Annotated in this window: 109 protein-coding genes, 2 tRNA genes and 1 pseudogene (2 of these 112 cut by a window edge); 25 read left to right on the top strand and 87 right to left on the bottom strand. The window is 65.7% G+C overall.

What is annotated here, in order from left to right:
• The 3 genes in view from ispG to dxr are tightly spaced (at most 37 nt apart) and all read right to left on the bottom strand, a layout consistent with a single transcriptional unit that may run on beyond the window.
• Positions 1-485 carry the start of a flavodoxin-dependent (E)-4-hydroxy-3-methylbut-2-enyl-diphosphate synthase gene (ispG, locus tag NY08_RS06855; protein ID WP_176459303.1) on the bottom strand. It extends 679 nt beyond the left edge of the window, so only the first 485 of its 1,164 coding nucleotides appear in the window; it begins with the start codon at positions 483-485; the stop codon falls past the left edge of the window.
• 37 nt (positions 486-522) lie between these two features.
• On the bottom strand, positions 523-1,743 hold the full coding sequence (locus tag NY08_RS06860; protein ID WP_045195568.1) for a M50 family metallopeptidase: 1,221 nt from the start codon (positions 1,741-1,743) through the stop codon (positions 523-525).
• A gap of 6 nt (positions 1,744-1,749) precedes the next feature.
• A complete protein-coding gene (gene dxr / locus NY08_RS06865; RefSeq protein ID WP_441344242.1) occupies positions 1,750-3,012 on the bottom strand; it encodes a 1-deoxy-D-xylulose-5-phosphate reductoisomerase in 1,263 nt (420 codons plus the stop codon).
• On the opposite strand from dxr, the pseudogene NY08_RS06870 reads away from it, so the two are divergent.
• Positions 3,011-3,531: pseudogene (locus tag NY08_RS06870) on the top strand (DUF1990 family protein). The gene dxr and the pseudogene NY08_RS06870 sit on opposite strands and share 2 nt — an antisense overlap.
• Positions 3,532-3,544: 13 nt before the next feature.
• Here the strand turns inward: NY08_RS06870 and puuE are convergent.
• On the bottom strand, positions 3,545-4,444 hold the full coding sequence (gene puuE, locus NY08_RS06875) for an allantoinase PuuE (RefSeq protein WP_045199884.1): 900 nt from the start codon (positions 4,442-4,444) through the stop codon (positions 3,545-3,547).
• 217 nt (positions 4,445-4,661) lie between these two features.
• Here puuE and NY08_RS06880 point away from each other — a divergent pair, with 217 nt between their 5' ends.
• A complete protein-coding gene (locus NY08_RS06880; RefSeq protein ID WP_032397812.1) occupies positions 4,662-4,931 on the top strand; it encodes a DUF2631 domain-containing protein in 270 nt (89 codons plus the stop codon).
• A gap of 8 nt (positions 4,932-4,939) precedes the next feature.
• Here the strand turns inward: NY08_RS06880 and rlmN are convergent, their stop codons facing one another.
• Positions 4,940-6,091, bottom strand: a complete 1,152-nt coding sequence (gene rlmN, locus NY08_RS06885) for a 23S rRNA (adenine(2503)-C(2))-methyltransferase RlmN (protein ID WP_045195572.1) — start codon at positions 6,089-6,091, stop codon at positions 4,940-4,942.
• Between the two features lie 127 nt (positions 6,092-6,218).
• On the opposite strand from rlmN, the gene NY08_RS06890 reads away from it, so the two are divergent.
• Positions 6,219-6,638 carry a LapA family protein gene (locus NY08_RS06890; protein ID WP_032398357.1) on the top strand — a complete coding sequence of 140 codons (420 nt, stop codon included), beginning with the start codon at positions 6,219-6,221 and terminating at the stop codon, positions 6,636-6,638.
• Positions 6,639-6,744: 106 nt separating this feature from the next.
• A complete protein-coding gene (locus NY08_RS06895) occupies positions 6,745-7,587 on the top strand; it encodes an HpcH/HpaI aldolase/citrate lyase family protein (RefSeq protein WP_032397811.1) in 843 nt (280 codons plus the stop codon).
• Positions 7,588-7,631: 44 nt separating this feature from the next.
• Here the strand turns inward: NY08_RS06895 and NY08_RS06900 are convergent, their stop codons facing one another.
• The 6 genes from NY08_RS06900 to rpsB form a co-directional block, all read right to left on the bottom strand.
• Positions 7,632-8,330, bottom strand: coding sequence for a class I SAM-dependent methyltransferase (locus NY08_RS06900; protein ID WP_045199886.1), 699 nt, complete (start codon positions 8,328-8,330; stop codon positions 7,632-7,634).
• A 38-nt stretch (positions 8,331-8,368) separates the two neighbouring features.
• Complete coding sequence (locus NY08_RS06905) at positions 8,369-9,283, bottom strand: phosphatidate cytidylyltransferase (protein WP_045195573.1); 915 nt, start codon at positions 9,281-9,283, stop codon at positions 8,369-8,371.
• Between the two features lie 37 nt (positions 9,284-9,320).
• Positions 9,321-9,878 (bottom strand): ribosome recycling factor, encoded by a 558-nt coding sequence (gene frr, locus NY08_RS06910; RefSeq protein ID WP_032397809.1) that lies wholly within the window; start codon positions 9,876-9,878, stop codon positions 9,321-9,323.
• 55 nt (positions 9,879-9,933) lie between these two features.
• Positions 9,934-10,662 carry a UMP kinase gene (pyrH, locus tag NY08_RS06915; RefSeq protein ID WP_032397808.1) on the bottom strand — a complete coding sequence of 243 codons (729 nt, stop codon included), beginning with the start codon at positions 10,660-10,662 and terminating at the stop codon, positions 9,934-9,936.
• A 177-nt stretch (positions 10,663-10,839) separates the two neighbouring features.
• On the bottom strand, positions 10,840-11,664 hold the full coding sequence (gene tsf, locus NY08_RS06920) for a translation elongation factor Ts (protein WP_032397807.1): 825 nt from the start codon (positions 11,662-11,664) through the stop codon (positions 10,840-10,842).
• A 160-nt stretch (positions 11,665-11,824) separates the two neighbouring features.
• The gene (gene rpsB, locus NY08_RS06925; RefSeq protein WP_032397806.1) at positions 11,825-12,715 is read right to left on the bottom strand and encodes a 30S ribosomal protein S2; all 891 of its coding nucleotides are present in this window, start codon (positions 12,713-12,715) and stop codon (positions 11,825-11,827) included.
• A 345-nt stretch (positions 12,716-13,060) separates the two neighbouring features.
• Here rpsB and NY08_RS06930 point away from each other — a divergent pair, with 345 nt between their 5' ends.
• Positions 13,061-13,567, top strand: coding sequence for a M23 family metallopeptidase (locus NY08_RS06930; RefSeq protein WP_045195577.1), 507 nt, complete (start codon positions 13,061-13,063; stop codon positions 13,565-13,567).
• A 3-nt stretch (positions 13,568-13,570) separates the two neighbouring features.
• On the opposite strand, the gene NY08_RS06935 is transcribed toward NY08_RS06930, so the two are convergent.
• From NY08_RS06935 to NY08_RS06995, 13 genes are all read right to left on the bottom strand, one after another.
• Positions 13,571-14,890 (bottom strand): MinD/ParA family ATP-binding protein, encoded by a 1,320-nt coding sequence (locus tag NY08_RS06935; RefSeq protein WP_235387132.1) that lies wholly within the window; start codon positions 14,888-14,890, stop codon positions 13,571-13,573.
• A gap of 67 nt (positions 14,891-14,957) precedes the next feature.
• A complete protein-coding gene (locus NY08_RS06940; RefSeq protein WP_045195579.1) occupies positions 14,958-15,884 on the bottom strand; it encodes a tyrosine recombinase XerC in 927 nt (308 codons plus the stop codon).
• Between the two features lie 68 nt (positions 15,885-15,952).
• Positions 15,953-16,735, bottom strand: a complete 783-nt coding sequence (locus NY08_RS06945; RefSeq protein ID WP_032397803.1) for a siderophore-interacting protein — start codon at positions 16,733-16,735, stop codon at positions 15,953-15,955.
• Between the two features lie 95 nt (positions 16,736-16,830).
• Positions 16,831-17,952: a DNA-processing protein DprA gene (gene dprA, locus NY08_RS06950; protein ID WP_045195581.1), complete on the bottom strand. Its 1,122-nt coding sequence runs from the start codon at positions 17,950-17,952 to the stop codon at positions 16,831-16,833.
• Positions 17,949-19,454: a YifB family Mg chelatase-like AAA ATPase gene (locus NY08_RS06955; protein ID WP_045195584.1), complete on the bottom strand. Its 1,506-nt coding sequence runs from the start codon at positions 19,452-19,454 to the stop codon at positions 17,949-17,951. The genes dprA and NY08_RS06955 overlap by 4 nt, the downstream gene beginning before the upstream one ends.
• Positions 19,454-19,810: a YraN family protein gene (locus tag NY08_RS06960; RefSeq protein WP_032398354.1), complete on the bottom strand. Its 357-nt coding sequence runs from the start codon at positions 19,808-19,810 to the stop codon at positions 19,454-19,456. The genes NY08_RS06955 and NY08_RS06960 overlap by 1 nt, the downstream gene beginning before the upstream one ends.
• Positions 19,811-20,156: 346 nt before the next feature.
• Entirely contained in the window at positions 20,157-20,501 is a 345-nt protein-coding gene (locus NY08_RS06965; protein ID WP_045195586.1) for a histone-like nucleoid-structuring protein Lsr2, read from the bottom strand.
• A 427-nt stretch (positions 20,502-20,928) separates the two neighbouring features.
• A complete protein-coding gene (locus NY08_RS06970; RefSeq protein WP_008717288.1) occupies positions 20,929-21,234 on the bottom strand; it encodes a DUF2469 domain-containing protein in 306 nt (101 codons plus the stop codon).
• A 37-nt stretch (positions 21,235-21,271) separates the two neighbouring features.
• Complete coding sequence (locus NY08_RS06975) at positions 21,272-22,033, bottom strand: ribonuclease HII (RefSeq protein ID WP_082073708.1); 762 nt, start codon at positions 22,031-22,033, stop codon at positions 21,272-21,274.
• A complete protein-coding gene (gene lepB, locus NY08_RS06980) occupies positions 22,030-22,806 on the bottom strand; it encodes a signal peptidase I (RefSeq protein ID WP_032397798.1) in 777 nt (258 codons plus the stop codon). Before lepB ends, NY08_RS06975 begins: the two co-directional genes overlap by 4 nt.
• A 184-nt stretch (positions 22,807-22,990) precedes the next feature.
• Positions 22,991-23,332 (bottom strand): 50S ribosomal protein L19, encoded by a 342-nt coding sequence (gene rplS, locus NY08_RS06985; protein WP_027496692.1) that lies wholly within the window; start codon positions 23,330-23,332, stop codon positions 22,991-22,993.
• Between the two features lie 132 nt (positions 23,333-23,464).
• Entirely contained in the window at positions 23,465-24,319 is an 855-nt protein-coding gene (locus NY08_RS06990) for a hypothetical protein (RefSeq protein ID WP_144407446.1), read from the bottom strand.
• 107 nt (positions 24,320-24,426) lie between these two features.
• Positions 24,427-26,775 carry a Tex family protein gene (locus NY08_RS06995; protein WP_045195591.1) on the bottom strand — a complete coding sequence of 783 codons (2,349 nt, stop codon included), beginning with the start codon at positions 26,773-26,775 and terminating at the stop codon, positions 24,427-24,429.
• Between the two features lie 68 nt (positions 26,776-26,843).
• On the opposite strand from NY08_RS06995, the gene NY08_RS07000 reads away from it, so the two are divergent.
• Positions 26,844-27,797 carry a serine hydrolase gene (locus NY08_RS07000; protein WP_045195593.1) on the top strand — a complete coding sequence of 318 codons (954 nt, stop codon included), beginning with the start codon at positions 26,844-26,846 and terminating at the stop codon, positions 27,795-27,797.
• A 5-nt stretch (positions 27,798-27,802) separates the two neighbouring features.
• Here the strand turns inward: NY08_RS07000 and trmD are convergent, their stop codons facing one another.
• The 12 genes from trmD to ftsY form a co-directional block, all read right to left on the bottom strand.
• The gene (gene trmD, locus NY08_RS07005) at positions 27,803-28,483 is read right to left on the bottom strand and encodes a tRNA (guanosine(37)-N1)-methyltransferase TrmD (RefSeq protein ID WP_045195595.1); all 681 of its coding nucleotides are present in this window, start codon (positions 28,481-28,483) and stop codon (positions 27,803-27,805) included.
• 3 nt (positions 28,484-28,486) lie between these two features.
• Positions 28,487-29,029: a ribosome maturation factor RimM gene (gene rimM, locus NY08_RS07010; protein ID WP_045195597.1), complete on the bottom strand. Its 543-nt coding sequence runs from the start codon at positions 29,027-29,029 to the stop codon at positions 28,487-28,489.
• A gap of 14 nt (positions 29,030-29,043) precedes the next feature.
• Positions 29,044-29,286, bottom strand: a complete 243-nt coding sequence (locus NY08_RS07015) for an RNA-binding protein (RefSeq protein WP_027496687.1) — start codon at positions 29,284-29,286, stop codon at positions 29,044-29,046.
• A complete protein-coding gene (gene rpsP / locus NY08_RS07020) occupies positions 29,283-29,759 on the bottom strand; it encodes a 30S ribosomal protein S16 (RefSeq protein ID WP_032397793.1) in 477 nt (158 codons plus the stop codon). Before rpsP ends, NY08_RS07015 begins: the two co-directional genes overlap by 4 nt.
• Before the next feature lie 187 nt (positions 29,760-29,946).
• Positions 29,947-30,708 carry a type II CAAX endopeptidase family protein gene (locus tag NY08_RS07025; protein ID WP_235387134.1) on the bottom strand — a complete coding sequence of 254 codons (762 nt, stop codon included), beginning with the start codon at positions 30,706-30,708 and terminating at the stop codon, positions 29,947-29,949.
• A gap of 65 nt (positions 30,709-30,773) precedes the next feature.
• Positions 30,774-31,880 (bottom strand): amidohydrolase family protein, encoded by a 1,107-nt coding sequence (locus NY08_RS07030; RefSeq protein WP_094638054.1) that lies wholly within the window; start codon positions 31,878-31,880, stop codon positions 30,774-30,776.
• A 19-nt stretch (positions 31,881-31,899) separates the two neighbouring features.
• Positions 31,900-33,459, bottom strand: coding sequence for a signal recognition particle protein (gene ffh, locus NY08_RS07035; RefSeq protein WP_032398352.1), 1,560 nt, complete (start codon positions 33,457-33,459; stop codon positions 31,900-31,902).
• A gap of 130 nt (positions 33,460-33,589) precedes the next feature.
• Positions 33,590-34,534: a M23 family metallopeptidase gene (locus NY08_RS07040; RefSeq protein WP_045199891.1), complete on the bottom strand. Its 945-nt coding sequence runs from the start codon at positions 34,532-34,534 to the stop codon at positions 33,590-33,592.
• A gap of 257 nt (positions 34,535-34,791) precedes the next feature.
• A complete protein-coding gene (locus NY08_RS07045) occupies positions 34,792-37,323 on the bottom strand; it encodes a [protein-PII] uridylyltransferase (protein ID WP_045199894.1) in 2,532 nt (843 codons plus the stop codon).
• On the bottom strand, positions 37,313-37,651 hold the full coding sequence (locus tag NY08_RS07050; protein WP_019664269.1) for a P-II family nitrogen regulator: 339 nt from the start codon (positions 37,649-37,651) through the stop codon (positions 37,313-37,315). Before NY08_RS07050 ends, NY08_RS07045 begins: the two co-directional genes overlap by 11 nt.
• A 72-nt stretch (positions 37,652-37,723) precedes the next feature.
• Positions 37,724-39,013 (bottom strand): ammonium transporter, encoded by a 1,290-nt coding sequence (locus tag NY08_RS07055; RefSeq protein ID WP_176459326.1) that lies wholly within the window; start codon positions 39,011-39,013, stop codon positions 37,724-37,726.
• A 202-nt stretch (positions 39,014-39,215) separates the two neighbouring features.
• Positions 39,216-40,568: a signal recognition particle-docking protein FtsY gene (gene ftsY, locus NY08_RS07060; protein WP_045199895.1), complete on the bottom strand. Its 1,353-nt coding sequence runs from the start codon at positions 40,566-40,568 to the stop codon at positions 39,216-39,218.
• A 104-nt stretch (positions 40,569-40,672) separates the two neighbouring features.
• Here ftsY and NY08_RS07065 point away from each other — a divergent pair, with 104 nt between their 5' ends.
• Entirely contained in the window at positions 40,673-41,305 is a 633-nt protein-coding gene (locus NY08_RS07065) for a pyridoxamine 5'-phosphate oxidase family protein (RefSeq protein WP_045195605.1), read from the top strand.
• Between the two features lie 16 nt (positions 41,306-41,321).
• On the opposite strand, the gene smc is transcribed toward NY08_RS07065, so the two are convergent.
• From smc to NY08_RS07130, 14 genes are all read right to left on the bottom strand, one after another.
• On the bottom strand, positions 41,322-45,053 hold the full coding sequence (gene smc / locus NY08_RS07070) for a chromosome segregation protein SMC (protein WP_082073709.1): 3,732 nt from the start codon (positions 45,051-45,053) through the stop codon (positions 41,322-41,324).
• Positions 45,054-45,113: 60 nt separating this feature from the next.
• On the bottom strand, positions 45,114-45,389 hold the full coding sequence (locus NY08_RS07075; RefSeq protein WP_045199898.1) for an acylphosphatase: 276 nt from the start codon (positions 45,387-45,389) through the stop codon (positions 45,114-45,116).
• Complete coding sequence (locus NY08_RS07080) at positions 45,386-46,294, bottom strand: SMP-30/gluconolactonase/LRE family protein (protein ID WP_052683720.1); 909 nt, start codon at positions 46,292-46,294, stop codon at positions 45,386-45,388. Before NY08_RS07080 ends, NY08_RS07075 begins: the two co-directional genes overlap by 4 nt.
• Positions 46,294-46,722 carry an OsmC family protein gene (locus NY08_RS07085; protein ID WP_045195607.1) on the bottom strand — a complete coding sequence of 143 codons (429 nt, stop codon included), beginning with the start codon at positions 46,720-46,722 and terminating at the stop codon, positions 46,294-46,296. Before NY08_RS07085 ends, NY08_RS07080 begins: the two co-directional genes overlap by 1 nt.
• A gap of 58 nt (positions 46,723-46,780) precedes the next feature.
• Positions 46,781-47,647, bottom strand: coding sequence for a bifunctional DNA-formamidopyrimidine glycosylase/DNA-(apurinic or apyrimidinic site) lyase (mutM, locus tag NY08_RS07090; RefSeq protein WP_045195609.1), 867 nt, complete (start codon positions 47,645-47,647; stop codon positions 46,781-46,783).
• Positions 47,647-48,429 (bottom strand): ribonuclease III, encoded by a 783-nt coding sequence (gene rnc, locus NY08_RS07095; protein WP_032397785.1) that lies wholly within the window; start codon positions 48,427-48,429, stop codon positions 47,647-47,649. The genes mutM and rnc overlap by 1 nt, the downstream gene beginning before the upstream one ends.
• Positions 48,430-48,455: 26 nt before the next feature.
• Positions 48,456-48,638, bottom strand: coding sequence for a 50S ribosomal protein L32 (rpmF, locus tag NY08_RS25455; protein ID WP_032397784.1), 183 nt, complete (start codon positions 48,636-48,638; stop codon positions 48,456-48,458).
• Positions 48,639-49,247, bottom strand: coding sequence for a YceD family protein (locus tag NY08_RS07100; RefSeq protein ID WP_032397783.1), 609 nt, complete (start codon positions 49,245-49,247; stop codon positions 48,639-48,641).
• 91 nt (positions 49,248-49,338) lie between these two features.
• Entirely contained in the window at positions 49,339-50,130 is a 792-nt protein-coding gene (locus tag NY08_RS07105; RefSeq protein WP_032397782.1) for a DivIVA domain-containing protein, read from the bottom strand.
• Between the two features lie 119 nt (positions 50,131-50,249).
• Complete coding sequence (gene coaD, locus NY08_RS07110) at positions 50,250-50,738, bottom strand: pantetheine-phosphate adenylyltransferase (protein ID WP_045195613.1); 489 nt, start codon at positions 50,736-50,738, stop codon at positions 50,250-50,252.
• A gap of 36 nt (positions 50,739-50,774) precedes the next feature.
• Positions 50,775-51,329 carry a 16S rRNA (guanine(966)-N(2))-methyltransferase RsmD gene (rsmD, locus tag NY08_RS07115; protein ID WP_045195615.1) on the bottom strand — a complete coding sequence of 185 codons (555 nt, stop codon included), beginning with the start codon at positions 51,327-51,329 and terminating at the stop codon, positions 50,775-50,777.
• Positions 51,326-54,742 carry a pyruvate carboxylase gene (locus NY08_RS07120; protein WP_045195617.1) on the bottom strand — a complete coding sequence of 1,139 codons (3,417 nt, stop codon included), beginning with the start codon at positions 54,740-54,742 and terminating at the stop codon, positions 51,326-51,328. Before NY08_RS07120 ends, rsmD begins: the two co-directional genes overlap by 4 nt.
• Positions 54,743-54,874: 132 nt before the next feature.
• Positions 54,875-57,151, bottom strand: coding sequence for an ATP-dependent DNA helicase RecG (gene recG, locus NY08_RS07125; protein WP_045195619.1), 2,277 nt, complete (start codon positions 57,149-57,151; stop codon positions 54,875-54,877).
• A gap of 13 nt (positions 57,152-57,164) precedes the next feature.
• Positions 57,165-58,844 carry a DAK2 domain-containing protein gene (locus NY08_RS07130; RefSeq protein WP_082073710.1) on the bottom strand — a complete coding sequence of 560 codons (1,680 nt, stop codon included), beginning with the start codon at positions 58,842-58,844 and terminating at the stop codon, positions 57,165-57,167.
• Between the two features lie 275 nt (positions 58,845-59,119).
• Here NY08_RS07130 and rpmB point away from each other — a divergent pair, with 275 nt between their 5' ends.
• Positions 59,120-59,311, top strand: coding sequence for a 50S ribosomal protein L28 (gene rpmB, locus NY08_RS25460; RefSeq protein WP_008717389.1), 192 nt, complete (start codon positions 59,120-59,122; stop codon positions 59,309-59,311).
• A gap of 131 nt (positions 59,312-59,442) precedes the next feature.
• On the top strand, positions 59,443-60,237 hold the full coding sequence (locus NY08_RS07135; protein WP_032397776.1) for an enoyl-CoA hydratase/isomerase family protein: 795 nt from the start codon (positions 59,443-59,445) through the stop codon (positions 60,235-60,237).
• A 5-nt stretch (positions 60,238-60,242) separates the two neighbouring features.
• Here NY08_RS07135 and NY08_RS07140 read toward each other — a convergent pair whose 3' ends face one another.
• Genes NY08_RS07140 through NY08_RS07150 form a run of 3 tightly spaced genes read right to left on the bottom strand, consistent with a single transcriptional unit; the run spans position 60,243 to position 62,484 of the window.
• Positions 60,243-60,935: a uracil-DNA glycosylase gene (locus tag NY08_RS07140; RefSeq protein WP_032397775.1), complete on the bottom strand. Its 693-nt coding sequence runs from the start codon at positions 60,933-60,935 to the stop codon at positions 60,243-60,245.
• Positions 60,932-61,456, bottom strand: coding sequence for a gamma carbonic anhydrase family protein (locus NY08_RS07145; protein WP_045195621.1), 525 nt, complete (start codon positions 61,454-61,456; stop codon positions 60,932-60,934). The genes NY08_RS07140 and NY08_RS07145 overlap by 4 nt, the downstream gene beginning before the upstream one ends.
• Positions 61,457-61,494: 38 nt before the next feature.
• Positions 61,495-62,484 carry a thiamine-phosphate kinase gene (locus tag NY08_RS07150; RefSeq protein ID WP_045195623.1) on the bottom strand — a complete coding sequence of 330 codons (990 nt, stop codon included), beginning with the start codon at positions 62,482-62,484 and terminating at the stop codon, positions 61,495-61,497.
• Positions 62,485-62,675: 191 nt separating this feature from the next.
• Between NY08_RS07150 and NY08_RS07155 the strand changes: the two genes are divergently transcribed.
• Together NY08_RS07155 and NY08_RS07160 are read left to right on the top strand one after the other, a co-directional pair.
• Entirely contained in the window at positions 62,676-62,924 is a 249-nt protein-coding gene (locus NY08_RS07155; protein ID WP_045195625.1) for an Lrp/AsnC ligand binding domain-containing protein, read from the top strand.
• 3 nt (positions 62,925-62,927) lie between these two features.
• Positions 62,928-63,533 carry a DUF3515 domain-containing protein gene (locus tag NY08_RS07160; RefSeq protein ID WP_045195627.1) on the top strand — a complete coding sequence of 202 codons (606 nt, stop codon included), beginning with the start codon at positions 62,928-62,930 and terminating at the stop codon, positions 63,531-63,533.
• An 18-nt stretch (positions 63,534-63,551) separates the two neighbouring features.
• Here the strand turns inward: NY08_RS07160 and NY08_RS07165 are convergent, their stop codons facing one another.
• Both NY08_RS07165 and NY08_RS07170 read right to left on the bottom strand, forming a co-directional pair.
• Positions 63,552-64,658 carry a D-alanine--D-alanine ligase family protein gene (locus NY08_RS07165; protein ID WP_045199902.1) on the bottom strand — a complete coding sequence of 369 codons (1,107 nt, stop codon included), beginning with the start codon at positions 64,656-64,658 and terminating at the stop codon, positions 63,552-63,554.
• A gap of 73 nt (positions 64,659-64,731) precedes the next feature.
• The gene (locus NY08_RS07170) at positions 64,732-65,730 is read right to left on the bottom strand and encodes an NAD(P)H-dependent glycerol-3-phosphate dehydrogenase (RefSeq protein ID WP_032397770.1); all 999 of its coding nucleotides are present in this window, start codon (positions 65,728-65,730) and stop codon (positions 64,732-64,734) included.
• Positions 65,731-65,832: 102 nt separating this feature from the next.
• Between NY08_RS07170 and cofC the strand changes: the two genes are divergently transcribed.
• From cofC to NY08_RS07185, 3 genes are all read left to right on the top strand, one after another.
• Complete coding sequence (gene cofC, locus NY08_RS07175; RefSeq protein WP_327205214.1) at positions 65,833-66,597, top strand: 2-phospho-L-lactate guanylyltransferase; 765 nt, start codon at positions 65,833-65,835, stop codon at positions 66,595-66,597.
• Positions 66,598-66,790: 193 nt separating this feature from the next.
• A complete protein-coding gene (locus tag NY08_RS07180) occupies positions 66,791-68,911 on the top strand; it encodes an RNA degradosome polyphosphate kinase (protein ID WP_230597037.1) in 2,121 nt (706 codons plus the stop codon).
• On the top strand, positions 68,911-69,846 hold the full coding sequence (locus NY08_RS07185) for an NUDIX hydrolase (protein WP_032397769.1): 936 nt from the start codon (positions 68,911-68,913) through the stop codon (positions 69,844-69,846). Before NY08_RS07180 ends, NY08_RS07185 begins: the two co-directional genes overlap by 1 nt.
• Before the next feature lie 95 nt (positions 69,847-69,941).
• Here NY08_RS07185 and NY08_RS07190 read toward each other — a convergent pair whose 3' ends face one another.
• From NY08_RS07190 to leuC, 3 genes are all read right to left on the bottom strand, one after another.
• A complete protein-coding gene (locus NY08_RS07190) occupies positions 69,942-70,631 on the bottom strand; it encodes an HU family DNA-binding protein (protein WP_032397768.1) in 690 nt (229 codons plus the stop codon).
• Between the two features lie 148 nt (positions 70,632-70,779).
• On the bottom strand, positions 70,780-71,397 hold the full coding sequence (gene leuD / locus NY08_RS07195) for a 3-isopropylmalate dehydratase small subunit (protein ID WP_032397767.1): 618 nt from the start codon (positions 71,395-71,397) through the stop codon (positions 70,780-70,782).
• 44 nt (positions 71,398-71,441) lie between these two features.
• A complete protein-coding gene (gene leuC, locus NY08_RS07200; RefSeq protein ID WP_032398343.1) occupies positions 71,442-72,866 on the bottom strand; it encodes a 3-isopropylmalate dehydratase large subunit in 1,425 nt (474 codons plus the stop codon).
• A gap of 150 nt (positions 72,867-73,016) precedes the next feature.
• Between leuC and NY08_RS07205 the strand changes: the two genes are divergently transcribed.
• Positions 73,017-73,745: an IclR family transcriptional regulator gene (locus NY08_RS07205; RefSeq protein ID WP_045195629.1), complete on the top strand. Its 729-nt coding sequence runs from the start codon at positions 73,017-73,019 to the stop codon at positions 73,743-73,745.
• A 113-nt stretch (positions 73,746-73,858) separates the two neighbouring features.
• Positions 73,859-74,026, top strand: a complete 168-nt coding sequence (locus tag NY08_RS26030; RefSeq protein WP_158462512.1) for a DUF5302 domain-containing protein — start codon at positions 73,859-73,861, stop codon at positions 74,024-74,026.
• Positions 74,027-74,088: 62 nt separating this feature from the next.
• Here NY08_RS26030 and NY08_RS07210 read toward each other — a convergent pair.
• Positions 74,089-74,161: transfer RNA gene (locus NY08_RS07210), tRNA-Glu, on the bottom strand.
• Positions 74,162-74,252: 91 nt separating this feature from the next.
• Positions 74,253-74,324, bottom strand: a tRNA-Gln gene (locus NY08_RS07215).
• 245 nt (positions 74,325-74,569) lie between these two features.
• On the opposite strand from NY08_RS07215, the gene NY08_RS07220 reads away from it, so the two are divergent.
• Complete coding sequence (locus NY08_RS07220; protein ID WP_045195631.1) at positions 74,570-76,189, top strand: bifunctional 3'-5' exonuclease/DNA polymerase; 1,620 nt, start codon at positions 74,570-74,572, stop codon at positions 76,187-76,189.
• On the opposite strand, the gene NY08_RS07225 is transcribed toward NY08_RS07220, so the two are convergent.
• The 3 genes from NY08_RS07225 to NY08_RS07235 are packed head-to-tail and all read right to left on the bottom strand — an operon-like array spanning position 76,147 to position 79,454.
• Complete coding sequence (locus NY08_RS07225) at positions 76,147-77,151, bottom strand: YihY/virulence factor BrkB family protein (protein ID WP_200893177.1); 1,005 nt, start codon at positions 77,149-77,151, stop codon at positions 76,147-76,149. The two genes, NY08_RS07220 and NY08_RS07225, sit on opposite strands and share 43 nt — an antisense overlap.
• A gap of 46 nt (positions 77,152-77,197) precedes the next feature.
• Positions 77,198-78,673 (bottom strand): glutamate--tRNA ligase, encoded by a 1,476-nt coding sequence (gltX, locus tag NY08_RS07230; protein WP_045195633.1) that lies wholly within the window; start codon positions 78,671-78,673, stop codon positions 77,198-77,200.
• Between the two features lie 7 nt (positions 78,674-78,680).
• Positions 78,681-79,454, bottom strand: coding sequence for a fumarylacetoacetate hydrolase family protein (locus tag NY08_RS07235; protein ID WP_045195635.1), 774 nt, complete (start codon positions 79,452-79,454; stop codon positions 78,681-78,683).
• 130 nt (positions 79,455-79,584) lie between these two features.
• Between NY08_RS07235 and NY08_RS07240 the strand changes: the two genes are divergently transcribed.
• A complete protein-coding gene (locus NY08_RS07240; RefSeq protein WP_032397761.1) occupies positions 79,585-80,808 on the top strand; it encodes an MFS transporter in 1,224 nt (407 codons plus the stop codon).
• An 81-nt stretch (positions 80,809-80,889) separates the two neighbouring features.
• Here the strand turns inward: NY08_RS07240 and NY08_RS07245 are convergent, their stop codons facing one another.
• The 5 genes from NY08_RS07245 to NY08_RS07265 form a co-directional block, all read right to left on the bottom strand.
• Complete coding sequence (locus NY08_RS07245) at positions 80,890-81,900, bottom strand: 3-isopropylmalate dehydrogenase (protein WP_032397760.1); 1,011 nt, start codon at positions 81,898-81,900, stop codon at positions 80,890-80,892.
• A gap of 49 nt (positions 81,901-81,949) precedes the next feature.
• Entirely contained in the window at positions 81,950-83,545 is a 1,596-nt protein-coding gene (gene serA / locus NY08_RS07250) for a phosphoglycerate dehydrogenase (protein ID WP_045195637.1), read from the bottom strand.
• 185 nt (positions 83,546-83,730) lie between these two features.
• A complete protein-coding gene (ilvC, locus tag NY08_RS07255; protein WP_170944858.1) occupies positions 83,731-84,732 on the bottom strand; it encodes a ketol-acid reductoisomerase in 1,002 nt (333 codons plus the stop codon).
• A gap of 60 nt (positions 84,733-84,792) precedes the next feature.
• Positions 84,793-85,296 carry an acetolactate synthase small subunit gene (ilvN, locus tag NY08_RS07260; protein WP_008717436.1) on the bottom strand — a complete coding sequence of 168 codons (504 nt, stop codon included), beginning with the start codon at positions 85,294-85,296 and terminating at the stop codon, positions 84,793-84,795.
• Positions 85,293-87,236, bottom strand: a complete 1,944-nt coding sequence (locus NY08_RS07265; protein ID WP_045195641.1) for an acetolactate synthase large subunit — start codon at positions 87,234-87,236, stop codon at positions 85,293-85,295. Before NY08_RS07265 ends, ilvN begins: the two co-directional genes overlap by 4 nt.
• Before the next feature lie 257 nt (positions 87,237-87,493).
• On the opposite strand from NY08_RS07265, the gene NY08_RS07270 reads away from it, so the two are divergent.
• Together NY08_RS07270 and ilvD are read left to right on the top strand one after the other, a co-directional pair.
• Entirely contained in the window at positions 87,494-88,042 is a 549-nt protein-coding gene (locus tag NY08_RS07270; RefSeq protein ID WP_200893178.1) for a PH domain-containing protein, read from the top strand.
• 60 nt (positions 88,043-88,102) lie between these two features.
• Positions 88,103-89,944 (top strand): dihydroxy-acid dehydratase, encoded by a 1,842-nt coding sequence (ilvD, locus tag NY08_RS07275; RefSeq protein ID WP_045195643.1) that lies wholly within the window; start codon positions 88,103-88,105, stop codon positions 89,942-89,944.
• A 75-nt stretch (positions 89,945-90,019) separates the two neighbouring features.
• Here ilvD and NY08_RS07280 read toward each other — a convergent pair whose 3' ends face one another.
• Complete coding sequence (locus NY08_RS07280; protein ID WP_045195645.1) at positions 90,020-91,009, bottom strand: DoxX family protein; 990 nt, start codon at positions 91,007-91,009, stop codon at positions 90,020-90,022.
• 93 nt (positions 91,010-91,102) lie between these two features.
• Here NY08_RS07280 and NY08_RS07285 point away from each other — a divergent pair, with 93 nt between their 5' ends.
• The gene (locus NY08_RS07285; protein ID WP_045195647.1) at positions 91,103-92,254 is read left to right on the top strand and encodes a PQQ-dependent sugar dehydrogenase; all 1,152 of its coding nucleotides are present in this window, start codon (positions 91,103-91,105) and stop codon (positions 92,252-92,254) included.
• A gap of 60 nt (positions 92,255-92,314) precedes the next feature.
• Here NY08_RS07285 and gatB read toward each other — a convergent pair whose 3' ends face one another.
• The 3 genes from gatB to NY08_RS07300 all read right to left on the bottom strand — a co-directional run bounded on the left by gatB (position 92,315) and on the right by NY08_RS07300 (position 96,206).
• Positions 92,315-93,826 (bottom strand): Asp-tRNA(Asn)/Glu-tRNA(Gln) amidotransferase subunit GatB, encoded by a 1,512-nt coding sequence (gene gatB, locus NY08_RS07290; protein ID WP_045195649.1) that lies wholly within the window; start codon positions 93,824-93,826, stop codon positions 92,315-92,317.
• 140 nt (positions 93,827-93,966) lie between these two features.
• Complete coding sequence (gene istB, locus NY08_RS07295; protein WP_045194497.1) at positions 93,967-94,818, bottom strand: IS21-like element helper ATPase IstB; 852 nt, start codon at positions 94,816-94,818, stop codon at positions 93,967-93,969.
• On the bottom strand, positions 94,815-96,206 hold the full coding sequence (locus NY08_RS07300; RefSeq protein WP_045194499.1) for a Mu transposase domain-containing protein: 1,392 nt from the start codon (positions 96,204-96,206) through the stop codon (positions 94,815-94,817). Before NY08_RS07300 ends, istB begins: the two co-directional genes overlap by 4 nt.
• A gap of 226 nt (positions 96,207-96,432) precedes the next feature.
• Here NY08_RS07300 and NY08_RS07305 point away from each other — a divergent pair, with 226 nt between their 5' ends.
• Complete coding sequence (locus NY08_RS07305) at positions 96,433-96,897, top strand: acyl-CoA thioesterase (RefSeq protein ID WP_235387216.1); 465 nt, start codon at positions 96,433-96,435, stop codon at positions 96,895-96,897.
• 19 nt (positions 96,898-96,916) lie between these two features.
• Here the strand turns inward: NY08_RS07305 and NY08_RS07310 are convergent, their stop codons facing one another.
• The 3 genes from NY08_RS07310 to NY08_RS07320 form a co-directional block, all read right to left on the bottom strand.
• A complete protein-coding gene (locus tag NY08_RS07310) occupies positions 96,917-97,948 on the bottom strand; it encodes an ATP-dependent 6-phosphofructokinase (protein ID WP_032397750.1) in 1,032 nt (343 codons plus the stop codon).
• 101 nt (positions 97,949-98,049) lie between these two features.
• Positions 98,050-98,712 (bottom strand): response regulator, encoded by a 663-nt coding sequence (locus NY08_RS07315; protein WP_032397749.1) that lies wholly within the window; start codon positions 98,710-98,712, stop codon positions 98,050-98,052.
• Positions 98,713-98,722: 10 nt separating this feature from the next.
• Entirely contained in the window at positions 98,723-99,910 is a 1,188-nt protein-coding gene (locus NY08_RS07320) for a sensor histidine kinase (RefSeq protein ID WP_082073713.1), read from the bottom strand.
• A gap of 217 nt (positions 99,911-100,127) precedes the next feature.
• Here NY08_RS07320 and NY08_RS07325 point away from each other — a divergent pair, with 217 nt between their 5' ends.
• Positions 100,128-100,784, top strand: coding sequence for a hypothetical protein (locus tag NY08_RS07325; protein ID WP_144407321.1), 657 nt, complete (start codon positions 100,128-100,130; stop codon positions 100,782-100,784).
• Positions 100,781-102,172, top strand: coding sequence for an alpha/beta-hydrolase family protein (locus tag NY08_RS07330; RefSeq protein WP_052683721.1), 1,392 nt, complete (start codon positions 100,781-100,783; stop codon positions 102,170-102,172). Before NY08_RS07325 ends, NY08_RS07330 begins: the two co-directional genes overlap by 4 nt.
• Before the next feature lie 17 nt (positions 102,173-102,189).
• Here the strand turns inward: NY08_RS07330 and NY08_RS07335 are convergent, their stop codons facing one another.
• Genes NY08_RS07335 through gatC form a run of 3 tightly spaced genes read right to left on the bottom strand, consistent with a single transcriptional unit; the run spans position 102,190 to position 105,047 of the window.
• Positions 102,190-103,272, bottom strand: coding sequence for an alpha/beta hydrolase (locus tag NY08_RS07335; protein WP_052683722.1), 1,083 nt, complete (start codon positions 103,270-103,272; stop codon positions 102,190-102,192).
• 6 nt (positions 103,273-103,278) lie between these two features.
• Positions 103,279-104,751 carry an Asp-tRNA(Asn)/Glu-tRNA(Gln) amidotransferase subunit GatA gene (gene gatA, locus NY08_RS07340; RefSeq protein ID WP_032397746.1) on the bottom strand — a complete coding sequence of 491 codons (1,473 nt, stop codon included), beginning with the start codon at positions 104,749-104,751 and terminating at the stop codon, positions 103,279-103,281.
• Positions 104,748-105,047, bottom strand: a complete 300-nt coding sequence (gene gatC / locus NY08_RS07345; protein WP_032397745.1) for an Asp-tRNA(Asn)/Glu-tRNA(Gln) amidotransferase subunit GatC — start codon at positions 105,045-105,047, stop codon at positions 104,748-104,750. The genes gatA and gatC overlap by 4 nt, the downstream gene beginning before the upstream one ends.
• A 340-nt stretch (positions 105,048-105,387) precedes the next feature.
• Here gatC and NY08_RS07350 point away from each other — a divergent pair, with 340 nt between their 5' ends.
• Positions 105,388-106,038: an amino acid-binding protein gene (locus NY08_RS07350; RefSeq protein ID WP_045195653.1), complete on the top strand. Its 651-nt coding sequence runs from the start codon at positions 105,388-105,390 to the stop codon at positions 106,036-106,038.
• A gap of 44 nt (positions 106,039-106,082) precedes the next feature.
• On the opposite strand, the gene ligA is transcribed toward NY08_RS07350, so the two are convergent.
• The 9 genes from ligA to NY08_RS07395 all read right to left on the bottom strand — a co-directional run.
• Positions 106,083-108,233 carry an NAD-dependent DNA ligase LigA gene (gene ligA, locus NY08_RS07355; protein WP_045195655.1) on the bottom strand — a complete coding sequence of 717 codons (2,151 nt, stop codon included), beginning with the start codon at positions 108,231-108,233 and terminating at the stop codon, positions 106,083-106,085.
• 55 nt (positions 108,234-108,288) lie between these two features.
• Positions 108,289-108,471: a hypothetical protein gene (locus tag NY08_RS07360; protein ID WP_045199919.1), complete on the bottom strand. Its 183-nt coding sequence runs from the start codon at positions 108,469-108,471 to the stop codon at positions 108,289-108,291.
• A 65-nt stretch (positions 108,472-108,536) separates the two neighbouring features.
• A complete protein-coding gene (locus tag NY08_RS07365) occupies positions 108,537-109,724 on the bottom strand; it encodes a GGDEF domain-containing protein (RefSeq protein ID WP_052050278.1) in 1,188 nt (395 codons plus the stop codon).
• Between the two features lie 132 nt (positions 109,725-109,856).
• Positions 109,857-110,876, bottom strand: coding sequence for a methionine synthase (locus NY08_RS07370; protein WP_045195657.1), 1,020 nt, complete (start codon positions 110,874-110,876; stop codon positions 109,857-109,859).
• The gene (gene mnmA / locus NY08_RS07375; protein ID WP_045195659.1) at positions 110,873-111,961 is read right to left on the bottom strand and encodes a tRNA 2-thiouridine(34) synthase MnmA; all 1,089 of its coding nucleotides are present in this window, start codon (positions 111,959-111,961) and stop codon (positions 110,873-110,875) included. The genes NY08_RS07370 and mnmA overlap by 4 nt, the downstream gene beginning before the upstream one ends.
• A complete protein-coding gene (locus NY08_RS07380; RefSeq protein WP_045195660.1) occupies positions 111,961-113,199 on the bottom strand; it encodes a cysteine desulfurase family protein in 1,239 nt (412 codons plus the stop codon). The genes mnmA and NY08_RS07380 overlap by 1 nt, the downstream gene beginning before the upstream one ends.
• Positions 113,200-113,281: 82 nt before the next feature.
• Positions 113,282-114,208: a lysophospholipid acyltransferase family protein gene (locus NY08_RS07385; protein WP_235387135.1), complete on the bottom strand. Its 927-nt coding sequence runs from the start codon at positions 114,206-114,208 to the stop codon at positions 113,282-113,284.
• A complete protein-coding gene (locus NY08_RS07390; protein ID WP_045195662.1) occupies positions 114,205-115,023 on the bottom strand; it encodes a GNAT family N-acetyltransferase in 819 nt (272 codons plus the stop codon). The genes NY08_RS07385 and NY08_RS07390 overlap by 4 nt, the downstream gene beginning before the upstream one ends.
• 146 nt (positions 115,024-115,169) lie before the next feature.
• Positions 115,170-115,343, bottom strand: the 3' portion of a protein-coding gene (locus tag NY08_RS07395; RefSeq protein ID WP_032397739.1) for an electron transfer flavoprotein subunit alpha/FixB family protein. It continues 783 nt past the right edge of the window; 174 of the gene's 957 nt are visible here — the last part of the coding sequence; its start codon lies off the right edge, out of view — the gene reads right to left on this strand; its stop codon occupies positions 115,170-115,172.

The following is a 115,343-nucleotide window of genomic DNA, read 5'->3' on the forward strand; positions in this document are numbered from 1 at the left end:
CCGTACTTCTTCATCAGCCGAGGGTCCAGCGATCCGGCGTTGACGCCGATACGGATCGGAATGTTCGCGTCACCGGCCGCCTTCGCGACCTCCTTGACGCGGCCGTCGAATTCCTTGATGTTCCCCGGGTTGACCCGCACCGCGGCGCAACCGGCGTCGATCGCCGCGAAGATGTACTTGGGCTGGAAGTGGATGTCGGCGATCACCGGGATCTGACTCTTCCTGGCGATGATCGACAGTGCGTCCGCGTCCTCCTGTGTGGGGCATGCCACACGGACGATGTCGCAGCCGGACGCCGTCAGCTCTGCGATCTGCTGCAGCGTGGCGTTGATGTCGTGGGTCTTGGTGGTGCACATCGACTGCACCGAGATGGGGCTGTCGCTTCCCACTCCCACCGACCCGACCTGGAGCTGCCTGGTCTTTCGACGCGGCGCGAGTACTGGAACCGGCGGTGCCGGCATTCCCAATCCGACTGACACGGACACAGTGGCCTTCTTTCCTAGCTACGACTGTCGAGTCTACTTAGAACAATTGAATCGGGTTGACGATGTCCGCCGTGAGTGTCAACAAGGAGAACCCGATGAAAACGACGATCACCACGTAGGTGACCGGCATGAGCTTCATGTAGTCCACCGGCGCACCGTCGGGCAGGCCGCGACGGTTGCGGAAGATGTTGCGGATCCGCTCGTACACGGTCACCGCGATATGGCCACCGTCGAGCGGCAGCAACGGCACGATGTTGAACGCTCCGAGGAAGAAGTTCAACGACGCGAGCAGTCCGACGAATGTCGCCCAGTTGTTCGTCTCTGCGGCCTGACCGCCGATGACACTGGCACCGACGACGCTCATCGGAGTGTCCAGTCCACGCTCGCCGCCGAAGATCGACTCCCACAGGGCCTCCACCTTCGTCGGCAGCTGCACGAGAGCCTTACCGGTCTGGACGAAGATCTCTCCGGTGAAGGCGAACGTCTCGGGGACTGCCTCGATCGGGTTGTATCGAATGGGTGGAGGGGCGATCGTGGAGCCACTGACCCCGACCGCGCCGACCGTCGTCGACTCCTTGGCTCCGGTATCCGGGTCGGTGACGTAACGCTGCACCTCGGTCACGGGAATCGTCAGGTCGATCGACGCTCCGTTCCGCTCGACCGTCAGATCGACCGATCCCGACGACGCCTGCACGGCCTCGACGACCTCGGACCAGTACTGCGCCGGTACACCGTTCACCGCGGTGACCACGTCGCCCGTGCGGAGCCCCGCTTGCTGAGCCGGGCTGGCTCCCGAGCACGGCGCGAGTTCCCCGTCCTCGGTCTGGGTCGGCGCGATACACACGACGTCACTGACCTGAACGGTCGGCGGCGTCACCCGATCCGGCGTGCCCCATCCGAGTACCAGGGCGTACACCAGCACGATGCCGAGCACGAAGTTCATCGCGATACCGCCGACCATCACGACGATGCGCTTCCACGTCTTCTGGCGGTACATCGCCCGCTCGACCTCGTCCGGTGCGAGCTCGTCGATCGCCGTCATTCCGGCGATGTCACAGAATCCGCCGGCGGGGATCGCCTTGAGCCCGTACTCAGTCTCTCCGCGTCGGAAGGAGAAGATCTTGGGGCCGAAGCCGATGTAGTAGCGGCGGACCTTCATGCCGAGCGCTTTCGCGGTCCACATGTGTCCCGCCTCGTGCAGCGCGATCGACACACCGATGCCGACGGCGAACAGCACCACACCCAGAGCGAACAGCATGTGAGTCTAGAGGCCCTTCTGTTTCAGAAGCTCACGCGCGTGTGCGCGAGCCCAGGAATCCGCTGCGAGGACGTCGTCCACGGTAGTCGGCACCGCCGACCAGTCCCCGCCGCCGTCGTTCAGAACCGACCGCACCGTGTGCACGATCTCGGGGAATTCGATGCGACCGGACAGGAATGCGTCGGCGGCGATCTCGTTGGACGCGTTGTACACCGCAGTCATGCACCCGCCCATGATTCCGGCCTCGCGGGCCAGCTGTACGGCGGGGAAGACTCGATCGTCGAGTGGCTCGAAGTCCCAGGAGAACGCTGCAGTGAAATCGAGTGCGCGCGCGACGTCGGGCACTCGATCCGGCCATCCGAGCGCCAACCCGATCGGCAGCTTCATGTCCGGCGGGCTGGCCTGCGCGATGGTGGATCCGTCCACGAACGTGACCATCGAATGGACGATGGATTGCCGATGCACCGTGACGTCGATCTTCTCGTAGGGCACCCCGAACAGCAGATGCGCCTCGATCAACTCGAGGCCCTTGTTGACGAGAGTTGCCGAGTTCAACGTGTTCATCGGGCCCATCGACCAGGTGGGATGAGCTGCGGCCTGAGCAGGGGTCACCGACTTCAGTTCCGCTTCGCTCCAGCCCCGGAACGGTCCACCCGATGCGGTGAGGATCAGGCGATCCACTTCGCTCCGGTGGCCACTGCGCAGGCACTGCGCCAGCGCCGAATGCTCCGAGTCCACCGGAACGATCTGACCCGGCGCGGCGGCAGCGAGTACGAGTTCGCCGCCTGCCACCAGCGATTCCTTGTTGGCCAACGCCAGCCGAGCGCCGGTCTTCAGCGCCGCCAACGTCGGTTCGAGACCGAGCGAGCCCACCAACGCGTTGAGCACCACGTCGGCCTGCGTCGACTCGACGAGCTCGGTCACCGCACCGGGCCCACTCAGCACCCCGGGGAAGTCGAGCTCGGCGGCAGCGGCGGGGTCGGCCACAGCGACACGTCGAACACCGGTCTCGGCGATCTGACGGCGAAGGAGGGCGATGTTTCCGCCGCCCGCCGCAAGACCGACGACGACGAAACGGTCGGGGTCGGCGGCGATGACGTCGAGCGCTTGGGTTCCGATCGAGCCGGTGCTCCCCAACAGCAACACACGAATCGGCTCGGCACGATCCGAGGAGGTCGTTCGCTCACGATGGTCTGGCACCGGTCCATTGTTGCCTACCGAGGCTGAGAAACCCCTATGCGTCGCCGTAGCTGGCACGCTGGAGGGCATGGACGTCTCGAAGTATCGCGCGGCACCGTTCAACTACGCCGATGTGGGGGCGACGAGCGGCAGGCTCCCGGCCGGCTACCACCACGTCGAGACGTCACGGGTCATCGGATCCGGAGTCGAGGACTTCGTGGCCGCGGCCGACGCGCTGATGCGCTGGGACATGCATCGCGGCACCGGACTGAAGGTTCACTCCAGCGTCGACCACGCCGTCCCCGACGCGGTGGTCGTCCTCGCGCTCGGACCCGTCCGCATCCCGTGCCGGGTCGTCTACGTCATCGACGAAGCCAACCGCCAGGGTTTCGCGTACGGCACACTCGACGGCCATCCCGAATCCGGTGAGGAGCTGTTCCACGTCGACTACTCCCCGAGGACGGGACGGTCTCCGCGCACATCACCGCGTTCTCGAACCCGGGCCGCTGGTACACCAGGCTCGGCGGACCGGTGGGCAGGCGGGTCCAGGCCCTGTTCACCGACCGCTACCTGAGTGCGTTGGAAACGCAGTGTCGGTCGCCGCACTGACCCGAGACCTCGATCAGGACACGGGTGGGTGCACCGCGCGCCAGTGCTCGGCGATGTCTATTCGTTTTGCGACCCATACTTTCTCGTGGGACTGAACGTGGTCGAGGAAACGTTCGAGGGCGGCGATGCGCGCCGGCCTGCCGACCAGCCTGCAGTGCAGTCCGACCGAGAGCATCTTGGGACTGCCGTTCTCCCCCTCGGCGTAGAGCACGTCGAACGCGTCCCGCAGATGCGCGTAGAACTCGTCCCCGGTCGAGAAGCCGCCCGGCGAGGCGAACCTCATGTCGTTGGTGTCGAGGGTGTACGGCACCACCAGATGATCGACCACGTCCGAGCCGCGAGTCACCTTCTCCCAGTACGGAAGATCGTCGGCGTAGGAATCCGAGTCGTACACGAATCCGCCGTGCTCGACCACGAGCGACCGGGTGTTCGGAGAGTCACGACCGGTGTACCACCCGAGCGGGGCCGATCCGGTGAGGCCCCGGAGGATGGCCACGGCCTCGGCCATGTGCTCGCGCTCGACGTTCGCGTCGATCTGCTGGTAAGACAGCCACCGCAGTCCGTGACAGGCGATCTCGTGGCCCAGTTCGGCCAGGGCGGCAACCACTTCCGGGTTTCGTTCCAAGGCCTTCGCAACGGCGAAGACCGTCAGGGGTAGGTCTCTTTTCTCGAACGCCCGCAGCACTCGCCACACGCCTGCCCTCGAGCCGTACTCGTACAGCGATTCCATGCTCATGTGGCGATTCGGAAAGGCTTGTGCCCCGATCATTTCCGACAGGAACGTCTCGGACTTGGTGTCACCGTCGAGGACGTTGTTCTCCGCACCTTCCTCGTAGTTGAGGACGAACTGGACGGCGATGTTGGCCTGACCCGGCCACTGCGCATGCGGCGGCGTGCGGCCGTACCCCACCATGTCTCGTGGGTAGCTCAGCGGAAACTGGGTCAACGGATGCGGAAGGCGCTCGGACGTCACCGCCGCAGTCTCTCACCGAACTCGGCAGTCTCGCCGAGTGAGCGCACAACCCTGATGGCTACGACGGACGGTCGTATGCCAATATTGTCCGAACGCGGCAGGCTCGACGCCTCGTGAAGAGCGACTTCGAGAATTCATGACCCGAGAGGACCGACCGGTGGCAAATACCGAACTGGAATCCGCTTCGTACGACCCGGTCGTCGATACCCGCAACGAGGTGCCGGACGTGCCGTCCGCCGAGTGGGGTTGGAGTGGTGAGTCGAACCGCGCGATGCGCGTGGCCGCCCTCGTCGTCGCCGCGTTCCTGCTGTTCATGATGATCGGAAACCACACCGGCAAGGTCGAGGACCTGTGGCTGATCGGCTTCGCTGCGACGCTGGTCGGGCTCGTCGTGCGAGATGTGATCGTCCGCCGCAAGCCCCGCTAGCAACCGATTCAGTTCTCGGCTGCCAGCTGACCGCACGCCGCGGCGATTTCCTGACCGCGGGTGTCGCGGACGGTGCACGAAACACCCTGGGCAATCACCCGTCGAACGAATTCTCGCTCCACCGGCTTCGGGCTGGCGTCCCACTCGCTGCCCGGAGTCGGATTCAGTGGGATCAGGTTCACGTGGACCCGGGATCCGAGTGCCTTGTGCAGCTTCTTTCCCAGCATGTCGGCCCGCCACGGCTGATCGTTGACGTCCCTGATCATCGCGTACTCGATGGACACCCGTCGTCCCGTCTGGTCGGCGTAATACCGCGCTGCGGACAGCACCTCGGCAACCGACCAACGGTTGTTGACGGGAACCAACGTGTCGCGGAGTTCGTCGTCGGGTGTGTGCAGCGATACCGCCAACGTCACCGACAGCCCTTCGTCGGCCAGCTTCCGAATCGCCGGTGCCAGACCGACCGTCGACACCGTCACCGAGCGCTGCGAGAGGCCGAGCCCGTCGGGTGCAGGCGAGACGATCTTGCGCACTGCGGCGACGACGCGTTTGTAGTTGGCCAGGGGCTCGCCCATCCCCATGAAGACCACGTTCGACAGACGACCCTCCCCACCGGGGACAACACCGTCGCGCATGTCCGCGGCCGCCGACCGCACCTGGTCCACGATCTCGGCCGTCGACAGGTTCCGGGTCAGACCGGCCTGACCGGTGGCACAGAACGGGCAGGCCATTCCGCAACCGGCCTGGCTCGAGATGCACAGCGTCGCACGGTCCGGGTAACGCATGAGGACGCTCTCGAGCAGAGTGCCGTCGTTGGCTTTCCACAGGGTCTTGCGGGTGTCACCGTCGTCACACGCCAGATGTTTGATCGCCGTGAGCAAGGTCGGAAAGAGGTCGGCTCCGACCTTCTCTCGCGCCTCGGCGGGAAGATCCGTCATCTTCGTCGTGTCGGCTTCGAGCCGGCCGTAGTAGTGCCGAGCCAATTGATCGGCACGGAACGCAGGCAGGCCGAGTGCCTTCACGGCCTCGCGCAATCCCTCTCTGTCCAGATCGGCGAGGTGGCGCGACGGCATACCGCGACGTGGGGCGGTGAAGACCAGGGGGAGATTCGGCCTCTTCTGCTCGGTCGATGTGTTCGTTGCGTCGGCGGCCTCACTCATACCTCCATTGTCCACCTGTTTGCCTCGCAGTCCTATTCGCGCCGGTTTCCGTCCGTTACCCGATGGGTATCGAGGTCGTGGCCGGATGCGCGTGCATTCGGCCTTCACGTGCGGAAGGATCATCGACATGGCCACCAGAGCTGACGACAGTCACGAGACATCGCTGGACAAGTCAGGCGCGGTTCATCCCGGCGACCACAGCGCCTCGGGTGACCTCGCGCCCATCACGACGCCGGATTCGGACGGTCGTTCGGCACCGGATCCGGAGTTCGCCCCGGAGCCACAGGCAAGCACTTCGACCGACGTCGCTCACACCCGCACCGCTGCGCTGTGGACCGGCCTGGTGGTCGGAGCCGTTGTCCTGGTCGTTCTGCTCGTCTTCATCGTGCAGAATCTCGACTCCGTCACCGTCCAGATCTTCGCCTGGCAGCTCGATCTGCCACTGGGCATCAGCATGCTGCTCGCAGCGATCGCAGGCGCACTGGTGATGGCGATGGTCGGCGGAGCGCGAATCCTTCAGGTCAGACGCGCAGCGAAGAAGAAGTAGCGGCACGGACCGTGAACACTATGCAAAGAAGGTGGCGCTGACCGACTGAATCGATCAGGATTTCGGGTGCCCCACTTCACTCGAGGAGCATGACGTGACAACTTTCATGGAGACACCCGTGGCATCCGGCGTTGCCCCCGACCGCGCACGGTCCTGGCTGCTCGTACCGGCCACCAAGCCCGAAACCTTCGGCGACGCCGTCGCGTCGGGAGTCGACGCAGTCATCCTCGACATCGAAGACGCAGTCGCTCCGGCCAAGAAGCCGGCCGCGCGCGAGGCCGTCGTTCGATGGCTCGGTGAAGGTAACTCGGCGTGGGTCCGCATCAACGACGCCACGACCTCGTACTGGGCCGACGATCTCGCCGCGTTGTCCGGCCTGCCCGGACTGGTCGGAGTCATGCTCGCGAAGACCGAGAGTGGTGGCCAGGTCGAGGCCACAGCTGCTCGCCTGGCACCCGGCACCCCGATCCTGGCACTGGTGGAGTCGGCGATGGGCCTCGAAGCCGCCACGGAGATCGCCCGCGCGGATTCGACGTTCCGACTCGCATTCGGTAGCGGGGACTTCCGCCGCGACACCGGCATGAGCGACGACCCCCTGGCGATGGCGTACCCGCGTTCGCGCCTGGTCGTCTCCTCACGCGCAGCGCGCATTCCGGGACCGATCGACGGACCGACGCTGACGGCCAACGACAGCATCCTCGGACGCGATGCCGCACTGACCCTGTCCATGGGCATGACGGGCAAGTTGTGCATGCATTCGGAGCAGGCTGCCATCGTCAACCGCGAGCTCGCCCCGTCACCGACGGATGTGTCGTGGGCCCGTGACGTCATCGATGCCCTCGGTGCCGACGGAGCGCACGTCAAGGACGGAAGCGACCTTCCGCGTCTGGCGAAAGCACTCAAGATCAACGAGTTGGCCGAGATCTTCGGGATCTCCGCCGCCTCCTGACAACGCCCGCGGTCGAGGTGCTTCGGCCGAATCCCACCGGCTCGCTACCGCACCTCGATTCCGGTCGGCTTGTATCGGACGTGCACTCGATACCGCACGTCGAACGAGACACCGTCCACCGACTTCACCGCATCGCGCGCAACGCGTGGCCCGAACTCGATTCCCAGCACGTCGCGCAGTATGCGTCGGTTCGGAAACGTCCACCTCGTGTCGACGCGGGTGAGCGCGAAACCCTGTGCCTCGAAGAACGCCTCGACCGTCGACGGGTCGTAGTGCGGTAGATCCGCCCGCATCCAGTCCCCGTACGGCGAAGCGGTCGCGTCCAGATCCACCACGACCAACGCTCCGCCCGGCCGGAGTACTCGCATGGCGTCGACGATTCCCGGCCCACAGCCCGGTCCGAAGAAGTACGCGGTGCGCGCATGGACGACGTCCACGGTGCCGTCGCCGATCGGGAGGGAATCCGCCCGCGCGGTCTTCACCTCGACGTTCGGCAGGCCCGCGACTCGCCTTCTCGCCGCGTCGGCCAGTGGTTCGTGCGGCTCGATGCCCAGCACTCGTTCGGCGTCGGCCGCGAACACCGGAAGATGAAAGCCGCTTCCGCAACCGACGTCGACGACCGTCCTCGCTGTCCAGTCCGCTACCGACCTGATCGCATCGAACACAGCACCGTCGACGTCCTGAGCGCGGTTCTCCGCCTCGTACAGGTGCGGCCAATTCCAGATGTTCGGGCTGGGAATCACCCCGGTGACATCACTGCGCACGCCGGACAGCAGTCCGCTCAGAGGAGCACGGTGAACACGAGCCATGCCACGAACGCCGAGGGCAGCAGCGAATCGAGCCTGTCCATGATGCCGCCGTGGCCGGGCAGCAGCGTGCCCATGTCCTTGATGCGAAGATCACGCTTGACCTGCGACTCGATCAGATCGCCCAACGTGCCGGTCACCACGAGCACCACACCGAGAAGGATGCCGATCAGCGAGTTGGCCTCGAGAATGAGCGTGACGGTCAGCAGACACCCGATGATGCAGAAGATGAGAGACCCGACGAGCCCTTCCCAGGACTTCTTCGGGCTGATGGCCGGTGCCATCGGGTGCTTGCCGAACAACACACCGGCGATGTAACCGCCGACATCCGAACAGACGACTCCGATCACAAACACCAGGATGCGTCCTGCGCCGTTGTCCTGCAGCACCATCAGAACGGCGAACGAGGCCAGGAGTGGCAGCCAACAGGCCACCAGGACGGTCACGGAGAGTTCTTCGAGGTAGTTCTTCGGGGCTGTGCCGAATCCTTGGCGCAGCAGCAGCCACACCATGCAGACCACGATGGTGCCGACCGCGGCACTGAGTACGCCGACCGCCCCGAACGGCCAGCCCAGCCAGATCATGGCCTGACCGCCGAGAATCAGTGGGATGCGCGGAACCAGCACACCGCCCTCACGCAGGCGCTTGGACACCTCGTACGTCGCGACGGCCAACGCAACCGCAACGACACCGATCCACACCAGCGGGACGAACACGAGCACGAGAATCAACCCGATACCCAAACTGCCGCCGACGCCGATCGCGGCAGGCAGATTACGGCCGGCTTTTCCGGTGGACTTCGCTGCGGCGACACCGGACGAGGCTGCGGGCGTACCGCTGCCCTCCTGCCGATCCGGTCCCACCACTGTCGTCATCTCCTCGAAATTCATCGTCGTCCGTCTCGAAAAAGCAGCTGTCGAGGTCGAGTCAGACCTCCATCAGCTCGCCCTCTTTGCGCTTGACGAGTTCGTCCACGGAGGCGGTGTACTTCGCAGTGGTCTTGTCCAGATCGTTCTCGGCGCGGACGACCTCGTCCTCGCCTGCCTCGCCGTCCTTCTGGATCCGCTTGAGCTCTTCCATCGTCTTTCGGCGGACGTTGCGAATCGACACCTTTGCGTCCTCGCCCTTGCCCTTGGCCTGCTTGACGAATTCGCGGCGACGTTCTTCCGTGAGCTGCGGAACTCCGATCCGAATGAGGTTGCCGTCGTTGGTGGGATTGACGCCGAGGTCCGAGTTGCGAATAGCGGTCTCGATGGGTCCGAGCTGGCTGGACTCGTACGGCTTGATGACCACCAGGCGCGCTTCGGGGACGCTGATACTGGCCAGCTGAGTGATCGGCGTCGGAGCACCGTAGTACTCGATGACGATGCGAGAGAACATTCCGGGGTTGGCACGTCCGGTGCGAATCGAGGACAGATCGTCACGCGCAACCGATACGGCCTTTTCCATCTTCTCTTCGGCATCGAAGAGAGCTTCGTCAATCACGATCTGTCCTCCATCGTCTTCGTCTTCGATTCGCTCGCGTCACCGTCGGCAACGATCACGACGTGACCAGCGTGCCGATCTTCTCACCGGACACAGCGCGAGCAATATTTCCCTGAATCAGCAAATTGAACACCAGCATCGGCATCTGATTGTCCATGCACAGACTGAAGGCCGTCGCGTCGGCAACCTTGAGTCCCTGTTCGATGGCCTCGCGATGCGTGATGGTGTCGAACATCGTCGCATCGGGATCGAGGCGCGGATCGGCCGAGTACACGCCGTCGACTGCCTTGGCCATCAACAACACCTCGGCACCGATTTCCAGGGCACGCTGCGCAGCGGTGGTGTCGGTGGAGAAGTACGGCATGCCCATGCCGGCTCCGAAGATCACCACGCGCCCCTTCTCCAGGTGCCGTCGCGCGCGAAGCGGAAGGTACGGCTCGGCGACCTGACCCATCGTGATCGCCGTCTGCACCCTGGTGGCGACGCCCTGCTTCTCCAGAAAGTCCTGCAGCGCAAGACAATTCATGACGGTACCGAGCATGCCCATATAGTCCGAGCGAGACCGGTCCATGCCGCGCTGCTGTAGTTCCGCACCACGGAAGAAATTGCCACCACCGATCACCACGGCGACCTGAACCCCGGTGGCCACCACCTCGGCGATCTGTTCGGCAACGTTGTTCACGACATCCGGATCGAGACCGACCTGGCCGCCTCCGAACATCTCCCCACCCAGTTTGAGCATCACGCGGCGGAACCCGGGACGGTCAGGGGCCGGATCGGTCATAGCTCTCCTCGGTACTCGTCGAACACTACGGTTTCCTCTTGGATCATCCTGCCCTATCGAGGCCCGGGCGATGGACAGGGCTCCTGCATGCACACCCACCTGCCCCGCGCACGAGCGATGCCGCCCACTCGATGGAATCGAATGAACGGCATCGCCTCGACCGAACCGGTACGCAGACTAGCTGGCACCGACCTCGAACCGTGAGAAGCGCGTGATGGTCACGCCGGCCTCGTCGAGAATGGCCTTGACGGTCTTGTTGCCGTCCTGCACCGACTTCTGCTCGGTGAGAACGACGTCCTTGAAGAATCCGTTGACGCGACCTTCGACGATCTTCGGCAGCGCCTGCTCCGGCTTGCCTTCTTCGCGAGCGGTCTCCTCGGCGATGCGACGCTCGGCGGCAACGAGATCCTCGGGGACCTCGTCGCGCGTGACGTACTTGGCCTTGAGGGCCGCGATCTGCATCGCGGCGGCCCGCGCAGCATCGCCCGCGGCATCGCCATCACCGGTGTACTCGACCAGCACGCCGACGGCAGGCGGCAGGTCCGCGCTGCGCTTGTGCAGGTACGTCGCGGTGTTGCCGTCGTAGGACACGACGCGGCGCAGTTCGAGCTTCTCGCCGATCTTGGCCGACAGCTCGTTCAGAGCCGTTTCGACGGTCTTGCCGTTCAGGTCGAGCGCCTTGAGGGCGTCGACGTCGGCAGGCTTGCCTGCTGCAGCCGTCGACGCGACGGACGCGGCGAACGTCTGGAACTCGTCGTTCTTGGCCACGAAGTCGGTTTCGGAGTTGATCTCCACGAGCACTCCACCCTCGGCGACGACGAGGCCTTCGGCGGTGTTGCGCTCGGCGCGCTTGCCGACGTCCTTGGCACCCTTAATTCGCAGGTACTCGACGGCCTTGTCGTAGTCGCCGTCGTTCTCGGCGAGCGCGTTCTTGCAGTCCATCATTCCGGAGCCGGTGAGCTCACGGAGCCGCTTGACGTCGGCGGCAGTGTAGTTCGCCATCGTGGGCGAGCCTCCTCAAAAGTCTGGGTACGGGCGTTGACGAAAAATGCTGTTCTCAGGGCGTGATCGACGAGCTCGCAACTGAGCCGGACCGATCACAACCCTGACATACCGAAGCGGCCCCGGCCCACCCCTGAGGGTGAACCGGGACCGAATTCGATCAAGCCTGAGCGGCCGGTGCTTCTTCTGCAGCCGGTGCTTCTTCTGCTGCCGGTGCGTCGGCGGCCGGAGCCTCTGCTGCCGGGGCGTCCGCTGCGGGAGCGTCGGCTGCCGGTGATGCCTGTGCGAGCTGCTCGAGCTCCCACTCGGCGAGGGGCTCGCCTGCGCCGACCTCGGGCTTGGCGTCGGACGCGGTGTTCTGACCCGCGCGGGCCTGCACACCCTCGGCCACTGCGGATGCAACGACCTTGGTCAGCAGCGCTGCGGAACGAATGGCGTCGTCGTTGCCCGGGATCGGGTAGTCGACCACGTCGGGATCGCAGTTGGTGTCGAGGATCGCGATGACCGGGATCTTCAGCTTGCGCGCCTCGCCGACGGCGATGTGCTCCTTGTTGGTGTCGACGATCCAGATGGCCGAGGGAACCTTGGCCATGTCCCGGATGCCACCGAGGGTGCGGTCCAGCTTGGTCATCTCACGCGTGAGCATGAGGATTTCCTTCTTGGTGCGACCCTCGAAGCCACCGGTCTGCTCCATGGCCTCGAGCTCCTTGAGGCGGAGCAGACGCTTGTGGACCGTCTGGAAGTTGGTGAGCATGCCACCGAGCCAGCGCTGGTTCACGTAGGGCATACCCACGCGAGTTGCTTCAGCGGCGATGGACTCCTGCGCCTGCTTCTTGGTACCGACGAACAGAACCGTGCCACCGTGGGCGACGGTCTCCTTGACGAACTCGTAGGCCTTGTCGATGAAGGTCAGAGTCTGCTGCAAGTCGATGATGTAGATGCCGTTGCGGTCGGTGAAGATGAATCGCTTCATCTTCGGGTTCCAGCGACGGGTCTGGTGTCCGAAGTGTGTGCCGCTGTCGAGCAGCTGCTTCATTGTTACTACAGCCATGGCTGAAGAACTCTCTTTCGATGGTGCGGTTGACGCAGAGTGTCGGTGACCTCTGCCCTGGCGGCCGCTGAAGTTGCCGGACCCGACATCACGAAGATCTCGGGACCGCCGACAACCGGTTCTCGTATCGTCGATTCTGCGCAAGGCAGACGATGCGATGGAAGCGGACGCGCGAAGTCGACCCGTGCACGCACAGGCCGCAGTACGAGTGTAGACCTGCCATCGCCCCCGTCATAACCAGGCCCGTCTGTCAAGAGTTTCCGAGACCTGTGGACAAAGAAATCCGTTGTCCACAAATCTCCTCCACGGTCGTTCGGTCGGCCCGATCCAGGAGATGGTCGACGGGTGAACGTCTGCCTCCCGCGCCGCACTTTCGCGGTGTGCCTCGCGACCGCGGTTTCACTCTCGACGCCGGTCGCATCGGCACAGCAGGGCGCATTCGCCTGGCCGCTGCAGCCGAGGCCGCAGGTCGTCACCCCCTTCGACCGCCCGGAAGAGAATTGGCTGCCCGGCCATCGCGGTGTCGACCTCGCCGCACCGGAAGGCCGATCGGTACTGGCCGTCGCCGACGGCACCGTGGTGTTCGCCGGGTCGGTCGCGGGAAAGCCCGTCGTATCGGTGGATCATCCGGGCGGACTGAGATCGACGTACGAACCGGTGGTGGCCTCGGTTGCCGCCGGCGCGCGTGTTCGGCGAGGGACCGTGCTGGGTTCGTTGGCGTCGGGGCACGAGAGCTGTCCGTCGACGTGCCTGCACTGGGGCGTCAGACGTGGCCGCGAGTATCTCGATCCCACGGCGTTGGTGCGCGTGAGTCCGATCAGGTTGAAACCGCTCGACGAGGACGGCAGATGATCGTCAGCGCTGTGGGCCGGAGTGTCTGCCGGACGCCGCGGGAAAGTCGTCGGCCACCATGGCAGCGAGTTCGACGAACGCGCTTCGAGTCTGGGGACGCAACTGGTCCAGATCGACCACGGCTCCCTCTGCGAGGTGTTCGTCGAACGGAACCACCAGCACGGCGCGACAGCGCTCGAGGAAGTGCTGCTGCAACAAGTTCATGTCCACCGCCGACGAACCCGGGCGAACCGAGCTGATCACCACCACGGTGCGCTCGACCAGATGGCCGTAGCCGTGCAGCTCCAGCCAGTCCAGCGTCGCGGCAGCACTGCGAGCACCGTCGACCGCAGGCGAGCTGACCAGAACCAGCGCGTTCGCCAGTTGCAGCACCCCGTTCATCGCCGAGTGCATGATCCCGGTACCGCAATCGGTCAGGATCAGGTTGTAGTACACCTGCAGCATGTCGATGACGGCGCGGTAGTCCTGCTCGCCGAACATCTCCGACGCGGCGGGGTCACGTTCGCCGGCCAACACCTCGAGTCGACTCGGTGCCTGCGAGGTGTGCTCGCGGATGTCGGAGTAGCGACGAATGTGCGGTGCCGCGGCCAGCAGATCTCGCACGGTCGACGACGTCTGACGCGGAACTCGCTCCCCCAGAGTGCCGAAGTCGGGATTTGCGTCGACAGCGATGACGCAATCTCCGCGCAGGGACGCGAAAGTCGAGCCGAGGCCCAGCGTGGTCGTCGTCTTGCCGACACCACCCTTGAGCGAAAGGAACGCGATCCGGTAGTCGCCGAGCACCGGCTGCCGAATGCGTTCGACCTGGTTTCGGTACCGCTCTTCGGCCGTCGATTCTCCGGGGCTGATGACCCCGCCCGTGAGCCGGTGCACCCCGCGCCGCCAGCCCGAGCTCGACGCTCGCTTGGGGCGCTTGAGCAACGAATCCGCGCCCAGCTCCTGACTGTTGGGGCGGTAGGCGTTGGGCGCTCCCGACCACGGTTGCGGCGACCATCGATCGGGCTGCGTTCGCGCATCCTCGGTGTACGGCGGTGTCGGCAGATACCGGTCCGGCTGCACCGTCGGTGGCCCGGGCTCGAGCGGCACGGGAGGGTTGTACCGCGGCGGCAGGGGCTGCCGGTCGCCCGAGTCGGGCGTCTGCCACGGTGGTGGCTGCCGAGGAGTCGAGCGAGGTGCGGACATCGAATCCGACGATACGGGCCTGTCGCCGGTGTCGCGTGCGTCGTCCGACCGACCGTCGGGACTCCGTCGGTCGGCGGAAGAGCCGTTACGGACATGCATGGACCACGTCTCCGAAGTACCTTGCGGTCGGTCGCGGTCCACGGTCCCCCGTATTCGGTGTCGTCAGTCGGACACGACGCTACCAAACGTTGTGCCGCCGACGCTCGGCTCAGGCTCGGGGATGCGCCTGATCGTGCACGGCCCGCAACCGTTCGACCGACACGTGCGTGTAGATCTGGGTGGTCGCCAACGACGCGTGACCGAGCAGCTCCTGCACCACTCTCAAGTCGGCTCCTCCCTCGAGGAGGTGAGTTGCCGCGGTGTGACGTAGGCCGTGCGGACCGAGGCTGGGACCACCGGGGACGGTCTCGAGTACCGCGTGCACCGCCGTTCTGGCCTGCCGTTGATCGAGCCGTCCACCTCGACGTCCCAGCAGCAGGGCCGCACCGGATCGATCACAGACCAGTTCGGGTCTGCCGCTGACCAGCCAGTTCTCGATTGCATGTGCCGCCGGCGCACCGTACGGAGCCGAGCGTTCCTTGTTGCCCTTGCCGATGACGCGGATCAGGCGGCGATCGGTGTCCACGTCGTCGACGTCGAGTCCGCACAGCTCCCCCACCCGCACTCCGGTCGCGTACAGCAGTTCGACGATGGCCCTGTCCCGCAGCGCGATGGGATCGAGCTCCGCGGCACCCGATTCGGCAGCGGCCAAGGCCTGCGCCGCCTGGCTGTGGCGAAGAACACCGGGCAATGTGCGATGGCCGGCCGGGCCGGCCAGGCGTTCCGCCGGTGCTGCTGTCACCGCTCCCACCCGCTCGAGCCACTTCCCGAAGGTCCTCGCCGACGAGGTTCGCCTCGCCATCGACGTTCTGGCCGAGCCGGCTGCAGAGTGCGTGGCCAACCACGAACGCACCGCGCGGAGGTCGAGGTCGGCGATGCTCGCATCCGGAGAGGACTCCGCGAAGTGCGCGAGCAAGGAACGCGCATCGGAGACGTATGCCCGGATGGTGTGCTCCGATCGCTCTCGACCGAGTCGCAGGTGCTCGGCGAATTCCTCGACGTGAATCGCGAGGTGCGGCGGCAGCGAATCGGTCATCGACTCAGCTTGAGCGCCGGCAGGCCGGGCGACAACCGGACACGCCGTCGGAGGTGGTTCGTCGTGGATCAGGCGTCGACTGCGGATTCGGCCTGTGCGAGTTCGCGCTTCCACACTCGGAACGTCTCCTCGGTTCGGCCGCGACGCCAGTAACCCGAGATCGAGGCCCATTCGGCACCGACCCCCCGCTCCTTGCGGATGTAGGGACGGATGTTGTGCATGACGGCCTGCGCTTCTCCGTGCACGAAGACCTGCGCCTGCCCGGGCAGCCATTCCGTTTCCTTCACCGCTGCGATCAACGGCGCATTGTCTCCGGCCCGGTCGTCTCCGACCTCGTTCGAGGACGCACCTCGGTGGACCCAGGTCACATCCACGACGGCGAGCGTCTCCATGTAGATCTCGTCGTGCCGGTCGGCAACTTCGATGAAAACCTTGGCGACGGCGTCTTCCGGAAGCGCCTCGACGGCAGCCGAGATCGCCGGAATCGCCGATTCGTCGCCGGCGAACAGGTGCCAGTCCGCGTCGGGGCGCGGGGCGTACCCGCCGGACGGGCCGTAGAACGACATCTCGTCTCCCGGCTTCGCCCGAGTGGCCCACGGCCCGGCGACTCCTTCGTCGCCGTGCACCACGAAATCGATGGCGATTTCCCGCGCGCCGGTGTCGACCGACCGAACGGTGTACGTGCGCATGATCGGTTCGTCGTCGGTCCCGAAGAATAACTTGACGTAGGCGTCGGTCTCGTCGATTGCATCGAAATCGTCGAAGTTGGCCCCACCCAGGTAGACCCGGTGCATGTGCGGGGTGAGCGCTTCGGTGCGCAGGACGGACAGGGTGGTTTTCTTGCGTGGCACTTCGGACCCCTCTTCGAGCGAACGACGCCGATACCCGATGCATCGACTAAGCATTACCTAACACCCTACCGTTCGGGCTCGAGGTCGTGGTGCGCTCATCCACGCACCACGCGGAACCATCCGGTCTCGTCGCTGGCCACGAATCCGTCCATCTCCAGTACCGGCAGGGATGCACGCACCTTGCTCAGCGGCACACCGGAGTGCTCGGACAACTCTCGACTCGACAATGATCCGGTCGCCGGCAACGCGTCGTAGATCAACAGGGCAGTGTCCGAGAGCGCATCGGTCTCGCGAAAGAGCTTGGGCCGAGACTCCTCGGGCGACCCGAGTACGCCCGCCTCGGCGACCACGTCGTGAGAGCTCGACACGAGCACGGCCTCGCCCTCTCGGATCATGCGATGACAACCCGTCGAGGTGGGTGAGGTGACCGGACCGGGTACCGCGAGCACCGGACGGCCCAGTTTGGCTGCCCACGCCGCCGTGTTGCGTGCACCGCTGCGCCACCCGGCCTCGACGACCACCACAGCCGATCCGAGTGCCGCGACGAGCCTGTTGCGAGCGAGGAAGCGATGCTTCGCCGGGGTCGTGCCCGGCGCATACTCGCTGAGAACCAGTCCGTGAGCAGCGATCTGCCGCAACAGCCGCGAATGGCCCGCTGGATACGCACGATCGACGCCACAGGCGAGTACCGCCATCGTCGTTCCCTCGACTCCGAGGGCCGCTCGATGTGCCGCGGCATCGATGCCGAAAGCCGCTCCCGAGATGACGGTCCAGCCGTCGAGCGCCAGATCGGACGATATCTCCGCCGTCACATGATCACCGTAGGGACTCGATGCGCGTGTCCCCACGATGGACACCGATCGCTCGGTGATCGTCGCGACCGGACGAGTTCCCAGCGCCCACAATGCAATCGGTGGACAGGTGTCCACCCCTGCGGTCATACCCGGTCCGTCGAATCCGAGGAAGCGCCACGCCGGCCACTCGTCGTCGTCCGGGGTGATCAATCGGCCTCCGAGCGCAGCGATGTGATCGAGGTCTGCTGCCGCGGTGTCGAGGTGTGCGCGAACCGCGAGCCGCTCCCCCAGCCCACCGGCCCGCACCGCTGCTGCAGTCGATTCGGGACCGTGAGCTGCGGCATGATCGACCACCGGTCGATGCGGGCCCTGCGCCACGCGGGAGAGATACGCCCAGGCCAGTCGTCGCGAGTCGTGTGTCATGCCACTCCCCTGTCCCTGAAGTCCAACGCGGCTCCTACCTCGTCGGCACCGGGGACCGCGCCGCCGGCGAGATCGTTCAGCGTCCACGCCACCCGAATGGCTCGGTCTGCGCCGCGCGCGGTGAGCGATCCGTTGCGCAACGCCCGCTCGACCGGAGCGAGCGTCGAGCGCGCCAATCGAAATCGTTGGCGCAGAGCGGGTCCCGGCACCTCCGCATTGGTCCTCCACCCGAACTCCCGCCACCGCTCCGCAGCGGCGTCCCTGGCCCCGGTCACGCGTGCGCGTATCTCGCTCGTACCCTCCCCCACGTCGTCGACCAGTGCGCCCGTCGCCACACCCATCATCTGAATGCGCAGATCGACACGGTCGAGCAACGGCCCGGACAGCTTGCCGAGATACTTGCGCCGCGCTATTGGCGGGCAGACACAGTCCACTTGTCGCGCCGGCGCACACGGGCACGGATTGGCTGCGAGAACCAACTGAAATCTGGCCGGGTACCTGGCAACACCGTCACGGCGAGCAATGCGAATCTCACCGTCCTCCAACGGAGTACGCAATGCCTCTAGTACTCGAACGCTCATCTCGGCGCACTCGTCCAGGAACAGGACTCCCCGATGTGCTCGGCTGACCGCTCCCGGTTTGGCCATTCCGGTTCCGCCCCCGACCAAGGCACTGACCGAGGTCGAATGATGTGGCGCGATGAACGGCGGCGACGTGATCAGAGGCCGCGCCGTGGTCAACAGACCCGCCACCGAGTGAATGGCGGTCACTTCGAGCGCTTCCGATTCGGTCAGCGGCGGGAGAATTCCCGGAAGCCGTTGCGCGAGCATCGTTTTTCCTATTCCCGGCGGCCCGGTCAGCATGATGTGATGCGCGCCCGCAGCGGCGACTTCCAGGGCCCATCGCGCATCGGCCTGTCCGGCGACATCACTGAGATCCGGGTAGGCCTGCTCGTGCCATTCGGTCGGGACGGGCGACTCGAGGGCCTGCTCACCACGAAGCCACGCCACCACGTCCCCGAGCGAACCCGCACCCAGCACCTCGATTCCGTCCACCAGACCCGCCTCGGGTAGGCACTGCAGCGGAACGACCACCCTCTGCCACCCCGCACTCTTGACCGCGAGCACCCCGGGCAGGACCCCACGAACTGCGCGCAGCCTGCCATCGAGTGCCAACTCACCCAGAAATACGGTGTCGGACAGGCATCCGCGCGGAATCGCCTTCGCGGCATCGAGAACCGACAACGCGAGCGCAAGGTCGTACACCGATCCGCCCTTGGGCAACGTCGCGGGTGACAGCGCGAGAATCACCCGACTGTCCGGCCAGGTGCCACCCGAATTCTTCACGGCGGCTTTCACGCGATCACGCGATTCGTTGAGAGCAGTGTCCGGCAACCCGACCAGATGCGTACCGGGCAGGCCCTGCCCGATATCTGCTTCGATTTCCACCAGCACTCCGTCGACCCCGTTGACCGCCACCGAATGCGCTCTCCCGAGCGGCATCAGAATGCCGACCGAACGTGCGTGACGACCGGTTCGTCGTGCGGACCGACCACTATCGCGATCACGTCGAAGCGGATCTGCACCCACGGTCCCTGCTGCAGAGAGAGCCACCGCAGCGCGAGCCCTCTGATCCGAGTCCGTTTCGCGTACGTCACCGCTTCGGCGGGCGTTCCGTAACCGATTCCCGATCGGGTCTTCACTTCGACGAACACCACCGTCTCGCCCTCGCGCGCAATGATGTCGAGTTCACCGGTTCGATGCCGCCAGTTCCGCTCGACCACATCCAGGCCGATGTCCTCGAGATAACGCACCGCGAGTTCCTCACCGCGCGCACCGAGTTCCTGGTTGGTTGCCATGTCCGCCATTCCTCCACTCTCCGACCGCGCAATGCGGTCGATTCGGTCGTCACGACGGTGGCACGACCCGGAAGAGCAATAGCGAAGAAAGCGCAGGTGGACGATTGCCCTGTGGACAACTGTTCGGCTGGGGAACAACGGTCCGATCATCAGCGACGATTCACCCGCTGTGTCGGACGGCCGTGCTAGCGCTCGAGCACGGCCGAGTTACCGGCCGAGAACAGACCCGACAAGCAAAAAGCTCCGTCCGGATTCGGACGGAGCTGATGCGGTGTATCGATACGACGGCGAAAGTACCGATACGAAAACGGTGCCGAGACCTCGCGCCTCGGTTCGAGAAGAACGGTCAGTGAGCAGCCTCGTAGGCCGCCTGCACATCCTGGCTGATGCGGCCACGGGCACTGACCTCGTGGCCGTTCTCGCGTGCCCACGCTCGAATGTCCTGCAGATCGACCTTGCCGCGAACCGGTGCTGCTCCAGCGCCGCCCTTACGGGTGCGGCGGCCGGAAATCTTCTCGGCATGCTCGATCCAGAATGCCAACTGTTCGTGCAATTCGTTCGCATGCTTGAGATTCAAATCGATGCGGTACTGGTTTCCACCGATGCCGAATTCGATGGATTCACCTTGGCCTTCTTTGATGACCGAACCGTCTACATCGTCGATCATCTGCACAAGTGTCTTGCGTGCCATCTCGTACCTCTTACACGTCTGGGGGATGTGATATTCAAGTTCTACCACCCATTCTCGTTTTCACGCAAAGAACTGCAAGCGTTTCGCGACGTGTCGAATCGACGAATATCGGTGCAGAAATTCGACGGCTTTTCGAGCGAGTAATCGCTGATATCGAACAACCCTGTTGCGCAATCGTTTTCACCTGCACTACCCACCTGCACCGTTCGACGCAGAACAAATCTTCGGGACATCGAACACAGAAACAGAACATGCGGACCGATTTGGCCGGGTGTCCAGCTTTTCGTCCGGCAATACGATCGGAACTTCGACGACCGATTCGAATCAGGCGGTTCGCAGCCCGTCCCTCCGAGCCGGATGTGCGGCACGTCCACTCGAGCCCGATGTTCGGGCGGCTCGGCCACGCCGCACCGTCGGACGAGGAGAACTATTCCGGCAGGCGAAGATCTGGTTTGTCCAACTCTTCGATGTTGACGTCCTTGAAGGTGATCACGCGGACATGCTTGACGAATCGGGCGGGGCGATACATGTCCCACACCCACGAGTCGGACATTCGCAATTCGAAGTAGATTTCACCGTCGGCGTTGTGCGGAATGAGTTCGACGGAGTTCGCCAGATAGAACCGACGCTCGGTTTCGACGACGTAGTTGAACTGACCCACGATGTCCCGGTACTCGCGATACAGCGAGAGCTCCATCTCGGTTTCGTACTTTTCGAGATCTTCGGCACTCATCGGTTTCTTTCATCCTCCAGTCGGGCGTGAACTGCAATCATCGCGTACCGGCGTCGCCGCAGTCCATTCGCCCCAGGGCGTCGACGGCGTCACGAGAGAGCCCTGCGGCCGCCGCTGCGACATTCGCGTAGGACATTCGATGTTCGCAGCTCGGGCCGAGGGCGATCATCGCGGCGGAATGTGCGCGCGTGCTGTACCCCTTGTGCACGGCGAATCCGTAGCCGGGAATCGACTCGTCCATCTTCACCATCGATCGATCCCGAGAGACTTTCGCCAGCACGCTCGCCGCGGCGATGCACGCCGCGGTGGCGTCGCCGCCGATCACCGGTAACGACGGAACCGGAAGACCGGGTACTCGAAAGCCGTCGGTGAGTACGTAGCCCGGGGTCATGCCGAGCCCGGCAACCGCGCGTCGCATTCCCTCGATGTTCGCCACGTGGACTCCGATGCGGTCGATCTCGGCCGCATCGATCGACACCACGCTCCATGCCAGTGCCAGCCTCTGGATCTTGGGAAAAAGTTCCTCGCGTCGTCGCTCGGTCAGCTTCTTCGAATCGTCCAGGTCCGCGAGAGCGGCATGAGCCCGCGCACCGAGAACACACGCCGCAACGGTCAGTGGACCGGCGCATGCTCCTCGTCCCGCTTCGTCCACTCCAGCGACCGGTCCGAGACCGTTGCGCTCGAGCGCCGATTCCATCGTCCGTAGGCCTGCCGCTCGTCGGATGACCGGACGCGGCGGCCACGACGACCTAGTCAGAGTTGCGCGCGCACGCGGCGCACGCCTGGGGGTCGAAGTCATCGACCCTGGATGTCGGGAGAATCAAGGATGCCGGTTCGTGACGGCGGCAGCGCGATGAACACGGCCTTACCGATCACGTTGTCGAGGGGAACGGTGCCGGTGAGCTCGTCGGTGACGTGATACCGGGAATCCCGCGAGTTGCTCCGGTTGTCACCCATGACCCAGATGTTGCCCTCCGGCACGGTGACGGGGTCGAAGCACCGTCCGGACTTCAACTCGGTGTCGCACGTCATCGTCCCCGGGGTGAACGGGAAATCCATCTGGATGTACGGCTCGTCCAACGGCTGTCCGTCGACGAGGACTCGACCCTGGTCGTCGCAGCATTCGACGGTCTGACCGCCGGTGGCGATGACGCGCTTGACCAGATCGTTCTCGTCGGGAGCGACGACGCCGATCAGCGAGCCGACTTCCTGTGCTCCCCGAATCACCGCGTTGTCGGACCGTTGTGACACGAATTCGTCGTTCCACGAATCCGGGCCGCGGAAGACGACGATGTCGCCGGGCTTCGGGTCGCCGAACCGGTATCCGATCTTCTCCACCACGATGCGGTCACCGGTGCAGCCGGTGCAGCCGTGCAGGGTCGGCTCCATCGATTCGGACGGGATCAGATAGACCCGGGCAACGAATGTCTGGAGCAGGAAACTCAGTACCAGCGCTACCAGAATGAGAATGGGAAGCTCACGCCAGAACGATCGGGGCTTGCGTTCCCGACGCTTCTTCCGTGAAGACTCGTCGTCGGGCTCGTCGGTCGGATCCTGTGGGGACTGCGTCACGTGATCAGGTTAGCCGGAACCGTCGCCCGCACGGCCGGACGGTGTGCGCATGGGCGGTTCGCGGCTGTCGATCCGCCCGCCGGCCGGGAGAAACGTGGGACGACAGCGGGTGGAAAGCACCATGCCGCGTCGCCCTGACGGGCAACGCGGCATGGTGTGAACTGATGTGTCCGGGCGGAACCGGTCAGCGCTTTTCCTTGATCTTGGCGGCCTTGCCACGCAGATCGCGGAGGTAGTAGAGCTTGGCGCGGCGGACGTCACCACGGGTGAGGACCTCGAACTGCGCGATGTTGGGGCTGTGCACCGGGAAGGTGCGCTCGACGCCGACGCCGAACGAGACCTTGCGGACCGTGAACGTTTCGCGAACGCCACCGCCCTGACGTCGGATGACGACGCCCTTGAAGATCTGAATGCGCTCCTTCGAGCCTTCGATGACCTTGACGTGCACGTTCAGCGTGTCGCCGGGGCGGAAATCGGGGATGTCGCTACGCAGCGACTGATTGTCGAGAAAGTCCAGAGTGTTCATCAGTTGTGCCATCCTTGCGTTCTGCGCATGAGTAGAGGAACCGAGCGGCTCGCTGATGCAACGGCTCGACTGGTTCGTACTCCGAGTGAGGTCCGTGCCTGCTAGAGGCAACCCGACCATTGTGCCAGACCATCAGGCGTTCGACGAAATCGGCGCTTCGCGGCCCGCAACCGTCCCGCTCGCCATCGGCGCAGGTAGGACCGTCCGCGACAACTCATCCTCGGTGGCCTCGCGTGCATGCACGATGCTCGGCTTGCCTGCGATCGCGTCCTGGAGATAGATCTTGGCCCGGATGATCGGCCGTCGCCACCGCTTCTCTCGGCGCAGAGCGCGTTCCATCTTCTTCGGCTTGGTGGTGTAGCGCCACCTCGCCCACGGTGCGCTCGGCCTGCTCAACCGCACTGCGGCCAGAACGAGGATCGGCAGGACGAACAGCCCGAGCAGTCCGGTCCAGATCTTGCCCTTGAGCAGAACGATGACACCGAGCGCGAGATTGGCCAGGGCCAACACCGCCAGGGTGCCGCGCACCCACGGGTCGGGATCGGCCCGGAAGTCGGCCGGGCTGAGCAACTCCAGGGGGTGGTAGCCGAGCAGCAGCAGGCCGGTGAACGCCACTGCCGCGAACACGGCGTCCACCGACGTGCGGCCCTGTTCGGACCAGTAGACATCACGGAGATAGAAGATCAACGCGAACTCGTCGAGGACGAGAGCGGCGCCGATGCCGAAGATCGCCGCCAACGCCGCGCCGACCGGCTCGGAACCGTCGACGTACACCGCGATCAAGCCGATCCCCGCCAGCAGCATCAGCACGATTCCGAACACGACGTGGTGGATGTGCTGACCCCCGGGCGTGATGTTTCCCGGCCACCATTTCACGTCTGCGCGAATCATCCTGACGCTGAGGCGGATCAGGAGGAACCCCGCCAACAGCCCCAGCAGGAAACACAGCAGCGGCAGGCGGCCGTGATCGATGACCCCGTGTTGCAACCACCTCACGTGTGCCTCACGTCCTTCCTGCCGAACGACCGGTGATCGCGTTTCACCCTATTCGCGTCCGGGACCACCCAGGGCAGCATCGACCGAGGAACCGTTCGCTATTTTCCGAATCCCGCCTTCCGCAACGCGTCGGCCATGGAACCGGCAGCCGGTGTCGCCGCACCGCCGGCCGTACGACGATCCCGTTGCGGGCGTGCGTCTCGTCCGCGGCCGGCCTGATGTGCGCCCGCGCCCCGCCCCTGGCCTCGCGGACGGTCACCCTGCTGTCCGCGGTTGGCGTCCTTGCCGCCGGACGCGCCGGGTTCGTCGTCCAGCCGCAGACTCAGACCGATGCGCTGACGGGGGATGTCGACCTCCATCACCTTGACGCGAACGACGTCACCGGACTTGACGACCTCACGCGGGTCCTTGACGAAGTTGTGCGACATCGCCGAGACGTGCACGAGCCCGTCCTGATGCACACCGACGTCGACGAACGCCCCGAACGCCGCCACGTTGGTCACTACTCCCTCGAGCGTCATGCCGGGCACCAGGTCGGCGACCTTCTCGATACCGGCGGCGAAGGTCGCGGTCTTGAACTCCGGACGTGGATCGCGGCCTGGCTTCTCGAGTTCGGAGATGATGTCGGTGACGGTGGGCAGACCGAATCGGTCGTCGGCGAATTCGGCGGGGTCGAGCCCGCGCAGCAGTGCTGTGTTGCCGATGACCTCGCGCACCCCGACGCCGGCCTTGCCGACGATGCGCCGCACGACGGGATATGCCTCCGGGTGAACACTCGACCGGTCCAGTGGATCCTCTCCCCCGGAGATGCGGAGGAATCCGGCGCACTGCTCGAAAGCTTTGGGCCCCAAGCGCGGAACGTCTTTGAGTGTGCTGCGGCTGGAGAACGGACCGTTCTGGTCACGGTGTGCCACGATGCTCTCGGCAAGAGAGCCGGCGATACCGGAGACCCGCGAGAGCAACGGTACCGACGCGGTGTTGACGTCGACGCCGACGGCGTTCACCGCGTCCTCGACGACGGCGCCGAGAGATCGGGCCAGCAGAGTTTCGGAGATGTCGTGCTGGTACTGCCCGACGCCGATGGACTTCGGATCGATCTTGACCAGCTCGGCCAGCGGATCCTGCAACCTGCGGGCGATCGAAACGGCACCGCGGATCGACACGTCCAGTTCGGGCAGCTCGCTCGAGGCATACGCGGAGGCGGAGTACACCGACGCTCCGGCCTCGGACACCACCACCTTGGTCAGGTTGGCGGCAGGGAACTTGGCGATCAATTCTGCTGCCAGCGAGTCGGTTTCACGCGATGCGGTGCCGTTGCCGATGGCGATCAGTTCGACCTTGTGCTTGGCGGCGAGTCCGGCGAGGGTGGCCACCGCCTGATCCCACTTGCCCTGTGGTTTGTGCGGGTAGATGGTGTCGTGGTCGACGACCTTTCCGGTGGCGTCGACGATCGCGACTTTGGTGCCGGTACGGAAGCCCGGGTCCAGGCCCATCGTGGTGCGGTTGCCCGCGGGCGCGGCGAGCAGCAGGTCCTTGAGGTTGCTCGCGAACACGTCGACGGCGTCCTTCTCGGCCGATTGGCGCAGTCGCATGCGGGTATCGAGGGAGACGGTCACCAGCATCTTGGTACGCCACGCCCATCGGACGGTATCGAGTAGCCACTTGTCGGCGGGCCGTCCTCGATTCGCGATCCCGAACTTGGTAGCGATCCGACCCTCGTAGACGCTCGGGACGCCGGGGGTCGGTTCGTCACGCTCGGGCTCGAAGCCGAGCGAGAGTACTTCTTCCTTCTCGCCTCTGAGCGTGGCGAGGATGCGGTGCGAGGGCAGGCTGGTGAACGGTTCCGAGAACTCGAAGTAATCGGAGAACTTGGCACCCTCTTCCTCTTTGCCCTTGCGAACGGACGCGACGAGCTTGCCGGACGTCCACATCAGTTCGCGCAGTTCACCCACCAGATCCGCGTCCTCGGCGAAACGCTCGACGAGAATCGCCCGCGCGCCGTCGAGTTGCTCCTGATCGAACTGGGCCGGGTCGGTGGTGGGGTCGGAGAACAGGGCGTCGGCGACGGGCTCGTGCCCGGCCTCCCGTGCGATCTGAGCCTTGGTTCGGCGCTTGGGCTTGAACGGCAGATAGATGTCCTCGACGCGAGCCTTGGTGTCGGCCAGCATCAACGACTGCTCGAGCGCTTCGTCGAGCTTGCCCTGCGAGCGGATGGACTCGATGACGGCGTCTCTGCGCTCGTCGAGCTCGCGCAGGTACCGCAGCCGCTCGTCGAGCTGACGCAGCTGCGTGTCGTCGAGGGTGCCGGTGACTTCCTTGCGGTAGCGCGCGATGAACGGGACCGTCGACCCGCCGTCGAGCAATTCCACGGCGGCACGAACCTGTTCTTCACGAACGTCGAGTTCTTCGGCTATGCGCTTGTTCACAGATTTCAGAGCAGTGGTCACGGCGATGGACCCTACCGCTACTGTGGGACGAGTCGGTCGGCGGTTCAACGTGTGGGAGAGTTTCGCGGATGGTCAGGTTGTCTCGATTCCTGGCTGCAGCCTGCGCCTCCCTGCTGCTGGTCGGCTGTTCGGTTCCTCCCGACGATCAGGTCGGTGACTCCGCGTCGAAGGAGACCGCCGAGACGTCGGCATCGCCCTTTCCCGATATGGACAAGGTCGACGGCGTCGCCCTCGAAGCTCGTATCCCGATGGCGATCGCGTCGGCCCGGGCCCGTGGCGCCGATGTGGATTTCGCGCTGTTGGATCGTCAGACGGGCTCCTACTACAGCAGCAATGCCGATGTTCAGGTCGAAACCGCGTCGGTGTCCAAGCTCTTCATCGCCGACGAGGTGTTGTTCCGAGCGCAGTCGGAGAACCGCCCGGTCTCCGCCGACGATCTGGCCACCATGACCAGCATGCTCGAGCTGTCCGACGACAACGCCGCGTACACGCTCTGGTACCGCTACGGCTCGTCCGACATCGTGCGCACGGTCGCAGCTCGCTACGGCCTGACGAGTACCACAGCTCCCGGCGACGACCAGTGGTACAACACCGAGACCACGCCCAGTGACCTGGTCGGCTACTACGCGGGGTTGCTGGGCAGCAGCGGCGGTTTGACGACTGCATCGACGGACGTGGTGATCGGAATGCTGCGGCGTTCGGCACCGATTGCCGCGGACGGCTACAAGCAGCATTTCGGGATCGTCGACGGTCTTCCCGGAGAGAGCGTGCACGCTGTGAAACAGGGTTGGATGTGCTGCGTGTCCGATCGGTGGGTGCACCTGTCGACAGGCACGATCGGTGTCGACAACCGCTACGTTCTGGCTCTGTCCTCACGCGAGGACATCTTCTACGCGGACGACATGGAAAGCTATCCGGACACCGCCGTCGTCGACGTCAGCGACGACGCCAGCGCACTGCACGCAAGGGAAACTCTCACCGGATTCGTCTCGATGCTCTTTCCCGACGGCACCGTCAGCTGAATTCGTCAGTCCTGCAACAGGTCCGGACGACGCTCGGCGGTCCTGTCCAATGATTGCTCTCGACGCCACGCTGCGATCTTCGCGTGATCACCCGAGAGCAGCACCGACGGAACGTCGAGATCGCGCCACCGAGCGGGGCGCGTGTAGCTCGGCCCTTCGAGCAGACCGTCGGAGAACGAATCCTGCTGATGCGACTGTTGATTGCCCAGAACCCCCGGCATCAGTCGCACCACGGCCTCGGCCATGACGAGGACGGCCGCCTCGCCGCCGATGAGCACGTAATCGCCGATGCTGACTTCCTCGACACGCACGCGACGCGCGGCATCGTCGAACACGCGTTGGTCGATGCCTTCGTATCGGCCGCAGGCGAATACGAGATGCCGCTCGGAGGACCATCGCTCGGCTGTCCGCTGGGTGAACGGCACACCGGCCGGGGTCGGGACGACGAGGAGAGCATCGTCTGTGAGCACGTCGTCGAGTGCGTCGCCCCACACCGTCGGCTTCATGACCATTCCCGGCCCGCCGCCGTAGGGCGAATCGTCGACGGCCTTGTGCACATCGTGAGTCCACGACCGCAGATCGTGAACCTCGACCGAGACGAGGCCACGGTCGATTGCTTTGCCCAGCAACGCAGTTCGGAGCGGCGTGAGGTATTCGGGAAAGATGGTGACGACGTCGAGGCGCACGATCTACTCCGGATCCAGCAGACCCTCGGGCGGATCGATCTCGATCGTCTTGTCGGCCAACGACACCGTCGTCACGATGGCCGCTACGAACGGCACGAGAATTTCGGCGCGGGTGGCTTCGCCGAAGCCCGGACTCGGCGTGATGGAGAGCAGCTCCCCCGCTGCGGAGTGGAGGACCTCGCGGACCGTTCCGACGACGGTGCCGTCGGTCAGGATCACCGTGAGGCCTTCGAGTTCGTGGTCGTAGTACTCGTCCGGATCGTCGGACGGCGGAAGGTCGGTGGATTCGACGACGAACAATATGCCGCGCAGTTGGTCAGCGGCAGTCTTGTCGTCGATACCGTTCAGACGCAGCAGAAGCCGTCCGGAGTGTTCCCGGACGGCTTCCACTGTGTACGAGGCCGGTTCCGCGTTCGATCGGGGCCTGCGGCCCGAGAGAACGGTTCCTTCGGCGAAGCGGTCGTCGGGGTTGTCGGTGCGAACCTCGACGACGACTTCGCCTTTGATGCCGTGCGACTTCGCGACACGGCCGATGACCAGCTCCATGATGGGTACGTGACCTACTGGTCCGTGTCGACCACGTCGACACGGATGCCGCGACCACCGATTCCCGAGACGAGCGTGCGCAGCGCCGTAGCGGTACGACCGCCACGGCCGATGACCTTGCCCAGATCGTCGGGGTGCACGTGGACTTCCACGGTGCGCCCACGACGGCCGGTGATCATCTCGACGCGAACGTCATCGGGATTGGCGACGATGCCGCGAACGAGATGTTCGACGGCATCGGCGACAACGGCACTCACTTCTCAGCAGCCTCGGCGGCCGGCGCGTCTGCCGTCTCGGTTGCTGCAGCGTCGGTGGTCTCCGCGGCGGCGTCGTCGGCCTTCGGAGCCTTCTTCTTCTTGGCGGTGGTGGCCTCGCCCTGCGGCTCGGAGTCGGCCTGCGCCAGCGCTGCGTTGAACAGGTCGAGCTTGGAGGGCTTGGGCTCGGCGACGCGGAGGGTTCCCTCGGCACCGGGGAGGCCCTTGAACTTCTGCCAGTCACCGGTGATCTTGAGCAGTGCCTCGACAGGCTCGGTCGGCTGTGCGCCGACGCCCAACCAGTACTGAGCCCGCTCGGAGTCGATCTCGATGACGCTGGGGTCCTGCTTGGGCTCGTACGTGCCGATGGTCTCGATCGCACGGCCGTTACGACGGGTGCGAGCATCGGAGATGACGACGCGGTAGTGCGGGGTGCGGATCTTGCCGATACGCATGAGCTTGATCTTGACAGCCATGTTCTGGTGGAGCCTTTCGAAAGTTGGTCACGGCGCAATTCAGCGGTTCGCACGGCATGCGAGCCCGGTTTTGCGTTGAGGGTTGTTGTGACCGCCGCGCGGTACGTAACCGGAAGACGGGCGAACAGCTGTTCATTGTGCCAGACGGGCGGCTCGATCGGTGAATCGGGCCTGTGGACCCCTCACCTCACGCGAACAGGACCACCAGGGCGGGGAGGGTGTTGTTCACCGAGTGCGCCGTGGTCGACGCGACGATCGAACCGGAACGCATCCGTGCGATGCCGATCGCGAATCCACCCCACAGCAGCACCACGAAGCGCCACCACTCGCGGTGCCAGATCGCGAACACCACCGCGGTTATCGCCAGGACGACCCATCGATTGCCCAACCAGGCCATGGGCATCGGGCGGGTGCGTTTCTCGAGTGCTCCCCACAGCATGCCGCGGAACATCGTTTCCTCGCAGATCGGTGCACCGAGCCAGATCCACACGGCCAGAGCGATTTTCCAGCCGACGGTCGTGCCGGTGACGTCGCCGAGCGGCATCGGATCGTCCAACTCGATACCGGACAACAGAATCAGCGCCAGCAGGAGGCCACCGACCACCGCGACGCCACCCCACGCCAACCCGGATCGGAGGTGACCGAGGAATTCGGGGGTCGACCTGGGGAGGCCGAAGTCGACGACGGGTCCGTTTCCTCGGGTCATCGAGACGGCCACCGCCACGCCCGCAGCGAGAAGGCTCGGAATCATGATGCCCACCACGAAGACGGCCGAGGCGTCCGACGTCACGACGAGCCCGAGTATCAGAAATCCCGCCAGGTTGAGCCCCAGCACGAGCGCCGCGGCCGGCAGTCCCCACCGTTGACCGCTTCTGCGTTCGAGCGCGGCCTGCTCGGCTCGCCAGTAGGTTTCGGACAACCCCGAACCCTGCTGCTCAATTCGATTCATCGGTGCCATTGCGGCCCAGCTGGGTCGGTTCGGATCGGGCTGTCCTGCATCGCTTCTCGGATCGGTCACCCTCGGCCCACCGGCCCGTTCGTCGTGCGGCCGCGCCGATCGGTCACGCGTCCGCGCAGGATCACCAGCTCCGGATCGGCCAGCACGTCCGGTCCCCCTCGGGGATCGTCGGAGTAGACGACCAGATCCGCGGGCGCGCCGTGCTCGAGTCCCTGCCGACCCAGCCACGACCGGGCGTCCCAGCAGGCAGCACCGAGCGCGTCGGTCGGAGAGAGACCCACGGCGGCCAGCGCGGCTACCTCGTCGGCGATGCGTCCGTGCGCGATCGATCCACCGGCATCGGTACCTGCATAAATGGGAATGCCTGCGTCATGGGCTCGTCCGACGGTGGCGGCGACGCGTTGGTGGAGCGCCCGCATGTGCCGGGCGTAGACCGGATACCGGGTGGCGGAATCGGCGATGCCGGGGAACGTCTCGATGTTGATCAGCGTCGGTACCAGAGCGGTGCCGTGATCGACCATCATCTCGACGGTCTCGTCGGTCAGACCGGTGCCGTGCTCGATGCAGTCGATTCCTGCCGCAATCAGACCGGGCAGAGCATCCTCGCCGAACACGTGGGCTGTCACCCGCGCTCCCTCGGCGTGGGCGGCAGCGATGGCGTCGACGAGGATCGAGTCGTTCCACAGTGGCCGGAGGTCTCCCACCGAGCGGTCGATCCAGTCGCCGACGAGCTTGACCCAGCCGTCGCCGAACCGGGCCTGCTGAGCCACCGCCTCGGGCAGTTGCGATTCGTCCTCGATGTCGATCGCCAGACCCGGGATGTATCGCTTGGGTGATGCGATGTGGCGGCCCGCTCGGATGATGCGAGGTAGGTCCTCGTACTCGTCCAGGGCGCGTGTGTCGACCGGGGACCCGGCGTCGCGCAGCAGCAGCGCGCCGACGCCTCGCTCGGTCTCGGCCTGTCGGATCGACCCGATCAGGTCGGTGTGTCCCCCGCCGTATTCGATCCCGACATGGCAGTGGGCGTCGACCAGGCCGGGCAGGACCCACCCGCCGTCGTGGACGAAATCCGCATCCGCAATGGGCTCGGTGGACAGAACACCGCCCTCGATCCAGAGGTCGATCTCCGTCCCGTCCGGCAGTCCGCGGCCCCGCACCCGCATGGCCGACACGTGCGCGCGCTTACTTCTTGGGCAGTTTCAGTTGCGAGAGGTCGATGCCTTCCAGCCCTGGCGGCAACTGGTCGAGGCCCTTGGGCATGGACGACAGATCGGGCATTCCCGCCGGCATTCCACCCGGCATGCCGGGGAATCCACCGCGGATCTTCGGCTGCGTCGGACCGCGAGCGCCCTTCTTGCCTTTCTTACCCTTCTTGTTGTTCCGTACCTGCTTGCGCGCGCCAGGCATGCCCATCCGACCGGCCATGGCCGACATCATCTTGCGAGCCTCGAAGAACCGGTCGACCAGCTGGTTGACGTCGGAGACCTTGACGCCCGAACCGTTCGCGATACGCAACCGTCGTGACGCGTTGATGATCTTCGGGTCGGTACGTTCCTGCGGCGTCATGCCGCGGATGATGGCCTGAACCCGGTCGAGTTGCTTCTCGTCGACGTTGGCGAGTTCTTTCATCTGGCCGGCACCGGGCAGCATGCCCAGCAGGTTTCCGATCGGCCCCATCTTGCGGACGGCCATCATCTGCTCGAGGAAGTCGTCGAGCGTGAGTTGCCCCGAGCCGATCTTGTTGGCCGTCGCCTCGGCCTGCTCGGCATCGAAGTGCTGCTCGGCCTGCTCGATGAGGCTCAGCACGTCGCCCATGCCGAGGATGCGGCTCGCCATGCGATCGGGGTGGAAGACGTCGAAATCCTCGAGCTTCTCACCGGTCGACGCGAACATGATCGGCTGGCCGGTGACCTCGCGGACGCTCAGCGCAGCACCGCCGCGGGCATCGCCGTCGAGCTTGGTGAGTACGACACCGGTGAAGCCGACGCCGTCACGGAACGCCTCGGCGGTGCTGACGGCGTCCTGACCGACCATCGCATCGAGAACGAACAGTGTCTCGTCCGGCTCGACCGCGTCGCGAATTCCCGCGGCCTGATTCATCAGCTCGCTGTCGATGCCGAGGCGACCTGCGGTGTCGACGATGACCACGTCGTACTGCTTGCTGCGAGCCTCGGCGATGCCGGCCCTGGCAACCTCGACGGGATCCGCTGCCGAGACTCCGAGTGCATTGTCGCCGCCGCCGATGGACGTGCCGGGGTGCGGCGCGAAGACGGCGGCACCGGCGCGCTCGCCCACGATCTGCAGCTGGCTCACGGCACCGGGACGCTGAAGGTCGCACGCGACGAGCAGTGGGGTGTGGCCCTGGCCTTTGAGCCATTTCGCGAGCTTGCCCGCCAGCGTCGTCTTACCCGAACCCTGCAGACCGGCGAGCATGATCACCGTGGGCGGGTTCTTGGCGAAGACGAGCCTGCGAGTCTCGCCGCCGAGGATGCCGACCAGTTCCTCGTTGACGATCTTGACGACCTGCTGGGCCGGGTTGAGCGCGCCCGAGACCTCGGCACCCTTGGCCCGGACCTTGATGCGGTTGATGAATTCACGTACGACGGGCAGTGCCACGTCCGCTTCGAGCAGGGCCAGACGGATCTCACGGGCCGTGGCGTCGATATCCGCGCCGGACAGTCGACCTTTGCCACGCAGGTCCTTGAGAGTCCCGGTCAACCTGTCGGAAAGGGATTCGAACACCGATTGCACTCCTGAGCTAGCCGATCACCGAAAACGAGCCGAATCCGGCACGGTCACCAGACTAGCGGCAGCACGCCTCGTCGTCGCTGGGGCGTTCGACTGTCGTGTCGAACGTGTCGATGCCGACCGGTCAAGCGTTGCGCGCGGAATCGTTCCACGTCACTGCCACACCCCGGGTGGCGAGCCACTGCGCGGGGTCGACCTTGACGCCGGAGGGATCGTGCACCTCGAAGTGCAGGTGTGGGCCTGTCGACTGGCCACGGTTGCCGACGGTGGCGATCTGCTCACCGGCCGACACACGCTGGCCGGGATGAACGGAGAAGTCGTTGACGTGTCCGTAGACCGTCTCGGTGCCGTCGTCGTGCCGCACCTTGACCCAGAGACCGAAGCCGGATGCCGGTCCTGCGTCGGACACGGTGCCGTCGGCGGCGGCGTAGATGGGCGTTCCGATGGGTGCCGCGATGTCGAGGCCACTGTGCTGGGTGCCCCATCGCGAACCGAAGTTGGAGGTCAATACCCCTGCCACGGGCTGCACTGTGCCCTTCTTCAGCGAGCGCAGGCTCTCGAGGGGTGACTGAACACCGGCTCCCAGCTGCCCCAGGCCGACATCGTCGAGCCATTGCTGGGCGGCAGCGCCGGGATCGGCTCCGAATGCGGCCAGTGGGTCGGAGGTCGGTGCGGGTGCTGGTTCCGCAGCGGGCGCGGTTTCGGCAGGCGCGGCCTCGGGTGGTGCGGGCTGCGACGGCGGAAGCGGGGGCGCGAGCTGTGGGGGTACGAACTGCGGGATCTCGAGTTGGGGTAGCTCGAACTGGGGTAGCTCGAATCCAGCGGGCAGTAGTCCCTCCGGTACGGCGAACGGGAGTCCGGCTGCGGGTGGCTCCGGAATCGGCGCGGCCGCGGCGGTGCCTGCACCCATCGACGTCGCGCCGACGACGATCGCGCCGGTCGCGGCGACGATGGTGGCCGCCCGTCGACCGACGACGGGGCTGTCCGGTACGGCGCGGTGCCTGCCGCCCGTGGGACGCGCTGCGAAGTCGGTCGGTGTGTGGACGGTCGACCGTCGGTGGGATCCCACAGTTCGTGCCTCTCGAATGACCAGGAGTGGAGCCTGCAGGAACGACATGGTTCCAGCAGTGTGGAGCCTGCAGGAACGACATGGTTCCAGCAGGAACGATGTGGTTCGAGCAGTGTGGAGTGTGCAGGAACGGCTGAGAGTGTCGTTTCTGCGTGGGGACGAATGTAACAAATCGGCATCGGCGGCAGTCCCGTCGGCCGGAAGTTCGTGAGAAGTCACCAGCGCGAGTCGGTCTGCTGTCGCATTCCGACCCGCGGTCAGGTGCCTTCCGGCTTTTCCGGAGGCTTGGGCGGTTCGGGGGCGGGTACGACCGCGAGGATCGCTCGCTCGAGGTCCTCGCGCACCGCCCTGCTGTCTGCTCCCGCCAGGTCGATGCAGAACGAGTCGACCACCGAGCTGCCCAGGGTCGACACGCGTGCCCACCGGATATCGGATCCCTGCTGTTCGATCGCGCTGGCCAACCGGCAGAGCAGACCGAGCCGGTCCTCAGCTCTTAGCTCGAGTACCACCTGACCTGGTTCGTTGTCGTCGAACCAGAGCACCCGAGGCGGAGCTTGAGCGTAGAGAACCGGGACGGCCGAATCCTCTGCGTCGTCCTCGACGGTGTCGGCTCTTGCGTCGCGTTCCTTCGCGTCGAGCACGGCGACGAGGTCGAGTTCGCCGGCCTGAGCGCGGATGATCTCCTGCCGCAGCAGACCGGCCTGCGGCGGGGATCCGAAGAGCGGCGCGACGTCGAACGAGTTGATCGCCGATCCCTCGTGACTTCCGAGAGAGGCCGAGAGCACGCGCAGCGAGTGCAGTGCGAGGACTCCCGCGGCATCGGACAGCAGCCCGGGCGTGTCGGGGGCGATGACGGTGACGACGAAGGTGTGCAGCCCGTCGGTCGGCGCGATGTCGACGTGGACGCCTCCCCGCGCGGCGAGTTCGATGTGCGCCGGGTCGAGTGGATCCGGTGAGGGCAGACTCTCCCCCGCCATCACCAATCTGCAGCGACGCACGAGCTCACGGATGAGCGAGGCCTTCCAGTCACCCCACACCCCGGGTCCGGTGGCGAGCGAATCCGCTTCTGCCAGTGCGTGAAGCAGCTCGAGCAGAATCGTGTCGGCACCGAGCGCGTCGACGACGGTTTGCACGGTTGCGGGGTCGTCGAGGTCGCGTCTGGTGGCGGTCTCCGGCAGCAGTAGGTGGTATCGCACCATCGCCGTCAGCAGTGCCACGTCGGAAGGCCACAGGCCGAGCCTGTTGCCGATCTGGATGGCCAGATCTGCGCCGACGACACTGTGATCGCCGCCGCGTCCCTTGCCGATGTCGTGGATCAGTGCGCCGAGCACCAACAGGTCAGGACGCGCAACACGGGTGGTCAATGCGCTTGCGTAGGCTGCGGTTTCGACCAGATGTCGATCGACCGTCCACGTGTGCACCGCATCTCGCGGCGGTAGGTCGCGTACCGCGCCCCACTCCGGAATGAGCCTGCCCCACAGTCCGGTTCGATCCAACGCCTCGATCGCCGCGATCGCCTTGCGACCCGATCCGAGCAACACGAGCAGATCGTTGAGTGCTTCCTTGGGCCAGGGTTCCCGAAGTTCGGGGGCGCTGTCGGACAGCCGGTTCAGGGTCGAGGCGGACATCGGCATTCCGGTCTGGGCCGACGCCGCTGCGACTCGCATGATCAGGCCGGGATCCTTGTTCGGTCGAGCGTCGCGGGCGAGAACGACCTCGCCGCCGTGTTCGACGACTCCCTCGTCCAGCGGGCGTCTGACCGGGACTCGACGCAGTCTCGAAAGACCCCGTCGCGGTAACGAATTGCCTGCGGTTCGCAACCCGACGTCCACCGAATAGCTGATGGTGCGAGCCGAATCGCTCAGCACGCGTGCGAGATCGAAGCGATCCCCGATGCGCAGCGCGGCACCGATCTCGTCGGCGTCCTGCGCGCGCAGTTGATCCCGTGCTCGACCGGCGACGCGGTGCAGTTCGGTGCGCACGTCCAACAGGCGTCCGTGCGCGAACGCCAAACCGCCACCCGGTGATTCGGGTCCGAGCCCGGGCATACCGTCGGTCAACTGTGCGATGGAGAGGGCGTCGAGCAACTGGACGTCACGCAGTCCCCCGCGGCCGCTCTTGAGATCGGGTTCGGCGCGGTGCGCGATCTCACCGCTGCGCGACCACCGTCCGCGGGTCTGCTCGATCAGCTCGTCGAAACGCCCTCGAATACCGTTGCGCCACTGGCGACGTACGCCGCCGATGAGAAGATTGCTCAATTCGACGTCGCCGGCGATGTGACGCGCCTCGAGCATTCCGAGGGATGCCGTCATGTCGGCTGCAGCGACCTGCAGAGCCTGCGGCACCGTGCGCACACTGTGATCGAGCTTGATGTGCGCGTCCCACAGTGGGTACCACAGCTTGTCGGCGACATCGGAGACGATGCGTGGTTCGAGATCGTCGTGCAGCAGGATCAGGTCCAGATCCGAATAGGGCAGCAGTTCACGACGAGCAAGACCGCCGACAGCGACGATCGCGAAGCCGGAGTCCGGTTTGATCCCGAGCTCGGCACCTTTGGTGGTCAGCCAGAACTCGTGGAGATCGACCAGAGCCTGCCGGAGCGAGGGTGCATCGAGTCGACGATTGCGTGTTCCGCCGTCGAGTAGTTGTTTTCTGGCCCGAGCGAGATCTGCTGCAGCATCGCTCGTGCCCTTCGATGCGGAGCCCGTGGAGACCGAAGGCCCCGATCCTGACACTTTCGCGCCAGAACCGGGGCCCACGGCCCGAGACCCTTTGGGGTCAGAGTGCATCTGCGCCACGTTCTCCGGTGCGAACTCGGATGACCGAGTCGACCGGGGAAACCCAGACCTTGCCGTCACCGATCTTGCCGGTGCGTGCAGCCTCGACGATGACCTCGACGACCTTCTCCACAGCGGCGTCGTCGACGACTACCTCTACGCGGACCTTCGGGACGAAGTCCACCGAGTACTCGGCACCTCGGTACACCTCGGTGTGGCCCTTCTGGCGGCCGTAACCCTGAACTTCACTGACTGTCATTCCGAGTACGCCGGCCTGCTCCAGCCCCGTCTTGACGTCCTCCAGGGTGAACGGTTTGACGATTGCCGTGATCAGCTTCATTTTTGCTTCCCTTCACAAGACCTCGAGTGCCCGTTGTCGTACGGTGCAGCGTTCACGTCTATCTCTACCTTGTCAGGCGAAATCATATGCAGTCTCGGCGTGCTCGGCCTCGTCGATGCCGTTCGCCTCCTCCTCGTCCGTCACGCGCCAGCCGAGAGGCTTGAGCGCGAACGCGATGACCGCGGTGACGATGGCGGTGAAGATCAGCGCGAACAGTGCGATGACGATCTGCACGACGAGCTGCTTGTAGTCGCCGCCGTAGAACAGGCCGGTCTCGGATCCGAGGAAGCCGATTCCGATGGTTCCCCACAGGCCTGCGACGAGGTGAACGCCCACGACGTCGAGCGAGTCGTCGTAACCGAACTTGAACTTCAGGCCGACGGCCAGTGCGGAGAGCACACCGGCGATGACACCGAGGATCATGGCTCCGACCGGCGTGAGTGCGCCTGCGGCCGGGGTGATCGCGACCAGACCTGCAACGATGCCCGAGGCGGCGCCGAGGCTGGTGGCGTGTCCGTCGCGGATGCGCTCGGTGATGAGCCAGCCCACGATGGCGGCTGCCGTGGCTGCGGTGGTGTTGACCCAGGCCACACCGGCGATTCCGTCGGCCGCGAAGGCGGAACCGGCGTTGAATCCGAACCAGCCGAACCACAGCAGAGCTGCGCCGAGCATCACGAACGGAAGGTTGTGCGGGCGGTAGGCAACCTTGCCGAAGCCGGCGCGCTTGCCGATGATGATCGCCAGAATCAGACCGGCGATACCGGCGTTGATGTGCACGACGGTGCCACCGGCGAAGTCGATCGGAGCGACGTTGGCGACGAGTCCGCCTTCACCGTCGTCGGTGGTGCCGAAGATCATTGCCGCAAGACCGTTCTCGGATCCGGAGAGCAGTCCGCCGCCCCAGACCATGTGTGCGAGCGGGAAGTACGCGAGGGTGACCCAGATACCGGCGAAGGCGAGCCAGGTGCCGTACTTGACGCGGCCTGCGATCGAGCCGCTGATCAGTGCGACCGTGATGATGGCGAAGGTGACCTGGAATGCCACGTCGATGACGTTGGCGTAGCCCCATGCTCCGACGATGTAGTTGCCGTCCGCGTCGGTGATCGAATCCTTGAGTCCGAAGAACTCGAACGGGTTGGCGAAGACTCCGCCGATGTCCTGGGTGCCGTAGGACATCGACCAGCCCCACAGGAAGTAGATGATCGAGACGACGGCCATTGCTCCGAACGACATCATCATCATGTTCAACACGGACTTCTGCTGCGACATACCGCCGTAGAAGAACGCCAAGCCCGGCGTCATCAGCAGTACCAGCGATGCTGCCATCAGCATCCACGCGGCGTTGCCGGAGTTGGCCAACATATCCTCGGGACTCACGTACACCCTCCATTCTCCTGCACACCGGTTGGCGCGCCGTTAAGCAAGAAGAGTGGTTTCACGAGGTTTCATCCGTGACACTCGGGTGTTTCGGGCATGTGAACGCATGACCGGATTCTGTTGCAAAAAGGTTTCGTGCTGGCGTTTGTGCTTTTTCCCCGTTTCGCAGGCCACCCTGCGGGGTCGATCAGCCGAGCAGCGCGTCCACGAACGCACCGGGCTCGAACGGTGCCAGATCGTCGGCACCTTCCCCGAGACCGACGAGCTTGACGGGCACTCCGAGCTCACGCTGCACCTGAAAAACGATGCCACCCTTCGCGGTTCCGTCGAGCTTGGTCAGCACGACACCTGTGATGTTCACGATCTCGGCGAAGACACGGGCCTGCGTCAGTCCGTTCTGGCCCACGGTTGCGTCGAGAACGAGCAGAACGTCGTCGACGTGGGCCCTCTTCTCGATGACACGCTTGACCTTGCTCAGTTCGTCCATCAGACCCGATTTGGTGTGCAAACGTCCCGCGGTGTCGATGAGAACCACATCGACGCCGTTCTCGATCCCTTTGCTCACCGCGTCGAAGGCGACCGCAGCCGGATCCGCTGCCTCCTTGCCGCGAACCACCTCGGCACCCACTCGCTCGGCCCAGGTCTGCAGCTGATCGGCCGCAGCAGCGCGGAACGTGTCGGCGGCACCGAGCAGCACCCGCCGCCCGTCCGCGACCAGCACCCGAGCCAGTTTGCCCGTGGTGGTGGTCTTGCCGGTGCCGTTGACTCCGACCACCAGCAACACCGCGGGGGCACCGTCGTGTGGCAGAGCACGAATGGACCGGTCGAACTCGGGGTGCAACTGCGCCACGAGAATTTCGCGCAGCAGGGCCCTGGCATCGGCTTCGGTGCGAATACTGCGGGCCGCCATCTGCTCACGCAGCGTCCGCATGATCTCCGCGGTGGTCGCCGAACCGATATCGGCGATCAGCAGGGTGTCCTCGACCTCTTCCCACGAATCCTCGTCCAGGTCGCCGCCGCCGAGCAGTCCCAGCAGACTCTTGCCCACCGCGGACTGAGATCGTGCGAGCCGCCCACGGAGACGATCGAGCCGGCCCTCGGTCGGGTCGATGGTGTCCAACCGGCGAGGCGCAGGAGCAACGGTGTCTTCCACCGGAGGCTCGGGCGCAACAGGCTCGGCGACGGTGACATCGGTCGCCGGGGCCTCGGGTTCGAGCACTTCCGGCTCGATCCAGACGGTCTCCGATTCGACCGGTTCGGCGGTGGGAACCACCGGCGGCGGCTCCACCGGCTTCGGCTCGGCCGGCTTGGGGGCCTTCGGGATCACGGGTTCGGCTGTCGCCGTTCCCTGACTGAACGAGAAACCGCTGCCCGCGGTGTAGCCACCGGATCTGTCCTTGGTGGCCGCGTCCTCGATTCGCGCCGCCTCGTCCGACTTGAGGGACACTCTCCGACGACGGGAGAGCGCCAGCCCGACGACGAGGACGACGAGCAGGACGGCAGCGATCGCCGCGACGATGATCCACGCTTGGTTACTCACGTGGAACATCCTCTCAGGCGATCGTGGCCGCTCGTCACCGGTGGTGCACCGACCGCGAAAAAGCGCTTCCCGCCCGGGAGTTCGAGTCGATAGCATTCACGGTCATGGAGTGGACCACGGTGCGTGACGCCGCCGAGCTGACCGAGATGTTCGGAACGCCGAGCTTCCGAGCCGCGAACAAGGACCGACGCACGCTGCACCCCCTCGACGTGCAGTGGCTCGCTGCCTCACCGTTCTGCCTCCTCGGAACCTCCGACGCGAGCGGGAGATGCGACGTCTCACCCAAGGGCGATCCGGCCGGCAGTCTGGTGCACGTCCTCGACGACACCACGATCGCCCTCGCCGAGCGGCCGGGCAACCGCCGGATGGACGGCTATCGCAACATTCTCGAGAACCCGTTCGTCGGCCTGAACTTCTTCGTCCCCGGCCGCGGCGACACCCTTCGCATCAACGGTCGCGCGTCCCTGGTCACCGACGCGCCGTTCTTCGACGAGCTTCGGGTCGAGGGTCATCGCCCGATCTTGTGCCTGGTCGTCGACATCGAGGAAGTGTTCCACCACTGTGCGAAGGCGTTCATGCGGTCCAAGTTGTGGCAGCCCGAGACGTGGGACGCCGACGCCATCCCCGATGTCGCCACTCTGACGAAGGCGTTGATTCCGCAGGCTCCCGAGACGGTGGAGGAACTACGCGAGTACTACGGACCGTCCTACGCCGAGCAGCTGTATCCGAAGCAGTAGCTGCGGCGGACGAACCTCAGGAGACGGTGTCGGGTTCGGCGACGACGGATGCCGCCTCCGGCTCGTGGGCGTCCGCTTCCACCGCGTCCGGCTCGTGGGCGTCGGGCTCCACTGCGTCCGGCTCCACTGCGTCCGACTCGGCCGCGGGCACCGCGACGCGGTCTCGGTTCAACCGCTGCGAGATGACGGTGGTGATGCCGTCGCCGCGCATGCTGACGCCGTACAGCGCGTCGGCCACCTCCATCGTCGGCTTCTGGTGCGTGATCACGATCAGCTGCGACTTCTCGCGAAGCTGCTCGAACAGTCCGATCAGACGACGCAGGTTGGTGTCGTCCAGTGCAGCCTCGACCTCGTCCATGACGTAGAACGGTGACGGTCGGGCGCGGAAGATGGCCACCAGCATGGCCACCGCGGTCAGCGATTTCTCGCCACCGGAGAGCAACGAGAGTCGCTTGACCTTCTTGCCGGGCGGGCGTGCCTCGACCTCGATGCCTGTGGTGAGCATGTCCGACGGGTCGGTCAGGATCAGTCGTCCTTCACCGCCGGGGAAGAGCTTGGCGAACACCCCGGTGAATTCTCGTTCGACGTCGAGCCAGGCCTCGGTGAAGACCTGCAGGATCCGTTCGTCGACGTCGGCGACGACGCCGAGAAGGTCCTTGCGGGCGGACTTGACGTCCTCGAGCTGGGTGGACAGGAAGTTGTAGCGCTCCTCGAGGGCCGCGAACTCCTCGAGGGCGAGCGGGTTCACCTTGCCGAGTGTGGCGAGGTCGCGCTCGGCGCGTTTGGCGCGCTGCTCCTGGGTGGCTCGGTCGAACGGCATCGGGGCAGGTGCCACCACCTGCTCACCCCGCTCCTTGGCCGCCTCGTACTCGGCCATCTCCAGTTCGGTGGGAGGCAGGGCCACATCGGGCCCGTACTCGGCCACCAGATCGTCGAGGCCGATGCCGTGCTGCTCGAGAATCGTCGTCTCGAGTTGTTCGATCCGCAGCGCTGCCTGCGCACGGGCGACCTCGTCCCGGTGCACGGCGTCGGTGATCGACGCCAGCTGACCCTGCAGGGCGCGGACCTGCTCTTTGACCTTGTCGAGCTCGATCGTGCGCGTTGCACGCTCGGCGGACAGCTCGTCGCGCCTACGGGCAGCGGCCGCAACGACCGTGGCCAACCGCGCGGCGACTTCTTCGCCCGCTTCCCCGACCGCCGCCGCCACTGCGGCCGCATGCCGACGCGCTGCGCTCTCGCGCTCGGCTCGCGCCCTGGCCTCACGCTCGGCTCGCGCCGCCCGTCGAAGCGAATCCGCCCGGCCCCGTACGGACTGTGCGCGCTCTTCGGCGGTCCGCACGTTCAACCGAGCTTCGACCTCGACGGCACGCACTTCGGTCAATGCCGCTGCCGCCATCTCCCGTTCCATGGTGGTCGCAGCGTCACCGCTCTCGCCGTCTCCCGCGAAACCGGATTGCTCGTCTTCTGCCGTCCGCAGGTTCTCTTCCAGCTCGGCCAGCCGCGCGATCGCTTCTTCTCGACTGGCCTCGGCAGAGCTACGCTGCGTCGTCAATCGCGCCGACTCCGCGTGAGCCGAACGCGCCAGTTGACCCAATCGGCCCAGCTGTTCGTACACCGCGGCCATCGCGGCGTCGGATTCGTTGAGTGCTGCGAGCGCTTGCTCGGCCGATTCGCGCCGATCCCGTTGTTCTTCCAGCGCGCCTGCCAACGCCGCGTCGAGCTCCTCCGCGCGGCGGACCGCCGCGGCCAACTCCACCGTCGATGTGTCGATGGCCGACTGAACCTCGAGGGTGCTCGGACGACGGTCCGAGCCACCGGTGACCCAACCGGCTTCGACGACGTCGCCGTCCTTGGTCACCGCACGCAGCTCACCGGAATCGGAGACCAGACGGTGGGCCGCGTCGAGCGAGTCGACGGCGACCACACCGTCGAGCAGGGCCGCCATGGCCCCGGCCAGCCGGTCCGGATACTCGATCAGGTCCAGCACCCATCGAGCGCCGTTCGGGAGGTCCGGACGTGGAACCGATTGCGCTGCAACGACATTGCCGTGCACGATGGACGCGCGACCACCGTCGGCCGCACGCAGCGCCAGCACGGCATCACGCGCGGCATCGAACGATTCGGCGTGTGCGGCATCGGCGGCCGGACCCATGGCCACTGCCACCGCGATCTCGTATCCCGGCTCGACCGTGAGATGGCCCGCGAGCAGACCCGACAGACCGTCCTGCTGATTCTCCACCAGCCACCCGGCACCGTCCTTGCGTTCAAGGCCCATCGTGAGCGCTTCGATCCTGGCCTCGAACGACGCCACCTTCTTGCCCGCGATGCGTTCTTCTGCCTGCAGCTCCGTCACTCGGGCGTCGGCATGTCGCAGCGCGGCGACGGCTCGCTCGTAGTGCGTGTCGAGGCTCAGTTCGCTCGCGTCGAGGGTGCCGATCTGATCCTGCACACTCTCGAATTCGCGCTGAGCCGATTCGCCGCGCTCGCGGGCCTCGTCGATGGCCACCGACAAACGCGCCACCTCCGCGTCGATCGACTCGACCTTGGTTCGGAAAGTATCGACTCGGCCGGACAGACGCGCGAATCCCTCGCGGCGGTCGGCCACCGCGCGCACGGCAGCGAGGTGGGCACGCTCGGCGGCCGCAGCGGCGGCTTCACGCTCGGCCAGCTGCTCACGTGCCGCCTCGAGGGTTTCGCGTGCCATCTCGACGGCCTCGACGAGTTCCATCTCTTCTTCGGCGACTCGATCGGCCTGCGCTTCGAGCTCGTCCGGGTCCTGTCCCCGACCGGTGGATTGCACGGCGTCGAGATGCCGAGCACGTTCGTGGGCAATTCGAACCGTCGCGTTGACCCGTTCGGCGAGGGCCGACAGACGGAACCACGTCTGCCCGGCGGCCTCGGCGCTGGGGGTCAGCCGGGCGACGGCCTGTTCGTGTTCGCCGAGTGCCACCGAGCCGGCTTCGAGGGCGTCCTGCACCATCGCGTACTGCTCACGCGCCGCTTCCTCGTCCTGGGTCTGGGTCGCGAATTCCTCGCGCCTGGCCACCAGGTCGTCGGCCACCAGTCGCAGCCGGGCGTCGCGCAGGTCGGCCTGGACGGTCTGCGCGCGACGCGCGACCTCGGCCTGCCTCCCGAGAGGCTTGAGTTGGCGGCGCAATTCCGTCGTGAGGTCGGTCAACCGCGCCAGGTTGGCCTGCATCGCGTCGAGCTTGCGAACGGCCTTTTCCTTGCGCTTGCGGTGCTTGAGCACCCCGGCTGCTTCCTCGATGAAGGCTCGACGGTCCTCGGGCCGCGATTCCAGGATCGCGGCGAGCCGGCCCTGCCCGACGATCACGTGCATCTCGCGACCGATACCGGAGTCGCTGAGCAGTTCCTGAACGTCCATCAATCGGCACGAACTGCCGTTGATCTCGTACTCACCCGCGCCGTCACGGAACATACGGCGGGTGATCGAGACCTCGGAGTAGTCGATCGGGAGTGCGCCGTCGGAATTGTCGATCGTCAGAGTGACCTCTGCGCGGCCGAGCGGGGCTCGACCCGACGTGCCCGCGAAGATGACGTCTTCCATCTTCCCGCCGCGCAACGCCTTGGCGCCCTGTTCACCCATCACCCAGGTCAGGGCATCGACGACATTGGATTTGCCGGAGCCGTTGGGGCCGACGACACAGGTGATTCCGGGCTCGAAACGAAGAGTCGTCGCCGAAGCAAAGGACTTGAAGCCCTTCAGCGTCAGACTCTTGAGATACATAGCGTCCGTACTTTACCGGCACGCTGCCCGAAAGTGCGCCGAGCCTCCCGCAACGGACGATCAGCGTTCGACGAATCCCGTCAGATCTCCGCGGGCGGTGTCCCAACTCTCCACGACGAGCGTGACCCTGCCCGGAGTCCGATCACCTCGGAGCAGGGCCAGGAGCGCCTCGAGATGATCACGTGGGCCCTCCGCTATCACCAGGACTCGTCCGTCCGCGTGATTGGTCGCGTGACCGACGAGTCCGAGTTCGAGTGCGCGCGAGCGAGTCCACCACCGAAACCCGACGCCCTGAACGAGCCCGTGCACCCACGCCGTCAACCGTTCGTCGTTCATGCCTGCCACCCGGGCTCGAGCTTCCAGACGGTTCCATCGAAACTGGTGGCGTACAACGCTTTCTCGTCGAATCCGACGCCGCCGAAGGCGACCGACGAGGTCAGCGGAACGCCGGTCGCTATCACACAGGAGGCACCGGATTCCGGATCGATACGGACCACCCTGCCGGCGAGATTCTGTGCGAGATAGACCGTTCCGTCGTCGCCGACGGTCAGGTCGTCCGACATCGCCAGTGGTCCGACACCGTCGATGCGAATGCGCGCGGACGGTCCGGACGGATTCTGCTCGTCGAGCACGGTGAGCGTGGTCTCGAGATCGAACGTGTTGGCCACGTACATCTTTCCGTTACCGATTCCGATGCCGTTGGCCGATCCCAGATCGGTACGCACCGTCGACACCGAACCGTCGACCGCAACGCGCGTCAGGCCGGAGAGGCCACCCAGGTTGCGGGTGGTGAACAGATCACCGGTCGCCGATCGCGCCAGCCCGTTGGGCATCGTCAGGCCCGACGCGTACGTCGACCGAACCCCCGTGCCGAGATCGATCGTGTCGACGGTGCCGGTTCGGGTATCGAGAAGACCTGCGGCAGCGCTGTTTCCGGTCGTGAAGTACAGCGTGTCGGCGTCGCGGACCAGTCCGCCAGGCGACCGGACGTCGGCGACGAGTGTGCCCCGTGCGCCGTTGGGGGCCACGGTACGCAGCGCGCCGGGTCCGATGAGAGAGGTCTCGGACACGATCATCGAGCCGCGGCCGTCGAACTCGAGGTTCTCGAGCACCCCGAATCCCGACGCCACCGTGCTCACCGACCACGGAGTGCAACTGCTCGACGCCTCGGCGGTGGGAGCCAGGGCGGTCGCCGTGCCGAAGATCAGACCCGCGACGATTACGGCTGCCCCGGCTCTCATCAGGCGTCCACGTCGATGTCCAAGGTGATCTTCGTACCCGCCTTCAGGGTGCGCCCGACGGTGCACACCTTGTCGATGGCGCGCTCGACGACAGTGAGCAGACGCTCCTGCGCCTCGGGGTCCATCGCGCCGAGGTCGACTCGGAGAATCTCGTTCAGTTCCGGGTACAGCTCGTTTTCGCGATCGGCGGCCCCGGAGACCTCGACGGTGGCGGCGTAGTCGTCGCCCAGTCGCCGCGAGAGCGGTAGGTCCGAGCTCATGCCGGTGCATGCGGCGAGTGCGATCTTGAGCAGCTCGCCGGGGGTGAAGACGCCCTCCACCGATTCCGACCCGACGAGCACTTCGGCTCCTCGGGAGCTGCGGCCGGTGTAGCGACGGGTGCCTGTGCGCTCGACCCAGAGGTTGGTCGGCGTGCTCTGTTCTGCCATGACGGAAATACTAGGCGGGCTGTTCAGGAGTCGAACCCGCGGAATGACCTGGGCGCTGTCAGCTGCGCACGTGTCGGGGTCGCGGCTGGCAGGTGGGGCAGCTGAACGAGCTGCGGTTCATGAACTTCTCGCGTCTGATCGGGGTTCCGCACCGCGAGCACGGCAGACCCTCCTGACCGTAGGCGTCTAGGGAACGATCGAAGTAGCCGGACTGCCCGTTGACGTTGACGTACAACGCGTCGAACGAGGTTCCACCCTGCGCGAGGGCCTCGCCCATGACGGCGTGCACTGCGGTCAGAAGGCGCCGCAGCGCCGGCCGCGTCAGCGCCTCCGCGATTCGATTGCCGTGGATCTTCGCGCGCCACAGCGCCTCGTCGGCATAGATGTTGCCCACGCCCGAGAGCACCGTCTGATCGAGCAGTGCCCGCTTGATCTCGGTGTGCTTGCCGCGCAACACGTCGACCACCGATTCGGCGTCGAACAGTGGATCGATCGGATCGCGGGCGATGTGTGCGACCGGTTCGGGTAACTCCGTGCCGTCCACGGTGACGATCGGGGCGAGCGCCCAGCCGCCGAAGGTGCGTTGATCGACGAACCGCAGATCGGCACCGTCGTCGAGTCGTACCCGGATCCGGAGGTGCTTCTCGTCCGGGGCGGATGGCGGCTGCACCAGCATCTGTCCGCTCATGCCAAGGTGCACGACGGTGGCGAAGTCGCCGGGTTCCATCACCAGCCACAGGTATTTACCGCGCCGGCGAGCCGAGGAGACGCGCTGACCGCGCAGCTGGCCGATCAGATCGAGGCCACCGAGATCGTGACGCCGCACGGCGCGAGGGTGCAGAACTTCCACCGATTGCATCGTCCTGCCGACGACGTGAGATTCCAGACCGAGCCGGACGACCTCGACCTCGGGGAGTTCCGGCATCAGGATTCGTCGGTTGCCGGCTCGCCGGGAATCGCGGTGTCGTTGTTCGACAACGTGTTCCACGCCAGACTGGCGGCCTTCTGTTCGGCTTCCTTCTTCGACCGACCGATACCGACGCCGCGCGGGAATCCGCCGACCAACACGGTCGCGGTGAATTCCTTGTCGTGGTCGGGTCCGGTCGACGAGATCTCGTACGCCGGAACGCCGAGTGCACGTTCGGCGGTCAGTTCCTGCAGGCTCGTCTTCCAGTCCAGCCCGGCACCGAGCTTGGGAGCTCGATCGAGGAGGCCTGCGAACAGCGTCAGGACAACGGTGCGAGCGACGTCGATGCCGTGCTGAAGGTGGATTGCACCCAGCAACGACTCCATGCCGTCGGCAAGGATGCTCGGCTTGTCGCGCCCACCGGTCTGTTCCTCGCCCTTACCCAGCAGCAGATGGCGACCCAGTCCGCCGTCACCGAGACCGCGCGCGACTTCCGCCAAGGCGTGCATGTTGACCACGCTCGCCCTGATCTTGGCCAGCTGACCTTCGGATTTGGTGGGATGCACCGCGTAGAGGTGCTCGGTCACCGCAAGACCGAGAACGGAATCTCCCAGGAACTCGAGCCGCTCGTTGGTGGGCAGACCACCGTGTTCGTACGCGAACGATCGGTGCGTCAGCGCCAACGTCAGCAGAGGTTCCGACAGGGAAACACCGATGGCGGCGAGGAGCGACTCTCGGTCGTCCCCGCCGCCGGCGGCAGTGGAGCTATTCTTCTGAGAACCGCTGTTGTGCCGGTCCACTACTTCGTTTGTCACGTAAGCGGAAATCAGACCGCTGCGACGACCTGGCGGCCCTTGTAGGTGCCGCACGAGGGGCACGCGATGTGGGGCAGAGTCTTCTCGCCGCAACCGCGGTTGGGGCACGTCACGAGGGTGGGCGCAGTGGTTTTCCACTGTGCACGACGCGACCTCGTGTTGGAACGCGACATTTTGCGCTTCGGGACAGCCACTTACTTCTCCTCGGCTTCGTTGTTCACAAGTTCTGTGCTCGGTTCTGGATCCACGCCAAATTTGGCTGCAAGACCAGCCCAGCGAGGATCAATTGTATCGTGACTGTGGCCGGATTCAGCAATCGCCAGGCGAACGCCGCATTCTGGGCACAATCCCTCGCACTCGTCGCTGCACACGGGGTGGAGTGGAAGCTCCAGACCGACCGCGTCGACAATGACGGGTTCGAGATCTATCAGGTCGTCGACGATGCGGTGAATCTCGTCCGCATCGGTTGTCTCCTCGGTGATGCTGTTCGGGTACGCGAACAACTCCGTCAAGTAGACGTCGACGTTGCCACCGACCGGGTCGAGGCAACGAGTGCACTCCCCGGCCGTGGCCGCTCGTACGGAGCCGGTGACGAGAACGCCCTCCGAGACCGCCTGCAACTGCAGATCGAGCGAGACCGGAACACCGGCTTCGATGGCTATGGCATCGAGGCCGATTCGGGAAGGAGCCGGAACCGTCCGCTCGATGGCCTTCGTCGACCCGGGTCGACGACCGAGGTTGAGAATGTCCAGAACGAATCCGTCGTCCAATTCCGGACGGGTCGTTCTCTTGGGCGGGGGCACGTCTGTTCTTCCTTACTGTCGGTATGCCTACTGTCGGTAAGCAACCCCACAACGATACGCATACGTGCATACGAGGGCAAATCGCTGTCGATCAGTGGCGGCTGCGACGCCCCTGCTCCTGGCTCCCGTACGCGGATTCTCCGTACGGCTCACTGCCGTACTCGGGCACGCCCGAGCCGGTTCGCAGCTGCTGACGCCCACGTCCGACCGAACGAATGGTGCCGCTGAGGAACTCCTCGAACTCTGCAAGCTTGGTGTCGACGTAGACGTCGCACTCGCTGCGCATCCGGTCCGATTCGGCGTGAGCGCTGTCGATCACCCGAGCCGACTCGGCGTGGGCCGCCTGAACGACCTCGGTCTCCGACACAAGGCGGTTCTGTTCGGCAGTACCGTCTGCGACGGACCGCTCGTACGACGCCGTCCCGGACTCGATCATCCGATCGGCCTCGGTGCGGGCGCGAACGGTCAGAGCCTCGTACTCGCGCTGGCCTTCGAGCACCGTTCGCTCGGCCTCCGCCTCGGCATCGGCCACGAGCTGGTCGGCATGCGCCGACGCCTCGGACACCATGCGATCTGCCTGCGCCTTGGCGTCGGCGAGAATGCGATCGGCCGAATCCCGAGCGTTCTCGACCGTGTTCTGGGCCTCGGCGTTGGCGGTGCCGACCGTCTTCTCCGCGGTGGCCCTGGCATCGCCGACGAGCTTGTCGCGATGGTCCAGTACGTCCTGGGCGTCGTCCAGCTCGCCGGGGATCGCGTCCCGAACGTCGTCGAGCAGTTCCAGGACATCGCCGCGAGGGACGACGCACCCGGCAGTCATCGGAACGCCGCGCGCCTCCTCGACAATGGCGACGAGCTCGTCGAGCGCCTCGAATACGCGGTACACCGGTTACCCCAATCGTCGAATCTGCCACTGCGCGGTCTTCACTCGCAGTGCTGCGCTGTTCAGTCTGCCCGCCGAGGCGGACGTCTGCGCTATACCGGCTCGGTGTGTCGCTCTTCGAACTACTCTGCGGCCCGCTCGGCGATACGGGCGGTCAGGCGGTCCTGAACGAAGGGCGGCAGCATCCCGGTGACGTCTCCCCCGAAGGTCGCGACTTCCTTGATCAGCGAACTGGACAGAAAGCTGTGCGCTGGATTCGCCGGGAGGAACAGCGTGTCCACTCCGGTGAGGGTTCGATTCATCTGCGCCATCTGCAACTCGTAGTCGAAATCGACCGAACTGCGCAAACCTTTGATGATCGCCGAAAAGCCTTCTTGCCGAGCGTAATCGACCAACAGTCCGTACCACGAGCCGATCCTGACGTTCGGCAGATGCTCCGTGGCGACCTCGAGCATCTCGATCCGCTCGTCGATGCTGAACATTCCCTTCTTGCTCTTGTTCACCATCACCGTGACCACCACCTCGTCGAAGGCTGCGGCCGCCCGCTCGAAGATGTCGAGGTGACCGTTGGTCACCGGGTCGAAGGATCCAGGGCAGAGTGCGCCAGTCATGCCCGCGAACCTATCAGCCGATCCCGTGCACGCTCGCTACGCACGTGCAGCGATCTCGATTCGACTCTCGCCGTACTTCTTCGACTTCTCCGGGACCAGTCCGGTCGGCCATCGGGTCTCCGGCGAACGCGACGACCGCTCCAGGACGACGACCGCATCGGGTGTGAGCCATCCCCCGACGACGAGCCTGTCCAACAGCCCGGCGACGGCAGTGTCGGTGACGGCATACGGCGGGTCGGCCAACACCAGGTCGTACTCGGCATCCGCTGCCCCGGCCAGCACGGAGGCCACCGGGGCGCAGCGGACCGAAGCGCCGGGCAACCCCACCGACTCGATGTTCTTTCGCACCACCGCCGCCGCTCGGGCATCGGACTCGACCAACACCGCCGACGACGCTCCACGCGAGAGTGCCTCCAGCCCCAGTGCTCCCGATCCCGCGAACAGATCCAGTACCGCGGCACCGCCGAGTTCCATCCGACTCTCCAGCGAGCTGAACAGCGCTTCGCGAACTCGCTCGGAGGTGGGGCGGGTGCCCTGGCCGGGAACCGACAATCGTCGACCACCCGCGACACCCGCCACGATCCGCGTCATTCGCTGCCGGCCTCTTCGCCCGTCGACCCCCCACCGATGACGACGAGCAGATCGCCGCCTTCCACCTGCTGCACACCGGAGATCGCCAACCGGGTCACGGTGCCGCCGCGGGGAGCGGTGATCGCGGCCTCCATCTTCATCGCCTCGATCGTGGCGACGGTGTCTCCGGCCGAGATCTTCTGCCCCTCCTCGACCGACAGCGTCACCACACCGGCGAACGGTGCCGGAATATGACCGGAGTTGGATCGATCCGCCTTCTCGACCGTGGGGGCCTCGCTCGAGATGGACCGGTCACGCACCGAGACCGGACGCAACTGTCCGTTCAGGATGCACATGACGGTGCGCATTCCGCGCTCGTCGGGGTCGGAGATCGCCTCGAGCCCGATCAGCAGTTCGACGCCCTTCTCCAGGGCCACCCGATGCTCCTCGCCCTGCCGCAGGCCGTAGAAGAACTGATTGGCCGACAGCCGCGTCGTATCGCCGTACTTCTCGCGGTGAGCGGCGAGTTCGGCTGTGGGACCGGGGAACAACAGACGGTTGAGAGTCTCGCGGCGCTGAGCCGAGGTGCCGTCGAGGTTCTTCTCGTCCTCATCGGTGAGCGGTGTCACCGGCTTGCCCTCGCCACGACCCTCCAGCGCCTTCGTCCGCAACGGTTCCGGCCATCCGCCCGCAGGCGTACCCAGATCGCCGCGCAGGAATCCGATCACCGAATCGGGGATGTCGTAGCGACCGGGATTCTCGGCGAATTCCTCGGCGGACGCGCCTGCACCCACCAGAGCAAGTGCCAGGTCGCCGACGACCTTCGAGCTCGGTGTCACCTTGGTCAGACGGCCCAACATGCGGTCGGCTGCAGCGTAATTGGCCTCGACGGTCTCGAACCGATCACCGAGACCGAGCGAAATGGCCTGCTGTCGTAGGTTCGAGAGCTGTCCGCCGGGGATCTCGTGGGTGTACACGCGACCCGTCGGTGCAGGCAGACCGGACTCGAACGGCGCGTACACCTTTCGCACGGCTTCCCAGTACGGCTCGAGGTCACAGACGGCCTGCAGATTCAGACCGGTATCGCGCTCGGTGTGCGCGGCAGCAGCCACGATCGCCGACAACGCAGGCTGGCTGGTGGTGCCTGCCATCGCGGCGCTGGCACCGTCGACGGCGTCGGCCCCGGCCTCCCATGCGGCGAGGTAGGTCGCGAGCTGACCACCGGGTGTGTCGTGGGTGTGTACGTGAACGGGCAGATCGAAGTTCGAGCGCAGTGCCGTCACCAGAGTCTTGGCTGCGGGTGCGCGAAGCAGTCCTGCCATGTCCTTGATGGCGAGCACGTGCGCGCCTGCGTCGACGATCTGCTCGGCCAACTTCAGGTAGTAGTCGAGGGTGTAGAGGTTCTCGTTCGGGTTCGACAGATCACCGGTGTAGCTCAATGCCACCTCGGCGAGCGCCGTGCCGGTCTCGCGCACGGCATCGATGGCCGGACGCATCTGATCGACATTGTTGAGCGCGTCGAAGATGCGGAAGATGTCGATGCCGGTGTCGGTTGCCTCGGCGACGAAGCTGCGGGTCACCTTCTCCGGGTACGGGGTGTAGCCGACGGTGTTCCTGCCGCGCAGCAACATCTGAATTGCGATGTTCGGCACGGCCTCTCGCAGGCTGGCCAATCTCTCCCACGGATCCTCGTGCAGGAATCGCAGTGCCACGTCGTAGGTGGCACCGCCCCACGCCTCGATGGAGAGCAGCTGCGGCGTGGTGCGCGCGACGTACGGAGCGACTCCGAGCAGTCCGCTCGTCCTCACGCGCGTGGCCAGCAACGACTGATGCGCGTCGCGGAACGTGGTGTCGGTGACGCCGAGGGCTTTTCGATTGCGCAGATCGCGAGCGAACCCCTCGGGTCCGAGCGCAAGCAGCCGTTGCCTCGAACCGTCCGGGATCGGGGCTGCGAAGTCCACCGGCGGCAGCTTGTCGTGCGGGTACACCGACGACGGACGCTCGCCGTGCGGCTTGTTCACCGTCACGTCGGCCAGGTACGCGAGAATCTTGGTGCCGCGGTCGCCCGAGGAGCGCGAGGTGAGCAGTTCGGGGCGCTCCTCGATGAACGAGGTGGTGACCCGGCCCGCGGTGAAGTCGGGATCGACCAGAACCGCTTGCAGGAACGGGATATTCGTGGCGACACCGCGAATCCTGAACTCCGCCAGGGCTCGTCGGGCACGCGCCACGGCGGTGTCGAAGTCACGGCCTCGGCAGGTGAGCTTGACGAGCATGGAGTCGAAGTAGGCACCGACCTCGGCACCCAGAGTGGTACCACCGTCGAGGCGCACTCCGGCACCGCCCGGCGTCCGGTACGCGGTGATGCGTCCGACATCCGGGCGGAATCCGTTCGCCGGATCCTCGGTGGTGATGCGGCACTGCAGAGCCGCACCACGCAGCACGATGTTCTCCTGCTGCAGACCGAGATCGGCAAGTGTCTCTCCCGAGGCGATCCGCAGCTGGGACTGCACCAGATCCACATCGGTCACCTCTTCGGTGACGGTGTGCTCCACCTGAATTCGAGGGTTCATCTCGATGAAGACGTGATTACCACGGGTGTCGAGCAGGAACTCGACGGTACCGGCACACGAATAGCCGATCTGCTTCGCGAACGCGACGGCGTCGGCGCAGATCTTCTCCCGCAATCCCTCGGGCAGATTCGGAGCCGGAGCGAGCTCGATGACCTTCTGATGCCGACGCTGCACGCTGCAGTCGCGCTCGAACAGGTGCACCACGTTGCCCTGGCCGTCGGCCAGGATCTGAACCTCGATGTGCCGGGGATCGATCACGGCTTGCTCGAGGAACACGGTCGGATCACCGAAAGCCGATTCCGCCTCGCGCGCAGCAGCTTCGATGGATTCGCGCAGCTGCTCGGGCTCGGCCACTCGGCGCATACCGCGGCCGCCACCGCCCGCGACGGCCTTGACGAACAGCGGGAACGTCATCGACTCGGACTCGGCGACGAGCGCGTCCACATCGGACGACGGCTCCGACGACGCCAGCACCGGAAGCCCAGCCGCCTTGGCTGCCGCGATCGCGCGGGCCTTGTTGCCGGTCAGTTCGAGAACATCGGCGGACGGGCCGACGAAGGTGATGCCTGCCTCGGCGCACGCTGCGGCCAGATCCGGGTTCTCGGAAAGGAATCCGTATCCGGGGTACACCGCGTCCGCACCGCTGCGTTTGGCAGCGGCGACGATCTCGTCGACCGAGAGGTACGCGCGAACGGGATGGCCCTTCTCCCCGATCTGGTACGCCTCGTCGGCCTTCGTCCGATGTACCGAGTTCCTGTCCTCGAACGGGAACACCGCAACGGTCGAGGCCCCGAGTTCGTAGGAGGCGCGGAAGGCACGGATGGCAATTTCACCGCGGTTGGCAACCAAAACTTTGGAGAACATTGGCTCAACTTACCCGGCAGCGTCGGCCACCGAGGCGTACTGATCTCATCATGCGGGACGATGTGCTCGATTTCCTCCACTGAAACGGTGCAGTAGGTAACGACCGACCCCTCGACCGCTCCTGTCCACCCGTCAGGACTTCTGCAGGTAATCGACTCGATCCGATCGCCAAGCCGATCGCATCATCGACGCGATGCCGGGATCGTTCGCCAGCGACGGGTCCTGCGCGAACAGGGACCGGGCGCAGTCCTGCGCGTCCGCGATAATGTCCTCGTCGTCGATGAACGAGAGCAGCCGCAACCCGCTGACCGTGCCCGACTGTGCAGCTCCGAGAACGTCGCCCTCGCGACGAGTGGCCAGATCCAGCTTGGCCAGCTCGAAACCGTCGTTGGTCGCTGCCACCGCCTCGAGCCGGGCGAACGAGCCGCCCGCGGGGCTGAGATAGCTGATCATGATGCACAGGCCCTGATGCCCACCTCGGCCGATTCGGCCTCGCAACTGGTGCAGTTGGCTCACGCCGAATCGGTCCGCATCCATGATGACCATGACCGTCGCGTTGGGAACGTCCACTCCCACTTCGACCACCGTGGTGCAGACCAGGACGTCGATCTCGCCGGAGTTGAACTCGGACATGGTGATGTCCTTGTCGTCTCCCGACAGTCGTCCGTGCAACAGACCCACGCGCAGATCGTGCATCGGTCCGGTGGAGAGGGTCTCGTACAGATCCACCGCAGCCGTGGTCTCGGGGCCGTCCTCCGCGCTCGCACTCTTCTTCTTCGCAGCGCTCTTCTTCCCCGTCTCCGCGTCCTCGTCGTCGCCGATGCGGGAGCACACCACATAGGCCTGGCGACCGGCTGCCACTTCCTCGTGAATACGCTGCCACGCTCGATCCACCCAGCCCGGCTTGCTCCTGGCAGGCACCACGTTGCTGACGATGGGCGATCGGCCGCGGGGCAGTTCGGTGAGCACCGACGTCTCGAGGTCACCCAACGTCGACATCGCGATGGTCCGCGGGATGGGGGTTGCGGTCATCACGAGCAAGTGCGGACTGGTGTTGTCGCGAGCTTTCGCGCGCAACGCATCTCGTTGCTCGACGCCGAACCTGTGCTGTTCGTCGACGACGACCATCGCGAGATCGAGAAATTCGACGCGGTCCTCGATCAGGGCGTGGGTGCCGATCACGATGCCGGCATCACCGGTGACGGCGTCGAGCAGCGCGGATCGCTTGGCCGCAGTGGACATCGAACCGGTCAACAAGGCGACCTTGGTCGCCAGCTCGTGCGATCCGAGTTCGCCGCCGGCCGCGAGGCTCCCGAGCATCGACCGAATCGAGCGCGCGTGTTGGGAGGCGAGAACCTCCGTCGGTGCCAGCAACGCACACTGATGCCCGGCATCGATCACCTGCAGCATCGCCCGCAGGGCAACGATCGTCTTGCCCGAGCCGACCTCACCCTGCAACAGTCGCGACATCGGATGCGGTGCCGACAGATCGTGGGCGATCTCGGCTGCCACCTGGTGCTGGCCGGCCGTCAACTCGAACGGCAGACGCCGATCGAACTCCGCGGCGAGACCGTCGGTGATCGGTGGGCATCGCGGAGCCACGCGGGTGGATGCGTCGCGTCGGCGGTCGGCGAGGACGAGCTGAACGGCGAGCGCCTCGTCGAACTTCAGCCGCTCGCGCGCAGAGTCCTTGTCCTGTGCGGTATCCGGGAAATGGACCGACCGCAGCGCGGTGTCGATGTCGACGAGACCGCGCTGCGCACGAACCGACTCGGGCAACGGATCGACCACGTCGTCGAGTTGGTCGAGCACCTGTCGGACACAGCGCATGAAGGTCCAGCTCTCGACGTCCTTCGCGGCCGGGTAGATGGGCACGAACGCGCGATCGAACACCGACATGTCCACGGCACCGGAGGAATCGACCGAGCCGCGAGCGAGTCCGGCCAGGGTGCCACCGCCGACGATTCGACCTGCAGGCACGACGGCACCGTCGTTACCGTCTCCGCCGAGAATCACGTAGCTGGGGTGCGTGAGATTCCACCGCTTGCCGAAGTACTTGACCTTGCCCGAGAACATTCCTCGACGACCGGGCAGCAGAACGTGCTTGAGCTTGTGCGGACTGAAGAAGGTAGCGTCGATCCGCTGCCCGTCGGCGGCGAGTGTCACGGCAAGGAACTGACCGTTGCGGTTCTTCATCGAACGCAGCGTCGCGGACTCGACCGTTGCGACGATGGTGATGTGCTCGCCCTCGGGCGGCTCCTTCTCCCCCAGCTCCGAACCGTGCGTCATGTAGCGGTGCGGATAGTGCCGCAGCAGGTCCTCGACGGTGTGAATTCCGAAGACGTCGGCCAGCGGCGTCGCCGCCGCGGCTCCCAGGATGTGATCGAGCCGATCCACCAGCGTTGCCATTGTCCGAGATTCCCTATTCCACTCCGAATTGCACGAGATCCCCCGGCTGTCCACCTGTATAGACCACCACGTCGACTCCGGGGTGTGCGCCCGCCACGTACTCGGCCAACCGATCACCGAAGTCATCCGACGCCTGGGCCCCGACGAGCACCGTCACCAGCTCCCCTCCCGTGGCCAGGAGCTGATCGAGCAACCGACACCCCGCATCGAGAGGACGAGCGGCGACGATCACCACCTCCTGCCCCGCCAGCCCGATGCAGTCGCCCGGCTCGCAGGTGCCGACCCACGTCAGAGATCGCTCCTGTGCGATACGCAGAGAACCCCACCTCGTGCCCGCCGCCGCCTCGGACATCGTGAACGCGTCGTCGACTGCGGCGCGGGCGGCATCGTGCACCGCGAGCGCGGCCAGTCCCTGCACCATCGCCGAACACGGCAACATCACCACGTCCTTGCCGTCCGCTCGGGCAGCGGCGCCGACCGCGACGAGTTCCTGCGCGGACAACGCGCCGTTCGGCAACACCAACACCTCACGATGCTTCATCCCGACGATCGCGCGATGCAGCACCGAGGAGTCGATCGCCTCGTCGCACCGCACCACCGTCGCACCTTCCTGAACGTAGAGGTCTGCGGCACCGTCACCGGCCACCAGCGCCAAAATATCGCGACCGACCGACAGCACCGCTGCGTCGCGGCTTTCGGGGATCGCGACTGCGGCGAACTCGGCCGGACCGAAACACGAGATACGCACTCCGCGAACATCTCCGGCGGCGATGCCGCGGTCGACGGCACCACCGGGGTCGGTGGTGTGTACGTGCGCGGACCAGGCCCCGGAACCGTCACCGGCGACGACGACCGAATCTCCGATGTCGGCCAGTGCTCGGCGAAGTTCCGCCGCCCCCGCGTCGTCCGGCCCGTGCACGACGTAGACCACCTCGTACCCGAGGGAGCGAGACGATCCGTACTCCGACACCGCCACGGGTGCACGGCCGCAGTCCGACGAGAGGTTCGGCGCATCGTCGCCCGTCCGGCGTTCGTGCTCGTGTGGGCGACGGTATCGCCTGCGCGGCGGGGTGCGGCCGATCACCACCTCCACGAACGCGTCGACGATCACCGAGAGACCGAGAGCTCCTGCGTCCACGACACCGGCCTCGCGGAGTTCGGCGAGTTGGTCCGTCGTGCTGTCGACAGCTCGAGCAGTGGCCTCGGCGATGTCGACCACCAGCGTGGAGAGGCTGACATTGGCATCGTGCGCCGAGGCTTCGCGATCGGCTGCGGCCAGAACGGTGAGCATCGTGCCCTCGACGGGAACGCTGACCGCGCCCGCGACCAGGACTCTGGCGCGACGCAGCATCGCCTGCATCGACACCGTGTCCAGCGGGCCGTCCGCTGCGGCCTCGGCGACGGCGCGCAACAGCTGGGACACGATCACCCCCGAGTTCCCCCGTGCCCCCGCGACCGCCCCCACTGCCAGCGCTCGCCCGATGGAGCGGGCGTCCGCAGCGGGCCCGGCTGCGCGCATCGATTCCACCGCGGCGCGGAAGGTGAACATGAGATTGGTGCCGGTGTCCGAGTCGGGGATGGGGAACACATTGAGTGCATTGATCTCGTCGCACCGTGCGGTGAGGGAATCGACGCAGTGGTAGGCCCACCGACGCAGGGCCGCGGCATCGATCGATTCGAGAACGTCGACCACCTCGGCCAGCCTCCCCCCGCGTCACGTCCCTCACCTCGTCCGAACTCCCTCGCGGACAGTGCCCGAAGCTTAGTCGGGCATGATCGGTGGCGCGCCGTACGTGAGCCCCGCGGAGCGTCTGCCGTGGCGGTTTGGTGATTGCGTGCGACGCCGCTATTCTTGCAGGGTTGCCTCGAGGCGATCTTCACGCATTGCAATCCTTGCATCTGCTCGTAGTTCGTTTCGATGTCTTCGACCACATGTATCGATCAACATCTATCAAGGAGTTCGCGACTATGGCTGCCGTCTGCGACGTATGCGCCAAGGGGCCCGGCTTCGGTAAGTCGGTCTCGCACTCGCACCGACGGACCAACCGTCGTTGGAACCCGAATATCCAGACCGTTCACGCTCAGGTTGCGCCTGGTAACTCCAAGCGCATGAACGTGTGCACCTCCTGCTTGAAGGCAGGCAAGGTGGTCCGGGGCTGATTTCGGCCTCGCTCTTCGTTTTCCTCCACGGCGTTCCTCGCGTGCGAGAACTGTGCCCCGCCCCCGTATTCGGAGGCGGGGCACAGTCGTCGGTGCACTCGAACACTTGGACGTCCATTAGAATTCCGATTGTGAGTGATTCGGATGACTACGGTCCCAGCAAGGTCAGCATCGAGGACGGCGTGCTGCGCATCGTCGTCGCCACCGAGGCGGGCGGTGCCTCTCTCGACCTCGAAGGCATCGACGCCGGCACGGCGGCACTGCGATCCGTCAACGCCGGTACCACCGCGATCGGAAGCGTGCTCCTCATCGGCCGCGGGCCCAACTTCTGCGCAGGCGGAAACGTACGCGATTTCGCCGGAGCCGACGACCGCGGCGCATTCGTCGGTTCGGTCGCCGACACATTCCATGCATTCGTCCGCGAACTGGCCGCCGTCACCGTCCCGGTCGTCGCCGGGGTCCACGGCTGGGCGGCCGGGGCAGGCATGAGTCTGGTCTGTCTCACCGATATCGCCATCGGCGGACCGTCGACCAAACTGCGCCCTGCGTACCCTTCCATCGGATTCACCCCGGACGGAGGAATGTCCTGGACACTCCCCCGAATCGTCGGTTCGGGCCGCGCGATGGACATACTTCTGGGTGACTCGATCATCAACGGAGAGGACGCCGTTCGGCTCGGAATCCTCAGCCGGCTGGTGGGCGACGACATCGTCGACAGTGAGGCCGAGCGCCTCGCTCGAACCCTCGCCAACGGCCCGACATCGGCGTACCAGGGCATCAAGAGACTGCTCGGAAGCTCCGAATCAGCAACTCTGACAGAACAATTGGACGCCGAAGCCGCCTCGATATCGGTCGCTGCGGCGTCACCGGCCGGACGTGAAGGCGTCGACGCGTTCGTCGAGAAGCGTCGTCCCGACTTCTCCTGAACCGGTCACGGCAACGTCCAGTCGATCGGTTCGTCTCCGCCCTCGACCAACAGTTCGTTGACGCGGCTGAAGGGCTTGGATCCGAAGAAACCGCGTGAGGCGGACAGCGGTGACGGATGAGCGGATTCGATGAAGGGCACCGATCCGAGCATCGGCTTCAGGGTTGCCGCGTCACGTCCCCAGAGAACTGCCACCAGTCCGGGCGCGTCGGGGTTCTCCGCTCGGGCGACCAATGCCCGAATCGCTTGCTCGGTCACCGCTTCCCAGCCCTTCTTGCGGTGTGACGCCGCCTGCGACGGTTCGACGGTGAGCACCCTGTTGAGCAACATCACTCCCTGCTCCGACCAGGGTGTGAGATCGCCGGTGCTCGGCGTGGGCAGACCGAGATCGTCGGAATACTCCTTGAAGATGTTGCTCAGACTCCGCGGTACGGGTCGCACGTCGGGCGCGACAGAAAAGCTCAGGCCCACTGCGTGTCCCGGCGTGGGATACGGATCCTGACCGACGATGAGCACGCGAACCCGATCGAAGGGGTAGCGAAAAGCGCGCAGCACGTTCTCACCCGCGGGCAGGTAGTGCCGTCCGGCGGCGAGTTCGGCTCGCAGGAAGTCGCCCATCGCAGCGACATTCGTCTCGACCGGAGCGAGGGCAGCAGCCCAGCCCGACTCGACGCTCTCGGACAGCGGCCGGGGCGTCACCGGTCGATCCGGCGAAGCGCGTCGCGGTAGTACGCGGCATTGGCGGAGTACATCTGCACGTTGATGTCGACATGCCCCTCGGGAACCTGGTAGCCCTCGCGGATCTTGGCGGGCACGCCGAGCGCCATGGAACGTTCGGGAACGACGAACTTGAACGGCACCACCGCGCCTGCACCGACGATCGAGCCCGCCCCGATCTTCGATCCGTTCAGTACCACCGAGCCCGACGCGATGAGGCAGTTGTCCCCGATGGTCGCACCCTCGACGTGCGCATTGTGGCCCAGTACGCACCCGGAACCGATGACCGTTGCGTCGATCGGAGTGCAGTGAACCACGGTCCCGTCCTGCACGTTGGTGCCCTCGCCGATCGAGATGGTGCCGTAGTCGGCCCGCAGAACCGCAGTGGGCCACACCGACGATCCGGCAGCCAAGGTCACCGCTCCGATGACGACGGCGTCGGGATGAACGTAGGCGTCGGGGTGGATGTCGGGTTCGCGATCACCGAGCGCATAGATAGCCATCTCTGCAACTTAGCCGACTCGACCGACCCGACCCGCGTTCACTCGCCCTCGAAACTCGACCATCCCGAGCTACCCGCGTGGACGCGTCCGCCGACCGTCACTCGACCCGCAGGCGCACCGTCTCCGTGCTCGACGCGGCCGATCACCGTCCATCCCCCGGGAACGGCGGCGGCATCGGGGAAGGTGCCGACGAGCGCGTGATCCTCGCCTCCGGTCAGTACCCACTCCAGCGGATCGTGCCCCATCAGCGTTGCTGCCGAACGCAGTTCGACAGGGATCTCCAGCAGGTCGGGATCGAGGTCGACGAGAACGCCCGATGCGTCGGCGATGTGGCCGAGATCGGCCAGCAGCCCGTCGGAGACGTCGGTGAGCGAGGTCGCACCCGCCTCTGCGGCGTCGATCCCGGCGCGGTACGGCGGGACGGGCACTCGGTGTGCGTCCAACACGGCGTCGTGGCCCGTTCCGTCCCGGTCGCCGAGCAGCAGGGCCAGGCCGGCCGCGGACCAGCCGAGCCGCCCCGCATAGGCGATCACATCACCGGCACACGCCCCCGATCGAAGAACCGGGGCCCGGCCCTGGAGATCGCCGAGCGCGGTGATCGAGATCACCAGCTCCGGCGATTGCACCACATCGCCACCGACGACGGCCGATCCCGCAGCAACCGCCTCGAGCCACATGCCCTCGTTGAGACCGTCGGTCACGCTCACCGGAGTGTCGGCCGGGCATCCGAGAGAGACGAGAAAACCCGAGCACTGCGCGCCCATCGCGGCGATGTCCGCGCCGTTCTGCGCGATCGCCTTGCGGCCGATCTGTATCGGACTCGACCAGTCGAGCCGAAAGTGCCTGCCGTGCACCAACATATCGGTCGATGCCGCGATCCGACCGTCGGACGCGGCGACCACGGCTGCGTCGTCGCCGGGCCCGACGATGGTCGACGACGGCTGCTCGCGGCCCGTGATGGCCCGAGCGATCACGTCGAATTCGCCGACCTGAGCGACGGTGCGCTCACTGCCGGTGGCCGAGTCGATGACGGTGTCGTCGATGATGTTCCTCCCTGAGAACGCGGTGCGTGCGCGACGGTCTCGCGCGGAGCGAGTGCCGCGCCTGCGGTACCTTTTAGCGGCGGTCGGGACAGTACCGATGCAGCAGGTTACGTGCGAAGAGAACGTAGTCGAACCAACCTACAGTCGAGAAGTCCGGCAGGGGAAAGGGACCACCGATGGTGCAAGCATTCGTTCTCGTTCAGACCGAGGTCGGTCGTGCGACGGCCGTCGCACAACAGATCGAGGCCGTCGACGGTGTCGTGTCGGCCGAGGCAGTGGTCGGGCCCTACGACGTGATCGCGCGCGCCGACGGTGCCTCCGACGCCCAGATCGCCGAGATCGTCTCTCGCATCCAGAAGGTCGATGCCATCACTCGCACCCTCACCTGCCCCGTGGCCCCTCGGTCGACGACGTCCGTCGGATAGCTCGTGAATTCACCCGACACCGGCAACGACGCCGGCACCGAAGACGGCCCCGCCGAGACCGAGGGCACTCGCGAGCAGCGCCACCCCGCAGTCATCGCCACCGCGATCGCGCTACCGGTCGCGCTCGTCGTCGGAGTTCTGGTTGCCGCCATCGCGGTGAATCGCTCACCCGTCCTCCATCCGGTCGCGCTCGGCCCGGTCGACTCCCCCGATGCCGCGAGTGCGCAGTGCACGTCGCTGCTCGACGCCCTGCCCGAAGACCTCGGCGACTACACGAGAGCCGAACTGGCCGACCCGGCCCCGGTCGGAGTCCGCGCGTGGGTCTCGGCCGAGGAGAACGCCGAGCCGGTCGTGTTGCGCTGCGGTCTTCCCCGGCCGATCGGGTTCGATGTGGCCGCGCCGCTTCAGGTGATCAACGGCGTTCAGTGGTTCGAGGTGTCCGGCGCAGACGACGGAATCGACGCCAGCACGTGGTTCGTCGTCGATCGCGGTGTGTACGTTGCCCTGACGATTCCGGGCGACTCGGGCCCCACCCCGTTGCAGGACGCGTCCTCCGCCGTGTCGGGCGCGCTGCCCCAGCAACCTCTCGACCCGGCTCCGTTGCAGTAGCGCCGGGCCGCAACAGCTCTAACGCAAACCGGTACCGCGGGCGAGAGCGGTGTCGATCAGGGTGGCGATAAGCGTCGGGTAGTCGACGCCCGATTCGGCCCACATCTTGGGGTACATCGAGATCGAGGTGAACCCGGGCATGGTGTTGATCTCGTTGATGACCGGGCCGTTCTCGGTGACGAAGAAATCCACCCGCGCCAGACCCTGGCAGTCCAACGCGCGGAAGGCGGCGACGGCGAGCTCACGAATGCGGTCGCTCGTGGCGTCGTCGAGGGCAGCCGGGATGTCGAACTCACTGACATCGTCGAGATACTTGGTGTCGAAATCGTAGAAGGCATGATCGTCGATGTCCGCGTCGGGAATTCGGATCTCGGCGATGGCGCTCGCGCGCACGGTGCCGTCGGGAAATTCGAGCACTCCGCACTCGACCTCGCGGCCGTGGATCATGCCTTCGACGATGACCTTGGGGTCGTGTTCGCGTGCGACGGCGATCGCGGTGGGGAGTTGGTCCCACGCGGTGATGCGCGAGATTCCGATGGACGATCCGCCTCGGGCCGGCTTGACGAATGCGGGCAGGCCGATTCGGTCACGCTCGCCTGCCGTCAGGTCGTCGACCCCGCGTCGGAGTACCACCTGGCGACCTATCGGCAATCCTTCGGCACCGAGCAGCTTCTTGGTGAATTCCTTGTCCATCCCCGCAGCGCTGGCCAGCACGCCCGGCCCGACATACGGAACGCCTGCCAACTCGAGCAGACCCTGCAGGGTGCCGTCCTCGCCGTACGGTCCGTGCAGAACCGGGAACACGACGTCGACGGATGCGAGCACCGTCCCGCCTTCCCCCTCGCCGAGGGCGAGCAGAGCGCCGGCGTGACCCGGGTCCGTACTGAGAGCGAGCGCTGCCCCGGTCTTGTCCACGGTGGGCAGGACGCGGTCGTGAATCGTCAGCGCGTCGATGTCGGAAGAGCCGAGTACCCACGCACCGTCCGGGGTGATTCCCACCGGAACCACCTCGTACCTGGCCGGATCGAGGTTCTGCAGCACGCTACCTGCCGATACACAGGACACAGCGTGCTCGCTGCTGCGGCCCCCGAAGACGACGGCAACTTTGATGCGGGGAGTACTCACGATGAGAAACCGTACCGCCGCGGCTCGTCGAACGCGGATTCGCCCTGTTCGTCGCGAGACCGCGATCACTGCCTCACTCGGGCTTGATGCGACGTCCCAGCAGGTGCCCGACCGCATCCGGTACGGACATGCCGCCGTGACAGACGCGATGCACGGCGTCGGTCAGCGGCATCTCGACGTCGTAACTCTCCGCGAGCGCCCGGACCGAGGTACACGACTTGACGCCTTCGGCAACCTGCCCGTGCGCTGCTTCCTGCGCACTCTCGAGGGAGCCACCCGAACCCAGTCGTTCTCCGAACGTGCGATTACGCGAGAGGGGGGACGAGCAGGTGGCGACCAGGTCGCCCACGCCGGCCAGGCCCGACAGCGTCGACGGCTTGGCACCGAGTGCTACTCCGAGGCGGATGATCTCGGCCAGGCCCCTGGTCATGATCGACGCGAGGGTGTTCTCGCCGTATCCGACGCCTGCGGCCATCCCGCACGCGAGGGCGATGACGTTCTTGCAGGCACCCCCGATCTCGGCACCGATGACATCGCTGTTGGTGTAGGGCCTGAAATATCCTGTGGCACAGGATTTCTGAATCTCGAGGGCACGCTGGGAGTCGGAGCACGCGATGACTGTCGCGGCGGGCTGTCCCTCGGCGATCGGGCGCGCGAGGTTGGGCCCGGACAGGCACGCGACCCGGCTGGGATCCGCACCGGTGACCTGAGAGATCACCTGGCTCATCCGCATGAGCGTTCCGGTCTCGATCCCCTTCGCCAGGGAGAGCAGCGTCGCGTGCGGCGGAATCGAGTCGGTCCACGCCCCCAGATTGGCCCGCAGACTCTGTGAGGGCACGGCCAGCACCACGATGTCGGCTCCGTCGAGTGCACGGACGGGATCACTCGTCGCGCGAATCGAGGACGGCAGCTCGATTCCCGCAAGGTAGTCCTTGTTCTCGTGGTCGTCGGTGATGGATGCGGCGAGTTCCTCACGGCGGGCCCACATGGTGACGTCCGTTCCGGCATCTGCCAACACCTTGGCGAATGCGGTGCCCCACGAACCCGACCCCAATACCGCTGCTCTGCTCATTCCGCCAACCCCTCGCCTACTTCGCCGATGCCCTGTCCACGCGCGCATCACCCTAACTCGCAGACCTGCTCGGGCGGTCGGAGTCGGCACAGATCCATGACGCTGGCAGGATCGAGCACCATGGGTGCATCACGAGACGACTACGGCGACCGCGTCGTCAGGGTTCTCATCGCGGTGAAGGATCTGGCCACGGCGAAGTCGCGCCTGGCGGCGGAGTTCTCGGCACCCGACCGGACACGATTGGTGCTCGCGATGCTCAGCGACACCGTGGCCGCCGCAGACTCGGTGTCGGCTGTCGATTCGGTCACGGTGGTCACCCCGGATCCTCTCGTCGCGGACACCGCCCGCAGAATCGGTGCACGGGTGTTCGACGAACCGGTCCGCGATCCGGCACTGCAACCGGACGAACGCCTCAATCACGCGTTCGCGGCCGCGGCGCACGTACTGCGTCACGGTCACGTCGGCGCGGACGTCGATGGGGACGAGACCGTCAGCGCGGGCCACGTCGACATCATCGCGTTGCAGGCAGACCTTCCGGCGATGCGTTCGGCAGAACTCGCCCAGGCCTACGACCGCGCCCGGCGGGGAGGCAGATCACTCGTGGTCGATCATCACGGCACGGGAACCGCTGCCCTGATCCTCAAGGATTCCCCCGACGAGTTGACACCGCTGTTCGGACCGGACTCCGCACGCCGCCATACCGCCTCGGGCGCACGGGAACTCGACGGCGAGTGGCCTGGCCTTCGACTGGACGTGGACACCGCCGACGACGTCCGCAGAGCGCATCGTCTGGGAGTCGGACCGGCGACGGCGGCCGTTCTCCACTCGCTCGGGTGGAATGACGAGGCATCCGCGACGACTGCGTGACGGTAGGGACCGCCACGGCAGCCGGGTGAACGCCGACCCGAGTTCGGCCATCGGAGTTTCACCGACGCCGGGTATGGGGGATGATCGTGCGGTGAGCAAAGACGACGTGCAGCCAGCGAACCAGGATCCGCCGATCGAGACAGGAAAGGCCGCAGGCTCGGAGCCGGCGTGGAGCGCGCCGATCGCGTCGACGATGCCGAGCATCCCGTCCGCACTACCGGCCGCCACACCGGAATCGGTGGACGCTGCGACCGTTCTTCCCGAAAATCGCTATCTCAACCGAGAATTGAGCTGGCTCGATTTCAACTCGCGTGTCCTCGCTCTCGCCGAGGACTCCTCGCTGCCCTTGCTGGAGCGGGCGAAGTTTCTCGCCATCTACGCGTCCAATCTCGACGAGTTCTACATGGTCCGGGTCGCCGGTCTCAAACGTCGCGACGAAACCGGTCTGTCGGTTCGATCGGCCGACGGAATGACTCCTCGCGAACAGCTGGCGGTGATCGGGCAGCGCACCCAGGAACTTGCGCTCAAACACGCGCGAGTGCTGCTGGATTCGATTCTGCCCGAGCTCACCGCCGAGGGCATCGCGATCATCCGGTGGTCCGATCTGGACAGCGACGAGCGTGCGCGACTGTCGGACTACTTCACCGAACAGGTGTTCCCGGTTCTCACACCGCTGGCCGTCGACCCGGCGCACCCGTTCCCCTACATCAGCGGCCTGAGCCTCAATCTCGCTGTGACAGTGAAGGACTACTCCACGACCGGGGAGCACTTCGCCCGCGTCAAGGTCCCCGACAACGTCGATCGCTTCGTGCGCGTCAAGCGCGGCGAGGGCACTCACCGCATCGACGCCTTCCTGTCGATGGAGGAGTTGATCTCCGCTCACCTCCATGTGCTCTTCCCCGGCATGGAGGTCGTCGAGTCCCACGCGTTCCGGATCACGCGCAACGCCGATTTCGAGGTCGAGGAAGACCGCGACGAGGACCTGCTGCAGGCTCTGGAGCGAGAACTCGCTCGGCGGCGCTTCGGCTCGCCGGTCCGTCTCGAGATCGCCGACGACATGACCGAGCACATGCTCGAACTGCTGCTGCGTGAGCTCGACGTCGATCCCGGCGATGTCATCCAGGTTCCCGGACTGCTGGATCTGTCCTGCCTGTGGCAGGTCTACAGCGTCGACCGCCCCAACCTCAAGGACGCACCCTTCGTTCCTGCCACCCACCCCGCGTTCGGTGAACGCGAGACCCCCAAGAGCGTGTTCTCGACTCTGCGCGACGGCGACGTCCTGGTGCACCATCCGTACGATTCCTTCTCCACCAGCGTCCAACGCTTCATCGAGCAAGCAGCGGCCGATCCTCAGGTGCTCGCCATCAAGCAGACGCTCTATCGCACCTCGGGAGATTCGCCGATCGTCAATGCACTCGTCGACGCGGCCGGAGCGGGCAAGCAGGTCGTTGCACTGGTCGAGATCAAGGCGCGTTTCGACGAACAAGCCAACATCGAGTGGGCACGCAAGCTCGAAAAGGCGGGCGTGCACGTGGTCTACGGCCTCGTCGGCCTCAAGACGCACTGCAAGACCTGCCTGGTGGTGCGCCGAGAGGGGTCGGTCATTCGCCGGTACTGCCACATCGGTACCGGCAACTACAACCCCAAGACAGCGCGTATCTACGAGGACGTGGGCCTGCTGACGTCGTCGCCCGAAATCGGGGCCGACCTCACCGATCTGTTCAACTCGCTGACCGGATACTCGCGAAAGTCCAAGTACCGCAACCTTCTGGTCGCTCCGTACGGGGTGCGGCGCGGCATCGTCGAGCGCATCGAAGCGGAGGTCGAACACCTCAAGAGTGGCCGTGCGGCCGGAATTCGCCTCAAGGCCAACGCCTTGGTCGACGAGCAGGTCATCGACGCGCTCTACCGAGCATCGATTGCCGGAGTGCCGGTGAAGGTGGTGGTGCGCGGAATTTGTGCGCTCAAGCCAGGAGTTCCCGGGCTGTCGGAGAACATCGAAGTTCGTTCCATCCTCGGTCGATTCCTCGAACACTCACGGGTTCTGCATTTCCAGGGTGCGGACGAGTTCTGGATCGGCAGCGCAGACATGATGCACCGCAACCTCGATCGCCGAGTGGAGGTGATGGCTCAGGTCAAGGATCCCCGACTGGCGAACCAGCTCAGCGACATCTTCGATTCCGCCCTCGACCCCACCACTCGATGCTGGGAGTTGGGACCGGACGGCGGCTGGGTCGCGTCACCTGCTCGGGGCGAGAAGGTTCGTGAACATCAGGTCGACCTGATGCGCAGTCGGAGGAATCAGGCGTCCTGATGGGCACTTCCGACGGTTCTCCCCGCGCCAACATCTTTGCGGCCGGCTCGATCCTGTGGCGTCGTTCACCGAGCGGCGACTCCGGCGTCGAGGTCGCCTTGGTGCACAGGCCTAAATACGACGACTGGTCGTTCCCCAAGGGCAAGCTCGATCCCGGCGAGACAGCTGTCGACGCAGCGGTCCGAGAGGTGAAGGAGGAGACCGGATTCGACTCACGACTGGGGCGGTCGCTGTCCTACGTCACCTACCCGATTCCGGGGCACCGTCGGGTCAAGAAGGTGCTGTACTGGGCGGCCGAGGTCACCGGGGGCGAGTTCGTCCCCAATGTCGAGGTGGACGAACTGCGCTGGGTGGCACCCGAGGACGTCGGCCGCGAACTCTCGTACCCCATGGACCACAAGATCCTTCGCCGGTTCGTGGCCAAGCCTGCCGACACCTCGACGGTTCTGCTGGTTCGTCACGGCAGTGCCGGGTCGCGCTCGCGGTTCAAGGGCAACGATGTCGACCGTCCGCTCGACAGGACCGGACGGCGGCAGGCCCAATCCTTGGTCTCGCTGCTTCGTGCCTTCGGCGGTGATTCCGTGTACGCAGCCGACCGTGCTCGATGCGTCCAGACAGTAGCTCCGTTCGCCGAATCGTTGGGGGTGGACATCACTCCCGAGCATCTGCTGTCCGAGGAAGGCTACGCCGACGACCCTCGCAAGGGGCGACATCGCGCTCGCGACATAGCCGAACTGCCCGGCACCCCTGTTGTCTGCAGCCAGGGAAAGGTGATTCCCGACTTGATGCGGTGGTGGGCGGAGAAAGACGGAATCACGTTGCCTGCCAACCGAAATCGCAAGGGCAGCGTATGGGTGCTCTCGCGTCGTGACGGTCGGCTCATCGCCGCCGACCACATCGCCAGTCCGTTGCCCACCCTCACCGCCGACGGCTGAGCGGCGCAACACCAACGACAGAAGGCCCCCGACTCGATGTTCGAGTCGGGGGCCTTCCGCGGTGTTCACACTGTCATACGTGAAGCAGGCAGGCTCTACTTCTTCGCTGCGCGCTTCGCGGGTGCCTTCTTGGCCGGAGCCTTCTTGGCCGGAGCCTTCTTGGCAACGGTCTTCTTGGCCGCTGTCTTGGCCGGAGCCTTCTTGGCGGGAGCAGCAGTCGTTGCGGCCTTGCGCGCAGTCGTCTTGGCCGGAGCCTTCTTCGCAACGGTCTTGCGCGCGGTGGTCTTCGCGGGAGCTGCCTTCTTGGCGGCGGTCTTCGCGGGAGCCGCTGCCTTACGAGCTGTGGTCTTGGCCGGTGCTGCCTTCTTGGCGGCAGCGGTGGTTGCCTTGCGGGCGGTCGTCTTCACGGCAGCCTTCTTCGCAGCCGTCTTCTTCGCAGCCGCAGTCTTCTTGGCCGGAGCCGCAGCGGCACCGCGCTTGACGGCAGGACCGGTGGCGGGCAGCTTCTGGCCACCGGCGATGACGGCCTTGAACTGCGCACCCGGACGGAATGCCGGAACGTTGGTCGGCTTCACGCGAACGGTCTCGCCGGTGCGGGGGTTACGGGCGACGCGGGCTGCGCGACGACGCTGCTCGAACACGCCGAAGCCCGTGATCGTGACACTCTCGCCGCGGTGCACTGCGCGCACGATGGTGTCGACGATGTTCTCGACAGCCTCTGTGGCGCTCCGCCTATCAGACCCCAACTTCTCGGTCAGGGCGTCAATCAGCTCTGCCTTGTTCATGGATTTCCTCCGCTATATGGTGGCCCATCGTCGGACCGACTACTACAACGGTAAACCCCAAGTCGTCAAGAGTCTATGCGCCACGCCAATTTTCATTCTGGTGTCGCGGAATGATTCACGGCCGCAAAGCGTGTCGGACCGCCGCCGATCAGCTTTCGGCGGGTGTCTCGATCCGCGCCGGAAGGGTCAGGGGTTTGTATGAAGGCCTTGACTTTTCGTACTCCGTAATGGCCTCTACCTGGCGTAATGTCAATCCGATGTCGTCCAGACCCTCCAGCAGACGCCACCGCGTGTAGTCGTCAATCGCAAAGGGCACCACCAACGTTCCAGCCGTTACGGTCTTGTCGACGAGGTCGACAATTATTTCCAGACCGGGCTGTTCTTCTAAGGCTTTCCACAGCAATTCGACGTCGGACTGATCCACTTCGGCAGCCAGCAGCCCGGCCTTACCCGAGTTTCCGCGGAAGATATCGGCGAAACGGGAGGCGATCACGACCCGAAATCCGAAGTCCGAGAGTGCCCAGACGGCATGCTCGCGTGACGATCCCGTACCGAAGTCGGGCCCGGCAACGAGCACCGAGCCTCGGTCGTAGGGCTCGAGGTTCAACACGAAGTTCGGGTCCGAGCGCCAGGCGGCGAACAACCCGTCCTCGAATCCGGTGCGCGTGACGCGCTTGAGGTAGACCGCGGGGATTATCTGGTCGGTGTCGACGTTGGACCGCCGGAGCGGAACTCCGATACCGGTGTGTCGAGTGAAAGCTTCCATCGAATGTGCTCCTCTGAGTTCGATCGATCCGAGCGAAGACGCGTTTACGCGAGATCCGCCGGAGACGACAGGGTTCCGCGGATTGCCGTTGCCGCTGCTACCAACGGTGACACGAGATGGGTGCGCCCACCCTTGCCCTGCCTACCCTCGAAATTGCGGTTGGACGTCGACGCCGATCTCTCGCCCGACGCCAATTGGTCCGGGTTCATTCCCAGGCACATCGAGCAACCGGCCTGACGCCACTCCGCTCCTGCGGCCGTGAATATCTCACCCAGACCTTCCTCCTCGGCCTGCGCTCGCACCCGCATGGAACCCGGTACCACCAGCATTCGCACTCCGTCGGCAACCCGGTGTCCTTCGAGAACGGACGCGACGGCCCGCAGATCCTCGATTCGGCCGTTGGTGCACGAGCCGACGAACACGGTGTCGACGGCGATATCGCGGATGGGCGTTCCCGCTTCCAGACCCATGTACTGCAAGGCCTTCTGGGCTGCCACCCGCTCGCTCTCGTCGACCATCGCCTCCGGATCGGGCACCGTATCGCCAAGTGGCGCACCCTGACCCGGATTCGTTCCCCACGTGACGAACGGCGTCAACGTGTCGGCGTCGATGTGGACCTCGTTGTCGAACACCGCATCCGGATCGGTCGCCAATTCGTTCCACGCGGCCACCGCCGCATCCCAGTCGGCTCCGCGAGGAGCGTGCGGGCGTCCCTTCAGGTACTCGTAGGTGACCTCGTCGGGTGCGATCATGCCTGCCCGCGCTCCGGCTTCGATCGACATGTTGCAGATGGTCATTCGCGCTTCCATCGACAGCTTGCGAATGGCCTCACCGCGGTATTCGAGGACGTAGCCCTGACCGCCGCCGGTGCCGATCTGTGCGATGACGGCGAGGATGAGATCCTTGCTCGTCACACCGGGGGCGAGTTCTCCGTCGACGGTGATCGCCATCGTCTTGAAAGGACGCAGCGACAAGGTCTGCGTGGCCATGACGTGCTCGACCTCACTGGTGCCGATGCCCATTGCGATCGAGCCGAAGGCACCGTGCGTCGAGGTGTGACTGTCTCCGCACACCACGGTCATGCCGGGCTGGGTGAGACCCAGCTGTGGGCCGATGATGTGCACGATGCCCTGATCGAGATCGCCCATCGGATAGAGCCGAACACCGAATTCCTCGCAGTTGCGTCGAAGGGTGTCGACCTGCGTGCGCGAGACCAGATCGGCGATGGGCGCGAAGATGTCGGCCGTCGGGACGTTGTGGTCCTCGGTCGCGATCGTCAGATCGGGACGACGCAGCCCGCGGCCGGCCAACCGAAGTCCGTCGAACGCCTGCGGGCTCGTCACCTCGTGCACCAGATGGAGGTCGATGTAGATCAGATCCGGCTCACGCGCCCCGCCTTCGCCGCCGCCTCGGACCACCACATGCTGGTCCCATACCTTCTCCGCCAAAGTCTTCGGTGTTTCGGACATCGCTGTCACGGACCTCGTCTTTCCCTGTCGTCGTCGCGCCGGTGAACGGGCTGGTTCACCTCGCGTGATCGTCTCGACATCATGCCCCCGGCGCGCACCGAAGATGACGTAGTTGTGCAATCTCAGCATGCGGGAGGCTAATATCGTTCTATGAGACAGCATAGCCCCAATGGCCTCGTCGACAAATCGAGCGGTATCGGTGTCCTCGACAAGGCGATGACGGTGCTGCACGCGGTGGCCGAGAAGCCCTGCAATCTGGGCGATCTGTGCGCTCGGACGAGCCTGCCCAGGGCCACGGCCCACCGGCTCGCGGTCGGCCTGGAGACCCACCGGCTTCTGGTACGAGATGCCGACGGCCTGTGGCGGACCGGGCCGGGACTGGGCGAGCTCGCGGCGAGCGCATCGGATGCCCTCCTCGATGCTGCTGCCTCGGTACTCCCCCGCCTACGCGAGATCACCGGCGAGAGTGTGCAGATCTATCGGCGCGAAGGAACGGTGCGGGTGTGCGTGGCGTCCATGGAGCCGCCGACCGGACTTCGAGACACCGTGCTCGTCGGAGCACGCCTGCCGATGACGGCCGGGTCGGGTGCCAAAGTGCTTCTCGCATGGGCAGATTCACACACTCAACGAACAGTTCTGCCCGATGCGGAATTCGGTGAGCGCACCCTCCTCGAGGTTCGACGGCGCGGTTGGGCGCAGAGTGCGGGCGAGCGCGAACCGGGCGTCGCGAGCGTTGCCGCGCCGGTGCGCGACAGCAACGACGCTGTGGTGGCTGCGATCTCGGTGTCGGGACCGATCGATCGAATCGGGCGCAAGCCCGGAGCGCGCTGGGCCGCCGATCTCCTGGCGGCCGCGGACGCACTGCACAAGCGACTCTGAGGCAGGGCGCAGACCTCACGGCCCGAGGAAAACCAGCTGATCGCGCTGCGAGAGTGGGGTACCTTCGTCTCGAGCGGCCTACCCGGCCGGTCGTCGACTGCGAGGAGTCACCCATGCCCGAATCCGGCAGTGAAGAACTGAAGAAGAAATTCCGCGAAGTCCTGGAACAGAAGAACAGCAAGTCCCACAATTCCGTCGAACACAAGGACGGTGGGCCGAAGGTCAACAAGGCCCACGGTCCGGCCGACCATCAGAAGATGTTCCGCCGCAAGAGCGTCTGAGACGCCCACACCGAAACGACAACACCCTCCCGATCCACGGATCGAGAGGGTGTTGTCTGCTGTAGCCCCGACGGGATTCGAACCCGCGCTACCGCCTTGAGAGGGCGGCGTCCTAGGCCGCTAGACGACGGGGCCAGGAACTTCACCTGCATTGTTGTTCGAGCTTGTAACGCTGAGCCAGCTTAACTGCCTCGGCCTCGGCGACAAAATCGCCTTCACCTGCTCGCTGGGGTACCAGGACTCGAACCTAGAATGGCGGTACCAGAAACCGCTGTGTTGCCAATTACACCATACCCCAATGGACTTGAATCGAACTGCGCATCACGATCGATGTGCACTGCGTTTCGAGCCGGGATAGAGACTATCAAAGGTGACTACCCATTCTGCAAATCGGCTGCTCAGAGCCACCGAAACCGCGCCGCGCAGGCGTCGGGAGCGGCCCGAGTCGCAGCTTCCTCGGGCCCCAGGAGCCCCCTCGACGCCTCGTCCGACCAGTGGAGCAGACTTGTCCTCCGTGACCGATCGCAGACCCAGCCGAGTCCGATGAGGGTCCTGCTCGTTCCTCAGGGCGAGCAGGCCGTACTGACGTACCTCGCCGACGACGGCTCGATGCAGCGTGAACCCACGGTGGCCGAGGATCCGGTCGCGGCCGTTGCCGGGCTGGAGCGAGACGAACGGCCGAGGTGGGTGTGGGAGGACACCAGCCGGATCTACCCTCGGTTACTCGAACGAGGAGTACGCGTACGCCGCTGTCACGATCTGGCCCTGGTCGGTGCGATTCTGGCGATGCGCGCCGGCTCGGCGACTGTCCCGTCGGCTCCCGCCGACCTGCGGCCGGGGCTGTTCGACGCGAACCCCAACTCCGATCCCGCGGCCGTGCTCACCGAGTACCGGCGTCAGCTTCGCGACATCGGTGACGATCGCGCACTGCACCTGCTGGCGGCGGCCGAGTCGGCCGGGGGCCTGGCCGCCGCGGAGATGACCTTCGACGGGTTGCCGTTCTCGGCGTCGGCACATCGCCGTCATCTGGACACGATGCTCGGTGCGCGGCCGCTGGACGGTTCTGCACCCCCGGCTCTCGTCGAGCTCGAGAACCAGATCTCGTCGGCGTTCGGGCGGCGCGTCAACCCTGCCTCTCCCGTGGAGCTGGTGGCCGCGTTCGCGCGCGTCGGTATCGAACTGACATCGACTCGCGCGCACGTCATCCGCGACATCGACCACCCGGTAGTTCCGCTGCTGCTGCGCCACCGCGATCTGTCGAAGCTGCACGCTGCGAACGGGTGGGCATGGCTCGACGCGTGGGTTCGCGACGATCGTTTCCGTCCGGTCTATGTTCCCGGCGCTGTGGTCTCGGGCCGGTGGGCCAGTCGCGGCGGAGGCGGCCTGCAGATTCCGAAACCCCTGCGCGCCAGTGTGATCGCCGATCCCGGTTACACCTTCGTGGCCGCCGACGCCGGTCAGCTCGAACCGCGTATTCTCGCTGCGATGTCCGGCGATCCCGGTATGGTCGCCGCGGCAGGCACCGCAGATCTGTATGCACCGGTGGCGGCAGCATCGTTCGGCGGCGATCGCAGCCACGCCAAGGTTGCCGTTCTCGGGGTCCTGTACGGGGCGACCTCCGGCGAGGCGCGTTCGCTGCTGACGCGACTACGGGCCTCGTTCCCCGGTGCCGTCGCACTGGTGGAGGAGGCCGCCCGCGCCGGAGAACGGGGCGAGGTCGTTCGTTCGTGGCTCGGACGGGCCTGCCCACCGCCCTCGCCGCAGTGGTGGTCGGAAGGTGACGCGCACGCGCGGGGCCGGTTCACGCGCAATTTCGTCGTGCAGGCCACCGCCGCCGAATGGGCGCTGTGCTTGTTGGCCGATCTGCGTGGCCGGTTGGCCGGGAGCGGAGCCCGCAGGAGTGACCCGAATGCCGGGAGCGGAGCCCGCAGGAGTGACGGGGATTCCGGGACCAGCAGCGAGTTGGTGTTCTTTCAACACGACGAGGTGGTGGTGCATTGTCCCGTCGCCGATTCGGAGCGTGCCGCCGAAGCGATTGCAGCATCGGCGTTGTCGGCAACTCGACTGATGTTCGGTGACACGGCCGTCCGGTTTCCGATGGAGACGAGAATCGACCGCCTTTACGGCGCTTCGGCTGCAGGCTCTGAGCCGGATTCGGACTGAGCTCCCGGTGGGTCGGCGAACGTCACGTCGATGTCCTCGAACGGCTTGCTGCGTTGTGCTTCTGCCTGTCCGGTGTAGGTGAGTTTGTCACCTTCGGTCAGTTCGACATCGTCGGTGAACGGGGCCAGAAGGGACCGCGGGAACAGCCTGTCGACACGAACCACGTTGATCTCGATGCAGATCACGATCGATACCGAGGTCACGTACAGAAAGGCCAACAGCCCGAGCACCACTGCAAAGACACCGTTCGTCACCGTCGAACTCGCGGCGACGTATTTCACGTACACACCGCCGAACGTCTGCAGCAACTGCCACGTCAGACCGGCCACTACGGCTCCCGGAAGTACCTGTCCGATCGTCACCGCTCGCACTGTGGCGAGCCGAAACGCAACGACGAACACCCCGACGTACAGCAGCGTTCCGATCACGAAGACGACGAGACCTGATTCCGGGCCGAAATATCCTGCGGCACTGAGCACATTGAGTGCGGTGATAGCCAGTACCGCCAGGCCCACGGTGCTCAGCAAACCCAGTCCCCGCACTCGGGCTCGAATAGGATCGGGCCGGAGATTCTTCGGTACGGCCCATGCGGTGTTCATCGCGTTCTGCAGCGCGACGGACACACCGAGCCCGCCGTACAGCGACCCGAGGATACCCACCGTCAGACCGACCGTGCCGCCACCTATCCGTTCGGGACGCCCCAATTCTTCACCGACCGCCGGGATCTGACCGAGTGCCGAGTTCAGGATCTGTTGTTGCAGCTCCGGGTTGCCCATCAACACGATGCCCAGAATCACGGAGAAGAGCAGCAGCGCAGGAAAGAGCGAGACGAAGGCGTAGTACGTGATCAGGGCGGCGAGGTAGCCGCCCTGATCATCGACGAACTTGTACACCACCGCAATGGGATAGCCGAGGACCGGCTGCCTGCGCTGGAGTCGATCCAGTCGATCGGAGACACTCATTCGAGGCTGCCCCCGCGGCCCGCGGTGCGCCTGCGGCCGTGCGCCGTCACGCCACCCGGGCGCGTGCTGCAGCCAGGCGTGCCAGGGTCTTCTCGCGCCCGAGCAGTTCCATGGACTCGTACAGCGGCGGACTGATGTGCGACCCGGTCACTCCCACCCGAATCGGGGCGAAAGCCTTGCGCGGCTTGAGCTCGAGCTTCTCGATCAGCGCGTCCTTGAGAGTCGCCTCCAGATCGGCCGTGGTCCAGGTCTGCAACGCCGTCAGCGCCTCGACCGTGGCGTCGAGAACGGGTGCGGCATCGGCACCGAGGTTCTTCGCCGCGGCTGCAGGGTCGATCTCGAAGTCCGCCTCGTCGACGAACAGGAACTTCAGCAGTCCCCAGGCATCCGAGAGGACGACGATGCGGGTCTGCACCAGATCGGCCGCGACGGCGAACACCTTCTCGTCGACCGGCTCGGTGAGATGGCCCTGCGCGACGAGGTATTCGCGCAACCGCGCCGCGAAATCGTCAGCTGCCAGCATCCTGATGTGCTCGGCGTTGATCGCGTCGGCCTTCTTCTGATCGAAGCGTGCCGGGTTGGAATTGACCGACGAGATCTCGAACGCCGCCACCATCTCGTCGAGAGAGAAGACGTCGTGATCGTCCGAGATGCCCCAGCCGAGAAGAGCGAGGTAGTTCAGCAGACCTTCCGGAACGAACCCACGATCGCGGTGGATGAACAGATTCGATTCGGGGTCACGCTTGGACAGCTTCTTGTTGCCCTGGCCCATGACGAACGGCAGGTGCCCGAACTCGGGGGTGCGTTCTGCGACGCCGATCCGGATCAGTGCCTCGTAGAGAGCGAGCTGACGAGGCGTCGACGACAGCAGGTCCTCGCCGCGCAGGACGTGGGTGATCTTCATCAGTGCGTCGTCGACCGGATTGACCAACGTGTACAGCGGAACTCCGTTGCCTCGGGTCAGAGCGAAATCCGGTACGGTCCCGGCCTTGAACGTGGTCTCCCCGCGCACGAGGTCGTTCCACGTCAGATCGTGATCGGGCATCCGCAGTCGCACGACGGCCCCGCGTCCCTCGCTTCGATAGGCCTCGCGCTGCTCCGGAGTCAGGTCGCGGTCGAAGTTGTCGTAACCGAGTTTGGGGTCGCGTCCGGCTGCCTTGTGACGGGATTCCACTTCCTCCGGCGTGGAGAACGACTCGTAGGCCTCGCCGGCGTCGAGCAACTGCTGCACGACGGCAACGTGTTGCTCGCGACGCAGCGACTGCCGGTAGGGCTCGTACGGGCCACCCACCTCGGGGCCCTCGTCCCACTCGAGGCCGAGCCAGCGCAACGCGTCGAGCAGGGCGGCGTAGGACTCTTCGGAGTCGCGTGCTGCGTCGGTGTCCTCGATGCGAAAGACGAAGGTGCCGCCGTGGTGCCGGGCGAACGCCCAGTTGAACAGTGCGGTTCGGACCAGACCGACGTGCGGGGTCCCGGTGGGCGACGGGCAGAACCGAACGCGGACGTCTGTTGCTGTGGTCATGCTCGCCCTACTTCTTCGCTGCGACGGGGTTGGTCAGGGTACCGATTCCCTCGACGGTGATCGACACGCTGTCTCCGTCGGTGATGGGTCCGACTCCCTCGGGGGTTCCGGTGAGAATGACGTCTCCGGGGAGCAGTGTCATCACCGCGGACACCCATTCGATGATCTTCGGAATGTCGTGCAGCAGAAGCGAAGTGCGACTCTGCTGCTTGACCACGCCGTCGACCTCGGTCTTGATCTCGAGATCGGTCGGGTCGAGCGAGGTCTCGATCCAGGGCCCGAGTGGGCAGAAGGTGTCGTGTCCCTTGGCGCGAGTCCACTGTCCGTCGTGCTTCTGGTGGTCACGGGCCGAGACGTCGTTGGCGAGGGTGTATCCGAGCACCACCTCGTACGCCTTGGAGGCGGGGACGTCCTTGCACGGGCGGCCGATGACGATCGCCAGTTCACCCTCGAAGTGCACCTCGTTCGAGGACGGTGGCAGCACGATGGGCGCTCCGGGCCCGACGATGGAGGTGTTCGGCTTGATGAAGATCACGGGGTCCTTCGGAGCCTCACCGCCCATCTCGGCCACGTGCGCGGCGTAGTTCTTACCGATGGCGATGACCTTGCTGGCGAGGATGGGGGCGAGCAGTCGCACGTCGGCCAGAGGCCACGACCGACCCGTGAACGTGGGTGTGCCGAAAGGATGTTCGGCGATTTCCTTCGCAGTCTGCGAGTCACCCTCACCTTCGATACTCACGAATGCCACACCATCAGGACTTGCAATTCGACCGAGACGCATGCCGGAAGTCTATCGACCGTCGTTCTCCGCACGTCGACGCCGTCCGATCCACCGATCTTTCGCCGGTGTAAAGTTCGCGTCGATCCACATAGCAAGATCTCATGTCCATATTTTGAGACGGAAGGCCGGAATGAGCGACACGAAGCAGTTGTCCAGCATCGGCGAGACGCGACGGTGGTTCATGCTCGTGCTCGGGATGCTCGCGCAGACTGCGGGCGCCGTCTTCATCAACGGTGCTGCATTTCTCATTCCTGCCCTGCACGACGACCGAGGACTCGGCCTTGCGACTGCAGGATTCGTGGTTGCGATGCCCACCGTCGGCATCATGCTGACCCTCATCGCATGGGGCGTGCTCGTCGACCGCATCGGCGAACGTCTCGTTCTGGTGATCGGGCTCGGGCTCACGGCCGCAGCGAGTCTCGGCGCGGTGGTCAGCACGTCCATCCCGGTGCTCGCCGTCCTGCTGCTGGTCGGCGGTATGGCAGCGGCCAGTGCGAACAGCGCGAGCGGACGCGTGGTGGTGGGATGGTTCCCGCCGCATCGCCGTGGACTGGCAATGGGCATCAGGCAGATGTCGGTGCCCCTGGGCGTTGCCCTTGCCGCCCTCACCATCCCACCCATCGCCCGTGACCACGGCGTCGGAGTGGCACTGCTCGTACCCGCTGCCGTGTGCGCTGCGAGCGCCCTGCTCTGCCTGGCGGTCGTCGACCCTCCCCGTCCGAATCGTATCGACGCGGCGGCGCAGGGTCTGCTCGACAATCCGTACCGAGGCAGCAGCCAACTGTGGCGCATTCATGCCACGTCCATCCTGCTGGTGGTTCCGCAGTACGTGGTCTGGACATTTGCGCTCGTGTGGCTGATGACCGACCGAGGGTGGACTGCTGCGGCCGCGGGCGTCCTCGTCACCGTCACCCAGATCCTCGGTGCACTGGGCCGGATGAGCGTCGGAGCACTCTCCGATCGGGTCGGTAGCCGCATGCGGCCCCTACGGTGGGTTGCGGCCACCGCCACCGTCAGCATGCTGGGGCTCGGCATCGCCGACTGGTTCGACTCCCCCGCCGCGATCGTCCTGCTCGTCGTCGCGTCCGTCGCCACCGTTGCACCGAACGGCCTTGCCTTCACTGCTGTCGCAGAGATCTCGGGACCGTATTGGAGCGGACGCGCCCTCGGCGTGCAGAACACGAGTCAGTACGTGTTCGCGTCGGCCGTACCGCCGATCTTCGGGGCGCTTGCGACGGTCAGCTTTCCCGTCGCATTCCTGGTGTCGGCGATCTTCCCTGCACTCTCCGTGCCGATCGTCCCCGACGATCCACGTCCCGAGACTCCCGACGAGAATTCCGACAGCGCCGGCTGATTCAGACCTGCGGGGATGCCCGAGAAACACGACATGCCACGGTGGGCAGTCGGCCCACCGTGGCATGTCGTGACGGCCCTGCTACAGACGCGCTGCGATTCTCGCGCCGATGTCCTTCGTCGACGCGGTTGTGGTTCCTCGCTCGGCGAGGTCCGCTGCGACAGCGGCTTCGACCCGCGCCGCACCTGCCGCATCGCCCAGATGATCGAGCAACAACGACACCGACAGGATCGCGGCCGTCGGGTCCGCCTTCTGCTGCCCTGCGATGTCGGGAGCACTGCCGTGCACGGGCTCGAACATACTCGGATTGGTTCCGGTCGCATCGATGTTTCCGCTTGCGGCCAAACCGATTCCACCGGTCACCGCCGCCGACAGGTCCGTCACGATGTCTCCGAACAGATTGTCGGTGACGATGACGTCGAACCGGCCCGGGTCGGTCACGAGGTGAATCATCGCGGCGTCGATGTGCTGGTACGCGACCTCGACGTCCGGGAACTCGGCCGCGACCTCGTCCACCGTGCGAGCCCAGAGGCTGCCTGCGAACGTGAGCACATTGGTCTTGTGCAGCAGCGTCAGATGCTTACGCCGAGTCAGAGCCCGCTCGAAACCGTTGCGCACCACCCGCTCGACCCCGTAACGCGTGTTGACACTGACCTCGGTGGCCACCTCGTGCGGGGTGCCGACACGAAGCGCGCCACCGTTGCCGGTGTACGGCCCCTCGGTGCCCTCCCGCACGACCACGACGTCGATGTCCTTGTCACCGGCAAGTGGGCCGACGACACCCGGGTACAGCTTGGCCGGACGCAGGTTGATGTGGTGATCGAGCTCGAACCGAGCGCGCAACAGCAGTCCGCGCTCGAGCACTCCGCTCGGAACCGACGGATCACCGATGGCTCCCAACAGAATCGCGTCGTGCTCGCGCAGTTCGGCCAACACCGAGTCCGGCAGCAGTTCCCCGGTGGCGTTGTAGCGACGCGCGCCGAGGTCGTACTCGGTCTTCTCGGCACCGGGTGCAACGACGTCGAGCACGGCGAGCGCCTCGGTGACGACCTCCGGTCCGATACCGTCTCCGGCGATGACGGCCAGCTTCATCTCACTCCTCGTGATTCTTCGACTTCGTTCGATCGACTGCGAGCGATGCTCAGGACAGGTCGACCAGTTCGATGGTGGACGCGCCGACCGCGGTGGCGATGCTCGCGCTCAACTCCTCCGACACGTCCTTGTCGACGCGCAGCAGAATCGTTGCGCCGTCGCCCTCGGAGTCCTGGCTCAGTGCGGCGGCCTGGATGTCGATGCCGGCATCGCCGAGCAGGGTGCCGATCCGGCCGAGGCTGCCGGGCTGATCCGCGTAGTTGACGATGAGGTTCTTGCCCTCGGCACGGAGGTCGAAGTTGCGGCCGTTGATGTTGACGATCTTCTCGACCTGCGTGGTGCCGGTCAGAGTGCCAGCGACGTTGAGCACCGAGCCGTCGCCGTAGACGGCGCGGATGTCGACCACACTGCGGTGGTTCTCGCTCTCGGACGCGGTGGTGACCTCGGCGGTGACGCCACGCTCCTCGGCGAGCGACGGGGCGTTGACGAACGTGACCGAGTCCTCGATGACGGCGGAGAACAGACCGCGCAGCGCCGAGAGCTTGAGGATCTCGACGTCCTCGGCGGCGAGTTCGCCGCGGACGTCGACCGACAGCGACGTGGGAAGTTCGGTGGACAGAGCGCCGAGCAGCACACCCTGCTTACGCACGATCTCGAGCCACGGCGACACCTCCTCGCCCACGGCGCCACCCTTGACGTTGACGGCGTCGGGCACGAATTCGCCTGCGAGAGCGAGCAGAACCGATTTGGCGACATCGGTGCCCGCCCGGTCCTGTGCCTCGGTCGTCGACGCGCCGAGGTGGGGGGTGACCACGACCTGCGGCAGCTCGAACAGGGGGCTGTCGGTGCACGGCTCGGAGGCGTAGACGTCGATTCCGGCGGCGAACACGTGGCCACTGGTGATGGCGTCGGCCAGGGCCTGCTCGTCGACCAGTCCACCGCGAGCGGCGTTGACGACGATGACACCGGGCCTGGTCTTGGCCAGGGCTTCCTTGCCGATGATGCCCTTGGTCTCCGGGGTCTTCGGGAGGTGAACCGAGAACATGTCGGCGCGCTCGAGCAGCTCGTCCAGGCTCACCAGTTCGATGCCGAGCTGGGCGGCACGCGCAGCCGAGACGTAGGGGTCGTAGGCGATGATGTGGGTCTCGAACGCAGCGAGACGCTGCGCGAACAGCTGACCGATGCGGCCGAGTCCGACGACACCGACGGTCTTGCCGAAGATCTCGACACCGTTGAACTTGCTGCGCTTCCACTCGTGCTGACGCAGAGTGGCGTCGGCAGCGGGGATCTGGCGCGCGGCCGACAGCAGCAGTGTCACCGCATGCTCGGCGGCGGTGTGAATGTTCGACGTCGGGGCGTTGACGACGAGGACACCGCGCTCGGTGGCTGCGGGTACGTCGACGTTGTCCAGGCCGACGCCGGCGCGGGCGACGATCTTGAGATTGGTTCCGGCGGCGAGAACCTCTGCGTCGACCGTGGTCGCGGAACGCACCAGGATCGCGTCGGCCTCGGGGACCGCGGCCAGCAGCGCGGGGCGATCCGGGCCGTCGACCCAACGGACCTCGACGCCGTCGCCCAATGCCTCGACGGTGGACGGCGCAAGTTTGTCGGCGATCAGAACGACAGGACGGCCTGGCTGGCTCACGTGAAGAACTCCCTATGTCGGTTCGAGACTGTTGTCGGTGAAAAGTCGGAGCTGGTGCAGCAGAAACAGTTTAGAGGCCGGAGACGTCGAACTGTGACGCCACCTGCCTCACGCATCGAAGGGCACCCCTACGGATGCAGGGGTGCCCTTCGATCAGCATGCGTGAGAACGTGATTCGATGAGAATCAGGCCGTTTCGGTGATCGGGCGATCGACCCAGCTCATCAGGTCGCGCAGCTTCTTGCCGGTGACCTCGATGGGGTGCTCGGCGTTGGCCTTGCGCAGGCCTTCGAGCTCGGTGTTGCCGTTCTCGACGTTGGCGACGAGGCGACGGGTGAACTCACCCGACTGGATGTCGGCCAGGATCGCCTTCATGCGCTCCTTGGTGCCTGCGTCGATCACGCGCGGTCCCGAGAGGTAGCCACCGAACTCCGCGGTGTCGGACACCGAGTAGTTCATCCGAGCGATGCCGCCCTCGTACATGAGGTCGACGATGAGCTTGAGCTCGTGCAGCACCTCGAAGTACGCCATCTCGGGCGCGTATCCGGCCTCGACCATGACCTCGAAGCCCGTCTTGACGAGCTCCTCGGTGCCGCCGCACAGCACGGCCTGCTCGCCGAAGAGGTCGGTCTCGGTCTCTTCCTTGAACGTGGTCTTGATGACACCTGCACGCGTTCCGCCGATGCCCTTGGCCCAGGACAGGGCCAGCGCCTGACCTTCGCCCTTGGGGTCCTGGTCGATGGCGATGAGCGCGGGAACGCCCTTGCCGTCGACGAACTGGCGACGCACGAGGTGGCCGGGGCCCTTGGGTGCGACCATGCCGACGGTGACGAACTCCGGTGCCTTGATCAGGTCGAAGTGGATGTTGAGTCCGTGCCCGAAGAACAGCGCGTCGCCGTCCTTCAGATTGGGCTCGATCTCCTCGGAGAAGATCTTGGCCTGCGCGGTGTCGGGTGCGAGCACCATGATCACGTCGGCCCATTCGGACACCTCGGCGGGAGTGCCGACCTTCAGACCCTGCTCCTCCGCCTTGGCGCGGGACTTCGAGCCCGCAGCCAGGCCGATGCGCACATCGACACCGGAGTCGCGCAGGCTCAGCGAGTGCGCGTGGCCCTGGCTTCCGTAACCGATCACAGCGACCTTGCGGCCCTGGATGATCGACAGATCAGCATCGTCGTCGTAGAACATCTCGACTGCCACTGTTTGTAACCTTTCCTCTTCGATTTCGCTGAAAATCACGTCCGTCACTCAGCGCGACGCTGTGATCGATTTCGGTCCACGTCCGACGGCAACGACTCCCGACTGAACTATTTCTCGAATTCCATAGGGGTCCAACATCTTCAGCAACGCATCGAGCTTCGAGCGGGTGCCCGTCGCCTCGACCGTCACGGCCTCGGGAGACACGTCGATCACCTTGGCGCGGAACAGGTTCACCGTTTCGATGACCTCACTGCGCACACTGGCATCGGCGCGGACCTTGATCAGCACCAACTCGCGAGCCACCGAGGAGTCGTCGTCCTGCTCGACGATCTTGATGACGTTGATGAGCTTGTTGAGCTGCTTGGTCACCTGCTCGAGCGGGAATTCGTCGACGGTGACCACGATCGTCATCCGCGAGATGTCGGGAATCTCGGTACCGCCGACGGCAAGCGAGGAGATGTTGAAACCACGGCGCGAGAACAACGCGGCGACGCGGGCCAGCACACCTGGCTTGTCCTCGACGAGGACGCTGAGGGTATGGCTCGTGCTCACTTGTCGGTGCCTTTCACGTCGTCGATCTGCGGGTGCGGGGCCTGCTCGCGCTCCATGGCCTCGTCGAGGCCGGGCTCGCTTCCCACGGTCTCGTCCTCGTCGAACAGCGGACGGATTCCGCGCGCGGCCATGATCTCGTCGTTGCCGGTACCGGCAGCGACCATCGGCCACACCTGTGCGTCGGCCCCCACGATGAAGTCGATGACGACCGGACGATCGTTGATCGCTCGTGCCTGAGCGATCACCGCGTCGACGTCCTCTTCCCGCTCGCACCGCAGTCCGACGCAACCGAGCGCCTCGGCGAGCTTCACGAAATCGGGGATGCGAACGGCACCGTGGGTACCGAGATTGGTGTTGGAGTAGCGCTCCTCGTAGAACAGGGTCTGCCACTGGCGAACCATGCCGAGGTTGCCGTTGTTGATGAGTGCGACCTTGATCGGGATGCCCTCGATCGCGCAGGTCGCGAGTTCCTGGTTGGTCATCTGGAAGCATCCGTCGCCGTCGATGGCCCACACCTCGGCGTCTGGGAGGCCCCTCTTGGCACCCATCGCGGCCGGAACCGCGTACCCCATCGTGCCGAGGCCGCCCGAGTTGAGCCACGTACGCGGCTTCTCGTAGTTGATGAACTGTGCAGCCCACATCTGGTGCTGACCGACGCCGGCGCAGTAGATCGCGTCGGGGCCGGCGAACTTGCCGACCGAGCTGATGACGAACTCCGGTGACATCGATCCGTCGGACGGGCGGTCGTAACTCAGCGGGTAGGTCTTGCGGATGCCGTTCAGGTAGACCCACCACTGCTCGAGATCGAGCGTGGTTCCGGTCGCACGGTCCGCCCGCAGTGCCTCGATGAGCTCGGTGATGACCTCACGGCAGTCGCCGACGATCGGCACGTCGGCGTAGCGGTTCTTGCCGATCTCGGCCGGATCGATGTCGGCATGGATGACCTTGGCATCCGGTGCGAAGGACGAGAGCTGGCCGGTGACTCGGTCGTCGAACCGGGCACCGAGCGTGATCAGCAGATCGCTCCGCTGCAATGCGGCCACCGCGGCGACGGTGCCGTGCATACCCGGCATGCCGAGGTTCAGATTGTGCGAGTCGGGGAACGCGCCGCGGGCCATCAGAGTGGTCACGACAGGGATTCCGGTCAGTTCGGCCAGCTCGAGCAGCTCCGCCGAGGCGTCGGCCTTGATGACGCCGCCACCGACGTAGAGCACCGGCTGCTTGGCATCGGCGATGTAGCGGGCCGCTTCGCGGACCTGCTTGCCGTGCGGCTTGGTGACCGGACGGTAGCCGGGCAGACGCATCTCCGGCGGCCACGAGAACGTGGTCTGCGCCTGCAGGACGTCCTTGGGGATGTCGACGAGCACCGCACCGGGACGGCCCGAGGCGGCGATGTAGAACGCCTCGGCCATGATGCGCGGGATGTCGGCACCGTCGGTGATGAGGAAGTTGTGCTTGGTGATCGGCATCGTGATACCCGAGATGTCGGCTTCCTGGAAGCCGTCGGTCCCGATGAGACTACGGGCGACCTGGCCGGTGATCGCGACGACGGGAACCGAATCCATCTGAGCGTCGGCGAGTGGGGTGACGAGGTTGGTCGCGCCGGGACCGGACGTTGCCATGCAGACGCCGACCTTGCCGGTCGCCTGGGCGTAGCCGGTCGCGGCGTGGCCTGCACCCTGCTCGTGGCGCACCAGAATGTGGCGCACCTTCACCGAGTCGAAGAGCGGGTCGTAGACCGGGAGAACCGCGCCACCGGGAATGCCGAATACGGTGTCGACGTCGAGTTCTTCGAGGGCCCGAACGACCGACTGTGCGCCGGTGACCTTCTCCGGTGCGACGTGGCGTCGCGATCCGTTGGTCACTGCGTCTGCGGACGGGCTGGCGGATGTCCCCGACTTACGGGTCGTGGGCCCTGGGCGTGCGGTTGGTGCGCTCACTGATTGCTTCCTCAGGAATGTGAAATTGCTGGGCGATCTCTGGGCAAGAAAAAACCCCCGTCAGCGTGAGCTGTACGAGGGTGGCGCGTCGATGCGAGTTTGAACAACCGGCTCAGGCGTTGACGCGCCGGCCGATTACGAGTATCCAATTCCGCTTCACGCGCTCGACGGTAGGCGCGCGCACAGGGAAGAGTCAAACTCGTCACGACGCAATCCCATTATGTGAGATCGCGTAGATGCAATGCGAAGATGAATGGGTGTCGTCTTCGCAGCAGTCCGAACCACCTCGGCCATCATCCCACACCGCACCCGAGTCACCGAACGGTGCCGAGGGACCGCAACCACCGACAGCGCAGGTCATTCGAGTCCCGCGCCTCGCGCTCCTCGGCGTCGGCCTGTTGCTCTTCGGCACCGGACTGACCGCCGCCAGCTGGCCCCTGGCCATGGGCTGGCTGCTCATCCTGCCCATCGTCGCCGGCATCTGGGTGTTTCGGGTGCGCACGGTCGTCTCTCCCGAGGCGATCACGGCTCGACGGTTCGTGGGTTCGGATGTGATCACGTGGGACTCGGTGGCGGGTCTGCACTTCCCGGACCGTCGATGGGCGCGTGTGGTCCTGACCGACAAGAGCGAGAAGTCCCTACCGCTGGTGCGATTCGACCTACTCCCCCAGCTCGCCGCGGCCAGCGGCGGTCGTATCACCGACCCCTACGCCGCGGCCGCCGCTGCTGCCGCCGCGGAGGATCGGGACCGTGAGGAAGCCGACGACACCGAGGGCGACGGCGAACAGGCACCGAAGGACCGGTAGTCGGCGGCGAGTAATCTCCTCGGTGCGAGAAACCGCTGCAACGAACGAGGACAACGCACTATGCCGCCGCTACGCTCACGGGTCACCACTGTCGGACGCAACGCCGCGGGCGCACGCTCGCTGTGGCGCGCCACCGGAATGACCGATTCGGACTTCGGAAAACCCATCGTCGCCATCGCGAACTCGTACACCCAGTTCGTCCCCGGCCACGTGCATCTGAAGAACGTGGGCGAGATCGTGGCCGACGCCGTACGGGCTGCAGGCGGCGTACCCCGGGAGTTCCACACCATCGCCGTCGACGACGGAATCGCCATGGGTCACGGCGGCATGTTGTACTCGCTGCCCAGCCGCGAGATCATCGCCGACTCCGTCGAGTACATGGCCAACGCCCACACGGCCGACGCGCTGGTGTGCATCTCGAACTGCGACAAGATCACTCCCGGCATGCTCAATGCCGCGATGCGCCTGAACATCCCTGCCGTCTTCGTCTCCGGTGGACCGATGGAGGCAGGCAAGGCCGTGGTCGTCGACGGCGTCGCGCAGGCACCGACCGACCTGATCACCGCGATCTCCGCCAGCGCCAACGACGCCGTGTCCGAGGCGGGCCTCGACGAGGTCGAGCGCAGCGCGTGCCCCACGTGCGGGTCGTGCTCGGGCATGTTCACGGCCAACTCGATGAACTGCCTCACCGAGGCGCTCGGTCTCGCCTTGCCCGGGAACGGCTCCACGCTGGCCACTCACGCGGCCCGCCGCGCGCTGTTCACGCGTGCAGGCACCACCATCGTCGAGGCAGCGCTGAAGTACTACCGCGACGAGGACGAATCGGTCCTCCCCCGCAACATCGCCACTCCGGCCGCGTTCCGCAACGCCATGGCTCTCGACGTCGCGATGGGCGGATCCACCAATACGGTGCTGCACACCCTCGCTGCCGCGCAGGAAGGCGAGGTCGACTTCGATCTGGACTCCATCGACGCCATCAGCCGCAAGGTCCCGTGCCTGTCGAAGGTCTCCCCCAATTCCGACTACCACATGGAGGACGTGCACCGCGCCGGCGGAATCCCGGCCCTGCTCGGCGAACTGCGACGCGCGAACCTGCTCGAAACCGATGTCTCGACCGTGCACACGAAGAGCTTCGACGAATGGCTCGACACCTGGGACATTCGATCCGGCAAGGCCTCCGCCGAGGCCGTCGAGCTGTTCCACGCCGCCCCGGGCGGTGTCCGCACCGTCGAACCGTTCTCCACCGGCAACCGCTGGTCCTCGCTCGACACGGACGCCGCAGGTGGCTGCATCCGCGATCTCGAGCATGCCTACACGGTCGAGGGTGGCCTGGTGGTACTGCGCGGCAACATCGCCGTCGACGGTGCGATCCTCAAGACCGCAGGGATCGACGAGGACCTGTTCTCCTTCCAGGGTCCGGCACTGGTCGTCGAGTCGCAGGAAGAAGCGGTCTCGGCCATCCTGCAGAAGAAGATTCGGCCCGGTGACGTGCTGGTCGTCCGCTACGAGGGCCCCAAGGGCGGCCCGGGCATGCAGGAAATGCTGCACCCGACGGCCTTCCTCAAGGGGGCCGGACTGGGCAAGGTCTGCGCACTGATCACCGACGGCCGCTTCTCCGGCGGAACTTCGGGACTGTCCATCGGACACATCTCCCCCGAGGCCGCCGCCGGCGGTGTGATCGGGCTCGTCGAGAACGGCGACCAGGTCCGAATCGACGTCGCCACCCGCACCCTCGAGATCCTCGTCGACGACGAGACCCTCGAGACGCGACGCGCGAAGATGAACGCGTCCGAGCGGCCGTGGCAGCCGGTCGATCGCCAGCGCACGGTCACCACCGCGCTACGCGCCTACGCCGCCCTGGCGACATCGGCGGACAAGGGTGCCGTTCGCTACGTCCCCTGAGGGTGAAAACCACGTGAGCGGAACTTCGTAGCAGGCTACGAAGTTCCGCTCACGTGGTCGGGTGGCTGTCAGAGGTCAGCGAACGACGGGGTTGGCACCGTTGAGGAAGATCCAGATGCACACGCCTGCGGCGATGCCGACGACGAGCGCCAGGAACGAACCGATCCGCGGCCGGGTGGCCCATCCACGTCGGCCGTCGAATGCGATGCGTCCCGGGCCGGTGAGAATGATCGCCGCTGCAGCGAAGCCGAGGACCGTCTCGTACTCGACACCGCCGCTGCCCGAGAACTGCAATCCGGGCTCGACGGCCTGCTTGAAGCACCAGGCGTTGATGATCGTGGCCAGCACGGCCGCGCCCGCCAGTGGTGTCGCCAGACCCAGGATCAGCAGCGCTCCACCGAGGGTTTCGCCAGCCGCGGCCGCGATCGCGAGAATTTCCGGGTAGCGGAATCCCGAGCTCTCCAGCAGGTTCTGAAATCCGTCGAGGCCGGGGCCGTTCCACAGTCCGACGAGCTTCTGCAGTCCGTGACCGAGAAACACCGCTCCGATGGTGACACGGAGGACGAACAGACCGAGGTCGGTGCTGCCGCGGCGTGCGGGAACCTCGACGGTCTCGGTACGAACTTCGGGCTCCGGGGCAACGGCCGCCGCGGGCGCTGCCGCTGCGGGCGCTGCCGCTGCGGTGGTCCCGAGGTACTCGGTGGAGCGATCGGAGTACGCACTCGACGTCGTGCTCTCGGAGGTCGACGGGCGATCGGACGTCGAATCGGCGAAGGCCGACGGTCGATATGTCTGCATCTTCTCCGTGGGCTGTGCATCTGCCGAGCGTGCGTCGGACGACGACGAGTACGGAAAGTCGAGTTCGTCGTCGGTTCGCGGCAGTCGGTCCGAGCGCTGGGCACCGAACGCCGTGGTCGGCGGACCCGCGGCGTCGGTGCGGTCGGACGCCGACGTCTCCGAGGTGGAGCGCGAGGGTGGAATCTTCTCCGTGGGATTGTCGTACGGGCTCTCGGCCGGTTCGTACGACTGATCCGGCCGGTTGGGGTCGCGCGGTGTATCGGTCACCTCCCCACAGTAGAGCCGAAGTGCGCTCCTCACCGACGTCGACGCTCACGGCCGCGTGGCGTGTCTCCCTCCACGTTCCGTAACGTTCGAAGCATGAAGCCGGTCGGAGCGTCGCCACGAACTGCAACCGCTGCCGTCGTCGCCCTGTCGATGACCGCAGCCCTGCTCGCCGGGTGCGCCCGTTTCGACGACTCGAACGCCTCTCCGTTCACTCCTGCGCCGGAGGTGGGCGCGGCCGAGCTGGAGCCGACGACTCCCAGCGACACGCCGCCGCCGTCCGATCCGAACGCTCCGCCGCCGCCGCCGTCCGGTCCGTGTGTCGACCCGGATTCGGCGGTGATCGCGACATGTCTGGACACCACGGGCGGTCTCGTCGCGCTCCCCGACGGACAGTCGGCACTGGTCGCCGAGCGTCGCACCGGTCGCATCATGGAGGTCGCTGCCGGCCGCACGCCGGTCGAGGTGGCTCGAATCGATGTCGACGGCACCGGCGACGGCGGCCTGCTCGACATCGCACTGTCTCCGACGTACATCGAGGACGGGTTGCTCTACGCCCTCATCACCACATCCGCGGACACCAGAGTGGTCAGACTCGCTCAGGGCGATGTACCCAAGGACATCCTGACCGGCATCCCCCGCGGCGCGACGGGCAATCGCGGAGCCATCGACTTCTACACACCGAACGAACTACTGGTCCTCACCGGCGACAACGGCGATCCGGCCGCGGCCGCGAGTCCGAACTCCCTGTCCGGCAAGCTGTTACGGGTGACGTCGCTGTCCCCGACGACAAACCCCCCACGCCCGCAGATCGCACTCAGCGGCATCGGCACGGCGGGCGACGTCTGCACCGACGGCACCGGAAACATCTACGTCACCGACCGCACCGCGCTGGAGGATCGCCTGCAGCGCATCGACACTCTCGGTGCAGTGTTCAACCCGGTGTGGACGTGGCCGGACCGTCCCGGTGTTGCCGGATGCGCAGCGGGCGCAGGTGGGGTGGCCGTGGCCCTCACGACGGCCAAAGCTGTTGCAGCACTGACCACGGACCCGAACACCGGAGCTGTCTCGGCCGAACCGACACTGCTGATCCAGGACGAATACGGCCAGTTGAACGGCGCGACGAGCTCGGCCGATGGACAGATCCTGGTGGGCACCGTCAACAAGAACGGGCCGACCGTCGGACCCACCGACGACCGCGTCGTCAAGGTGCCGTTCCCCGGCGGCGGCGGAGGCGGCTTCGACTGAACGACGAACGACTGCGGCCGAGCGCGATACGCGCTCGGCCGCAGTCGTTCTCGGTCGTGATCAGGGCTGACCGCAGGCCTCGAGTACCAGCTCCTTGACGCGGGCGGCATCGGCCTGGCCGCGCGTCGCCTTCATCACCGCACCGACGATCGCCCCGGCGGCCTGAACCTTGCCGCTGCGGATCTTCTCGACCACACCGGGATTCGCTGCGAGCGCCTCGTCCACGGCGGCCTGCAACTTGGTGTCGTCCTTCTCCAGTATGAGATTGCGCGCCGCCATGACCTGCGCAGGCTCACCCTCGCCCGCCAGCACCCCGTCCACCACCTGACGGGCACCGTTGTTGTTGAGCTTGCCGTCGGCGACCAGCGCAGCCACCTCGGCAACCTGAGCCGGGGTGATGGACAGATCGGTCAGTCCGACGCCGGCGATGTTGGCCTGCTGCGCCAGGTACGACACCCACCACGAGCGTGCCGCCTGCGCCGACGCACCCGCCTCGACCGTCGCCGAAACGAGCTCGAGTGCACCGGAATTCACCAGATCGCGCATCTCCTCGTCGGAGACACCCCACTCCTTCTGAATCCGACCACGGCGCAACCACGGCAGCTCGGGCAGCGTCGTCCGAAGCTCCTCGATCCAGGCCGCGTCGGGAGCGACGGGCGCAAGATCGGGCTCGGGGAAGTAGCGGTAGTCCTCGGCGGTCTCCTTCTTGCGGCCTGCGGTGGTGGTGCCGTCCGACTCCTGGAAGTGCCGAGTCTCCTGCGTCACCTCCCCACCCGATTCGAGAACTGCCGCCTGACGCCGCATCTCGTACCGAACGGCAACCTCGACGCTCTTGAGCGAGTTGACGTTCTTCGTCTCGGTGCGGGTGCCGAATTCGGTAGCCGTCTTCTCCATCAGAGACACATTGGCGTCGCAACGCAACGAGCCCTGATCCATCCGCACATCGGACACGTTCAGCGACTTCAACAGGTCACGGAGCGCGGTCACGTACGCACGTGCGACCTCGGGCGCACGCGCACCGGTCCCTGTGATGGTCTTGGTCACGATCTCCACCAAAGGCACACCGGCACGGTTGTAATCGAGCAGCGAGTGCGACGCCCCCTCGATGCGCCCGGTAGCCCCGCCCACGTGCGTCGACTTACCGGTGTCCTCCTCCATGTGCGCGCGCTCGATCTCCACACGAAACGTGCTGCCGTCGTCGAGCAGCACATCGAGGTAACCCTCGGTCGCGATGGGCTCGTCGTACTGCGAGATCTGATAGTTCTTCGGCTGATCCGGGTAGAAGTAGTTCTTGCGAGCGAACCGCCCCCACGGGGTGATCGAGCAATTGAGAGCCAGCCCGATCCGAATCGCCGACTCCACGGCAGCAGCGTTCACCACCGGAAGCGCGCCGGGAAGGCTCAGGCACACCGGGCACACCTGGGTGTTCGGCTCCGCACCGAACTCGGTGGGGCAGCCGCAGAACATCTTGGTCGCCGTGCCCAACTCCACATGGACCTCCATGCCCAACACGGGGTCGAACTTGGCGAGCACATCGTCGTAATCGATCAAATCGACGGTTGCAGCAGTCATGCACGCAAGTTTATGTCCTACCCACCGCCAGCCGTTCCCGCAGGCTCCACTCCCGCCCACCCGGGTCGTTCCCGCAGGTGACGAGGCTCAGCGAAATTCCCCAACCGCGCTCACCGAAATTCCCCACTCGTGAGCGAACTTCACTGTAGTGGTTGGCGGGTTCCTGTGGTGGCTTTGCGGAGCTTCTCCGATCTGGCGTTGTGGTCTCGGAGACGGTAGGAATCACCGTCGAGGTTGAGCACGACGGATCGATGCAGAAGCCGGTCGAGCATGGCTGCTGCGACGGTGTTGTCACCGAGCACTTCACCCCACGATCCCACGCCACGGTTGGTGGTCATCACGATCGACGTCTTCATATACCGTTGCGAGACAACCTGAAACAACGCCGACGCTGCCTCGCCGGGCAACGGTAGGTAGCCGAGTTCATCAACGACGAGAAGTGTCGGTCCAGCGTAGAACCGCATCGTCGTAGCCCACCTTCCTTCGAGAGCGGCTCGATGACAGCGGGCAGCGAGATCAGCTGCGGTGGTGAAATACGTTCGATAGCCGGCATGAGCTGCGGCACGCGCCAGCCCGACCGACAGATGCGTTTTGCCGACCCCGGGCGGGCCGATGAGCAGCACATTCGTCGCTGTCTCCAAGTATCGGCAGGTCGCCAACTCCTCGATCAACTTCCTGTCGACACCAGCGGCTGCGTCGTAGTCGAAGTCCTCGAGCGATGCCGGTGTCGGCAGGCACGCGAATCGGAGTCTGCCGTTCAGTCGGCGGGCTTCGGTGGCCTCGACCTCGATCGAGAGCAACCGGTCCAACGCCGCGGTCATCGACAGTTCTTCGGCGGCTGCTTGATCGAGGACCGACGGCAGCGCTTCGGCGGCGTCGTGAAGTTTCAGGACAGCGAGATGCCCCCGCAGGCGTTGGTAAAGGCTGGCTGCAGCGGCGGTGTTCGGGGCCGGTAACCGGTCGGCGTTCGTGGCAGCTTTCTGGTCGGTCATGACAGGGTGTTCCTTCCGTGTGCGGCGCGTTCATAGATCGACAGGTCGTAGATAATCGCTCCTGCGGTATCGGATTCGGTTGCGTGACTGTCGTTTTCCGATCTGTCCGCTGCGTCGGGATATGTTGCACTGGTTGTTGTTCGGAGCTTCTCTGCAGCGGCGAGTGCGTCCGGTCCGGGCGGAATACGTTCCTTGCGGCGGTGCGGACGTCCGGTGTTCGCGCCGGCCATCGCTGCTTGCTCGAGGGCGTAGATGTGGCCGTGATCGCGGACCATCGCCCCGGTCCCATCGGCCGCCAGCCGGTGCCGGGCGATGGCGATACCCGAGGTGGTGACGATGTCGATGACGTCGGTCCCGAGAACGTGGGTGACGGTGACCTGCGCGGACGCGAGCTCGGGCGGCACTGAGTAGCGGTTGCCGCGGTAGGACACCAACGCCTGCCGGGATACGACTCGATGAGTGGACAGGATCGCGGGATACGCGGACGGCGGCATCGGATGCAGTCCTTCGGCGGTGGCGATCGTCGCTACCGAAGTTTTGCCGTCCTTCGTCGGCCGCAAGCGAGTATCGCCGCGCAGACTGCAGAACCGATCGAGGCTCGCTTGGGCTTGCTCGACGCTCAGATCGTCGGAGAGATTTCGCCACCACCGCTGCGCTGCAGTGTGATTGGACTTCTCCACTGCACCTTTGCGGTTGCCGCGCCTCGGTGGGCAGATCGCAACGGAGACACCGTAATGTTTCGCGACGCCGGTGAAGCTGGCGGTGACCCGGCCGGACTCGGGGTGGCAGACTGTGGCCATTCGGTCGAACCGCCAGACTCGGCTGATCCCGCCGAGGCCTCGGCAGATCCGGTCGAGTCCGTCGACGACATGTGGTTGGGTCATGTTCGGTGCGAGGACGCCGCGCCATTTGCCCGAACACGCCAGAGTTCCGACGAACAGGTGGGCCATCGATCCCCAGCCCCACGAGGCGGGTGGGTTGGGTAGATCGACCCAATCCCATTGTGTCTCTTCCCCTGGCGGGTGTTCGATGACCGCGTTGGGTCTTTCGGTGGCCGTCAGGCACGCTTGGCAGATCGGCCGGAGTTTGAGTTCGCGGATCTTGCGGTGCAGCGTTTGATACGACATCAGATAGCCGAGGTCCTCGAGTTCGTCGCAGAGCGTGCGGACCCACAGGTGTGGGTCGTCGATCAGACGTGCAGTGACGTAGGCGAGGAACACCTCGAATGGGTCCGGTGCGCTGCGTTTACGCACCCCGGGAGTGGTGGTGCCGTTCAGGTACGACCTGATGGTCTTGCGGTCGCGGCCGGTGTGACGCGCGATGTCCGCGATCTTCCAGCCTCGTTTGTGCAAGGCGTTGATTTCCACATCTTCCTCCTGTGTAAGCATGAGGAGCGGGTCTCCTTCGGATAGCTGGTGCGTGGTCAGAGACCATCAGCTTCGTTGGAGACCCGCCCTCGTTGGCGGTGCCACACGGGTGGGGAATTTCGATGAGCGCTAGTGGGGAATTTCGATGAGCGCCGTCACAGGCTCCACTCCCGCCTACAACGCGCGAGTAACAACGAGTCCTGGTTACCGTGCACGGGTGACTCCCCCAGAGCGACAGACACTGTCCATGACCGTGCTGATGACACCCGACATGGCCAACTTCTCCGGCAATGTCCACGGCGGCACGATTCTGAAGTTCCTGGACCAAGTTGCGTACGCCTGCGCCAGTCGCTACGCGGGGGCCTACGTCGTCACCCTGTCGGTCGATCGCGTCGTGTTTCGCGAACCCATCCACGTCGGAGAACTGGTCACGTTCTCTGCATCGGTCAACTACACCGGCCGCACCTCCATGGAGGTCGGCATCAGAGTGGAGACCGAGAACATCCAGTGCGGTGAATTACGCCACACCAACAGCTGCTACTTCACCATGGTGGCGATCGGCGACGACGGCAAGCCGAAGACACTGCCCCAGTTGACGCCGACCACCGAGGTCGGTGCCCAGCGTTTCGAGGCGGCGCGACGACGGCGCGAACTACGCCGCGAGACCAAGGAACGTGAGGCCGAGATCCAGGAAGCCTCAGGACGTATCTGACGGCCGACGCCCCGCCCGATCAGCCGAAGAACGCGGCGGCGTCGTCGTATCGGGTCTGGGGTACCCGCTTGAGTTGCTTGGTGGCCTCGGCCAGAGACACCAGGCCGATCTCGGTTCCGCGCAACGAGACCATCTTGCCGAAGTCGCCCGAATGGGCCGCATCGGTCGCATTCACACCGAATCGTGTTGCGAGAACGCGATCGTACGGCGTCGGTGTTCCACCGCGTTGGACGTGGCCGAGCACCGTGGTCCGTACTTCCTTGTTGATGCGGCGTTCGATCTCGACACCGAGTTGGTGGGCGACTCCGGTGAATCGAACGTGGCCGAACTCGTCGATACCGCCGTCGAGAAGCTTCATCGAGCCCTCCATCGGCTTGGCACCCTCGGCGACGACACAGATGAAATGCGAGTCTCCGCGCTGAAAACGCTTGCGCACCAACGTGCATACCTCTTCGACGTCGAACGGCTGCTCGGGGATCAGCGTCATGTGCGAACCGGACGCCAGGCCGGCGTGCAGAGCGATCCACCCCGCGTGCCGACCCATCACCTCGACCAGCATCACGCGCTGGTGGGATTCGGCGGTGCTGTGCAGACGGTCGATCGCATCGGTGGCGATCGTCAGCGCCGTGTCGAAGCCGAATGTGACGTCTGTGCAGTCGATGTCGTTGTCGATCGTCTTGGGCACGCCGACCACGGGCACACCCTCCTCCGACAACCACGCGGCAGCGGTCAGGGTCCCTTCGCCGCCGATCGGGATCAACACGTCGATGCCGTTGTCCTCGAGAGTCTGCTTGACCCGATCGAGTCCGGCGCGCAACACATCCGGATTGGTGCGCGCGGTGCCGAGCATCGTGCCGCCCTTGGTGAGCAACCGGTCGTTACGGTCGTCGTTGCGCAGTTGCACCCGACGGTCTTCGAGAAGCCCGCGCCATCCGTCCTGGAAACCGACGACAGTGGAGCCGTACCGCGCGTCGGCGGTGCGTACGACTGCGCGGATCACCGCATTGAGCCCCGGGCAATCGCCGCCTCCGGTCAGAACTCCGATGCGCATCGATTTTCGCCTCTCTGCTCGCGGGTCCGTGAAGCGGACCCGGTGACGGACGTCAGCCTAATCGGGCGTTGGATGCTGCGCGCGTCGGTACCGTCCGGTTCTCACTTCGGCGTGACGACGCCGGTCTCGTAGGCCAGGACGACCGCCTGAGCGCGATCGCGCAGTCCGAGCTTCGCGAGGACCTTGCCGACGTGCGTTTTCACGGTCTGCTCGGCCAGGAACAGCGAACCCGCTATCTCGGAGTTGGACATACCGGTGGCGATCAGTTCGAGAACCTCGCGTTCCCGCGGAGTCAGATCGCTCAGACGCGCGGACGTGTGCCGCCGAGCTCCCCGCCGGGAGGTGACGTCGGCGATGAGCCGTCTCGTCACCGACGGTGCCAACAACGCCTCGCCTGCGGCGACGACCCGAACACCCCTGATCAACTCCTCGGCCGGAGCATCCTTGAGCAGAAAGCCACTCGCGCCGAGCGCCAGGGCCTCGTAGACGTAGTCGTCGATGTCGAACGTCGTCAGCATCAGAATGCGCACCGGCGACGGAAGTGACGCAGAGAGAATGGCGCGAGCGGCATCGAGACCGTTCATCTCGGGCATCCGAACGTCCATCAGCACCACGTCGGGCAACAACCGGGCGACCTCGCCGACCGCGGTCCTGCCGTTGTCGGCGTCTCCGACGACCGAGATGTCGGCCTGCGCACCGAGAAGGGCACCGAACCCCTGCCGCACCATTGCCTGGTCGTCGGCGATGAACACCGTTGTAGCCACGCGCAACAGCCTAGGCGAGATCGTGCCGAACAACCGGTGCCGCCGAGATCGGCATGCCGTTCGGAACGTGCACCGCGACCTCGAATCCTCCGTCGGGCAGATAGGTGGCGTGCAGCGTGCCGTGCGCCGCGCGCGCACGATCGCGCATACCTGTTATCCCGTGCCCACCGGTATCGGCTCCAGCAGTGCGTCGGACACTCGTGCTCGGCGACGCAGTGTTGGTCACGGTCATGACGACCGTACTCGGCCCGACCGTGATGTCGACGGTCACCGCGGCCCCGGGGGCGTGCCGGGCAGCGTTGGACAGCGACTCCTGCAGAACTCGGTACAGCGCCAACCCTGTTGTGTCGGAGATCGATTCGATCCGGCCGGTGACAGTCCACCGCACGTCCATACCGGCCTTGCGGCTCGCGTGCAGGGTACGTTCGAGGTCGAGTGCATTCGGTGCCGGTGCGTCCTGCCACTGCGCTCCGTCACTGCGCAGCACCCCCAGCATTCCCCGGATCTCGTTGAGCGCTTCCCGGGCGGTGACGGCGATCGACTCGAATTCCTTTGCTGCGGAATCGGATACATCATCGAGTCGATACTGCGCGCTCTGCGCCTGGACGACGACCATCGACATGTGGTGCGCAACGACATCGTGCAGATCGCGGGCGATCTTGGCTTTCTCCTCGAGAACGGTGCGTCGGGTGCGCTCGAGCTCACTGACTTCCTCTTGCTGCGCGAGCTGCCTACGGGAGAGAACGAGCCAGCGGATCAACAGTCCGAACACCACGATCGCGGTCAGACCCACCGACCAGCCGACGCCGTCCGCGCCCGGCATGTAGGCGAAGAACACCAGCATGCTGGCCGGCCAAGCGACGAGCAGCACCGATATCGGCGAGCGAACCGCGACGGCGAACAACAACGCCAGAAGAACGAGTATGTGCACCACCTGCCACGGGTAGTCGTAGCCGGGTACACGGTCGAACGCTACCGGTATCACCAGAGCGAACAGAGCCGAGACGGCCCATCCCAGTGCAGGATTGACGCGGATCAACGCGAAAGGAAACGCGGCGAGTGCGCCGACGATGGGCAGTAGCGGACCCGAGACCTGATGAGTGACCGGCAGAGTCGGCCATGCAATCGAATACAGCGTTGCAGTGATCGCAACGATCAGCACGTCGATCGCGCGGAATCCACCGAGTCGGGTCGGCACTCGACGCCGAATCGCTCCGAGTTCGGCGTCGCCTGATCTGTTCCTTCGCACGCACCGAGCCTAGGGACTGTGAGCCGACGAGGTCGTCATACCTGAGTATCAGTTCTGTGCAGTATCCAGGTATCGGATCGCCCCTGGGGAACACCTATGCACGTACGGCAGAACGAGACTTCGGTGCGATGTCCGATGAATACGCCGCTCCCTAGCGTCGAAAGCCATGAACAGGAACACTTCTCGCGTCGTCTTGTGCGCGGCGGCGGCGATCGCAGCGGTGACGGCAACGACCGGCGCGGCATCGACACCGCCTGCTGCCGAATCGACTTCGCCTGTCGCGGTCTCGGTACACGCACTGGTCACCGAGTCGGCCGACGTCGCCGCCCTGACCATCCCCGACGACTTCGGACCGGTGATGGGATACCGGCCTCGGGTGCAGGACGACATGGCAGAGAACCCACACGGCGATTGCTCGTCGCCCGTTCCGCTTCCGTCCGAGTTCGATTCCGCATGCAGGGCCCACGACCTGGGCTACGACCTGATTCGGTACGCCGCTGCCACAGGAACGACAGTGGATCCGCAGTGGCGCAGATCGTTCGATGCCCAGTTGGAGGGGCGTATGCACGCCGCCTGCACGGACCGGGCCGACGACGGGCCCCGTCAGGTCTGCGACGCCGCCGCATCGGTGGCTGCCACGGCCGTCGACCTCAACTCCTGGCGACAGTCCTTCGGCGCACCGGTGGCCGAGCCGGCATTGCCCTTCGTGTTCGGCGGCGCGGGGATCGTTCCGATTGCACTGTGGGGCATCGCTACCGGCCGACATGCGCGCCGACGCCTGCTGACCACCGAGCCGGTGTCCCGGACGATCCAGCCCGCATGATCGCGCCGATCGTCGCAGGCACCGGAGTTGCCGGTTCGGCTCACCCGACTGCCCCGGCCGAGACGGGTGTCCGATTCCCCCGAATCGGCACCTCGGTGGCCCTCACCGTTGCAGTGATGGTGTCCTCGGCTCCCTCGTTGCTCCCACGGCCGGCCGTCACCCAGGCCCTGTTCACCGGCACAGTGATGGCGACGGCACTCGCGGCCGCATGGTCGGCCCGGCGCGTGTTCGGTTCGCGCACGCCCGCTCGGCGGCGCCTGCAGGCCTGGTCGGCGGGTGTCGGGGCAGGGATATCCACCTGCTCTTTTGCAGCGAATATTCTCTGGCAGAACCGATTACGGATCGCTATGGACGTCGGGACGGTGGACTGGCGGTACGCAGCGGAGGTGGCGGCAGGGGCGATCTGTGTTGCGGTGGTTCTCTGCGGACTCGGCCGTGCGGCTGTCGGAATCGGCGGCGCACTCGGCCGTGGTCGATCGGTGATTGCGGTTGCCATCGTCGGTCTTGCGTCGTTCGTTGCCGCGCCTTCGGTCGGGTCGGCCGTATCGGACTCGTTCTCGGCCTCGAACTCCGTTGTGGACGACGCAGAGCCCGCTCCGAGCTCGAACACGAGATCAGGAGCTCCGGCCTCGCTCGTCCCGTGGCGCACGCTCGGCGCAGAGGGCCGGAAGTTCGTCTCCGGCGGTCTCGCTCCCGGCACCGTGCGCGCCTACGCGGGTCTGGATTCGGCCCCGACGCTCGATCGCAGGGTGGCGTTGGCCGTCGCGGACCTGGATCGAGCCGGGGGTTTCCAGCGCAGCGTCGTGGTCGTCGCGATACCGACCGGATCGGGGTGGGTGGACGAGAACGCCGTCACCGGTGCCGAGAGCAGATTCGGTGGTGACGTCGCCACAGTGGCGGTGCAGTACTCGAGCGCGCCCAGTTGGGCGACATTCCTGTTCGCCGAGGACGACGCGCGTAGTTCCGCGGACGCGGTGGTTCGCGCTGTGGCGACGCGCGCGGCATCGGAACCGACACCGCCCGACATCATCGTGTACGGCCAGAGTCTGGGCGCGGTGGCGGGAAGCGACGTGTTCCTCTCGATCGGACGGAGCGATCCGGGAATCTGCGGTGCCGTATGGGCGGGTCCGCCCGCCGGGGCCGTGAACACCGACGGCGCAACGGTGGTGGCCAATTCCTCGGACCCCGTCGTCCGGTGGTCGACCGACCTGCTGTGGTCACCGCCGAACACGTCGAGCACCCGACCCGACGCGCCCACACCGATGTGGCTGCCCGGCGTGAGCTTCCTCCAGACGTCCGTCGATCTTGCGGCCGCACTCGACGTCGGAGCCGGTCACGGCCATCGGTACGGAACCGACCAGGGTACGAGCATGCAACGGTGTCGGTGACGACCACGCCGGGCGATTCAGTCGACAAGCCCCAATCGCCCACCGAGCCAGTCCATTTCCTGCTCCAGCGCGGGAGCCCACACCTGCATCGAGTGCCCGCCGGGCAGCTCGCTGTAGTGCACCTCGAGACCCGCAGCCTCTGCAGCCTTGAAGGTTCGCTCGGTCTGTGGCCGAAATTCCTCGTCGTCGGCACCTACCACGAACGCACCGGCCGAATCGGGAAATCTGGTGCGCGAGAGTATGTTCAGCGGCGTCGATCGCTCGAAACGCGCCTCGTTCGCCGGGGTGTCCGTGCCGTATGCCGCCGCAACGGATTCGCTTCTCGTCCCGCGCCGTTGCTCGTCCTCGCCGGAGATGTCGAGAAAGGTGGGGTACACCGTCGGTGCAGTCACCGCCAGCTGCAGCGCGCACGTTCCGCCGTAGGAATAACCGCCCACCGCCCACGCCCTCGGATCCGAGGACACCCGGAAGTTCGACCGAACCCACTGCGGCACATCGACGGACAGGTACGTCGCGGCATTCCCGAGGTCCGAATCCATGCACATCGGATTCGCCTCGGTGTCGCCGAGGCCGTCGGCCACCACGACGATCGGGGCCGCGCCGTCGTGACGTGCCGCGAATGCGTCCATCGTCTGGGCCAGCCGACCACCCTCGATCCAGTCGACGACATGGCCGGGTTGGCCGGTGAGCAGCACCAGCACCGGTAGGTCGCTCGCTCCTGCGTCGTACGACGCCGGAACGTAGACGGTCGCGGGTCGCGCGTCGAAGTGCGACACCGTGCCGGGCACGTCCATATCGATCAACCTGCCGGTGCCCTCGATCGGGACGGCCGGTCGGTGGCCGAGCGCCACGGCCACCGTCGGGTACCGAGTGACGGTCAGATTGGTGAGCACCGTCGCCGCCACCACAAGCGATCCCACGAGACCCAGAGCACTCAGCGGGCCGAACACCGTTCCCAGCGTTCGGCCTCGCCGTGTCCTTCGGACGACCGCGAACACGAGGACGGTCGTCAGGACCGCCGTCGCAGTGAGTGCGACCGCGGGCACTGCACCGGACAGCAGTGGCTGATGAGCCAGATCGGCAGCCCACCGATGCAGCACCTCGAACTACCTCAGATCGCCGCGGGCGGCCTCGTATGCGGCACCGACACGGTAGAGCCGCTCGTCCGCGAACGCCGGAGCCATGATCTGCAGACCGACGGGCAGTCCGTCCTCGGAAGCAAGACCCGACGGCACCGACATCGCGCAGTGACCCGCGAGGTTCGTGGGCAGGGTGCACAGGTCGTTGAGATACATCGCCATCGGATCGTCGACCTTGTCCCCCAACGGAAATGCCGTGGTCGGGGTAGTCGGCGACACCAGCACGTCGACCTTCTCGTACGCGGCGTCGAAGTCACGGGCGATCAGGGTGCGCACCTTCAGGGCAGAGCCGTAGTAGGCGTCGTAGTATCCCGCGGAGAGGGCATAGGTCCCGATCATGATGCGACGCTTGACTTCCGGTCCGAACCCCTGTGCGCGCGTGGTGGCCATGACCTGCTCGGCGCTGTGCTTGCCGTCGTCACCCGCCCGCAACCCGTACCGCATGCCGTCGAACCGAGCCAGGTTGGACGACACCTCCGACGGAAGAATCAGGTAGTAGGCGGCCAGTGCGTGCACGAAGTTGGGGCACGACACCTCGACCACCTCGGCACCGAGTTCGGTCAGTGTCGCCACCGCGGCGTCGAAGGACGAGATCACACCGGGCTGGTACTTGTCCGAGTGCAATTCCTTGACGACACCGACACGTACTCCCGTCAGGTCACCGCGAGCACCCTCTCGTGCCGCCTCGACCACCGGTCGAACTGCAGTCTCCACCGACGTGGAGTCGCGCGAGTCGTAGCCGGCGATGACCTCGTGCAGCAACGCGGTATCGAGCACGGTTCGACCGCACGGGCCACCCTGATCGAGAGAGGAGGCACAGGCGATCAGTCCGTAGCGCGAGACGCTGCCGTAGGTCGGCTTGGTTCCCACGGTGCCGGTGAGCGCCGCCGGCTGGCGGATCGATCCTCCGGTGTCGGTGCCGATGGCCAGCGGGGCCTGGTACGACGCGAGCGCCGCAGCACTGCCGCCGCCCGAGCCACCGGGGATGCGGGTGGTGTCCCAGGGGTTCTTGGTCGGTCCGTAGGCCGAGTTCTCGGTGGACGAACCCATCGCGAACTCGTCCATGTTGGTCTTGCCCAGCACCGGAATGCCCGCGGCCCGCAGCTTCGTGGTGAGCGTCGCGTCGTACGGCGACATCCACCCGTCGAGAATTTTCGATCCGGCCGTCGTCGGCATGTCGGTCGTGGTGAACACGTCCTTGAGGGCCAGCGGCACGCCTGCCAGAGCCGAGGCAGGTGCGTGTCCGGCGGACAATCCCGCATCGACGTCGGTCGCCGCTGCGAGTGCCTCGGATCCTGCGACGTGCAGAAAAGCGTGCAGGTCACCATCGACCTCGGAGATCCGGTCGAGATGCGCCTGAGTCACCTCGACTGCGCTGACCTCACGCGCATGGATACGGGTGGCGAGCTCGGACGCGTCGAGCTTCGTCAGGTCGGTCATTCGCTCTCTCCCAGAATCTGCGGCACCGCGAAACGGCCCTCCTCGGCGTTCGGTGCGCCGGACAGTGCCTGTTCCGGCGTCAGGCCTGGAACGATCACGTCGGGACGCGTCACGTTCACGATGTCGCTGGGGTTGGCGGTCGGTGGGACGTCGTCGGTTGCCACCTCCGCCACCGTCTTGACGTGATGAAGAATCGAATCCAACTGGCCGGCGAACTCGTCGAGTTCGGCGTCGCTGAGAGCCAAGCGCGACAGCCGGGCGAGGTGAGCGACCTCGTCGCGGGAGATGTCTGGCACCGCGTAGACCCCTTTCGGACATAGGAGCGGAGCCTGCAGAAGCGGCCCCGTATTCGTGCAGAGCGAACCTCGTGGGTTCGCGAACGCGGTCCAGCCTAGTGCGCAGCATTACGCGGACTTCACTCACGCCTCGTGGCCGCGTGGAGTGTCGGAATTGTCACGGCCCGCGTTGCGCGACGTACCCGACGGGTCGAAGATGCAAGGATTGCTCGCGCCGGGGTGCACAGTGTTCCCAGGAGCGGAGCCTGCCGAACGACCCAAGAGCGGCACGCTACTCGCCAGCAACGACCGATGACGCTGGGGTGGCCGAAATACGCCAGAAGTCGAAAGGGAGCGTGACATGTCCTACCTGCTCCGCGTCCAACTGCCGGACCGGCCGGGCAGCCTCGGATCGTTGGCCGTCGCGCTCGGTTCGGTCGGGGCGGACATCCTCTCCCTCGACGTCATCGAACGCGGTGACGGTTACGCAGTCGACGATCTTGTGGTCGACGTCGCTCCTGGTTCGCTTCCCGACACGCTCATCACTGCTGCCGAGAACCTGACCGACGTTCGGGTCGATTCCATCCGCCCGTACACCGGCGTCCTCGATACGCACCGAGAACTGGAATTGATCGATCGGGTCGCGGCGGCGTCCGACGACCGACTTCAGGTGCTCGTCGACGGAGCCCCCCGCGTTCTGCGGGTGGGGTGGAGCACAGTCGTTGCCACCAACGCACACGGCCCGTTCCGTCTGGTGGGCAGCTCGGGGGCTCCCGAGACGCACGCCGCCGAGCTGCCCTGGTTCCCACTGCACGCCCCTGCCGCTCTGGACTCGGACGCCGACTGGGTGCCCCAGGTCTGGCGGGACATGGACACCAAGATCGCCGCGGCTCCCCTCGGTACCACCGGCACCGTACTGATGTTGGGCAGGCCTGGGGGCCCGGAGTTCAGGCCCTCGGAGATCGCCCGACTCGGGTATCTCGCCGGTATCGTCGCGACGGTTCTGAACTGACGCGTCCGAACTGACGCGTCCGAACCGACGCGTCCCCGGCCCGATCAGTCCGAGGATTCGGGTTCTGCGTCGGTCGGAGCCACGGCATCGGGGCCCTCGGTCAGAAGCAGGGTGAATCCCGCTTCGTCGAGCACCGGCACGCCGAGCTCGATCGCCTTGTCGTGCTTCGACCCAGGAGCGTCACCGACCACCACGAACGCCGTCTTCTTCGATACCGAACCTGCAGCCTTGCCACCGCGCAGCAGAATCGCTTCCTTCGCCTCGTCACGCGAGTACGACGTGAGCGACCCGGTGACCACGATCGACAGTCCCTCGAGATTGCGTTCGATGGACGCGTCCCGCTCGTCTTCCATGCGCACGCCCGCGGCCTGCCACTTGTCGACGATGGCGCGGTGCCAGTCGACCTCGAACCACTCGGAGACTGCGGCTGCGATGGTGCCGCCCACCCCGTCGACCGCCGAGAGTTCCTCGACCGACGCTGCCCGGATTCGGTCGAGGCTGCCGAACTCCCCTGCCAATGCGCGCGCTGCCGAGGGACCGACGTGCCGGATGGACAGACTGACCAGCACCCGCCACAGCGGCTGGTTCCGTGCGGTGGCCAGGTTGTCGAGCAACTTTCGACCGGTGGCGGACAGCGCCCCGGACTTGGTGCGGAAGATCGCCGTCTTCATCAGATCGTCCTCGGTGAGCGAGAACAGGTCACCTTCGTCCTCGATGGCCCCGGTGGCCAACAGGTCGGATGCGGCCTCGTAGCCGAGTCCCTCGATGTCGAATCGCTGCCGCTCGGCCACGAAGAACACCCGCTCGCGGCGTTGCGCCGGACAGAACTGCGAGTTGGGGCAGCGCAGGTCGGCGTCACCCTCCTTCGCCGGGGCCAGAGGCGTCGAGCACTCCGGGCACTCGGTGGGCATGACGAACTCGGTCTCGGCACCGGTCCTGGCGTCGACGACGGGGCCGAGAACCTCCGGAATGACCTCTCCCGCTTTGCGAATGGTCACCGTGTCGCCGATCAGAACGCCTTTGCGCTTGACCTCCGACCCGTTGTGCAGCGTCGCCAGCGACACCGTCGAGCCGGCCACGAGCACCGGCGTCATGTAGGCGAACGGCGTCACTCTGCCCGTGCGGCCGACGCTGACCCGGATGTCGAGCAGCGTCGTGGTGACCTCCTCGGGTGGGTACTTGTACGCGATCGCCCACCGCGGCGCGCGAGACGTCGTCCCCAGTCGACGATGCAGCGACATGTCGTCGATCTTGACGACCAGGCCGTCGATCTCGTGTTCGACGTCGTGTCGGTGCTGGTCCCAGTAGACGACCTTCTCGATGACGGCGTCGACGCCCTTCACTCGGGTCGTGTGGGTGGAAATGGGCAGACCCCAGGCGCGGAGAGCCTCGTAGGCGTGCCATTGCGACTCGGGCGTGAAACCCACCATGCGACCGAAGCCGTGGCAGATCATTCCCAGACGCCGCTTGGAGGTGACCGCCGGATTCTTCTGTCGCAGCGACCCTGCCGCCGAATTTCGTGGATTCGCGAACGGGGGCTTGCCCTCCGCCACCAGTGCGGCGTTGAGCGCCTGGAAGTCCTCCAGCCGGAAGAAGACCTCGCCGCGTACTTCCAACAACTCCGGGACGGGGTACTGCTCGCTACCGGTCAGGGTGTCCGGGATGTCGTCGATCGTGCGCGCGTTGAGCGTCACGTCCTCTCCGGTACGTCCGTCACCTCGGGTGGCACCGCGCACGAGCGTGCCGTTCTCGTACACCAGATTCAATGCGACGCCGTCGATCTTGACCTCGCACAGATACTCCAGATCCGGCCCTGCTTCGGTCTCGACCCGTTTGGCCCAGGCTCGTAGCTCGTCGTGATCGAACACGTTGTCCAAGCTCAACATTCGTTCCAGGTGGTCCACGGCGGTGAATTCCGTGGCGAAGCCGCCCCCGACGAGTTGGGTCGGTGAATCCGCCGTGCGCAGATCCGGATGCGCCTCTTCCAGCTCGTTCAGCTCGCGCAGCAGGGCATCGAACTCGCCGTCGGACACGATCGGCGAATCTCGGACGTAATAGCGAAACTGGTGCCCGCGAACTTCCTCGGCCAGCGTCTGCCATCGCTCGCGATCGGCAGAGGACGCAGCATCGAGTTCAACACCGACCGTCCCTGCGCTGTCGTCGGTTCCTGCGGGTGATTCGGTCGGCTCGGGCACGTATCGAAGATTATCCGACCCCACCGACAGTGCCCCATCGGCCGACACCGTGCGGCTAGCGACCCATGAGTCCCAGCAGCAATGTCGCGGCGACGATCGCCACCGCGCAGATTCCGGCGGTCAGAGCGAAGCCGGTCACGAAGGAGTCCGCGTAGATGCCGCCGAGCATGGACGCCATCACCGACAACAGCACTCCGGCGGGTAGTCCACGTCGCTGGGCATCCGATAGCCGATACATCGCACGATCATCGCAGAGGTCGCACCCGAGCACGGCGGCGCATCGACGCACGTCGGTTCGAGGCCTCAGATCTCTTCGACGACCAAACTGTTTCCACCGGACTGTTTGGACCGGTACATCGCCGCATCCGCCGTACGGGCTGCTCTGCCGACGACGGACGTACCGACGTCCCACAGAGCCGAGTCCTCGCGCAGCAACGCCATTCCCACACTGACGGTGACGGGGATGTCGTCGCGGCGGTCCCAGAGAACCCGAACGATGTCGAAGCCGAGATCGACCATCCCCCTCGCATCACCGACCATGGCGACGAGGAACTCTTCGCCACCGGTTCGAGCGAGCACTCCCCCCTGATGCCGGACCACGCGGCGCAGCCGATCGGCGACCCGCACGATCACTTCGTCGCCGCGGCTGTGCCCGAATCGGTCGTTGACGGCCTTGAACTTGTCGATGTCGACAACCAGGAAAGCCATGGACATGCCGCGCTTACCGGCCTCGTGCCACAGGTCCAGCAGTTCACTGTCGATGCCGCGCCGGTTGTACACCCCGGTCAGGGGATCGAGAACCGACCGCTTGGCGTCGTTGGACAGCGTCGTCCAGGCCACCTGAGCGAACACCGGTACTCCCACCGTCGCCAGGAGCAGAACCACCGTCGCCGTCACCACCGCGGGCCCGTCGATGTAGTCCACCTCGTCGCTCGTCACCGACAGGAAGGTGCGGATACCGAAACCGACGATGAACGTTGCGGTCCACACCAGATGCGCCACCAGCAGTCGCGGACTGAGGAAGTAGGTGCAGAACGCTCCTGTGACGGCGAACAACACCGTTCCGATCAGGGACGCGACAGGCGCGTACAGAATCAACACCGAGGTCGTGAGAATGTCCCCGAAGGCCAGGAACGCGACGAAGAACTTCTTTCCCGGGATCGGGCCGAGCACGCACCGGGCGGCGACGAACACCTGAGTGACCAGAACGAAGAGGACCCAGCCGATGGCCGTCGGTCCCTGCGGCCCGAGATCGCTGAACAGCATCAAGATCGAGGTGACGGCGTACATCAGCGTGGCGGTGCCGAACACCACGCGGATGATCCCGGTCAGCGGACGGGTCGATCTGTGATTGATGATCCACTCGAAATCGTGCGGCGCTCGGTACCAGTCGGAGGTGGCCGCGGCCAGTTTCGCCACGAGTCCTCGACGGTGCCTGCCGGAACGCCGGAGGGAGGCGACCTCGTCGAAGTCGCGACCACCTGATGCCATTTCCGAACTCCCGCGTGTTCAACAGACCCCCGACGGCCATGTGAATAGTGTCACACCTGTTCGGCGTCCTAACAGCAGTGGGTTCGATCGGCCCGAAGTCGACAGCGTTTCACTCCGAGCGGCTGTGTGATCTCACAACGAATCGGGGGAATCCGCGAACGCGGCAGCCACGTCGCGGGCGAGTCCTGTTGCGCGACGGGCCCACTCCGGTGTACTTCCGGCCAATCCACATGCAGGCGTCACGGAGATATGGGAGGCGAGAATCGATCTGTCGAATCCGAGTCGGTCGATCAACGTGACGCCCGGCTCGGCCAGTTCGCGCCAATGCGGTGGCCGCTCCGGCGTTTCGGACGGAATCAACCCGAGCATCAGTGTCTTGCCGGATTGCAGCAGCTCGCCGACTCCGTCGAAATCGCTGCGGCGCAGCGCAGTCGCGTCGACGGCGACTGCGACCGCGCGCGAACGGCGAAGCAGATCGAACGGAACGTCGCCGGCACAACAGTGGACGGCAACGGGACGATCGATCGTCTCGATCAACGAATCGAGCAGGTCGAGAACATCCGGTTCCGGGACTGCCCGCACAGAATCGAGCCCGGTGATGCCCGTCAGGCTGCCGGCCAGAACGGCTGCGAGACTGGGTTCGTCGAGCTGAACGAGGACGTCGACTCCGAGCCGACGCGTCACTTCCGCGCAGTGCAGGCGCAGTCCCTCGCCGAGGGATTCGGCGAAATGCCGCAGCGCACCGCGATCGGTCAGGGCCCGATGCCCGTGCCGAAGTTCGACCTGCGCCGCCATCGTGAACGGACCGGCCGCCTGGACCTTGATGGTGCGGCCGCTGCCGCGAAGCCCCGACACCTCCCACAGTTCCTCGAGCACGTCGAGGTCCTCGGCCAGGAAATCGGTCGCCCGCCGGCCCGCGAGCATCGGGCGTGGCACGACGCGATAACCGGAGGTGCGCACGTCGAGCTCGACGTCGACCATGATGGCTCCGGTGCGTCCGATCATGTCCGCACCGAGGCCGCGAGCCGGAAGTTCGACGACGTGTGGGAGCTCGGTGAACTCCCCGACGACGACCGCGGCGGCCTCACGGATGTCGGTGCCCGGCCACGAACCGATGCCGGTCGCCAGTCCAGCGAAGACGCCCGGGGTCACTCGCGCTCGGATCGAGTACCCGAGATGGTCGAGCTGCCGATGACGATGTCGCCGTGAATGTCCTTGCGGTACAGCACCGCAGCCTGGCCCTTGGCCACACCGGTCAGTGGAGCCCGCAGTTGGATCTCCATGCCGTCACCCGCTGCCTCGGCGACCGCATCGGTCAGTCCGCCGTGCGCACGGACCTGGACGACGCACTCGATGGGGCCGGTCGGGGCGGAACCTTCGGTCCATACCGCGCGATCTCCACTGATCGCCCAGACGTCGAGCTTCTGTGCCGAGCCGACCATGACGGTGCCACTGTCGGGTTCGATCGACGTCACGTAGCGGGGACGGCCGTCCGCGGCCGGGCCTTCCACACCGAGGCCCTTGCGTTGCCCGATGGTGAACCCGTGCACGCCTTCGTGATCGGCCAGTTCGGCTCCGGTCTCGGAGTCGACGACCTTGCCCGGGCGTACGCCGATCCGCGCGCCGAGGAATGCGCGAGTGTCGCCCGACGGGATGAAGCAGATGTCGTGACTGTCCGGCTTGTCGGCGACGGCCAACCCACGCTCGGCAGCCTCCTCGCGAATCTCGGACTTCGGGGTGTCCCCGATGGGGAACATCGCCCGCGAGAGCTGGGCCCGGTTCAGCACAGCCAACACGTACGACTGATCCTTGTCCGCGTCCACGGCTCGTCGCAGCACTCCATCGTGCAGTTGCGCGTAGTGCCCGGTCGCCACGGCATCGAAGCCCAGTGCGAGAGCGCGGTCGGCCAGAGCGGAGAACTTGATCTTCTCGTTGCAGCGCAGGCACGGATTCGGGGTCTCACCTGCGGCATAGGACGCGACGAAATCGTCGATGACGTCCTCTTTGAAGCGATCCGCGAAATCCCATACGTAGAAAGGGATTCCGAGTACGTCGGCAGCTCGACGAGCGTCACCGGCGTCTTCCTTGGAGCAACAACCACGCGAACCGGTGCGCAGAGCGCCGGGAGCGGTCGACAGAGCCAGGTGCACACCGACGACGTCGTGGCCCTCGTCCACGGCACGGGCCGCGGCAACGGCCGAGTCGACTCCCCCGCTCATAGCAGCCAGAACACGCATCAGCGATTTCCTCCTCGAGCTCCGACGCCGGCCAATCCGGCGGCACGAGCGCGTTCGACGACCTGCGGCAGAGCCGCAAGCACAGTGGTGACGTCCGATTCGGACGAGCCGGTTCCCAACGAGAACCGCAGTGATCCGCGGGCGACGGCCGGATCGCACCCGAGCGCGATCAGAACATGACTGGCGCTGGCCACGCCGGCAGTGCACGCCGAGCCCGTCGAGCATTCTATGCCTGCCGCATCGAGCAACATCAACAGCGAATCACCCTCGCACCCGGGAAAGGTGAAGTGCACGTTCCCGACCAGCCGATCGTCGCCTTCCGGCCCGTTGAGGACGGCGTCGGGAACGGCGTCTCTGATCCCGACGATCAACCGGTCGCGCAGTGCTCTCAGTTCGGCGCGATGCCGCGCCGAGTTCTCGACGGTCGTACGCAGCGCAGCCGCCATGGCCACGACGCCCGCAGTGTCCGGAGTGCCCGATCGAACGTCTCGCTCGTGCCCCCCGCCGTGGAAGAGCGGAACGCACGGGACCTGGCGGCCGAGCAGAAGTGCACCGACCCCCTGGGGTCCACCGAACTTGTGTGCCGCGATGCTGAGCGCGGACAGACCGCTCTCGGCGAAGCCGACGGGCAGATGCGGCACCGCCTGGACCGCGTCACTGTGCATCGGAACTCCGTATTCGGCGGCCACGGCCGCGAGCTCGGCGACCGGCATGACGGTTCCGATCTCGTTGTTGGCCCACATCACGGTCACGAGCGCAGTCTCGTCGGCATGCAGGGCCAGCTCGGCGCGCAGCGCGTCCGGAGTGACTCGCCCCTCTGTATCGACCGGGAGCCAGGTGACGCTCGCACCTTCGTGTGCGACGAGCCACTCCACCGCGTCGAGCACCGCGTGATGCTCCACCGAACTGGCGATGATCCTGGTCAGTGCGGGGTCCGAATCGCGCCGGGCCGCGAAGATGCCCTTGACGGCGAGGTTGTCGCTCTCGGTACCACCGGAGGTGAAGATCACCTCGGACGGGCGCGCGCCCAGGTCCGCAGCGATCGACTCGCGCGATTCCTCCACTCGGCGCCGAGCGGACCGCCCGGAGGTGTGCAGCGAGGACGCGTTGCCCACCGTGGCGAACACGGCGGTCATCGCCTCGATCGCGCTCGGCAGCATCGGGGTCGTCGCTGCGTGATCGAGGTACACCGGTGGCCGCGGCGGGACGGAAGCAGTCGTACTGCGCACTGAAGGCATAACAGGCTAGACGATACCCGCTGCCGTGACCGCGGACCTACCTGCGCGAGGTGGGTCCGCGGTCACGGTGATCGATGCTCGTTCAGGCCGCCGCAACCGTCGGCGGCATCGGCCTGCGTTCGGACTCGGCCATCACCTCGTGCACGGTGGGGTCGAAGACGTCCTTCCCGTATCGTTCCGAAAGCTCCACTCCGTCGCGTCGAATCGCCACCTCGCATCGTCGAGCGAGGTCGCGTCGATCGCCACCGGGTGCCTCCGGGGCGGTGAACTCCACCTCGGCACGCAGGCCTCGCAATCGGAAGATCCGGCCGATGGATGCGCCGATCGTCTCGTCCCCCACGAAGCACGTTGCGGTGGTCTGTTCGCCGGTCCGGTCGAGGTAGCGCAGTCGAATCGGCTGTACCCAGGTCTCCGAATCGATCGCGGCCTGAAGCAGCGCAGGCCGAAGCGAGCCGTAAGCGCGACCACACCAGGTGGTGGCTTCGGGGAAGACGACGACCGATCCGCCTGCGCGGACGCGATCGGCCACCTGATCGACGACGCCGGGGAGCTGATGCAGTCGAGCTCGATCGATCGGAAGTACCTTCATGGCCCGCGCGAGGCGGCCGAGCACCGGCCAGTCGATGAGGTCGGCACGCGCGACGAAGGTCGACGGCTGTACTGCAGTGAGTACCACGACGTCGGTCCAGGAGATGTGACCGGCGACGTGCAGTGCGCCTGCAGCGGTTCGGGAGCGTTCCCGCTCCGAGCGGGCGTCGAGCACGGTCAGGTCGATTCCGATGGCGAACAGCAGGGTCCGAGCGCCGATCCGCGTCAGCGAACGGCGAACCCGCGGGAACGGGACCCCGAGGACGACCAGCACCGGCAGTAACCCGAACGCGGCCAGCGCCAGTACGACTCGCAGCACGAGGACGATTCGTCCCACCGTCGGTGGGTTCTTCGGCAGACAGCCGTCACTGCACGGCGACGACGGCATCCACGCGTGCGCGTGCTCGATCGGTCGAGTCACCGGACACCCGACTCGAACGTCGTTGCTGCCGAGCGCAAGCGGTCGAGATAGCGAGTGTTGGCCTCGTGCAGGCCGAGCACCGCGACGAAGTCCGCGACTCCGAATTCGGGATCGTGGGCGGGCTCACCACAGATGGAGGCACCGAGCCGAAGGTAGCCGTTCATCAACGGCGGCATCGACGTTCGCGCCGCGGGTTCGATGTCGATCAAGTCCACCCCGTCGACGACGACCGGAGAGTACGGCCTGACCCGACGGTCGAGCGGCGTGGCGTGCTTGCTCAACAGGCGGTCTCGAACACTGCGAACGTTGGCCCCGATGGGGTCCCCCGGTGCCGACTGCATGGGCACCGACACGCAGCCCATCACCCACTCGTATCCCGTCACATCGAGGTAGTGCAGGATTCCTGCCCACATGAGCCCCAGGACGGATCCGGACCGATGATCGGGATGAACTGCAGCCCTTCCCATTTCGACGATATTCATGCCGACGGGATCGAGTGCGGATATATCGAATTCGGTTGCCGTGTAATACCCACCGGCAGAGACGGCGGCCTGCGGCGGCAACATGCGGTAGCAGCCGACGAACGTGTCGGTCCACTGGTCACGAACGAGCAGGTGATCACAGAATTCGTCGAACCGATCGGCGTCGAGGCCGTCGGTATCGGTGGGAACGGAAAATCCCGGCTCGGAAGCGAACACCTCGTAGCGCAGACGCTGCGCGGCGAGTCGGTGCTCCGGGTCGGTGGACAACACGAGCGAGTAGCGGTCGGTGGCCGGGACGATCGATGCAGTCGAGCTCATGACGGAAGTGGTCATGAGGTGTGTCTAACGAGCGGGGAAGGCCACCGGGCATCGTCGGGGAAACGTGTCGGAAGAGTTTGCGTGAACAAGGTTGCGCCGATCGACACGACAGGCCCTCACCGCGCGGGCGGTGAGGACCTGTCGGGGAACAGCGCTCGGAGCTATCCCTTGTGCTTCTTGACTGCCTCGGTCAGCTGCGGTGCGACGTTGAAGAGGTCACCGACGATGCCGTAGTCGGCGATCTCGAAGATGGGCGCTTCCTCGTCCTTGTTGACAGCGACGATCGTCTTCGAGGTCTGCATGCCTGCACGGTGCTGGATGGCTCCGGAGATACC

This window comes from Rhodococcus sp. B7740, assembly GCF_000954115.1.
Taxonomy (GTDB): domain Bacteria; phylum Actinomycetota; class Actinomycetes; order Mycobacteriales; family Mycobacteriaceae; genus Rhodococcoides.

Excerpts from the sequence above, each read along its gene's own strand:
- NY08_RS07205 (WP_045195629.1), top strand. The coding sequence starts at position 73,017 with ATGAGACAGCATAGCCCCAATGGCCTCGTCGACAAATCGAGCGGTATC.
- NY08_RS07300 (WP_045194499.1), bottom strand. The coding sequence starts at position 96,206 with ATGCTTACACAGGAGGAAGATGTGGAAATCAACGCCTTGCACAAACGA.
- gatA (WP_032397746.1), bottom strand. The coding sequence starts at position 104,751 with ATGACCGACCTGACGAAGCTCGACGCGTCCGAGCTCGCCACCCGTATC.
- ilvC (WP_170944858.1), bottom strand. The coding sequence starts at position 84,732 with ATGTTCTACGACGACGATGCTGATCTGTCGATCATCCAGGGCCGCAAG.
- dxr (WP_441344242.1), bottom strand. The coding sequence starts at position 3,012 with ATGCCCTCCAGCGTGCCAGCTACGGCGACGCATAGGGGTTTCTCAGCC.
- NY08_RS06960 (WP_032398354.1), bottom strand. The coding sequence starts at position 19,810 with ATGGCAACCAACCAGGAACTCGGTGCGCGCGGTGAGGAACTCGCGGTG.
- NY08_RS07325 (WP_144407321.1), top strand. The coding sequence starts at position 100,128 with ATGAACAGGAACACTTCTCGCGTCGTCTTGTGCGCGGCGGCGGCGATC.
- istB (WP_045194497.1), bottom strand. The coding sequence starts at position 94,818 with ATGACCGACCAGAAAGCTGCCACGAACGCCGACCGGTTACCGGCCCCG.
- NY08_RS07120 (WP_045195617.1), bottom strand. The coding sequence starts at position 54,742 with ATGTTCTCCAAAGTTTTGGTTGCCAACCGCGGTGAAATTGCCATCCGT.
- NY08_RS07055 (WP_176459326.1), bottom strand. The coding sequence starts at position 39,013 with ATGTTGGCCAACTCCGGCAACGCCGCGTGGATGCTGATGGCAGCATCG.
- NY08_RS07225 (WP_200893177.1), bottom strand. The coding sequence starts at position 77,151 with ATGAGTGTCTCCGATCGACTGGATCGACTCCAGCGCAGGCAGCCGGTC.
- NY08_RS06905 (WP_045195573.1), bottom strand. The coding sequence starts at position 9,283 with ATGAATTTCGAGGAGATGACGACAGTGGTGGGACCGGATCGGCAGGAG.
- leuD (WP_032397767.1), bottom strand. The coding sequence starts at position 71,397 with ATGGAAGCTTTCACTCGACACACCGGTATCGGAGTTCCGCTCCGGCGG.
- NY08_RS26030 (WP_158462512.1), top strand. The coding sequence starts at position 73,859 with ATGCCCGAATCCGGCAGTGAAGAACTGAAGAAGAAATTCCGCGAAGTC.
- rlmN (WP_045195572.1), bottom strand. The coding sequence starts at position 6,091 with ATGAGTGAGGCCGCCGACGCAACGAACACATCGACCGAGCAGAAGAGG.
- NY08_RS07235 (WP_045195635.1), bottom strand. The coding sequence starts at position 79,454 with ATGCGTCTCGGTCGAATTGCAAGTCCTGATGGTGTGGCATTCGTGAGT.
- NY08_RS07145 (WP_045195621.1), bottom strand. The coding sequence starts at position 61,456 with ATGGCTATCTATGCGCTCGGTGATCGCGAACCCGACATCCACCCCGAC.
- rpmB (WP_008717389.1), top strand. The coding sequence starts at position 59,120 with ATGGCTGCCGTCTGCGACGTATGCGCCAAGGGGCCCGGCTTCGGTAAG.
- NY08_RS07075 (WP_045199898.1), bottom strand. The coding sequence starts at position 45,389 with ATGAACGACGAACGGTTGACGGCGTGGGTGCACGGGCTCGTTCAGGGC.
- tsf (WP_032397807.1), bottom strand. The coding sequence starts at position 11,664 with ATGGCGAACTACACTGCCGCCGACGTCAAGCGGCTCCGTGAGCTCACC.
- NY08_RS07390 (WP_045195662.1), bottom strand. The coding sequence starts at position 115,023 with ATGACCACTTCCGTCATGAGCTCGACTGCATCGATCGTCCCGGCCACC.
- NY08_RS06940 (WP_045195579.1), bottom strand. The coding sequence starts at position 15,884 with ATGACCGATTCGCTGCCGCCGCACCTCGCGATTCACGTCGAGGAATTC.
- NY08_RS07380 (WP_045195660.1), bottom strand. The coding sequence starts at position 113,199 with ATGCCTTCAGTGCGCAGTACGACTGCTTCCGTCCCGCCGCGGCCACCG.
- gltX (WP_045195633.1), bottom strand. The coding sequence starts at position 78,673 with ATGACCACAGCAACAGACGTCCGCGTTCGGTTCTGCCCGTCGCCCACC.
- NY08_RS07000 (WP_045195593.1), top strand. The coding sequence starts at position 26,844 with ATGGTCAGGTTGTCTCGATTCCTGGCTGCAGCCTGCGCCTCCCTGCTG.
- NY08_RS07065 (WP_045195605.1), top strand. The coding sequence starts at position 40,673 with ATGGAGTGGACCACGGTGCGTGACGCCGCCGAGCTGACCGAGATGTTC.
- rpsP (WP_032397793.1), bottom strand. The coding sequence starts at position 29,759 with ATGGCTGTCAAGATCAAGCTCATGCGTATCGGCAAGATCCGCACCCCG.
- NY08_RS07245 (WP_032397760.1), bottom strand. The coding sequence starts at position 81,900 with ATGAAGCTGGCCGTCATCGCCGGAGACGGTATCGGACCGGAGGTCGTC.
- NY08_RS07025 (WP_235387134.1), bottom strand. The coding sequence starts at position 30,708 with ATGAATCGAATTGAGCAGCAGGGTTCGGGGTTGTCCGAAACCTACTGG.
- pyrH (WP_032397808.1), bottom strand. The coding sequence starts at position 10,662 with ATGACCGATCCGGCCCCTGACCGTCCCGGGTTCCGCCGCGTGATGCTC.
- puuE (WP_045199884.1), bottom strand. The coding sequence starts at position 4,444 with ATGGTGGGGTACGGCCGCACGCCGCCGCATGCGCAGTGGCCGGGTCAG.
- mutM (WP_045195609.1), bottom strand. The coding sequence starts at position 47,647 with ATGCCGGAACTCCCCGAGGTCGAGGTCGTCCGGCTCGGTCTGGAATCT.
- NY08_RS07170 (WP_032397770.1), bottom strand. The coding sequence starts at position 65,730 with ATGAGCAGAGCAGCGGTATTGGGGTCGGGTTCGTGGGGCACCGCATTC.
- NY08_RS07350 (WP_045195653.1), top strand. The coding sequence starts at position 105,388 with ATGTCCTACCTGCTCCGCGTCCAACTGCCGGACCGGCCGGGCAGCCTC.
- mnmA (WP_045195659.1), bottom strand. The coding sequence starts at position 111,961 with ATGCGTGTTCTGGCTGCTATGAGCGGGGGAGTCGACTCGGCCGTTGCC.
- NY08_RS07155 (WP_045195625.1), top strand. The coding sequence starts at position 62,676 with ATGGTGCAAGCATTCGTTCTCGTTCAGACCGAGGTCGGTCGTGCGACG.
- NY08_RS07045 (WP_045199894.1), bottom strand. The coding sequence starts at position 37,323 with ATGCACTCTGACCCCAAAGGGTCTCGGGCCGTGGGCCCCGGTTCTGGC.
- NY08_RS07030 (WP_094638054.1), bottom strand. The coding sequence starts at position 31,880 with ATGCGGGTGCGGGGCCGCGGACTGCCGGACGGGACGGAGATCGACCTC.
- leuC (WP_032398343.1), bottom strand. The coding sequence starts at position 72,866 with ATGTCCGAAACACCGAAGACTTTGGCGGAGAAGGTATGGGACCAGCAT.
- NY08_RS06890 (WP_032398357.1), top strand. The coding sequence starts at position 6,219 with ATGGCCACCAGAGCTGACGACAGTCACGAGACATCGCTGGACAAGTCA.
- NY08_RS06895 (WP_032397811.1), top strand. The coding sequence starts at position 6,745 with ATGGAGACACCCGTGGCATCCGGCGTTGCCCCCGACCGCGCACGGTCC.
- NY08_RS07360 (WP_045199919.1), bottom strand. The coding sequence starts at position 108,471 with ATGTATCGGCTATCGGATGCCCAGCGACGTGGACTACCCGCCGGAGTG.
- rsmD (WP_045195615.1), bottom strand. The coding sequence starts at position 51,329 with ATGACGCGGATCGTGGCGGGTGTCGCGGGTGGTCGACGATTGTCGGTT.
- NY08_RS07220 (WP_045195631.1), top strand. The coding sequence starts at position 74,570 with ATGAGGGTCCTGCTCGTTCCTCAGGGCGAGCAGGCCGTACTGACGTAC.
- NY08_RS07305 (WP_235387216.1), top strand. The coding sequence starts at position 96,433 with ATGACCGTGCTGATGACACCCGACATGGCCAACTTCTCCGGCAATGTC.
- NY08_RS07330 (WP_052683721.1), top strand. The coding sequence starts at position 100,781 with ATGATCGCGCCGATCGTCGCAGGCACCGGAGTTGCCGGTTCGGCTCAC.
- gatB (WP_045195649.1), bottom strand. The coding sequence starts at position 93,826 with ATGACTGCTGCAACCGTCGATTTGATCGATTACGACGATGTGCTCGCC.
- NY08_RS06970 (WP_008717288.1), bottom strand. The coding sequence starts at position 21,234 with ATGAGTGCCGAAGATCTCGAAAAGTACGAAACCGAGATGGAGCTCTCG.
- NY08_RS07080 (WP_052683720.1), bottom strand. The coding sequence starts at position 46,294 with ATGAGAGCCGGGGCAGCCGTAATCGTCGCGGGTCTGATCTTCGGCACG.
- NY08_RS06860 (WP_045195568.1), bottom strand. The coding sequence starts at position 1,743 with ATGCTGTTCGCTCTGGGTGTGGTGCTGTTCGCCGTCGGCATCGGTGTG.
- NY08_RS07085 (WP_045195607.1), bottom strand. The coding sequence starts at position 46,722 with ATGGCAGAACAGAGCACGCCGACCAACCTCTGGGTCGAGCGCACAGGC.
- NY08_RS07310 (WP_032397750.1), bottom strand. The coding sequence starts at position 97,948 with ATGCGCATCGGAGTTCTGACCGGAGGCGGCGATTGCCCGGGGCTCAAT.
- smc (WP_082073709.1), bottom strand. The coding sequence starts at position 45,053 with ATGTATCTCAAGAGTCTGACGCTGAAGGGCTTCAAGTCCTTTGCTTCG.
- NY08_RS07180 (WP_230597037.1), top strand. The coding sequence starts at position 66,791 with ATGCCGAGCATCCCGTCCGCACTACCGGCCGCCACACCGGAATCGGTG.
- NY08_RS07285 (WP_045195647.1), top strand. The coding sequence starts at position 91,103 with ATGAAGCCGGTCGGAGCGTCGCCACGAACTGCAACCGCTGCCGTCGTC.
- dprA (WP_045195581.1), bottom strand. The coding sequence starts at position 17,952 with ATGACACACGACTCGCGACGACTGGCCTGGGCGTATCTCTCCCGCGTG.
- NY08_RS06965 (WP_045195586.1), bottom strand. The coding sequence starts at position 20,501 with ATGGCACGCAAGACACTTGTGCAGATGATCGACGATGTAGACGGTTCG.
- NY08_RS07185 (WP_032397769.1), top strand. The coding sequence starts at position 68,911 with ATGGGCACTTCCGACGGTTCTCCCCGCGCCAACATCTTTGCGGCCGGC.
- NY08_RS07050 (WP_019664269.1), bottom strand. The coding sequence starts at position 37,651 with ATGAAGCTGATCACGGCAATCGTCAAACCGTTCACCCTGGAGGACGTC.
- rpsB (WP_032397806.1), bottom strand. The coding sequence starts at position 12,715 with ATGGCTGTAGTAACAATGAAGCAGCTGCTCGACAGCGGCACACACTTC.
- rimM (WP_045195597.1), bottom strand. The coding sequence starts at position 29,029 with ATGGAGCTGGTCATCGGCCGTGTCGCGAAGTCGCACGGCATCAAAGGC.
- NY08_RS06955 (WP_045195584.1), bottom strand. The coding sequence starts at position 19,454 with ATGCCGCTCGGGAGAGCGCATTCGGTGGCGGTCAACGGGGTCGACGGA.
- NY08_RS06975 (WP_082073708.1), bottom strand. The coding sequence starts at position 22,033 with ATGACTTCGACCCCCAGGCGTGCGCCGCGTGCGCGCGCAACTCTGACT.
- NY08_RS07365 (WP_052050278.1), bottom strand. The coding sequence starts at position 109,724 with ATGGCATCAGGTGGTCGCGACTTCGACGAGGTCGCCTCCCTCCGGCGT.
- coaD (WP_045195613.1), bottom strand. The coding sequence starts at position 50,738 with ATGACTGGCGCACTCTGCCCTGGATCCTTCGACCCGGTGACCAACGGT.
- rplS (WP_027496692.1), bottom strand. The coding sequence starts at position 23,332 with ATGAACACTCTGGACTTTCTCGACAATCAGTCGCTGCGTAGCGACATC.
- recG (WP_045195619.1), bottom strand. The coding sequence starts at position 57,151 with ATGGCAACGCTGGTGGATCGGCTCGATCACATCCTGGGAGCCGCGGCG.
- NY08_RS07190 (WP_032397768.1), bottom strand. The coding sequence starts at position 70,631 with ATGAACAAGGCAGAGCTGATTGACGCCCTGACCGAGAAGTTGGGGTCT.
- ilvD (WP_045195643.1), top strand. The coding sequence starts at position 88,103 with ATGCCGCCGCTACGCTCACGGGTCACCACTGTCGGACGCAACGCCGCG.
- NY08_RS07240 (WP_032397761.1), top strand. The coding sequence starts at position 79,585 with ATGAGCGACACGAAGCAGTTGTCCAGCATCGGCGAGACGCGACGGTGG.